Raw genomic sequence first — 102,986 nt, forward strand, 5'->3', positions numbered from 1 at the left:
CTGGCCGACCCGCAGCTGCAGCCCGTGCTGGTCTACCCGGTCAGCCGCGAACCGTTCTGGCGGCCCGACAGCTGCGCCACGGACCAGCAGCAGGCCGACGCCCTCGGCGAGCTCCTGGGCCCGACGAGGGCGTCGGTGCTCCGGGTGCTGGACACGGAGCTGTCGACCACCGCCCTGGCGGCACGGACCTCCGCCTCACCCTCCAGCGTCAGCCGGCACACCGCCGTGCTCCGGCGGGCCGGGCTGATCACCACCTGGCGCAGCGGCACCAGCGTGCTGCACATGCGCACCGCCATGGGCCACGACCTGGTCCACGGCCGCTGACCGTCGGCAGCCCTACCGCGCAGCCCTGTCGCGCCGCCCTACCGCGCCGCCCTACCGCGCAAGGCTTTGCGGCAGGGCGCATTTCGTTGCCGCGCCCGCACACATTTTCTACGTTGCGTCTGCCCGATTTCACCCAGATATCCGACCCACGGAGACGCAGCCTGTCATGAACCTGCCCCTGACCCGAGAGCCCGCGCCCGCGCGGCGCCGCTGGTGGGAACGTCCTGGAAGACCCGTGCTCCGCGTGGTCGCGCTCGGTGTGGCCGCGGCCGTCACCGGCGCCACGCTCGTGCCGGTGCTCGACGCGCCGGAGGCGCAGGCGCACTCGCACACGGAGTTCTGCTCGGAGCTCGTCAACCAGTCCGAGGAGTACATCTACGAGGAGTTCCCGGAGGACGGTGCCGAGCCCGTCGAGGCCGAGGGTGAGAGCTACACCTTCGACACCGAGCTGGACGCGATACTCGACTCCTACGTGGAACCGACCAGGGAGTACCTGGACCGGGTCCCCGACGAGTGGGCCGCCGAGCCGATGGACAGCACGAAGCGCCTCGAGTGGAGCTACAAGACCCATCGTGCCGGGCATCCTGACACCCAGCTGTCGTGGGAGGACTGGAAGGACACGTACGGGGACGTCAACCGTGACCAGAACCGAGGCCTCGCCTACGAGCGGGCGGCGCTCTCGTCCCTGTTCCCGATGGACACCGCCGACTGGCTGTGCCGGGACCTCAGCCTGCAGGACGGCCGTACGACGAGTGCGGTCAACAACCGGACGCGACAGTTCGTCAACGTCTCTCCCGGGAGCACGATCTCGACGGCGCAGCTCAAGTCGTACAAGGACCTGACCTCTGTCGGCTACAAGGCGCACCACGTGTTCAGCAGCACGCCGAGCGCCGCCACGGCGCAGCAGGTGCGGGCCTCCGGAGCCAGCTACTCGGTGCAGCGGGCGACCGGGGTGCAGACCAACCCGCCTCCGCCCCGCGGCGACTCGTTCAACCCGGACTGCCGGAGCCGGGCGAGGTGTCCCTGGCGGCCGAGCGGCGGCACCGTGCACAACGCGGCGCGCGCGTCGGGCACCAGCGCGAGCAACGCCGCGAGCCTGCGCACCACCAGCAACCAGCTGATGAGCTCCGCGCCGCGCCAGTTCCGGCCGCCCTTCCCCCTGGGCGGCATCGACTGGACGTCCCTGGAGCTGCGGTACGTCTCGGACGACCCGGGCGCGCAGGAGTTCGACTACGCCTTCTCCGCGGCCGAGGTGCCGGAGGGTGCGGACCCGTCGTGGGGCGGCGAGGCGGTGCTCGACCTGTCGTCGGACGCCCTGTTCACCTGGCTCGCCCTCGAGCGAGACCAGTTCTGGGTGAACCTCAACCCCGACCAGCCCGACACGATCATCGACGAGCAGTTCGCCACGACCGAGGCGGGCCGGGTCCTGCTCGAGTCGGACTTCGAGCTGAAGAGCACCCTCTACGACACCATGGACCCGGGGACCGGGTCCGGGCGCGCGTTCTTCGAGTCGCTCGAGCCCGGCCCGAACGGCGAGCTCTGCTGGGGCTCGTGGCGCATGTGGGTCGAGCCGCTGCCGGCGACGGCCCGTGAGGACGGCGACCAGCTGTACATCCTGGACGCGCCGCTGCGGGTCCAGATGGAGCCGTTCGACGTCTCCGCACCAGGGGCAGGGCCGACCTGCGAGGAAGTCGTGTCCGAGAAGATCGCGGACCGGAACCTCCAGCGGCTCATCGAGAGCATGGTCCCGCTGATCGAGGAAGCAGTGAACACCGCTCCCGAGTACGCGGACCTGCGCCGTGTCTACACCGCGCGGATCGCCGCGGAGTGGCTGCGCCAGCGCGACGCCGTCCGGCCGGGTGCGTTCCACGACATCATCGACAGTGGCGACGTGTCGCAGTGGCCGGTGCGGGAGGGCTGGGAACCGCAGAGCGTGTACGACGCGTTCCTCGAGGCCCGGGAGACCGTGCAGTTCCGTTACGAGTACGAGCACGGCGACATGGAGTACTACCTGGACGTCACCGGGGGCATCGAGTTCCCGGACGCCCCGCGCGACCCGATGCCCGCCGCACAGTTCGAGCGGGAGCACCCGACGCTGCCCACGACCGTCAGGAGCGCCAAGTTCGAGGCGGTGGCGGACCGCGACGTCGACCCGGGGGCGGACGTCGGGACGGCCTGGCTCGGCGGCGGCACGCTGTCGGACATCGAGCCGGATCCCGAGCCGACCCCCTCGCCGAGCCCGACCGGCGACGGGCCGGGCGGTGACCGCCCGGGTGACGACGGACCCGGTACCGGCCCGCCGGGCGACGACCCGGGCGACAGTCCGGGTGACGACGGTCCCGACCCGAGCGAGCCCACCCCGGACGCCGCCGGCCGTCCGGACGACGGGGAGCTGGCCGCCACCGGGTTCTCGGGTGGCTGGCCGATCTGGACGGCGCTCGCGCTGCTGGTGACCGGAGCGGGCCTGATCGTGCTGCGCGCCCGCCTCCGGGCACGACGGCGGTAGCGGGAGCCGGCCCGGTGGCCGGGCACCCGGGAACGGCGTCCTCGTCGAGGCTCAGCAGTACCTTCGACGAGGACGCCGCGCCGACCGCGGCGTCGTGCACGTCGCCGGGCCGGGTAGATGTGTAGGAGGTCTTGTCGCGGTATGTCGGATCACTCCCCGGCTTGCCTTAACCTTCGAGGGCAGCGCGGCGAGCACCAGCAGGGGCGCACCACGTCTGCTCGCTGGTTCCCCAGACCTCGGAGACGCATCACTGTGAGAGCACGAACGTGAGAGCTAGAACCTGGACCGCCGCCCTCGCGGCCGTACTGCTGCTGACCGGCTGCGGCTCGAGCGAGGGCCCGAGCGAGGGCGAGTGGCTGCAGGAGCTCGAGTACCCGCCGGCCCCGCAGCAGCAGCTCCCCCAGGCTGCGCCTGCCGGGCGGGAACCCACCGCCGAGGTTCCGCTCGCGAGGCTGGCCCACACCGGCTGGCTGCGCGACACCGCGGAGCGTACGGAGATCCCGCGCCGAGCTCTGGCGGCCTATGCCGGCGCCGCACTCCGGCTGGCCCAGACCCAGCCGGAGTGCGGCATCGGGTGGAACACGCTGGCGGGCATCGGCGCGGTCGAGTCGATCCACGGCACCTACCTCGGGGCACGAGCCGACGCCGAGGGCTTGGTCAGCCCGTCGATCATCGGCATCCCCCTGGACGGCAGCGAGGGGGTCAAGGCCATCGCCGACACCGACGGCGGTGAGCTCGACGAGGACCAGGAATGGGACCGCGCCGTCGGACCGATGCAGTTCATCCCGACCACCTGGGCGGACTACGCCGAGGACGGCAACCTCGACGGCGAGGCCGACCCGCACCAGATCGACGACGCGGCCCTGTCCGCCGGCCACTACCTGTGCGAGAGCGGTGGTGACGTCACCACCGACGACGGCTGGACGGCCGCGCTGTCGGCCTACAACCAGTCGGTGTCGTACGCCCACGACGTGGCCGATCTCGCCGGGTCGTACGGGGAGCAGCCCCAGCCCTCCTGACACCCGCGCGCGGGCCGGCTGGGTCAGCGGGTCAGCGAGGTGAGCGGTCCTGCGCCGTCAGCGTGCGCAGGACCGTGACGACGCCGTGCTCCTCGAGCGTCCCGGTGACCTCGTCCGCGGCGTCGACGACGGCGGCCGGGGCGTGACCCATCGCGACGCCGCGTGCCGCCCAGGCGATCATCTCCAGGTCGTTGACCCCGTCCCCCACGGCCAGCGTCCGCCGGGGGTCCACGCCGATCCGCTCCCGGATCCGCTCGAGCCCCGTCGCCTTGCTCACGCCGCTCGGGGTCACGTCGACCCAGTCCGGCCCGGCCGGGGTCGGGGTGACCCCGAGCGCACGCAGCGGCACCATCAGGTCGATGATGCCCTCGGCCCGGAGGATGACCCGCGGGGCGGGCACGTTCCACAGCTCCGTGTCGGGGACCCTGCGCTGCTCCCCGTTCACGAGCCTCCGGTCGAAGAGGCGGTCGACCCGGTAGCCCCAGCCGACCTCCTCGACACCGACCTGGACGGCGGGAAGGGCAGCGCGGGCGAGGCGGATCACCGGCTCGACGTCGAAGGCGTACATCTTCTCGAGCCGGTAGCCGCCGGGCAGGGTGTCGCCGACGCGCGCGACCACCGCGCCGTTGGACGCGACGACCCAGCCCTGGTCGATGCCGAGCCGCCGGGCGACGGGCAGCACGCCCACCAGGGACCGGCCCGAGGCGAGCACCACATGGTGCCCCGCCCGCCGCACGTCCTGGACCGCTTCGACGGTCACGGCGGGGACGGTCGTGCCGCCGGCGGACAGCGTGCCGTCGATGTCGAGCGCTACCAGGGCGCCGACGCCGGCACCCCCTCCGGGAAAGGGCACCGGGGCCCGCTGCGTGTCGGTGGTGGACGGCGTCACGGTACCTGTCGTCTGCGTCATGCAGCTCAGACGCGCGGCACGCCGGGATGTCACAGCACTTCCGGCACCGATGTTCCCGTGCCGGTCCGCGCCGCGGGTCAGGCGGCGCAGAGCAGGACCAGCGAGCGGCCTGCGGAACCGGCTCGGGTGCCGGTTCCGCAGGCCGCGCGCGGGAGGGTGGTTCTACCTCTTGAAGGCGTCCTTGACGTCGTCCGCCGCGTCCTTGACGTTCTCCCCCGCGTCCTTGACATCAGCCTTGCTCTGGTCGGTCTTGCCCTCGGCGGCGAGATCCTCGTCGTCGGTGGCCTTCCCCAGAGACTCCTTCGCCTTGCCGACACCTCGCTCCGCTGCGTTCTGCGCCTTGTCCCCTGAGCTCATCAGCTTTCCCTTCTCTCCTCGGCCCCCGAGGTCCCGGGAACCGGTTCAACGTGCACACCCTCAGGCTGACGCGGGCCAGACCCACTCGCCTCCGGGGCCGCCCGCTTCGTGGCACGATCGCCCTACCCGGATGCGGGTCCTATCCCGAGGAGGAGCATCGTGCGCAAGGTGACGGTCTACGACGTCGCAGAGCTCGCCGGAGTCTCCATCGCGACCGTCTCGTTCGCCTTCACGCGACCCGACAAGGTCAAGGCGGAGACGCTCCGGAACGTCATGGCCGCGGCCGACCAGCTCGGCTACGTGCCCAGCGCGAGCGCGCGCGGCCTGGCCCGTGGCAGGACCGGCGCGATCGGCATCTACTCCTACGACTACCTGCTCGACCCCGACCACGACAAGCCCGCGACGGACACCCAGACCGCGGCCCCGGACGGACGCCTCTTCCCGCTCTACGCCGACGAGGTCCAGCGGGGCGTCCAGATCGAGTGCCGACGCCGCGGCTACGCGCTCATGCTCGGCGGGAACCGGGCGTCCGACCACCTGCCGCACGTCATCGAGGTGGCCGGCCGGGTGGACGGGCTCATCGCGTTCGCCGGGGCCCTGACGGACGGCGCACGCCGTCAGGTCACCGCACGCATCCCGGTCGTCGAGCTCGGCGGCCTCGAGCGTGACGCCGCCCGCACCGTCCTCGTCGACAACGAGAGCGGCATGGTCGACCTCGCTCGTCATCTCGTCGAGCAGCACCGCCACCAGCGGTTCGCCTACGTGGGCGAGCTCGGCACCCAGGAGTTCAAGGCTCGACGCCGCGGCTTCGAACGGGCGCTGTCCGCCGCCGGCATCACCGTGCCGGACGTCGTACCCGCCCACGCGGGCGACGACGCCTCCACGCTCCGCGCCGTCGCGGAGATCCTCGCGCTTCCCGAGCTGCCCGACGCCATCGTGTGCGACACGGACCAGTCGGCGCTCGCGGCGGGCCGTCGTCGATGGGAGCGAGCACGAGCTGACCCGCTTCGACGGCCGGTATCTCTCGACGGAGGTGGCCGGTGGCTTCACCGGCCGCGTCGTGGGGCTCCGGGCGCTCGACGGCATCGTCGACGTCAGCGAGGTGCGCTACACCCCGCTGCTGTCCGGCGGGACGGCTTAGGAAGCGCCGACGGCGGCGCCCGCGGCAACCCGCAGGAAGTCGAGCTTCTCGGCCGCCTCGGACCCGGTCGCCGCCGTGTACACGACGATGCGCAGGTCGGAACCGGCGACGCTGAGCACGTCGCAGTCGAGCTCGATGTCGCCGGCGAGATCGGTCCGCACGACCTTCCGCTCGGACTGGTGCTCGCCCACGACGCCGCTCTCCCACAGCTCCCGGAACCGCTCGCTCGACTCCAGCAGGTCCGTGACCAGGGCGCGCACGCGGTCGTCGGCGGGGTACCGGCCGTGCACCCGGCGCAGGTCCGCCACGAGGGACGCCTCGAACCCGGTGCGGCTGCCCGACCGGACGACGATCGGCTGTTCGCCCTCGTCCAGCGTGTCCCCGGAGAAGAGCGCCCGGATCAGGTTCCGGCCGCGACCCTTCGGGCCCGGCTCACCCTGCAGCGCCGCCCACAGCGGGCTCCACGTCACGAGGTCCCACGACGCGGTGAAGACCGCCAGCGGGACCTCCCCGAGCCGGGCGATCAGGCGCTGGACCCCGGGCGGGATGTGCGCGGGCACCTCGCGGGGCGACGGCGGCAGCAGCCCCGCGACCACGAACAGGTGGTCACGCTCCGCGTCGGTGAGCTGGAGCGCGCGGGCGAGCGCCGCCGCGACCTGGCTGGACGGCCGTGTGGCACGCCCCTGCTCCAGGCGGACGACGTAGTCGACGCTCAGCCCGGCCAGCGAGGCCAGCTCCTCGCGCCGCAACCCCGACGTCCGGCGCGACGGGTCGAGGGGGAACCCGACGTCGACGGGCGAGAGGCGGTCACGCCAGGCGTGCAGGAGCGTCCCGAGGTCAGTCTGCGAACCGTGCATCACGCCAGTGTCGCAGCGGCAGCACGATCCTGGGTGGTACTGCTGGTCCGTACGTCCAGGCGGGCCTGGTCCTCCCCACGGCGACGCCGCAGAGTCGGGGCATGACGACAACACTGATCACCGGTGCCAACAAGAGCCTCGGACACGAGACCGCCCGCCGCCTCATCGAGGCCGGGCACACGGTCTGGATGAGCGCCCGCGACCCCGAACGCGGTCAGCGGGCCGCGGACGCGCTCGGCGGGCGGTTCGTACAGCTCGACGTGACGAGCGACGCGTCGGTCGCCCGTGCGGCCGAGACGATCGCGGCGGCCGGCGGCATCGACGTCCTGATCAACAATGCGGGCGTGCTGGGCCCGACCAGGCCGGCCGCCGAGCTCACCGCAGAGGACGCCCTGAGCGTCTACGACACCAACGTCTTCGGCATCATCCGCATGATCCGGGCCTTCGCCCCCATCCTGCGCCGGTCGACCGCTCCCACCATCGTCAACGTGACCAGCGGCCTGGGGTCCTTCAGTGCCGTGCACGATCCCGAGCGCGTCGAGTTCGAGGTCCTCGCCCCGCTCTACACGTCCTCGAAGTCAGCGGTCACGATGCTCACCGTGCAGTACGCCAGGGCCTTCCCCGAGATGCGGGTCAACGCCGCCGACCCCGGCTACACCGCCACCGACTTCAACGGCCACGGCGGCCACCAGACGGTCCAGGAGGGCACCGACGCGATCGTCGAGCTGGCCACCCGCGACGGCAAGGGTCCGACGGGCACGTACATCGACCGCTTCGGCGTCGCGCCCTTCTGACGTCCTGGCGGGGGAGCGCCGGTCAGCGCTCCCCCGCCGGCAGGTCGCGGCCGATCAGCCGGGAGATCGCCACCTCGGTGGCGCCGGCCATGTCGACGGAGCCGGGCTCCAGCAGCCACTGGAGCTGCAGGCCGTCCATGGTCGCGACGATCACCCGGGCGGTCGTCCCGGTATCGACATCGGCGGCCACCTCCCCCCGCTGCTGCGCCTCGTCGAGAGCCTCGACCAGCAGGGCGTGCAACCCCTGGTAGCGGCCGCGGAACCAGTCCTGCGCGGGGTGCTGGGCCGTCACGCTCTCCGCCGCGAGCACGGTGTAGAGCCGCACGATGCCCTCGCGCTCCGTGTTGCGCCGCACGGTCTCGACGAGGTGGCGCAGGAACGCCAGGCCGCGGGGACGTTCGTTGCCGAGCTCCTCGATGTCCGTGGAGTCGCGCAGGTCGAGCACCCCGGTGAGCAGGCTCGCCTTGGACGAGAAGTAGTGCAGCACCCCGGCCTGGGTCAGCCCCACCCGGTCGGCGATCTCGGCCAGCGAGGCGCTCTGGTAGCCGCGCTCGGCGAACGTCTCCATGGCGATGCGCAGGATCTCCGCCCGGCGCTCCACGGGAGGCCGCCGCACCCTGGTTCTCCCGCCTTCTCGTGTCATCCGAGCGAGTCTACGGACCCGGTCCGCCCTGCTCCCCGCCACCCTCTCGGGTACAGGATCCTGCTACCTACCGAACACTCGGTAGGTAGCGGTACGATCGGCGCACCAGCCACCCACCGAGGGAGTCGCAATGACGCGCACCACCCGCACAGGGACCATCCGGATGACGCTCGCCACGCTGAGCGTCCTGGCCGTCGGCGCCGCCGGCATCGGCCCGGCCGCAGCCCCCGCCGCCGCCGCGCCGACCACCGCGCACGTCTGGGTCACGACCGCCGACGGCACCCGCAAGCTCGCCGACGGCGGCAACCTCAGCTTCGACACCGGCCCGCAGGCCGTCGACCTCCGCGTGCACCCGGACCAGGTCGCCCAGCGCTTCACCGGCGCCGGCGCCTCCGTCACCGAGGCCTCCGCGGCGCTGATCAGCGCCCTGCCCGCCGGCACCCGCGACAGCCTGCTGCGGTCGCTGTTCTCCCGCACGGGCGACGGCATCGGCCTGAACTACCTGCGCCAGCCGCTCGGCAGCACCGACTTCAACTCCGGCAGCTTCTACACCTACGAGGACACGCCCGGGCAGTTCAGCATCGCCCGCGACCAGCAGCAGATCCTGCCCGTGCTGCGCCAGGCGCTCGCGATCAACCCGGGCATCCGGTTCATGGGCAGCCCGTGGACCGCCCCGGCCTGGATGAAGACCGGCGGTTCCCTGAACGGTGGCAGCCTGCGTGCCGAGAACTACGACGAGTACGCCGACTACCTGGTCCGGGCGATCCAGGCCTACGCGCAGCAGGGCGTGCCGCTCAGCGACCTCACCGTCCAGAACGAACCGCTCTTCGCCACGAGCTACCCCTCCATGAGCATGTCCGCGGCCGAGCAGGCGGAGTTCTTCCGGGTCCTCGACGGGGCGCTGACCCGTGCCGGACTGGGCACCCAGCTCTTCGCCTACGACCACAACTGGGACCGTCCCGACTACCCGCTGGAGGTCTTCGCCGGCACTCAGGGCATCTCCCGCGTGGCCGGTGCCGCCTTCCACTGCTACGGCGGCTCCCCCGAGGCCCAGGCGCAGATCGTGGCGACCGGCAAGCGGGTCTACTTCACCGAGTGCTCCGGCACCGACAGCGAGAACGCCGCAGGAACCTTCGGCGACACGCTCGTCTGGCACGCGGAGAACCTCGTGGTACGGAACATGCGCAACGGCGGCGAGACGGTCATCAACTGGAACCTCGCGCTCGACCAGGACGGCGGACCGCACCAGGGGCACTGCGACACACGCTGCAACGGTGTCGTCGAGATCGCCGGAGGCACGGTCACCCGCAACGCCGAGTTCTACACGCTCGGCCACCTCAGCAAGTTCGTCGACGCCGGCGCCCGCCGCATCGGCTCGACCAGCGAGCAGCCCGGCGGGCTCCAGAACGTCGTCTTCCAGAACCCGGACGGGACCCGCGTCGCCTACGTCGTGAACGCCTCCTCCGGCAGCCGCACCTTCTCGATCACCGACGAGGGCCGATCGCTGACCCACACCCTGCCCGGCCGGGCGGTCGCCACCTACACGTGGGACCCGCAGTCGAGCACCGCCCCGGCCGATCCGGACCCGGCCGGCTGGTACCAGGTGGCGTCGTCCGTGAGCGGCAAGTGCCTCGACGCGGCCGGCTGGGGCACCGCCGACGGGACCGGGCTGCAGCAGTGGGCCTGTGGCGATGCCGGCCAGGCCAACCAGCGCTGGCGCTTCACACCCACCTCGGGCGGCTACTACCAGGTGCTGAGCCAGCACGCCGGCAAGGTCTGGGACGTGGCCGGCGGCCCGGGCGCCGTCGCCGACGGGACCTCGGTGCATCTCTGGTCGTACGTCGGGGGCACCAACCAGCAGTGGCGGCCGATGGCGACCGGCGCCGGCCTCAGCTTCACCGCCCGGCACAGCGGCCTGTGCCTCACGCTGGGCACGGCGACCGGGACCGACGGGACCCGGTTCACCCAGCAGCCCTGCACCGGCGCGGCCACCCAGGTCTTCCGGCTCGGGCAGGTGGGCTGAGCCGGTCGTGCGGGAGCCACGCGGCACGGGGCTCCCGCACGACAGGTCACCCCGCCTGTGCGCGCTCCCAGGCGACCATGCCGCCCTCGACGGACCGGGCGTCGAGCCCCGCGTCGCGCAGCCGGTGGGCCACGCGGGCCGACCGGGCGCCGGACTTGCACAGCACGTGCACCGGACGGCCCGCCGCCCAGGCGACGACGTCGTCCACCGCTCCGGCCACCGCATCCCCGGTGAAGAGACCGGACGGGACCGCCCGCGCTCCCGGCAGCGCGGTGAGCTCGATCTCCCACGGCTCGCGGACGTCCAGCACCGCCGGTTCGGGTCCGGCACCGCGCAGCGCCGCCAGCTCGCCCACGGAGGTCAGTGCGCCGTCCGACGGCGGCAGCCCGCAGAACACCGCGTACGGGTCGGCGTCGTCCGGGCCGGACAGCAGCGCCGAGACGGGTTCCCGGGCCGGGTCACGGCGGACGGCGAGATGGCGCCACGTGAGGGCCAGCGCGTCGTAGGTCGCGAGCCGCCCGAGCAGGGTCTCGCCCGTCCCGGTGACGAGCTTGATCGCCTCGGTCGCCATGACCGAGCCCAGCGTGCCGCACATCGCGCCGAGCACGCCGCCGGTCGCGCAGTCCGGCGATGCGCCGGGCGGCGGCGGGTCCGGGAACACGTCCCGGTAGGTCACGCCCTCGAAGCCCTCGGGCGGCGCGCCCCAGAACGTGGCGACCTGCCCCGTGAACTGGTAGATCGCGCCCCAGACGCACGGGATGCCCAGCACCTCGGCGGCGTCCGACACGAGGTAGCGGGTGGCGAACGCGTCCGTCCCGTCGAGGACCAGGTCGTACCCGGACAGCACGTCCAGCGCGTTCGCCGTGGTCAGCCGCTCCCGGTGCTCGACCACCTGGACGTGCGGGTTGACCTCCGCGAGCGCCGCCCGCGCCGACGCCGTCTTGGGCAGCCCCAGGTCGGAGACGCCGTGGACCACCTGGCGCTGCAGGTTCGAGACCTCGACCACGTCGTCGTCCACGATGCCCAGCACGCCGACGCCCGCCGCGGCGAGGTAGAGCAGGGCGGGGCTGCCGAGGCCGCCCGCTCCCACCACCAGCACGCGCGCGCTCGCGAGCCGGCGCTGCCCCTCGGGGCCGATCCCGGGCAGCACCAGGTGCCGGGCGTACCGGGCGAGCTCGTCGCGGCCCAGCTCGCGGCCGGGCTCGACCAGCGGCGGCAGCGCGGTCACAGCGCGAGGTCCAGGTTGTCGCCGACGGCGACCAGCCCGTCGACCGGGGACGACGCCAGCGCCCGCTCCCGCCGCGGCGGCCGGCCGGCGCGGGCGGCGTCGTAGCCCGCCTCGACCGCGAGCCGCATCGCGCGGGCCATGCGCACCGGGTCGGCGGCGCGGGTCACGGCCGTGGCGAGCAGGACGCCGTCGCACCCGAGCTCCATCGCGAGCGCCGCGTCCGACGCCGTGCCGATGCCCGCGTCCAGGATCACCGGGACCGAGGCCGCGGCGGCGATCGCCTCGATGTTGCGCGGGTTGGCGATGCCGAGCCCGGAACCGATGGGCGAGCCCAGCGGCATGACGACCGCGCAGCCCACGTCCTGAAGGCGGCGCGCGACGACCGGGTCGTCGTTGGTGTACGGCAGCACGGTGAAGCCGTCGTCGACCAGGATCTTGGCCGCCTCGACCAGGCCGATGGCGTCGGGCAGCAGGGTCACGTCGTCGGCGATGACCTCGAGCTTGACCCAGTCGGTGCGGCACGCCTCCCGGGCGAGCTGCGCGGTGAGCACCGCCTCGCGCACGGAGAAGCAGCCCGCCGTGTTGGGCAGGGCGCGGATGCCCAGGCGTTCAAGCAGCCCCCAGACGGACGGGTCGCCGGCGCGGGCGGGGTCGTCCGCCTGCCGGGGCCGGGACACGCGCCGCATCGCGACGGTCGTCAGCTCCGTGCCCGACGCCACGAGCGCGTCCTCCAGGGCGAGCAGGCTCGCCGCTCCCCCGGTGCCCATGATCAGGCGCGACCCCAGCGGTGTGCCCGCGATGGTGAGCGGTGTGTCCTCCGTCGTCAGCATGGTCAGCCTCCCTGTACAGCGGCGACGACCTCGACGCGGTCGCCGGGCTTGATGGTGGTGGTGCTCCAGGCCCCGCGCGGCACGACGGCGTCGTCGACCGCGATCGCGACGCCCCGCGGTGCGCCGTCGACGACGAGGCCGGGCAGCAGCCGGGCCACCAGGTCGGTGACGGGCAGGGGTTCGTCGAGCGGGTACGGCTCGCCGTTGACGACGGCGGTGCCTGGCGCTTCGGTGGATCGTGCTCGGGTCATGCTGTGCCTCCTTCGATGGTGCTGTCTGCGTCGGCGAACCTGCGCGGGTCCGCGAACCGAGTGGTCGCCTCGACGGCCGCCACCGCCGCTGCGTCGCCCAGGGTGACGCCCGGGGCGACGCCCAGTGCCTGGTCGACCACGGCCGCCGTCAGCGGTGTGAGCAGGATCCCGTTGCGGTGGTGCCCGGTGGCCAGGAACAGTCCGTCGGCCGCCCAGCCCAGGAGCGGCGTGTTGTCGGGGCTGCCGGGGCGGGCGCGGGTGACGGCCTCCAGCAGGACCGCGTCGTCGAGCTCGGGCAGCAGGGCCCGGACGTCGCGCAGGAGCCCGAAGACGTCACCGGCACGGGTCAGGTGGTCGTCCTCGCGCTCGTCCGACGTCGCGCCCACGATCACCTCCCGCCGCCCGTCGGGCCGTACCGGGCGGGGCACGGCGTAGACCGGTCGGCCCTGCACGGTGCCGCGCACCACGACCGACGGCGCCTGGTCGACCCCGGCGTCCAGGCGCAGCGTCGTGCCGGGCACGGGCCGGGTGGGGGCGCCGGCGAACAGGGAGCCGCTGGCGTGCCCGGCGGCGAGCACCACGGTCCCTGCCGCGTACGCCGTGCCCGTCTCGTCGAGCGCGCCGACGACCGCGCCGTCCGACCAGGTCAGCGAGACCGCCGCGTGCGGAACGAGGGTCCCGCGCGCCGCGACGACGCGGGACAGGGCCACCTGCACCGCACGCGGGTCCACCCGGTGGTCGCCCGGTACCCAGGCCGCACCCGCGACCCGCGGCCCGACGCCGGGCTCACGCCGTCGCGCCTCCTGCGGCGAGATCTCCGCCGAGCCGAGGCCCCACCCGCTGTGCAGGGTGAGCAGCCGGCGCAGCGCGACCAGGTCGTCGCGGTCGTAGGCGAGCGCGAGCGTGCCCGCCGTCTCCAGGCCGACGGCGCCCGGCGGCAGGCCCGCCGCCCGTTCGAGGGCCGCGGCGAACGCCGGCCAGAGGGCGAGCGACGCGGCACCGAGCCGCGCCTGCCCTTCCTCGCCGAAGCCCGTCTCCATGACGGCTCCGAGCATGCCCGCGGCAGCATGGGTGGCGCCGTCACCGGGCGACGGGTCCAGCACGACGACACTCGCCCCGGCCTCCTGCGCACGCCAGGCCGCGGTCAGGCCGACGATGCCCCCGCCGACGACGAGGACGTCGCACACACGACTGCTCACTGCTTGGCTCCCTTCGCTGGCATGACCCAGATCAGGTTCGACGGTCGGCGCCCCGCGCCCTCTCAGCCCCGTCCGGGGCTCCCGTGCACGCCACAACGATAGCCCTCCACGCGCGGGTCCTAAACTCGCGGTCGTGGATCCCCGTACCCGGCTCGCCGACGCCCGCCTCTACCTCTGCACGGACGCCCGGCAGGACACCGGCGACCTCGAACCTTTCCTGCACGCGGCACTGGAGGGGGGTGTCGACGTCGTCCAGCTGCGGGACAAGTCGCTCGAGGCGGCCCGCGAGATCGAGCTGCACGCGCTCGTCGCCCGGATCGCCGCCGAGCACGGCGCGCTGTGGGCGGTCAACGACCGGGCCGACGTCGCACGGCTCGCCGGGGCGCCGGTGGTGCACATGGGCCAGGGCGACCTGCCGTCGGACGCCGTGCAGAGCCTGCTGGGCGACGACCCCGTGCTGGGCCGGTCCACCCACTCCCTCGACCAGGCGCTGGCGGCCGAGGCCGACCCGCGCGTCGACTACCTCTGCGTCGGGCCCGTGTGGGCCACACCGACCAAGCCGGGCCGTCCGGCCGTGGGCCTCGACCTGGTGCGCGACGTCGCCGCCCGGGTGCCGGGCACGCCCTGGTTCGCCATCGGCGGGGTCGACGCCGCCCGGCTGGACCAGGTGCTCGACGCCGGGGCGCGCCGCGTCGTCGTCGTGCGCGCCATCACGCAGGCGGACGACCCCCGGGCCGCCGCCGCCGAGCTGCGTCGCCGGATCACGAGCGCTGACCGATAGCGATGAGTTTCGGCAGCGCTCCTCGTCCGTCACCACGACACCATCCCGACACCCGAGGAGAACATCATGGCCGCCACCTACACCTGGGACGTCTTCTCCACCCTTGACGGCTACGGGTCCTACGGCCCTGACGGCGACTGGGGCGGCTACTGGGGAAAGCAGGGGCCGGAGTTCCTCGACCGGCGTCGTCACGTGCTGCGCGAGGAACAGCGGATGGTGCTGGGAGCCACCACGTTCCGGCAGTTCGTGGAGCTGCTGGGGCCCGTACCGGAGGCCGACCTCGACCCGGTGAACTCCCGCGTGCGCAGCATGCCGACGACCGTCCTGTCGAGCACGCTCGACGGAGACGTCACCTGGCCGGACGCGACGGTCGTCGCGGGCGACGCCGCCGCGCTCGTCGCCCGCCTCAAGGCGGAGTCCGACGTCCCGCTCCGCTCGCACGGCAGCCTGTCGCTGAACCGTGCGCTGATGGCGGCGGGGCTCGTCGACCGCGTCCAGCTGACGATCTTTCCCGTCATCAGCGGCAGGACCGGGACCGATCCGGTCTTCGCCGAGGCGGACGACTTCGATCTCGAGCTGATCGAGAGCCGGACGCTCGACGGCCACACCCAGGAGCTCACCTACCGACCGGTCCTGCACGGCTGACCGCGAACCGTCTCGCCGTCCGACAGCCGTTGACGTACGGCGAGACCGCTCATTAGCCTCCGTGTGGCCGGTGGCGCGTCTCGTCGCGGATGCCGGCCTTGTGGCCCCGGACGAAGGAGTTCCGCCATGCGTACCCCGATCACCCGCCGCACCCTGCTCGTCTCCGGCGCCGCCGTCGGCGCCTCCACCCTGCTGGGCGCACCGGCCGCGAGCGCCGAGGCCCGCGGGGGCCACGCCGCACTCGTGACGCCGGTCGCCGAGGTGCTCGACGGCGGTGAGCAGGTGACCTCGCTGGTCATCTCCTCGCCCGCGCTGAGCCGCGCGGAACGGTCGTCGCTCGGCGCGTCGACGTTCACCGTGCGCGTCACCGCCACCAACCCGCTCAGCGGCGAGGTCGCCTACGAGCAGGACCGCCGGGTGACCGCGGCGAGCTGGACGCGCCGTGGCGCGATCAGCCTGGAGCTCGAGCACGGGTGGGGGGTCGACGGCGGCAGCACCCTGCAGTACACGGGCCCGTACGGCCGCAACGTGGTCCTGGACCTCGATCACGCGATCACGCAGGTGGAACCGCTGCGCGCCAGGGGTGCGGGCGGCCCGGTCGTGCTCGACTCGTTCCGCCAGGGCTCTCTGGCCGATCCGGAGGTCGACGCCTTCACCCGCCACGCGACGGCGTCGGGCCTGAACTACCGGCTGTTCTCGCCCGCGGGTCGACGCGACCGCGACGGTGCGGCGCTCGTCGTCTGGCTGCACGGTGGGGGCGAGGGCGGGCTGGTGACCGAGGACGGGCGCGTCTACTACGACAACGAGACGCAGCTGCGGGCCAACCGTGGCGCGCTCGGCTTCGCCACGCCGGAGGCCCAGGAGCTCTTCGGCGGCGCCTACGTGCTCGCACCGCAGTCGACGTCCGCCTGGATGCTCGACGGCGACGGCTTCGCGCCGCTCGTCCTGGAGGCGATCGAGGAGGTCGCCGCGGCGCACCGGATCGACGCGAGCCGGATCCACGTCGTCGGCTGCTCCAACGGCGGGTACATGTCGCTGAAGATGGTCGCCGAGCATCCCGGGATGTTCGCCACCTCCGTGCCGATCTGCTGCGGGATCGGCGCCCGCGACGGCTCCGACACCTACTTCGTCTCCGACGCCGAGCTCGCGGCGATGACGACCCCGACGTGGCTCGTGGCCTCGGCCGACGACACCACCCTGGACCCGGAGGACAACACCGTCCACGCCCACGAGCGGATCGACGGCTCGATCATGACCATGTACGACGGTGTCACCCGGGACGGGAACACGTACCCCGGTCACTGGTCCTGGATCTACGTCGCCCGCAACGACCCGCGCCATGACGGCACGAGCATCTGGGAGTGGATGGCGGCGTCCGAGCGCTAGAGCTCAGCGGCGCACCAGACGGTCACCCATCCCTGCCTCGTCGAAGGCCGCCACGGTGGTCCGCAGGTCCTCGGAGAAGTGGGCCCAGCTGTCGACGTGGGCGATGAGCACCCGCCGTGCGTCGAGCAGGCGCGCCGCTTCCACCGCGCGCTCCGCGTCGAGCGTCAGCAGGTCGGGCTCGTCCCGCACCACCGGCATACGGACGGCACCGGCGAACAACACGGCCTCCTCGACGTCGAACCGCTCGGCGACCTCGCGGACGACGTCGAGCGAGGCGTTGTCACCGCTGATGTACACGACCGGAAGGCCGTCGCCGGTGAGCACGAACCCGATCACGTCACCGACGACCGGTTGCGAACCGTCCGGTCCGTGCTGGGCGCGCGTGGCGGTGACGGTGATGCTCCCGCCGCCCGGGCGCGGGACGTCGATCGCCTCCCACGGCGCCACCCCGCGCGCGGTCCCGCCCAGGCGCGCCGCCCCGCTGAGGGTCGTCAGCGTGAGAGGGACGTCGGCGAGAAAGGCCCGTCCCGCGTTGTCGAGATTGTCCGCGTGCTCGTCGTGTGACAGGAGGACCGCGTCCACCGCGCCCACGTCGTCGGCGGTGACCGGCGAGCCGACGGTGCGCTCCAGGGGCGACGCGCCGGGATAGGTGCCCGCCGGGTCGAAGGTCGGGTCGGTCAGCAGGCGCAGCCCGCCGTACTCGACCAGGACGGTGGGTCCACTGATCACACGGGCGAGGAACTGCTCGGACGCCGTCGACGGCTCAGACATCTTGTCTCCCTCTCATGGAAGCTCCGGCACGTTGCCGTGATGACTCTACGCGACACCTCACGGCAAAACGCAAGCTGTAGCATGAGGACGTGCCCAGCCCGTCGACCCCACCCGCAGAGCTGCCACCGCCCGCACCCGGCGCAGCCGAGCACCGCGCGCTCGACCTCGCGAACTCCCTCGTCCAGGTCCCCGGCGGCGGCACGGTGGACGCGCTGGCGACGCCCGGGACGGCGACCGCATGGCTGGTCGAGCGCGACCTCGCACCCCCCGGCTCACCGCTCCAGGAATACTGCGCATCCCGCCTGACCGGGCTACGTGGGCAGATCCGCGAGCTGTTCCGCTCGGTCACCACGGGAGCCGCTCCGTCGGCGGAGACACTGGACGGCATCAACGCGGCGCTCCGCCTGGTCCCCGCGACCGAGGTGCTGCGCTGGGAGCCGGATCACGGGCTCGTCCGAGCGGCCGTCCATCCGGTCACCCAGGTGGTCGAGCACGCGATGGCGGCGCTGGCGGCGGACGCGGTCGGCCTGGTCACCCGTCCCGAGGCGGCGTCGCTGGCCGCCTGCAGCGCCAGGTCGTGCAGCCGGTTCTTCCTGCGGACCCACGCCCGCCGCCACTGGTGCTCCACCCGCTGCGGCAACCGGGTGCGCGCCGCCCGGGCCTACGCACGCCGTAGCCCTGCGGAGCCCGCGGCGCGCTGAAGCTCCGCACCATGAGGTGTGAGCTGTTCGGGTGACGAACCGTCACGTACGCTCCGCCCGTGGACAACACCCCTGGCCCGCTCCAGGCCGCCGCAACGCCCACGGCACCTGCTCTCCTGCTGCGCCCATGGAGCGCCACGGACGCGCCGCCCGACAGGGAGGTCGGGGAGGTACGTCGTCAGGGCTTCTCGTCGAAGGCCGCGACCATCTGGGCCAGCTGCGCCTCGAGCTCGTCCGGCGCGCGCATGTCGCCGAGCACGCCCGGCCGCTTCTGCCACGGCCTGGGGCCATCGAGGCGCCGGTAGGCGACGCCCCGCGCGTCCAGGCGACCGAGGTGGACGACGAGTCGCTCGAGGAACTCCTTGCCGTCCCTCTCCCCTGCTGACCACAGCGCCTCGGCGAGCGCTGCGACGCGCGGGAACGCCATGTACTCCAGCACCTGCCTCGAGTCGATGTGCTCCGTCCAGAGGTTCGCCTGGGCACCGAGCAGCACCCCTGTCGCCGCGGCGTCCGGCCCTGCCGTACCGGACGCAGCAGCGGACGCCGCGGCGGGGTCGAAGCCGTAGAGGTCGAGCAGGGTCGTCACCGCCCCGGTCGGTATGGGCTCGTCCGGGTCATCGGACTGCCGGTAGTCCAGGTAGACACGGCCCGCCGGGGAGGAGACGACGTCGTACCCGCGCCGGGTGCCCACGCGCACCCCGTGCTCCCCGCGCCAGGACGCGACGACCACACCTGGCACGTCGGGACCCTCGAGCACCTCGTCCCAGACCATGGCCCGGCGACCATGCCGGCCGAGGTGCTCGGCGAGCCGGGCCACGAACCAGTTGTGCAGCTCGGGGTCCGTGGCCCCGCCGAGCTCGGCGCGCCGCGCGGCGACGCGGGGGTCGTCCTGCCAGCGCCCCTTGGGCGACTCGTCGCCGCCCAGGCACACGACCGGCGACGGGAACATGGCCACGACCTCGTCCAGGACGTCGCACAGGACGGCGACCGTGGCGTCGTCGACGCTGAGCACCTGGTCGGAGATCCCCCAGCGCGTCCAGACCTCGGGCGCGAGCGGCCTCCCGTCAGGCCCGACGTCAAGACCCGCTCCGAGTGCCGGGTACGCCGCGACGAGCGCCTGGACGTGGCCGGGGAGCTCGATCTCCGGGACGACGGTCACGAACCGGTCGGCGGCGTACGAGACGATCTGCGCGATGTCCGCGCGCGTGTACCAACCACCGTGCGGGCGACCGTCCCCCGGCGCGTCGTCGCCGGCTCCGACCTGCGACTCACGGCGCCAGCCGCCCACCTCGGTGAGCCGCGGGTAGCCGTCGATCTCGAGGCGCCATCCCTGGTCGTCGGTGAGGTGGAGATGGAGCGTGTTGATGCGGTGCATCGCGAGCAGGTCCACGAACCGCAGCACGTCGTCGAGCGGCAGGAAGTGGCGCACGACGTCGAGCAGGACGCCGCGCCACGCGAAGCGCGGGGCGTCCTCGACGACGCCGCACGGCAGGTCCCAGGGTCCGTCGCCCACCGGGGCACGGGCGAAGGCCGACGGCGGCAGCAGCTGGCGCACGGCCTGCAGCCCGTAGAACACGCCGGCGGGGTCGCCGCCCCGTACGGAGAGATGGGTCGTCGTGATCTCGAGGACGAAGCCCTCCGCGGGGAGCGCGGGGTCGAGACCGAGCCGGATCGTCGCCTCGGCGAGCGGTGCCGGGTGCAGCCCGAGCCCGCTCGCCATGCTCAGCTCCGACCGAAACCAGTCGGTCACGCGCCGCAGCGAGTCCAGCGCACCCATCGTCGAGGTCGCGTCCAGGCGGAGTACGCCCTGCGCGCGTTCCCATCGCCGGGGCCGAGGGAGGAACGGAGGCGCCGCACCGTCCGGTGTGCCGCTCATCCCTTCACCGCCCCGGCCGTGAGCCCGCCGGTCACCCGGTTCTGCAGGACCGCGAACACGAGGAGCACAGGGAGCATGAAGAGCGTCGAGGCCGCCATGGTCGCTCCCCAGTCGGTGCCGAAGGTGTTGCCGAACGACGACAACCACACGGGCAGGGTGCGCTGGTCCTGGTGGCTGATGAGGAGCGTGTTCGCGAAGGCGAACTCGTTCCATGCCGTGATGAAACCGAAGAGCGACGTGGACAGCAGCCCCGGTGCGAGCAGCGGGAAGACGATGCGCCGGAACGCCGTCAGGTGCGAGCACCCGTCGACGCGCGCGGCCTCCTCGAGCTCGACCGGGATGGCCTCGAGGAAACCGCGGAGGGTGAGCACGGTGAACGGCAGGGTGATGACGACGTAGACGACCAGGAGGGTCGCGAGGTGGTCGAGCGCCCCCGCGTCGCGCATCACGACGTACATCGGGATGAGCAGAGCCTCCCACGGCGCCATCTGCGCCGCGAACACGACGAGCACGAACGCGCGGCGCCCAGCCCAGCGCAGCCGCGCGACGGCGAACGCGGCGAGCGCCGCGACGACGAGCGCGATGAGGACCGACCCGACCGTCACGAGCAGGCTGTTGCGCCAGAAGGTCCAGAAACCGTCCGCTGCGAAGGCAGTGGCGAAGTGGTCGAGAGTCAGGGTGCTGGGCCACAGCTGCGGGGTCTCGGACTGGATGTCCGGGGTGGGCTTGAGTGCTGTCGTCACCATCCAGTAGACGGGGAAGACAGACATGAGGAGCGTGATCACGGCCGCGACACCGAGGGCGGTGCGGGTCCACGGGCGCGGGGTCATCGGTCGGTCTCCTGACGCAGGGACTGGCGGAAGTACACGAGGAGCAGGACGGTGAGGACGACGACCGTGATCACCGAGACCGCGCCGGCGAGGTCGTAGCGGTTGAGCGTCTGGGCGACCTGGTACGCGTAGACCGGCAGCGTGGTGGTGGCGTCGTTCGGGCCGCCCTCGCTGATCGCCCAGATCTGGACGAAGCACTTGAAGACCCAGATCACCTCGAGCGAGGTGATCAGGCCGAACAGCGACCGCAGGACGGGGAACGTGATGCGCCGGAACAACGCCCACCCGGCGGCCCCGTCGATCCGCGCGGCTTCGAACAGCTCGGCGGGGACCGTCGTCAGGCCTGCGTAGAGAGTGAGCGCGGCGAACGGGACCGACTGCCAGACGACGAGCACGACGATCAGCGCGAACGTCGCGCTGCCGTTCGCGAGCCATGAGTAGTCCTGGAACTGCTCGAGGCCGAGCTGGACGAGGACCCAGTTGACGACCCCGAACCGGGACTGGAAGAGCCACTGCCACACGGTCGTGGCCGCGATGACCGGCATCGCCCACACGACCACGAGCCCCGTCATCACCGCCACGCGCAGAACCCGGCCCAGGCGGGCGAGCAGGAGCGCGACGAGCGTGGAGAGGACCATGATGAGGACGACGTTCACGGCCGTGAAGGCGAGCGTGCGAACCACGACCTCCCAGAACACGCGGTCGGCGAACAGCTCGCGGTAGTTCGCGAGACCCACGAACGCCGGGGCACCCTGGACGAGCTCGCGCAGTCCGAACTCCTGGAACGACATGACGACGTTGCGCACCACCGGGTAGCCGAGCACGGCTCCGACGAGCAGGACCGTCGGTGCGACGAGCAGGTAGGGCCAGAACGAGGTCCGGCCCCGGCGTGCGTCCGCGCGTCGCGGGCGGTCGCGGGGTGAGGATGCCCCGTGCTCCGGGGTGTGCGGCGTCGTCCTCACGGCGACTTCGCTCGGGACGGTCACGTGGCCTCCTGTGGGCTGAGTGGCGGGACCGGTGGGGCGCCGGTGTGTGGGAGAAGCAGCGCGAGGTGGCGCTGACAGAGCGGACGACGAGGGAGCGCCGGCCGGGGTCGGCCGGCGCTCCCTCCGGTTGTTGCGGGTCAGCCGCCGCTGAGCGCGGACGTGATGGACTCCGAGGCCGTGGTCGCTGCCTCCTTCGGATCGGCGCCGGTGAGGACCTGGGTCATGTAGTTCTTGATCGGGTTGTTCGCCTCGACGGCCGCCCACTCGGGCGAGTTCGGGGTCGCGTGGCCGTTGTGCGCGCCGATGGCCATCGCGGCGGCCCCGGGGTCGTCCGCGAGCACGTCGGCCAGGGTGGTCTTGTTCGGCACGTAGCTCATCTCGACGGCGAGCCTCTCCTGCCACTCCTCCCCGGCGAGCGCCGCGACGAACGTGTACGCCTCGTCGGGGTGCGACGCGGTGACCGGGATGACGAGGTTGGACCCGCCGGTGAAGACGGCGCCCGGCTCGTCGGCGGTCTTGCCCGGGACCGGGAAGTAGCCGATCTTGTCCTCGAGCTCGGGGTTCGCCTCGACGATCTGGCGTCCCGCCCCCGGGGTGGCGATGATCTGCGCGACGTCTCCGGCGGAGAACACGTCGACCTGAGGAGGGTTGGCCTCGTCGGAGTCCTTCGGCCCCTTGCCCAGTGCCTGAAGCTGCGCGTAGAAGTCCATCCCGGCGAGCGCCTCGGGCGTGTCGAGCGCGCCCTTCCAGGTGTCCCCGTCCTGGACGGCGAGGTCGCCGCCCTCGTCCCAGACGAACCCGGCGAGGGCATACCAGTTCTGGCCAGGCAGGTAGATGCCCTGGACCTCCCCCGAGTTCAGGGTGGTCGTCGCTGCGATCCATGCGTCACGGGTCGTCGGAGGTTCGGTGATGCCCGCGGCCTCGAAGAGCTCGGTGTTGTACACGACGACGCGGTTCGCGGCGTAGTACGGGATGCCGTACTGCGCGTCGTCGATGCGGCCCGGTTCGGCGAGCCCTGGGATCCAGTCCGCGCCGCCGAGCTCGGAGACCTTGTCCCCCAGGTCGGTCAGGCCGCCGCTCGCGGCGTACTGCGCGACCTGGGTGTTGCCGACCTCGATCACGTCCGGAGCGTCGTTGCTCGCGATCGCGGACACGACGCGCTGGCCGATCCCGTCCCACTCCTGGATCTGCACGTTGACGTCGGTGTCGGGGTTGTCCGTCTCGAAGTCGGCGACGAACTCGTCGAGGAAGGCGTCGGTCACGCTGTCGCGCATGAGCCAGACGTCGATGGTCGTTGCCTCGTCGGGTGAGTCCTCGCTCGTACCGGACGAGCACGCCGCGAGCGACGCGGCGAGTCCTGCCGCCAGAACGATGGCGGCGAATCGGTTTTTCCTCACGTTCACCTCATTAGTCTTGGTTACCAGTGGACCACTGGTAAGGGCGCTGGATGCGGGCGGAGACCGTCAGGGCACCGTGTCCAGGTGTGCCACCGAGTCCGCGCGGTACCCGTTCACCGCCTCCTGGACCTGGGCTGGGGCCAGCACCTGGCCCTGCGCGAAGTACACGTAGTCGACCTTCTGGTCGTACGCCCGGGGCGTACTGCTGTCGACCAGGCCGCCGGAGATGATCCAGTGGTTGAAGTTGATCGACATCGGCGTCTCGGGCAGGTACGGCTGACCGTGGGTGGCGAAGAGCCTGCCGTCCACGTAGTACCGGATGAGCTCGTGGTCGACGGTGATCACCAGGTCGTGCCAGCCGGCGAAGCTTGTGCGCTCCTCGGTGTGGATGTTGACGGCCTCCCACGGATCGGGCCGATAGGTCTCCCACGACGTCGCGTAGAGGATGTTTGCGGGCTCGCCCCAGCCGCCGTTGGGCAGGTACTCGAAGTCGAGCTCGCCGTAGCTCGGGTCCATCGGTGCGTCGAGCGGGGTGATGGTGAAGAACGTCTGCACCATGTGGTCACCGTCGGGGCCGGACCGCGGGGCGTCGCTGAACCAGACCCGGGCGGCGTAGGTGCCCGTGGTGAACTTCTGCTGGTGGTAGAGCTCCGACTGGCGCGTGCCCGACGCCGTCCCGTCCGTGCTGGTCTCGAGGTTCATCACGGCGTTGCCGCTCTCCGCCGGGAACGTGATGTTCTCGGGTGCCCAGACCACGCCAGGAGCTCCCGGCCCGCCGGCGCCGGACTTCACCGTCCAGCCGCGCTGGGCCAGTCGCGGATCGGTGTGCCCCGTGTAGCTGAAGTCGTCGAAGAGCACCGGGCCGGGTTCCGGGGGGTCGACCGGGCCGCCGCCCGGGTCCTCGTTCCCGGGGACCGTGCCCCAGACGACCTCCCCGCCCGCCCGCGCGGTGATCCTGTCCCACGCGGCGTACGACGTGCGGGCCGCGCCGAACGAGTAGTCGTCGCTCTGGTCTATGCGTTGCCAGTCCGCGCGGTGGAAGCGCAGCTGCAGGTCGCCCGAGCTGTCACCCGGAGCCAGCGTGCCGGCACCCGGGCGGAACCCGACCTCCAGGTACCGGTCGGCTGCGGCTTCCGGATCGGCGATCTCGCCGAACGTCCCCGTCACGTTCGCACAGCCGCGGACGGCCCACGAGCAGGCGAACCGGTACTGGCCGGCGCCGGGGTCCGCGGAGAAGTAGTAGCGGATCGTGAGGTCGGCGAGCGCGACGGACGAGGTGCCGACGTTCCGGACCTGGAGCCAGGGTTCCACCTGGTCCGTCGTGGGAGAGGTGGCGCTCGTCCGGTACTCGACGACGATGTCTGGCGCGTCGTCCGTGACGGCCGTCGGGGCCGCGGCGGCTGCGGGGGTCGCGAGCAACAGGGCGACGAGCCCGGCGGCCGCTGCGGCGGTACGGCGCCTCGCGGCGCGGTGTCTGGGCAGGGTGAACACGGTGAACTCCGTTCGTGGGTTCCAGGTGACCCGACCGGGGCGAAGTGCCGGGTGCGGGTCGAGGTGACGTGCGGTGGAGCGTCGGTGCTGGTACCGGTGGTCACTTCGAGTGGTCAACCGTGGACAACATGGCATAGACCAGTCAGGGCGTCAAGAGTCTCGCATTGGCCCAGAGCCGCCCCGTGAGCCTAGGATGCGGTGTGAACCAGTGGTAAACGATCGACGGTATCGAAGGAGGCACGGTGGAGGAGATCCGTTCGGGTCCGACACGGAAGCGCGAGCAGGTGCGCGACCGGATCCTCGAGCTCGTCGAGTCGAGCCCGGTGGGTCATCCGTTGCCCTCGGAGCGGGACCTGAGCAAGCAGCTCGGCGTCTCGCGCCCCACGCTGCGCTCCGCGGTGGACGAGCTGGTGGCCGCAGGCGTGGTCATCCGCGAGCACGGCCGGGGGATGTTCGTCGCCCGCGAGAAGGTCACGCAAGAGCTCGTCGCCAACGAGGCCGTCGCCGAGGTCCCACGGGCGAGCGGTGCCTGGTCGAGCCGCGTCCTGGACCTGACGACGATCGCCGCGGGCCCGCGGGTCGGGCGGAGACTCATGCTCTCCCCGTCGGCACCCGTGACGCACGTCGCCCGCCTGGTGCTGGTGGACGACGAGCCGATCGCGATCGAGTATCTCTACTTCCCGGCAAGTGTCGTGCCGGGACTGGTCGCGCGCGACGTCGAGTCCGGCGACCTCTACGACCTCCTGCGCGAGCGCTACGGGGTCCGGGTCAGCCGAGCGACGCAGTCGATGGAAGCGACCGTGACGAGCGAGCAGGAAGCATCGATCATGGGCGTGGCGCCATTCTCCGCGGCGCTCGTCTTCGAGCGGATCACCCTGGACACGGGCGCGCGCCCGGTCGAGTACGTCCACTCGATCTACCGTGGGGACCGCTATCGCATCGTGTCTCGCCTCGCGCTCGACGCGGCGGCATCCGAAGCGACGGCTTCGACGGACGGACGCCTACCCGGAGCCCACTACCCAGGCATGCCCGGGAGTCTCGCCGGAGTACGAGCCGCCTACCGGACGAGCGGGGACGTCCAGCCGGCCGAATGAGGAGCGTCAGGTGAGGCGCTCGTGGCGGCGCGTCAGACGGGCTCCGGCCGCACCCGCGATCACGGAGATCAGGACGATCCCGGCGACCAACCAGGCGGTCGGCACGGGTGGGCTGCCCGCGGTTGCCGCTGGCGTGGTCGGCACGGTGGGCGTCTCGGCGAGCGAGGCGGCGGTCGCGACGAACGTCGGGGCCGGGTGGTCACCCGACGGGTCGGTGTCCGTCCATCGGTAGGAGCCACCGCCGGCGCACCGCTGCTCGGCCGGAAAGGCGAACGACTGGCCCACGGTGCCGGTCACCCGCACGTCGAGCGTGAACTCCGCACGGTCGCCATCGGGTACTGCCTTGCCCGCCCAGAGCACCGATCCAGGTTCGAGCTCGGCGGTCCAGCCGTCGGGCTGGCCCGCTGCGAGTGCTTCCACGCCGTCGGGCATCGACACCTCCAGGGTGTCGGTCGGATCGCCCTCGCACCCGTGGTCGAAGGTGAGGGTGAGGGTGGCGGTGCCGTCGCCGTTGGGCTCGACGGTCTCGATCAGCACGTGTGCGGCGGCAGGTGCCGCGGGCACCAGGCACAGCAGTACGACGGCGGCACCTGTGGCGAGGCGTCGTCCGACGTCCGCGAACGATCGGCCGGTCCGTGTCGTCACGATGTCACCTCCAGGGGGATGTCGACGATGGGGTTCTCGTACTTGGAGCTGCGGACACTGATCGTCACCGTCCAGCTCCCCGGCATGGTGAGGTCGAGCGTGGCCTCGTAGGTGCCAGGACCGGTCTCGGTCAGGGGCCGGGTGAACGGCCCGATGGCGGGCTCCGCGAGCGTGGTCGACAGCTCGGGCGTCTCGAGCGGTTCCAGGGGCGCACCGGCCGGGTCGAGGAGCGTGATCTCCAGCGAGTTGACGCCGACCCTGCCGGGGGTGATCCGCGCCCGGAGCGAACCGGTCCCGGCCTCCTCTGTGACGTCGACGCCCTGTGGTGCCGCTTCCTCGGCGACCGCGGCGTCCGTGGCGACGGGACTGTTCGAGACCAGGACACCGGTCGCACTGAGGACGAGCCCGAGGAGGGCCACCTCGGCCAGGACGGTCCGGCCGAGACGGCGCCGGGCGACAGCGGCGGGCGCCGTGTGGCCGCTGCCAGGACCGCCGCTCGTGACCGTGGGCACGAGGCGGTACCGGTTCCAGGCGGCGATCACGACGACGCAGAGCGCGAGCCCGGCCTTGATCAGCAGGGTTCGGCCGTAGTCCGTGCCCAGCAGGGCCTCTACGGTGCCCAGGGTGCGCCAACCGAGGGTCACCCCGGTCAGTGCGAGCACCAGCACGAGCCACGCGCCGAGCGTCGAGAACCGCACGACGGTGGTCCCGGCACGGCGTGGGTCCAGACCGGCCGAGGGCGCCAGCACGAGGGCGAGCCCGGTCACGCCGCCGAGCCACACCGCGCCGGCCGCGACGTGCAGCGCGTCGGAGCCGAGGACGAGCCACGCCGGGCCGAAGGTCCGGGTGTGCCCGACCAGGAGCAGCGCGCCCAGCGCGAGCGTCGACGCGCCGAGCGCCACGCCGGCCGGCCAGGCGGCACGCGTCCCACGACCGGCACGGGGTGCGGACAGCGTTGCCAGGACGAGCCCGGTCAGCCCGAGCGCGCCGGCGACGGCGGTGTCGGACAAGATCCCGGTGGTCCACGTCGCGGGCTCGGCGACGGAGGCCAGGCTTCCGCCCGCCTGCCAGGCGGTGGTCAGCGGTACCGCGGCGACGAGCGCGACGGCGGCGGCGGCCAGCCCACCGGTCCGCACCAGCTGGATCCTGCGCCGGAGCACCGGCGCAGATCCGGGTGACACGTGCAGCACGAGCAGCTCGAAGACGACGAGCCCGACCACGAGGAAGGTCCCCAGGTACACGACGGTCTGGTCGATCGCGCGCGCCGCGACGAGGCCGGCGCTCGGCTCCGTGACCTGCGCGTCGATGCTCGTGCTGCTCGGCACGCCCACGGAGAACGAGAACGCGCCCGCGACCGGGTGGCTGTCGAGGGAGATGACGCGCCAGCTCACCACGTACGTACCGTCGGCGAGCGGGGCGCCCGGGGTGACCACCAGGGTGTCGTCGACAGCGACGGCGGCGGCGTCGACCGGCGAGCCGTCGGCGGCCAGCAGGGTGGTACCGCCGTCGACCGCCTGGACCGGCTCGTTGAAGGTGATCGTCACCTTGTCCGGGGGCGCGTCGAGGACGGCGCCGTCCTGGGGGTCGGTGCCGAGGAGCACGGCGTGCGCCGCGGCAGGGCCGCCCGTGAGAAGCACGAGCAGCCCTGCCGCGGCACCGACGAGCACCGCCACCGCCCGGCGCCAGGATCTGGTGCGGGGCATCACAGCCTCAGTTCTGCGGGCGGGAGCGCAGGAACGCCAGCAGACCGAGCACGAGGCCACCCGCGCCGAGCACCAGAGCGATCCAGCTCACGGCCGAGGTGCTGCTGCCCGGGTCCGAGGTGCTCGTCGCACCGCCGTCGGCGGCCGCGGCCTGTTCGGTGTCAGCAGCCTCGTCCTCGGCAGGTACCTCGCCCTCGACCTCGGCGCCGGTGAGCACGATGGTCGGCGCCGGGTACTCGAGCTCGTCGGCACTCTGCCCGTCATCGGGCAGCTGCACCCAGCCGGTCTCACCCTCCTCGCACTCCTGGACAGCCGGGAAGGCCAGCGTCTCGCCCTCGGCCTCCGGCAGCTTGAGCGAGAGCTCGAACGCGTCACGCAGACCGTCGAGCAGAGGCTCCTTGGCCGTGTAGACGACCTCGGCCACCCGTTCCGTGTACTCGCCGCCGTGGCCGTCCTCGACGGGCTCGGGGAGGTCCTCCATGACCTTCTCGACGTCCCACCCCGGGTTCACGCTGGGCGTCACCGCGATGATCTGCTCCGGCATCTGGATGGACACCGTGGTGGTCGAGGATCCCTCGCACCCGTGCGGGACGCTCATGGTCAGGAGAGCGTAGGCGCCCGCGGCGGTCGTGCTGGGGGTCACCGTGACGTGCGCGGAGGCGCTCGTCGCGCCCGCGACGACAAGACCGGCCGCGAGCGTGGTCGCGCCGAGGGCGCGCGAAAGCTTTCGCATGGTTGATGCCTTTCAGAGAGGAACGTCCGTGGGGTTCGTGGCGCTGTACGTGCCACGGGACCGAGCGTCCGTGGAGACGGCGCTCGGGTGGGGTCAGACCCGCACGGGCGGACCGCGTCCTCTCAGAGTCTCGGGCACACGTTCACCGTGGCCGGCGATCAGACGACCGATGACGAGCTTGCGAGGCAGGGTGATGGCGGCCGGAGCCGTCGGGAGGTGACGCGCGGTCAGCCACACCCACAAGCGCCAGAGCAGGGTCTCGCCGTGCCGCAGGACGAGCGCCACGACGAGCGTCGCCACGACGTGTGCCCCGATCATCAACGGGTCCGCCATGGCCCCCGGATGGTGGTGTTCCCCCGGTGTCCCGGGCACGACGGAGAGCAGAGCACACTGCTCGAAGACGACGTGCAGCACCACCTGCCCGGCCCCGAGCAGCCCGACGAGGCGCGGCATCGAGATCTCATGCCGGGCGACAGGCCGGACGGTCACCGCGGTCAGGGCCGCGAGGACGACGAGCGGCACCACTCCGGGACGGGCACCGCCGGCGAGACCATGCGCGACGAGGGACAGGCCGACCACCACAACGGCGAGCAGCAGCGCCCGCACGCCATGGAGAACTCCTGTTCCCGGCGAAGTCACGGACGAACTCTAGCGCTCGACAGCCCCCATATGACCAGCCCCTGTCCGTGAATGCCGGGCTGGACGCCGAGCCGTCAGGGCTTCCCTAACGCAGCTCCCGGGTCAGGCGCTGAGCTGGCCGAGCAGTGCTCACGCGCTGCTCGGCCACACCTCCGTCACGTCATGGGCCGCCCAGCAGGATGCGATTGCATTCGCGCTGGAGCTCCGTGTCGTCCCACATCGCGTGGTGCGGGGCCGCGTTCGAGCAGACGAGCGAGCCCCACGCACCGGCCTCGACGGAGAGCCGGGCCGCGTCGCGACAGATCTGCGCCCCGACCGGGCCTTCCTCGAACCGGCAGTCACGTGGCGTGTAACCGACCCAGCCCTCACCGAACACGAGCGGGATCTCCAGGCGTGCGGCGGTATCGGCTGCGACGCCGATCCATTCCCTGAGGCGCAGGGCCATCGCGATGCGATGAGCGCCGTAGCGGTCGTAGAGCCAGCGGTCGACCCGCTGCGGGTCGCACCAGTCGTGGACGTAGATCTCCGCCTCTCCCACGATCGAGGCGTGCCGTTTCCACTCCTCGTCAGCCGGCGGAGCCCACTCGGACAGTCGCGGCGCCCCCGGAAGCAGCAGCTCGGCATCCGCACGCTCTTGCGGGAAGCCCGCGGGGTCGCCGCGGAGCGCGAACTCCTGGACGAGGTCGTCGAGCACGCCATAGACGTAGGGGTGTACGACGAGCACCTCTGCGTTGCGCGGGAGGCCGCGCATGGCCGTGACCGGTACTGCCGCGTAGTTCACGCCGCACAGGACGTCGGGGTGGCGGGCGCGGAACGTGTCGATCCCGGCCTCGAGGCGCCCGCGTAGCTCGACCACAGGATCTCCCTGGCCGGGCAGCCCGTGCGTGAGGTGGCCTGCCTGGACCTCGTTGTGCAGCTCGACGAAGGCGAGGGTGTGGGCAAGTCCGTGCTCGGTCAGCAGGTCGACCAGCTCGACCATGGCATGGCCGAGCTCCACGAGCCGTTCCTCGGGATCGACGGCCTGGAGTGCGTCGTACCACGCCCGGTCCGCCGCGAACGCCGGGCTCTGCTGGTACTCCCAGGACGAGGCGATCACGACCACCCCGTGCCGGTCGGCAGCCCGGAAGAAGGCCAGCAGGTGTGCACGCGCATCGATGGTCGTCGGTGATTCGACGTCGTACCAGCGCACCCTGCCGGCATACCCCCCGCCGATGGGCTGGAGCCGCACGGCACTGGTGTCGAGGCCGGAGCGGAACAGCAGGAACGGCATGGCGCAGATCCGCACGGTGTTGTAGCCGAGCTCGACGGCGCGGGCGAAGGCGGCGTCGAGGTCCTCGAACGGCTCGCCGGGACCGGTGCGGACGTACCACGAGAAGTCCCACAGCGTGATGGCGAGCCGCTCGGGCAGGTGCTCCGGGACGCGGGCCGAGCTGTCGGTCCGGACCTTCGTCGCTGTGGTCACCATGGACGCTCTCATCCCTTGACCGCCCCTGCTGTCAGACCGTTCACGAGCTGCTTGCGCAGGACGAAGAACACGATCAGGGCGGGCACCGCGGCCAGCACCGAACCAGCCATGACCAGGTCGTACTGGCGCCCCTCGGCGCCGAACAACGCCTGCAGCCCGAGCGGCACCGTGTAGAACTCCGGCTCCGCCACGATCACCAGCGGCCACAGGAGGTTGTTGTACGAGTTGAGGAAGCTCCACACGGCCAGCGCCCCGACGGCGGGACGCAGCAGGGGGAACACCACCGTGAGGAACGCCCGGAACTCCGAGCACCCGTCGATGCGTGCCGCGTCGAGGATCTCGTCCGGCACGGACTGCTCGGTGTACTGGCGCATCATGAAGATGCCGAACGCGGGTGCCACCCAGGGGACCACGAGCGCGAAGAACGGGTTGGCGAGCCCGAGCTTGGCGACCAGGATGAACAGCGGGACCACGATCACCGCGAACGGGATGGCCATCGAGGAGAACATCACGTCGAAGAGCAGATTCTTGCCGCGGAACTCGTACTTGGCGAAGCCGAACCCGGCCAGCGAGCAGAGAAAGACGGTAGCGGCCGTGCTGACCACCGCGATCACGGTGCTCATCAGCATCCACGACCAGAACGGCTGAGTGGCGAGCAGCGTCGTGTAGTTGCCGAGCGTCGCGGACTCGGGCCACAGGGTGGGCGGGAACGCGAAGATGTCGCTGCGATCCTTGAAGGACGACGACAGCGCCCAGAGCAGCGGGACCACGTAGACGAGTGCGAGGGCGACGAGGGCCGCGTAGAGCGCTGCTCGTGCAGGGCGGGTGGCCCGCCGTCGTCGTACCGGCGCGATGGTCGCGGCCGGTGACGCTTCGGCGGTGGTGGTCAGTGTGGTGCTCATCGGGTCCTCCCGACGCCGAACGCGCGGGTGCCGATGCGGCCCAGCACGAAGACGATGACGAACATGATGACGCCGGCGGCTGCTGCGTAGCCGAGCTCATGACGCTGGAAGCCTGCGCGGTAGACGAACATCGAGACCGACAAGGTGGCCTCACCGGGCCCGCCCTGCGTGAGGAGGAACGGCTCCTCGAAGATCTGCGCCGTGTTGACCAGCATGGTCACGGCGATGAAGGCCGTGACGGGACGCAGCTGGGGCAGCGTGACGGAGAAGAAGCGGCGGACGACGCCCGCGCCGTCGAGCTCCGCCGCTTCGTGCAGCTCCCTCGGGATGGCCTGCAGGCCTGCCAGGAAGAAGATCGTGAGGTAGCCGGTCCACCGCCACAGGACGAGCACGACCACCACGACGCGGGCCCACATCGGATCGGTGAGCCACGAAACTCCGCCGAACCCGAAGAGAGCTTCCAGGACTGCGTTCAGGAGCCCGTACTGTCCGTCGAAGATCAGGCCGAAGATCAGGGTGATGATGATCGGGGACAGCACGACTGGCATGAAGTACACCAGTCGGAAGAAGTCGCGCAGCTTCAGGCCCCGCGCATCGAGTCCGAGTGCGATCGACAGCGACACGGGCAGCACGACGATGATCGCGAAGAGGGTGTAGAAGGCGGTGTTGCTCAGCGCCGCGCCGAAGCTCGCGTCCCCGAGCAGCCTGGAGTAGTTGGCCAGGCCGATGAACTCGGGCTCGCCGAGCCCCGCCCAGTCCGTCAGGCTCAGGTAAATGCCTGCCCCGACCGGGGCGAGCATGAAGACGGTGAAGAGCAGGAAGAAGGGCGAGATGAACGCGTAGGGTGCCCAGCGGCGCTGGTCGGAACGCAGCTTCGTCGCTGTGCTGGTGGTTGTCGTGGTGGTGCTCATGGTGGTGGTCACTGCTGCACCTGCCTCTCGTACATCGCCACACCGACCGTGAGGGCCGCCTCGGCGCCGATCTGGCCGTTGATCGCGCGCAGGATCGGCCCGCCGAGGCTGTCCCGCAGCACCGATGCCCCCGCGGCCTGGTAGAAGATCGGCATGTCCTGCGCTGCTGCCGCGTAGACCTCGAAGACCCGCTGGCCCCCGAGGTAGTCGTCGCTGATCTGCTGAAAGCTCGGCGCCTGGTACAGCTCGACGAGGGTCGGCAGGTACGCGCCGGCGTGATAGCGGGCGAGCTGACCCTCTTCGCTGAGGTAGGCCCGCTGGAGCAGGTCGGTCGCGGCGTCGGTCAGTTCTTGATCCTTGAGCACCGCGAACGCCGTCCCGCCCAGGGTCGACCCGACGTGGCCGCCGCCGGCGAACCTGGGGATGGTGCGCGCCCGCCAGCGCCCTGACTGGTCCGGGACGTTCGCCTGCAGACCGTAGACCTCGTACCAGTTGGGCATCACGGTCGCGATCAGCTGGCTCTCCTTCAGCGCCGCCGCCGCTGCGCCGCCGTACGGGTCGGACAGCGCGATGAACGCGCCGGAGCGTACGCCCTCGGCCATGAGCTCCAGGACCTCGACGGACTCCTCCGACACGACCGTGAGGTTGCCGTCGGCGTCGTACAGGCTGCCGCCGCGCTGCAGGAGCATCTGGACGAACCCGTTGACGATGGATCCGTTGTCGCCGTTGGCGACCATCCCGATGGCCTGTCCGGTGTCCGCCGCGACGCCGGCGCCGATCTCGAGCAGCTCTTCCCAGGTGTCGACGTCCTCCGGGATGCCGAGCTGTTCGAACAGGTCGGCCCGGTAGAACATCACGGAGACCGAGTTGTCCGACTCGAGGGCATAGACCTTCCCGCCGACGGAGTACGGCTGGGTCTTGAGCAGCCGGTCGCCCAGCGGCTCGGTCAGTGACGTGAGGTCGACGAACAGGTTCTCGGCGATGTCGGCCCGCATGACCCGCGGGAACTGGTCGATCACCAGGCCGGCGAGCTGCGGGAGCGGGCGCTGCGCGACCGCCTGGGTGATGAGCCGCGACACGATGTCCGCCGGGGCGATGGAGGTCACGTCGACACCGAAGCTCCACGCGCTTCCGCCGACCAGGGCGGCGTCAGTTGCGGCGGCGGTGAAGAACGTCGCGTACCCGGGGTCGTGCGTCCACAGGTCAAGGAGCGCGTCGCCGGACGAGACCGGCGTGGCGCAGCCCTGGGTCGTGCAGGCAGCCAGTGCTCCCCCGCCGGCGACACCGAGCCCCGCAAGACCGAGCACCTTGAGCAGGTCACGCCTGTTCAGCTCCATCACTGCTTCGCCTCCTCGGCGACGAGCACGGCCTTGGCCACGCGGACGATCTCGACCGAGGGCACCGTGATGCCCTCGGCGACGTCGCGCACCGACGGGTCCACCCAGACTCCGGTGTCGCCGCGCCAGGGCAGCAGCTCGAGCGTCACCCCGTCCCGGGCCGCCTGCTCACGCCACGGTGTCAGGTCCAGGTCCCAGGTGCGCCCGTGCCAGAAGTGGTCGCTGACGACCTCGTCACCGACCAGGGCCCGACCGACGTCGCCCGTCCAGGTGATCCGCAGGAGGGTGCGGTCGACGTCGGCCATGAGCTCGTCCGGTACGTCGAGCGGGACCCACGCTGCGCCGGAGAAGTCCCGCGGCGCGCTGAGGCGGTCCATCGGGCCGCCGCGCCCAGGCTCGGGTGGTGCCGCGGCCTCCGGTCGGAGGCCGCTCGCCAGCGGGCGCTGTCCCGCGCTGGTCCTGACCGTCCATGTGCTCCACGGCGCCGCCACGGCGGTGCCCGCGACGACCTCGGCGTCCTCGGACGTCAGTGAGGCCGGCGCGGGCAGGAGCGACACGGTGACCGACCCGGTGTCCGGGTGGGCGACCAGGTCGCCGTCGAGCTCGTACACGGGGGCGTCGGTCAGGACGAGCCGGTCACGCCCGGCGACCTCCAGGCGGTAGAGGTGGTTGGCCGTCACCTCGTCGACGACCAGGACGCGCACCCCGGGCAGCTCGACAAGTGCGCCCGGTCCCGGCACGCCCAGGAGGTCGACGACGGTGTGTCCGCCGTCGTGCCGCACCGTCCCCGCGCCGTGCACATCGACCGCGCCTTCGAGGACCAGCTCGACCGGAATCCCGTCGGTGGCGCACAGGACAACGATCTCTCCTGCGTCGTCGGCGATCCTGGTGACGAGCTGCGCCGTGGCGCTGCGCAGCACCAGCTCGTCGGTCAGCGGGTAACGCAGCGGCCAGACCACGGACACGCCCGCCGGTACGTCCGTCGGGCGGGAGGGGACGATCACGACGGTGTCGTCCAGCTCGACGGCGACCTGGAGCCCGGGCTGTGGGTCGAGCGGGTGACGGGCCGGCTGGTAGGTGGTGAGGAAGAGGTAGCCGCGGTACCCGTCGGAGCGGACCGACCAGCGCAGCTCGGACGGGTCCTCGCTGCCTCCGCCCACCGTGGTGCGCATTGCGGCCAGCCCCGTGCCGTCGGTCGCGAGCCACAGGTGCTGACGGCGCAGCAGGTGGTGGTGCGGGCGAACCTGCCCGTGCTCGCCGACCGGCGCGTAGAAGTCGTAGCTGAGGGTGGGCACATCGTTGGGATACCCGGTGGCGTGCGACTCTTGCTCGGCGCCGTGGGCACCGCGCCGTTGCGTCCCGCCCGCGTACATGTAGTACCCCTGCCAGATGGAGCCGCTGCCGATCTTCGCCAGCGCGAGTGCGCCGACGTCCTCCGCGGTGACGAGCGGCCGACGGTGATACGCCACGTGCATGCCGCTCCCGAGCTCGCAGGTGGCGAACGGCAGTGCCGCGTCGTCCTTGAGCGGCACCGTCGACGGGTCCAGCACGATGCCGTCCAGGGCCTCACGCAGGTCCGCGCCGACGGTCAGGTCGTCCCGGACTTCGCTGTACCGGAAGTGGAAGGCCGCGAAGTGCGGCCATTCGGTGGCCGAGTCCTCCCAGAACCCGTCCGCGTAGGCGCTGTACAGGGGCAGCAGGGACTCGGGTACCTGGGCACCGCCCCAGCCTGTCGCCGTCCAGATGGGCACACGCAGGCCGAGGTCCTCCGCGACGGTGCGCAGCGTCGCGAGGTGCTCCGGTTGGTCATAGAGCTCGTTGTCCATCTGGGCACCGACGACCGGGCCCCCTTCGACGTGCGCGAGCCCGGCCAGCTGGTCGACGATCTGCCGGTAGAACCGGCGCACCAGCTCGAGGTAGTCGGCGTCGTTCGTGCGGGTGGCCACGCTCCGCTCGACGAGCCAGTCCGGGAAGCCGCCGTAGCGGGCCTCGCCGTGTGCCCATGGCCCCATGCGGACGATCACGTCCAGGCCGTGCCGTGCGGCGAGCTCGATGAACGCCCGGAGGTCGAGGTTGTCGTCCCACCGGAACTGGCCCGGCTCCGGCTCGTGCGCCTGCCACAGGACGTAGGTGGCCACGGTGTCCAGGCCGCCGGCCCGGGCGTGACCCAGCACCTCGGACCACCGGTCGCGCGGGAGCCGGGAGTAGTGGATCTCGCCGGTGATCGGGAACCATGGCTCGCCCGCCCGTTCGATCCACCCGCTGGTGATCTCGATCCGGTCGGCGGTGCCCTCGGGCTCGCCGAGGGGCAGGTGACCGCGCCGGGGTGGGGGTGGCGCCTCGGCACGCAGCCGTTGAGCGGCGGGTACCGGCTGAACGTCGATGTTCATGTCTCTCCTTTGAGGGGTGCGATGCAGGCACGTCGGCGGCGTTACGTCGCCGCTGGGACCAGAAGGGTGCGGGCCGGTGCGTTCAGCGCGTCCTTGTCGAGGACCTGGCGAGCGAGAGCCGCGGCTGTCTCCAGGTCACCGTCGAGCGCGGCGAGCTGGGCACGCAGCACCATGACGCGGGTGTCGTGCGCGTGCTGCACGTCCTGCGTGAACAGCAGCAGGGTGGGTAGCGACGTCGCGAAGTAGTCGATGGTCGCCACACGCTCGCTCTGCTCCGCGACGTACCGCGCAAGGTCGTCCTGGAGCCGCCGCGCCGCGTCGTCCCTGCCGAGCCGGCGCAGTGCGGTGACCGAGGCTGCTGTGCGCTCGGAGATGGTCTGTACCTCCATGCCCTGGAAGTCACCCTGCTGGCCTGCGGCGGTGGACCAGGCAGCGTTCGCCTCCTCGGGTCGGCCGACGGCGTGCAGCGCGTCGCCGAGCAGGAGGTGCAGGTGTGCGGTGTTCGCCAGGGGATGACGTGCCTCGCCCAGCGAGCTGGCGGGCGACAGCGCGGCGGACACGTGCTCCAGTGCCCGCTCGGCGGCTCCCTCGGCCAGCGCTCGGCGGGCGAGGGCGAGGTGGGCCTCGTCCCAGGCATCGAGCACGCGGCCCTCGCCGCCTTCCCACGGCTGGAACGAACGCCCCGTCAGGATGCCGAGAGCGTCCGCCGATCGGCCCAGTGCGGTGAGCAGCTCGGCGAGCTGGACCGAGAGGTCGTCGCGGGAAGCCACGAGGCCGGCCCGCTCCAGGAGTACCTCCGCACGTGCGGCGGGTGCGGTGCCTCGGCGGCCTTCGAGCTGGTCGGACTCGTAGAGCAGACGGGCGTCGTCCGGCGCCACGTCGCGAGCCTGCGCGTAGTACTCGGCAGCCCGGTCGGCGTCACCCAGCACGTTGTAGGCAGCCATGCCCAGATTGCGCAGCACCACGGGGTCGTTCGTGTCGCCGGACGCGGAGGCCTCCCACGCACCGATGGCCTCCTTGTGCCGCCCCGCCGCGTACAGCCAGTGCCCGGCGAGCCCGGTGACCAGGGGGTTGTCCGGCCACGCCCGGCGCAGCCGCTCGAGCATGTCGTTGTCGCTCGCCGCGGGGAAGCACCATGTCCTGCGGATCCGAGCCGCCCGCCTGATAGCGGACTCGGCGGCCTCGCGGTTGCCCTTGCGAAGTTCCAGGTCAGCGCGGTGCAGTAGCGCCAGTGGCGCTACGTTGCGCTGCCCGGGCACCATCGGCAGGTCCGTGACGCGTTCAAGGAGCTCGATCGCGTGCCCGGTGTCCCCCACCGAGGCGTGTTCCAGGGCGACGTCGAGCGTGATGGTGGGGTCGCACAGGGGTTCCGCATCCTGGTCGAGGCGGGCGGCGAGGTCGCGCGCCCAGGCGTCGAGCGGGTCCTCGGCGAGGGTGCCGCGCACGAGGTCGTGCGCCGCGTCTCGGTTCCCGGACCTCAGAGCGGCGATGGTGGCGAGGTTGCGCGCCTGCACGTGGAACGGTGCGCGGGACAGCAGCGCCGCGAGGTCCTCGGCGGCCGCTACGTTCCGTCCGGCGGCGAGATCGAGCCGAGCGGTCGCGACGACGGCGGCGTCCGACCAGGTCCGGTCCCACAGCGCCGTCGCGAGCGCTTCCCGTGCCTCGGCAGGGCGGCCTTGCCGGGCATGGACGAGGCCCAGGCGGTAGTGGGCCTCGGCATCACGCGGGTTCGGGTTCCGCCGGGTGACGCGAGCGGTCGCAGTGCGCAGCAGCCGCTCTGCGTCCCCGAGACGGCCGTCGTGCATCCGCCGGGCCGCCAGTGCAGTGGCGCACCGCGCGTCGTGGGGGTCACGCCGGAGCGCTTCGAGCCAGTAGGGCTCGGGTGAACGCGTCGCGTGACGGTACTGCTCGAGGTGCAGCCCGGTGACGTAGAGCTCGTCCACGGACTCGATCTCGTCCGGAGCGGGCGGTTCGGTCGCCGGGTCGGGCAAGACACTCTCCGACGAGAGGGCCGGGCGGGGGCGCCACGTCACCAGGACGGTTCCCTCGTGCTCGACGACCAGCTCGTAGGCGGTGGCCTCGATGCCCGGTGCTCCCGGCAGGTGCCGGACGAGCGGCGCGCCCGGTGCGAGGTCGGTCCGCTCGTCGAGCAGCACCTCGCCCGCCGCGCGCAGCACGACCCGGGCGCCGGGTCGTGGTCCCGTGACCGCGACGCCGACCCGCACCGGTTCGTCTGCGCCGACGTCCAGGCGCACCGCTGCGTCACGCGTCGCCTGGTGCACCGGGCCGATCTCCTGGATCGGGTACCAGTACTGGGAGAAGGACTTGGTCTCGCCCGGCCGCAGGAACGCGAAGTCGGGCTGGTTGTCGGTGAAGATGCCGGCCATGAGCTCCACGTAAGGGCCGTTCGTATCGGTCAGGTGGGCATCCCATGCCCAGCCGAACGGAGCGTTGCCCCAGGTCCACATCTTCTTGCCGGGTGCGATGCGGTGGTCTGCCCAGTGCACGAAGCCTGCTCCCGCGCCGTGGTCGTAGCCACCGAAGAAGTCGTCCTGCGTACCCAGGCACATGTACGACGTGGGCACGGGGATGTTCCTGTACCAGTCGAGCCGGTCGCCGTCCGGACGCTCCGTGGTGCGCTGCGCCGGGTAGTCGAAGCCGTAGTACCGGTCCGACGCCGCGGGGAAGGTCGTCACCGCCCGCTTGGCGTGATCGGCCACGAACGTCACGTCGGTCGGGAAGAACGACTGGTAGTGGTCGCTCACGGCGGCCGCGACGTTCGCCCACCACAGGAAGGTCTGCACGTCCTCGGTGCGATTGACCAGACGGCCACGGACCTCGACGAGCGCGCTGTGGGGCGCGAGTCGGATGCCGTGCATGCCCTGCATACGCCGGAACGGGTCATGGTCCGAGCACCAGACGGTCACCGAGCCATCAGGCGCCTCCTCGATCCGTGCCTCGGTCGGCAGGTAGGTCGCCGGCCGGTGGTGCTGCGGCCAGTTGAACTCCACACCACCCGAGATCCAAGGGCCCAGGAGTCCGACGAGGGCCGGTTTGATGACGTCGTTGCGGTAGAAGAAGTCGTAGCCGCGCGTACGGTCAAGGCCCACATGAATGCGCCCGCCCAGCTCGGGGAGGATCATCAGGCGTACATAGTCGTTCTCCAGGTGGATCGCATCCCACGACCGCGGCCTCTTCTCCTGGGCGACCCGGTCGATGAACGGCATCGGGTACACCGCTCCCGAGGACCCCTGGTAGACACGCTGGTCGAGGTAGGCGGGGTAGCGGTCCGGTTCACCGACGTCATAGGTGTCGATCGAGACGGGCTCTCGCCACACGCGCACGGGGCGGGCGGCGATCTCGTCCGGGACGGGCGGGAGAACGATCCGCGACTTTGCAGAGGGCATGGTCGAACCTAGGTCGGCTTGACCGCCGCTGACGATGGGAGTTTCCATGGCCTCCATGGACGAAACGACGGTCATCGAGAAACTGGCGCTCCGGGACGGATTTGCCGGCCAGCGCATGTTCGTCGTGCCGCGGCCCACGGTCCACGCAGCACTCGCACGACCCGTGACCAGCCGCCTCCTGGTCACTGACGCCGGATTGTTCCCTCACGCGGCGCACCACGGACGTCTGCGCGAGGGCGGCGCGAGCCAGCACATCCTGATGCTTTGCACCGGCGGCACGGGCTGGTGCCGAACGCCCGATGGACGGTTCGCCGTGCAGCGCGGCGACGCGGTCCTCCTGCCCGCCGCCGTCCCTCACGAGTACGCGGCATCCGAGGACGACCCGTGGACGTTGTGGTGGTTGCACTTCGTGGGCCTAGACTCCGAGGAACTGGTGCGCACGGCACATCAGGCCGCCGGCGGTCCGCTCTCTCATCTGCGCGACCCAGCACCCGTCGCCGGGCTCGTCTCGCAGGTCATCGACGCCCTCGACTCCGGCACCGCCGGAGGTCTTGTCCGAGCCACCGGCGCTGCGTGGAACGCACTGGCACAGCTGATCGCGACGGGTCGCCGCACCCCGGGCCCCGCCCTGAGCCCTGTCGAGCAGGCCGTCGAGCACCTGCGTGCCACGACGCCCCGACGCACCTCGGTCGAAGCACTGGCCGCGATGGTCGGGCTCAGCCCCTCCCAGCTCAACGCCGTCTTCCGACAGCAGATCGGCGTACCACCGCTGCGCTACCAGAGTGATCTACGCATGGCCCGGGCGCGCGAACTCCTCGACAGCACGGAGCTCGCGATTGCGGCGATCGCGTTCCGCTGCGGCTATGACGACCCGCTCTATTTCTCCCGCCAGTTCACCCGGACTCACGGCCTGGCGCCCACGGCCTACCGGACAAGGACCAAGTGAAACCATCAGAAGCACAGGCCAGCGGCTGCCCATCCGGATGCCGCGCCCACGACAGAGGCGGCGCCTCTCATCACCATGTTGTGCGAGTGAGACGCGCGCAAGGAATGCTCGGTCGCGGCAGTGAAGCAGACCGCTGTCGACCATGACCCGTGAGCTCGACGGCGCTCGTGGTCCGAGCCAGGGGGCGTCGAGCTCGGACCACCCGAGGCCAACGATCACCTGCCGACACGGAGAGCACCCGATGGCAACTGACTACGATGCCCCGCGCAAGACAGCCGAGGACGAAGACGTCGAGCACGAGTCGATCCAGGAGCTGAAGGCACGCCGCCCCGACGAGGCGTCCAGCGTGGTGGATCCCGACGAGACCGAGGCGCTGGAGAACTTCGAGCTGCCGGGTGCCGACCTGTCCGGCGAGGAGCTCACCATACGAGTGATACCGCCCCTGCCGGACGAGTTCGCGTGCTCCTCCTGCTTCCTCGTGCACCACCGCAGCCAGCTGGCATACGAGGACGCCGGCCGGCTGATCTGCACGGAATGCGCTGCTTGAGTATCCGCGTTTGACCGAACCTCGGCTCCATCGAAGACCTTCGCACGCGACGCGCCGCCACAGCGGTCCTCAAGCTCGTCGGTGGTCGCGGGGTGTCGAAGGTTCGGACTGCTGATGCCAGCGGTCCAGCAGGGTGGGAATCTCGCCGAGCAGGAACTCGTAGAAGTCGTGCATCTGCGTCAGGCGCTGATGGGCGGGATCGCTGCTTGCCGTGGTGGCGATCCCCGCAGCCGCCGCCTGGAGCATTGCCTGGATGACGGCGTTCTGGCTCGTGAACAGGGTGGCCCAGGCGTTCTCGCGGAGCTGGTAGTGCTCGCGGCGGCTGCCGGGGGCGGGGAGGCGTTCGATCAGGCCGACTGTCAGCAGGGACTTGATGGCGCTGGAGACAGAGCCTGCGCTGGCCTCTAGCTGCTCGATGATCTCGCCGGCGGTGACACTTTCCCGGTCGGTGAACAGGAAGACCGCCAGCGTACGCGCGGCCATGCGCTGCATGCCGCCCTCGGTCAAGGTCAGGGCCAGCTGTTCGGCCGCGAGCCACTGTTCCTGCCTGTCAGTCATGTGCGCCTCCTCATCGGGACAGAATAGCTGACATGCAGAGTGTTCAGTAATTTCTGAACATACGGTAGGTTGCTCACATCGAACTGCAGCGGTGACCGGCCAGGACCACCGGCATCCGTCAGCCCTCCGGCTGCCCCTCACTCCAGGAGCATCAATGAAGTTGCTTGTTCTCGGCGGCACCCACCACGTGGGCCGCGCCATCGTAGAGACCGCACTGGAACGCGGCGACGAGGTGAGCACGCTCAACCGCGGCCTCAGCCGCAACCCCGCCCCCGGCGTGCGGGCGCTGCTCGCCGACCGCACCGACACCGAGTCGGTGCGGCGGGCACTGGTGACGAGGAGTGGGACGCGGTCATCGACACCTGGGCCTGGGCGCCCGGGGCGGTGCGCGACAGCGCCCGCCTGCTGGCCGGTCGCGCAGGGCACTACGGGTACGTCTCCAGCCGCGGCGTGCATCGCTGGCCCTGGCCTGCGGGTGCCGACGAGCAGGCGCCCCTGGTCGATGGAGACCCCGACAGCATGGACGCCATCGATTACGCCGCGGCCAAGCGCGGCGGCGAGCTCGCCGTCCTGGAATCCTTCGACGAGCGGGCGCTGCTGGCCAGGGCCGGGATGATCCTCGGCCCGTATGAGGACGTCGGCCGCATACCGTGGTGGCTGCGCCGCCTGGAGAGGGGCGGCCGGGTCGTGGCCCCCGCCCCTGCCGACACACCGCTGCAGTACCTCGACGTCCGGGGCCTGGCCGGGTGGATGCTCGGGTCCGCCGAACGCGGCCTGAGCGGCGCCTTCACCGTGACCGGCCCACCCGGGGCGATCACCCTCGGCGACTTGCTCTCCACGGCTCTGGAAGTCACCGGCTTCGACACCGAGCTGGTGTGGGCGCCGCCGGAACTACTCCTGCGACATGGCCTGCCGCTCGGCATGGAGCTCGGGATACGCATGCCGGACGGCAGCGCGCCGAGCGGCATGCATGACGCCGATGTCAGCGCCGCCCTGGCCGAAGGGCTCACCACGCGCCCGCTGAGCCAGACTCTTGCCGACACCTGGGCCTGGCTGCAGACCGAAGGCGACCCGGTCCCCCGCGCCGATGCACCTTCCCCCGACACCTGGCTGGATGCCGCCGCCGAACAGCGGCTGCTCGACCAGCTCTCACACTAAGGAAGGACCACCCGCCATGCGCGCCATCATCATCGGAGCCGGCATCGCCGGCCTGGCCACCGCCCTGCGCCTGCACCAGATCGGCTGGGACACCCTCATCGTCGAACGCGCGCCCGCCCGGCGCGGCGGTGGCTACGCGGTCACCTTCGGCGGCATCGGCTACGACGCCGCCGAACGCATGGGCATCCTGCCCGACCTGCGAGCCAAGTCCTTCGAGACCACCGAGCTCGTCTACCACAAGGGCGACGGCTCTCGCCGCTTCGCCCTGGATCGCGCCACCATCGCTGCCACCACCGGCGCGCGCTCGATCACCATCCTGCGCGGCGACCTCGAAGCCGTCCTGTACGACGCGGTCCGCGACCACGCCACGATCCGCTTCGGCACCACCCTCACCGCCGTCGCCCAGGACGAGCAGGCTGTCCGCGTCACCCTGAGCGACGGCACCATCGAGACCGCCGACTTGCTGATCGGCGCCGACGGCCTGCACTCGGCCACCCGCGCCCTGCTGTTCGGCCCGGAGGAGGACTTCCTGCTCGACCTGGACCACAGGGTCGCCGTCTTCATGCTCGAGCAGCGGCCAGCGGCCATCGCGCCCGGCGCGACCGGCACCCTGTCATCGCGTGGCCGTACCGCGGCGGTCATCAGCGTCGGGGACGACCGCAACGTCGCCTTCTTCGGCTACCGTGCCGACCACGCCCTCCCGGACGAGGACGTCACCACCCAGCTGGAACGCATCTACGGTGACCTCGGCTGGGTCATACCCGAAGCCCTCGCTGGGCTCGAGCGGGCCGATTCGGTCTACTTCGACACGATCAGCCAGGTCGTGGCACCGTCGTGGAGCAGCGGCCGAGTGGTGCTGCTCGGCGACGCGGCCTGGTGCGTCACCCTGTTCGCCGGCTACGGCTCATCACTGGCCGTCGGCGGCGCCGACCGGCTCGGCACCGAGCTGGCCGCCCACCCTGGCGACATCCCCGGCGCGCTGCACGCGTGGGAGGCAGTTGTCCGGCCCGAAGCCGAGCGCAAACAGAGGCTCGGCCGCCGGGTCAAGGGCGTCTACGCTCCGGCCAACCCCCTGCTGCTGTGGCTGAGCCTGCTACCCCTGAGGCTGGCCACCCTTCCTCCGGTCCGCCGGTACATGACCCGCCGCTTCATCAAGGGCTGAGGCGTGGGCACCTGGCCGAGCGGGCGGCCAGGTGCTGTATCGCGGGCTCGAGCCCCTACCGGAGAACCTCCCCCGTGCTGATCCGAGATCGGAGAAATCCATGAACGACCGCATCACGATGCCCGCGGCCACCGCCCCGTCCCGGGCATTCCCGCTGCTTCGAGCGCGCCGGTCGACGAAGCGGCTCCAGCCGGATCCGATCGACGTGGCGGATGCCTCGGAAGCGTTGTGGGCCGCGGCGGGGGCGACGGGGAATGGTCACCGCACGTCGCCCTCTGCGCACGCGATCCATCCGGTCTCGGTGACGCTGATCGCCGGGGCGGTAACGGGGCTCCCGGCGGGGGCGTACGGCTACGAGTCGGCGGATCATGCGGTCGCGCTTCGCATGTCAGGGGACCACCGGGAGAGGGTCGCTACGCTGACGCTCGACGCCGACTGGCTCGCAGTCTGCCCAGCGCTGCTCGTACTCAGTGCGGACCTGAGCGCCGCGAGGCGGCGCTTCGCACATCAGTCGATGGAGCACGGCGAACGTTTCGTCTGGATCGAAGCGGGCCATGTCGCACAGAATGTCTACCTGTGGGCAGCGGATCGTGGTCTCGGCACCTGTCTCGTCGCCGGCCTCGATGACGATCTGGCCCAGCGCACCGGCAGCGATCTTCTTCCTGCAGAGCATGCACTTCTCGGGATCCTCCCGCTCGGGCTGGTCACGTCGCCGTGACCGGGACCCGCTACCGTGCTCCTGCCTGGGATCTCATGTGCTCCGACCGCCCTCGTCTCCCCACTGCCAGGAGGACCCCATGACCATCGCCGTCTCCCCGCTGATCGTCCCGATGATCGACGACGTCATCCACCTGATGGACCAGGGCGCGCCGTACGTCACGACGCGCACCGCGTCCGACTACTGGGTCTACGCCACCCTGTTCTCCTCCACCTGCCACATCGCGCGCATCGACGGCGCGCTGGCCGGCACCGTGATCGCGTTCCGTCACCAGGACGACCCCGACGAGGTGTATGTCCAGGACGTCATGGTGCACCCCGCCTACCGGCGCACGGGCGTCATGACAGCGTTGCTGGCCGACGTCCGCGCCCAGGCGGAGCAGTGGGGGTGCCGCCGCCTGTGGCTCACCTCGGAACCGGACAACCAAGCCGCCGACGCCGCCTGGAGGGCGCGGGGATTCTCCACCGTTCCCGGCGAACGGGAGGTAGACGGCGTCCAGGTGGTCTCCGGTCTCAAGGGGCCGGGCAAAGATCGCATCGTCTACGAGCTGCTGCTGGCCTGACCGGAGCACAAGACAGCCGGACCTACGGCCTTGCAGGTCCGGCTGTCCGCGATGTCCTGCGACATCACACTCACTTCCAGCGGAGCGTGGACCAGGCCAAGGCGCAAGTACCTGACTCGAAGCGGTCGCTTGGCGCTCCGGAACTGGACTCATTGATGCTCCAGTGAAGATCCGACTCGACCTCGGTCAGTCGAGGCCTTCGACGATGCGGAAGTCGCGCTCGAAGCCGTCGGGGAGTTCGGCCAACGCCTTCTGGTAGGCCGCACTCGCGCGTGCGGCGACCGCCTGTTCGAAGCTGTCGAACTCGATCAGGACGACGCGCTCGGCGATTCCGGCTTCGTGTGCGTCGACCCGGCCGCCGACGCTGGCGAGCACCTGCCCGCCCGCGGCCGTGACGGCCAGACCGGCCAATTCGTTGTAGACATCAAGCCTCTCGGGATCATCGATGGTGGGGTAGACGCTGACCCAATAGCCCTTGGGCATGGAACCTCCAGTGTCGGGATGGTGCTTCGGATTCCGAAGCACTGTGGTGATGTGCGAAACTACCGTTTCGGAATCCGAAGCACAAGAGTTGATGGAGAGTCATGAACGCGTCGCCGACGCCCATGCCGGGCCGGCCGGTCCGCGGTTCCGCCACGGGACGATCGTTGATGGCGGCACTGGACCTGTTCGGGCGTCGCTGGACTCTGCGCATCATCTGGGAGCTGGGGAACGAGCCGCTCGGCTTCCGGCTCTTGCAGCGGCGCTGCGACGGCATGTCTTCAAGCGTCCTGCAGCAACGGCTCACAGAGCTCCAGGAGGCCCGGCTCGCCGAGGTGCTGCCCGACGGCAACTACACCCTCACCCCGCTCGGCCACGACGCCCGCGAATCCCTCGGTCCGGTCATCGAGTGGTCGCGGCGGTGGGCTGCCGAGCTCGCCGACGCCCCGCCCTCTGCCGCCGAGGGTGCCGACGACGGCTAGCGCAACCGGTTCTGACAGCGGTCCGCGCGCGGGACACCTCAGATTCTCGGCTCGTCACCACAGACTGGAGACCACGGACCATGACAGAGTTCCCCTCACGGGCGGCGCGCACCGCCGGCGCCGCGGCCCTGGCCGAGGATGAGTCGGGCCAGGACGTCACCACCGCGTGGAGCGTTGCCGAAGGCCTGGCGATGCTGCTGACGACCGACCCGGTGCCATGCCCGAGGTAGTGGTCATCGACGCGTGTCAGCGTCAGGGCCGGGGCGGCAGCCCGACCGCAGTTCTCGACGAAGCGTCGTTCACCGACGAGGAGCGACGCCGCATTCCCGGGGAACTGGGCACTTCGCACGCCGTCTTCATCCGTGCCACCGGAGTTGAGCGCGGCCTTCCCTCGTACTCGCTCCGGTTCTTCACCGCCGAAGGCGAGCTGCCTGCCTGCGGCCACGGCACCGTCGCGGCCCTGGCGCTGCTCGCCACACGCGAAGGCGGCAGCGGCTACCACGCCGTGCTGTGTACGACGAGCCGCAGCTTCGAAGGCTGGGCCAGCCGAAACCGCGACAGCGTGACAGCGTCGTTCGACCCGGGCCCGGTGAACCTGCGCGTCGCCCAGGCACCCGAGCTCAGGGCGGTCACAGCCGGCCTCGGCCTGGCTGACGATGCCGTCGTCGGCAACGCCTGCGTGGCCTCGAACGGGCGACCGAGGCTTCTCCTGCCAGTCCGATCGCGCGCCGCGTTGGCCGACCTTTCCCCAGACTTCGCCCTGCTACGTGCCGCCTGCGACCGTTACGGCCTGTTGGGCTGCTACGCCTACTCGATCCCGGACCGGCACGGCCGGGCAGCCGCTCGGATGTTCGCCCCGTCGATCGGCGTCCCCGAGGACATCGCCAATGCCAACAGCACAGCCTGCCTGGCCGCGCACATGGCCGGATTCGGCACGGACCGCCTCACCATCGACATGGGCGATCTCCTCGGCAACCCATCCACCATCACGGCAACCATCGACAAGACCCACCTGGACCACCCGGTCCGAGTTGGGGGCCAAGCGACCATCGCACGAACAGTCGTGCGTGAAGCTTGAGGTTTGACGTCCGCCTTCCCACCGCGCCTCACCCCGGTCTGTGGGACTTCAGTGGGACTTCGGGTGGCCTCCCCAAGCCACTCGCATCCACTTCCGTCTCACGGGCCGGAAGGAGAAACAGCAGGTCGGGCGGCATTTCCCCAGTTCAGGGACCTGCCGCCCGACCTCCTCGATCCTCAGACGTTGCTTCCGACGTCTGAGCCTGCGGTTCCACTGCGGGCGCGTGCCTCGTTCCTCGGCCCGCACCCTGCGCTGCACCTCCGGCTCAGACGTTGAACTGTGCATACCGGTCCTGACCTGGAGATTTGTCGTCGGCCGTCGGCCGTTGGGACTTCCCTGGGACTTGAGCCGGTTGAGGCTTCGAAATCGCCGGCAAAGATCAGCCGACACGGTGAGCGGCCCACGTGGGACTCCTCGCCGACTCGCACGACAACCGTCGTGCGAACGTTCAGGATAACGGCGGAGTCGCGACGGCAGCGAGGGCGGTCCGCTGCCCGTGGTCCCGCTCATGACAGCAGCGTGGTGATCGCATCACGGATTCTCCGACGCAGGTTGTCGTCCTCCCAGACGAGGCTGTCCCAGCTGCCAGAGGTGACGATGCGTGCGTCCTGCTCCCAAAGCGCGCGCAGTCCGGGAACGGCGTCGGTTTCGCCCATCTCGGTGAGCAGATCTGCGGCATCGATGCTGCCCCACGGGCCCGCGATCTCCTCGAGGAGCAGCGGAACAAGACCTGCCGTAGCAGTGCCGGCATGCCAGAGCACACGGGCCGCCGGAACCCGTGCAGCGCCCTGGAAGGGCTCAGTGCGTTCTGCGAGACCGCGCAACACTGGGACAAACGGTCCGAGGAGTTCAGGCGGAAGCTCCACCGACAACTCGGCCGCTCGGGCCGCAGGCCTCTCCCCCGCTCGCAGCACCGCGTCCAGGGTCGAGGCCACGGCGTCGATGTCCCCGACCGCACGCCAGACGATGCGGGCACTGGCGACCTGGAGCTCACGGTCCGGGTAAGTCTCGGCAGCGTGCCCCGTCAGGTGTGTTCGCAGGCGCGGGACCAGGGACGCCGCGTCGGGTCCCGCCTCTGCGACCAGGTTCAGATCCCAGTCGGTGAGCCGATGACCGCTGTCCAGGAGCCCTGCGGCCACCGCAACGAGCGGCGCGGGATCCTCACACAGCTGGTGCAGGGCGTGAGCTGCCCGCAGCGCGGGAAGCCCGGCCCCGTCAGCCGCCGCACGGAGCGCAGCCTCAGCGTCACGGGCTGCCGGGCCGATCGCGGCCAGCGCCATGGGAACGGCGTACGGAGCCACGGGGAGCGCGTCGACGAGGACGTCGAGGGCAGGTGCCGCAGCCGGCCCCCAGCCCCTGAGGACTGCGATGAGCGGGGCCGGACCGTCCGGCCAGCCTGCGGGGGTCGCCCACTCGGTGCGCTCGCTCGCCGAGGCATCAAGCACGGTCGCCAGTCGGTCGCGGATGACGGTCAGGGCGTCAGGGTCGAAGGACGGGACGTTGTCGCCGAGCAGCCGCAGCGCGTCCGGCGACTGGCCACGTTCCCATGCAGCGGTCAGCGCTGGAATGACGCGGTCGTCCCCGAGCCGAGCCAGGACGACAATCGCCATGTTCGCGGGACCGCGGTGGTCAGAGACGTCACCGAGCGCCAGGTGCGCCAATTCCGGCGCCAGGCTCGACGCCGCGTGACCAGCATCGGCAGCTGCAGCGACAGCAGCCGCCACGACGCCCGTGTCGTCGTCGGCCAGAAGCTCGCGGAGGTGCCCAACGGAATCCCGCGCGGCCGACCGGCTGGCACGTGAGCGGAGGGCGAGGTTCTCCGCCTGACGGACACGACTCTCCGCGGAGCCAGTCCCCATCTTCGTGACAACAGTCCGCGCGGCAACGGCGTCGAGGCGTTCGATCACACCGTCGAACCGCCTGAAGGACTCCGTCCAGGCGCCGTTCCACTCCGCTTCCCGTGTGATCGCGGCCGCGAGGTGTTCCAGCGCCTCGCCAGGCACCGCGCGCCCGGCATCGAGGAGCACATGAGCCGCAGCAAGCGGAACCGGGAACGGATCTCGCAACGCGGCCTCGGCCACTGGGAGGGCGACAGCAGGCTCGACAGCGCACAGGCTCAGCACAATGCCCGCCTGGACCTGCGGGTCGTCCTCTACCTCCCGCCGCGCGACCAGAGCGGACGCAGCTTTGTCACCGCCACCCGTGTGGGCGACTGCGTAGGTGGCAGCCTCACGGACCGCCACTTCGGGGTCCTCCAGCAGCGGCAGGAGCGAGTCCGAGTGGGCTCGCAAGGCCTCCCGGACCGCGGGCAGAGCGCTGCCGTCGCTCATGTTCGGATCTCCGAACGCACCCAACGCGAAGCACAAGGCATCCCGGTGGTGAACGGCACGACCAGCGGCCAGGTCCACGATGAACGGCACCGCAACCGCAGTCACGGGATAGACCGTCCCCTGGTGCCAGATCGAGGATAAGAACTCATCGAGCGCCTCACCCGCAACCCCCTTGTCGGGCGAAGCGAGCCCACGCAGAATCTCGGCCGCATCGCCCGCAGGCCCGTAGGCCCCGCCCAAGCCTTCCCAGTTGATCGTGTCCAGGTCCTCAAGCACCGCGCGAGCCTATCCGCTGACCACCGGCCGAGGCCGACATCCGAGCGATGGCGAGACGTCGACCAACCAGCCAAGACCCTGGGGCGCAGGTGTCAGCCGCATCGCCGGGACAACCTGGCAGGACGGTGGTGTCGGGGGCGCGTCGACCGGCAACCGTTGATGGGGTTGTAGGCCATGTCAATTGTTACTAGGCGGGCACGGCGGGCTGCGATGGCGGTAGGTTCACCGGCATGGCTGGGATCGCATGAAGCGGAGCACGAATGGCGGCGGGATGAGAGTGCTCCGCGGCGCACTTTGGCTTGTGCTCATGGTCGCCATCGCGGTCGCCGTAACGATCACTCCGGTTCTGCAGGGCCGTGTCCCGGCGGATGGATCGATCTGGACAGTGGTACGAAGCAGTTGGTTTCTTGCTGCCGTCGCCGTAGCGGTCGTGATCGCGGCTGCAGGCATGCTGCAGGTCCGGCTCCAGGGGACGGCATCCCCACACATGCCAGAAAACGCTGGCAGCGTCGGCGAAGGCGCGGCCACTGCGCAGCGAGTGGCAACACCTCACCTGGTTGCAGCTGGCAATGGTGTGTCCAACGTCGGCCAGGACGGGTCGTTTTTCCGCGGGCGACGTGCCGCATTGCGGGAAATCAATGGATGGTTGTCTGCGCCCGCTACCGATCAGGTCAACCCACGAGTCCTGATCGTGACCGGGTCACCAGGAACGGGAAAGTCCGCAGTCCTCGGCCGAGTTCTGATGGCAGCAAACGACACGTCGCGGAGCGTCTCAGACGACCAGCTCGACGAGGTGGCGGCGCCACCAGGTTCGATCGGAATCGCAATCGAAGCAGCTGGCAAGTCCCCACTGGATCTAGGTCGGCAGATCGCTCAGGCCGTGGGACATGACATCGAGGAAGTCAAGGAACTCGCCGCCGCCTTAGCCTCGGCGCATGGTAGCGGCGACAGGTCGTTGACGATCTTGGTCGATGGTCTCGACGAGGCGGCCGCATCGGGTGCGGGCGATGTCGTCAGTAGCGTGCTGCGGCCGATCTCTCAGATGGAGGCCCGCTACGGCATCAGGCTGCTGCTGGGCACACGTGCAAGTCATCGCGGGGACGACCTGATTCACCCATTCCCCGGCGCTCTGACGATTGATCTGGACAGCGACCGGTATTTCGAGGTCGAGGATCTTAAGCAGTACGCGTTGGCCCGGTTGCAGCAGGACCGGCCGGACAACCCTTACCTGGATGGCGGCCTGGCCGGTCCCGTCGCGGACGAGATCGCGGTCCGTTCCAACCGGAATTTCCTGGTGGCTGGTCTCATCGCACATCGGCACGGCAAGGATGACGCAGTTGCCGTGGACTCCCCAGACGTGCAGGTGCCGGCCGACCTGATGGACGTGCTGCGAGACTATTTGCGTCGCGTGCCGCTCCTCGGTGGGCTGCCAGCGCGGCAGATTCTCAAGCCCTTGGCCTACGCCGAAGCACCAGGATTACCGGTTGGCCTGTGGAGCGCTGCGTTGAGGGCGTTGTTCGGGATCGAGACGAACGAGCTGCAGCTGAGGACATACGCAAGAGAGCTGGCCCGTGACTATCTGATCGAAACCGTACCGGCCGCCTCTGACGGGCAGCCGGTTTACCGCATGTTTCACCAAGCGCTGAGCGACTCGCTAGTGGGCGTCGATCCGTCTGTCCCGGAGTCCGTCTCGGACAACGCGAGGATCACGACAGCGTTCCTCGGCGCAGCACCGACCGATTGGTCCAGCGCCCCTCCATATCTGCTGCGCTCGTTGGCCAGCCATGCCGCAGCAGCGCGGATGCTTCCGGAACTCATCGAACTGCTCGAAACGAGCAACTATCCGCTGCACGCGGACCTCGCGCGCTTGCAGACCGCGCTACAGGCTGATGACTCCGAAGGAGTAACTCGATATCGGCGCTTGCTGGGACTGATGCCCGCGAGCGACGGGATGGGGCCAGCGGAGCGGGCAGCTGCATGGTCCGTGACTGAAGCCTTGCGGGGCGTGCCCACAGCTAGGAACAGGTTCGCCGTGATGGCCAAGGAGTTGGGAGCCTCCCATGCCGGTGCCTGGGGTGCGGCGTGGACGTCCGAGGCCATGGCAAACGTCTTGACCGGCCACACCGACGTCGTGTTGTCCGTCGCGGTGACACCGGACGGACAGACCGTCGTGACAGGTAGCGGCGACGGAACGGTACGTATCTGGGACTTGCAGGCCGGCGCTCCATCGGCTGTTCTCTCCAGTCACATCCGCTTCGCCGCTTCCGCAGTCGTCTCACCAGATTGTCGGCACGCCATCATCAGCAGCGAAGACGGCCAAGTACTCGTGTGGAATATCCAGACTCGCACCCACCGAACGGTGTTCGTCGCCGGCGATATCGGCGAGACAAGCTCGTTAGCGGTGACACCCGATGGCGGACGCTTGGTAGTCGGCCGCTGGGCGGTTCGGTACCAGGATCTCCGAACCGGGGACAGAGAGACGGTGCTCGACCAACACGTCGGGGCGATCCGACTGGTGACCTCGGACGGCCAGCATGTTGTCACCGGCGGCTACCACTCCTTTCTTGACGAGGGTGAGTCCAACGATGACGGGGTACCCCTACAGGTGTGGGACCTTGAAACTGGCACCGAGCGAACGGTGCAGGCCGGGCAGATCGACAGGATCGGATCGATCGCCGTATCACCTGATGGGCGATTCGTCGTCTCCGGAGGAGGCGAGAAGACCATGCGAATCTGGGACCTGAAGACCGGGATCGAGCGGACTGTATACACAGAGCACTCTTCCCGTATCGGGTCGATCGCTGTGGCGCCCGATGGGCGCCACGCCGTCATCGGAAGCTACGACGGGACTCTGCGACTGTGGGACCTCTTCACCGAGACGGAGCTCACCCGGTTCGCCGGCCACACCGACGTTGTGCGCTCTGTTGCTGTTACCCCTGACGGCAGGCGGGCAATTTCGGGCAGTGACGATCACACGGTCAGGGTGTGGGATCTGCGCGTGCGGGACGCGCAATCCATCCGTGTGGGCCACACTGACATCGTCCGAGCGGTCGCGCTGACATCGGATCAACGTCACGTCATTACCGGTAGCAGCGATGGAACCGCACGGGTCTGGGATCTGCTAGACGGCACCCAGCGGGTCACGCTGACTGGCCACACCGGCTGGGTGCTGGCAGTGGCCACGGCGCCAAGCGGGCACGCCGTCACCGCCGGCACAGACGGCACCATTCGAGTGTGGCATCTGAAGACCGGGAAACTTCTAGCCACCCTCATTGACCGGATCCACGTCGTATGGGCGGTGGCCGTGTCACCAGATGGACGACACATCGTCTCCGGCAGCACCGACGGAACTATCCGGATCTGGGATCTGAAGAACCGGAAGCTGAGCGCCAAACTGATCGGACACACGGACGTTGTGGCAGCTGTTGCGACAACCCCGGACGGACAGCAGGTGGTCTCGGGTAGCGCGGACAGAACAGTGCGGGTTTGGGATATGAAGTTACATACCCTGCAGGCCACACTGAAAGGTCACACTGGCGCCGTCCGAGCTGTCACCGTTACGCCGGACGGGCAGCACATCATTTCGGCCGGCGCTGACAGGACCGTCCGGATCTGGGACCTGGTCGACAAGACCCTAAGGGCCACCCTGATCGGTCACACAGACGCAGTAGTAGCCGTCGCGGTGACACCGGACGGGAAACACATCATCTCGACCGGCCCCGATCGAACGATCCGGACATGGGACTTGAACAGGCAGACCGCACTGGACGTGATCCACGCTCCAGACCAGGTCCAAGCAGTCGCCACGTCAGGGAGTCGCATGTTGCAGGCGTTGACAAGCGGCGTACTCGCGATCGACATCTCAAGACGGTCCGGATGACGTCAGGGCCCTCTGCCAGCGTGTGAACCGGGGTCGAGCGCGCGTTCGCGATCACCTGCACTGTCCACTACCTGGCGAATCCCTGCCTGGGACGTGGGAGGGGTCGAGCTGCAGTCCGACGGCGGCTCGCGCAATGTGCTGAGGCGATCATGGGCACCGCCCCAGTACGACTGGCTAGAAGTCCCGGGTGGGTTCTTCTTTCTCGACTCAGCGCCCAATGGAAAGCACACCCCTGCTGGATCGTCACCGATCCTAGCGTCGCGCACACGGACCCGCAGGCCAGAGCGTGCCGCGGCCAGTGCCAGGGAGGAATACGCCATCGCATCGACGGCGCTCAGCCCATGCGTACGGTGTCACCTATTCGTGCAGCAGTCCCGCTCACAGCAGGTCCCGTTCACCCGTGGTCCCGCGTTGTCGGGATGGACTCGGCGTTGGCGCCATCGATGAACTTGATGAGCGCCCGCACATGCACCGCTAGATCGTACAGCATCGGAACCTTGCTATCCCAGCGCTCGACGGTCTCGCGCGCGACTCGCACCTTTGACACAGACTCTAGACCAGTCTTCGCCTTGGCCAAGGGGTTCTCGTACTTTCCCGCTGCCTTCGGCGTCGCCGTTCGGTGAGCAGCACGCAGAGCCTCCGCGAGCAGATCTGCCGGCACATAGTTCTCGACGGTGTATCCCTCGGTGATCCAAATCAGCCCGCCCTCGCCTTGAAGTTCTTCCCGGATCCGCCGCTTAGAAGCGTTGAGACGCTTCCCCTTCTCGGTCCGATCAGAGTCAATGACGATCGCCATGTTGCGGTTGAGCCGCCGCAGTTTGATGAACTCATCAAGCATCTCGTCGTCGACATCCTTCGTCGTGAGGTGGTTCAGCAGCCCACCGCCGTAGAACATGATCGAATAGTGGACGCCCTCCACCAGCCGGTCACTTACTGACTGGCGGATCCAGTGGTTGATATAGATCCGGTCAGATGGCCCCTCGACCCAGATCACCGCATTCGCCTGCACGATGTCCGAAGCTTTGTACCCCAGGTCAGCACAAATCAGGGACCTGTCCATCGGCGTGATCGCAGGGCTGACGCGTGTGCCCTCTGGCGACCACGTCGCATGAAAGATCGTGGCGATACTGCTGTTCACCAAATGAGCCGAGTGGGTAGCGATGAGGTACTGGTTGTTGGTCTTCTCATCCAAGTAGCGCAGCAGCTTGCGCTGCAGGACTGGATGGAGGTGGATCTCCGGTTCTTCGATGCAGATCAGGCGCTCCTGGATCAGCGTCGCTGCGGCGGCCATGATCACAACCTGATGGATTCCGGTGCCGAGGTTTTCTAAGGGCAGGACAGTGTCCCCGCGGACTACGTTGAGGGTTCCCCCCTCGCTCGGTACCTCCAGGATGATGCTCGGGTCGTCGAGAACACCACGCACGAAGTCTGTGATCTGGGTCCAGAGTCGCCGCGCTTTGTTCTGTACTGCTAGAGGGCGGTCCAGCTTCCGGAGCTCATCAATGAGTCCAGACCCGTCATAACGTTGCTCGCCATCGATGGGGGGCCCGATCTGTCGGAACGCGTCGATCGTTTCGACGCGTACGCTGTCGTCGGGCTGGAGCGCTGTAAGTAGGGCCATCGTTCGCGTTGCGGCGACGCTCGATTGGCTCCCCTTGTACTCCGGCAACAGCTGCGACAACGCTCGTTGTGCGTGGATGTCGAGGCCGGCCGCGGTGGCCTCGATACCGTCGGTTTCGAGTCGCCACCCCCGACGAACCCACCTGCCGCCGCCTCCGGAGAGGTTTCCCTGTATCTGCTCGAAGTGTGACCACACAAGGTCATCGTCCGTCCCTGGGACCCGAGTTGTTCGCACGATGTCGACCAGGTGGTGGGGTTGGTTGACCACCTGGAATTTCTCCGCGAGATCGTCGTCTGAAACCCTTCTGGCAACCGCCATGCGGAGCAGGGGTGCCTCCGCGAGATCGACAGGCCTGTCCAGTTCCTCCAGTTCGATCCTCTTACCGGAGCACAAGAGCTGAGCGAAGCGCAGCACGTTGGACTTACCGACGTTGTTCTGGCCCACGATGAGGTTGACCTTGTCCAGAGGGCCGACGTACTGCATCTCGCTGCCGAACGAACGGTAGCCCGCGATGCCGAACCCCATGAGTAGCTCCATGAGCAGCCATCCTGGCAGCGGCTGCTCGTCGTGAACAGCTATAGCGGTCGGACCCAGTGACATCACAGTAACGTGATGACTTGGTGCGCGGCGGTCGAGGCGAACGCGGCAAGAGCGGCAGGGCGAAGGCTATTATGGCCTCTGCTCGAAGATTCCGCCTTGGGTAGGAGATGGTCGCGTCCGGTCCTGGCGTGCACGTGAAGTGCGCTTCTATGGTTCCCGAAGTCGATCGACTTCGGCTCGCCCTCGGTGATGCCGGATGCGGACCTCGTTGCCTTCGTCGGGATTGCGGCCTGGTCCGATGAGGACGGTGGATCTGTCATCTGCGAGGAACGTACGGAAGCCGGCCTTCCGACGGGACAATGCTGCGTACGCAGACAGCCCCAACCTGGTTCAGCCGGTCGACTGAAGCCGCACCCTTCACTGGCTGCCCGACGGCACCATTTGGGCGGCAGGAGAGCCGGTGACATCGTGCGGCCGGATGCTGCTGGCCTCGGTGTCGGGACGGGGACCTGGCACCGTCTGCTATTCGAAGCATGCGATATTCCTTGCGACAGCCGAGCACGGGTGCGACTGACGTACTGCGGGTCATTCGGTTACCGCAGGCCTGACCCCGTGCCCCGCGTCCGCGCCCCCACTGTCAAGCAGCGATAACGGGTCCCCTGCAGGTGAGCAGCTCTGGCGCGCCGCAAGTACGCAACTGCGTCAGCGGAGTCGCTTCCCGCACGTGTCGAGCCCGACAGCCACCCCTCGCCGTCGCGGAATCACGTGACACAGTGAGCGCCCCGGCATCAAGCCTCCAGCCGACCCTGGCGAAACCCGGCAACTCCGAGTGCCATCGCGATTTCCCGTGGCTCAGCACCCATAACGGCCTCCATGATCGCAATCCCCACGGCCTCAGCCTTGCGGTCGTTCAGTTAGGACGGAGTCGGAGGGGTGGTCAGATCAGATGCCCACGACCATCTCGTGATTGCCTTGCGCATCGCCTCACGGACACCTTCAGCCGTCGCGCGCCCCTCCTGGACGTCACGCCAGGCCCGGAAGAGGTCGCGGGTGTCGATCAGGCAGCCGTCTGCGCTGGTCAGAGGCTTGAGGTCGAGCTCGTTAGGAATGGCCTTCTCGCGCGTCGAGGGGTCCTTGGTACGCCACCCGTTGACGATGTGCCACACCACATCCGGCGCTCTTCTGTGCTCGGCGGCGTACGCGACGGAGGGGCGGCCGGCGATCTGGGAGACGTCGGTGACCTTCGCGCCCTTCGTGTAGCCCTTGACCTCCGCGAGACACGCCCAGCCACCATCGGTGACGAGAAGGTCCTCGAGCTTGGCACCGGTCTTCTGGTCATGGTGGTCGTCCCGGTCCTCAACGGTAAACCCGAGGTCGCGCAACAGTGCGAGGACAGCGGCGACGAGGTCCGCGCCGTCGCTCGTCAGGACGCGTTGCGGCCCAGCCGCGGCGGTCACAGCGGCCTGGTCCAACGCCGTCTTCGCCGCCACTTCCTGAGTAGCCAGTCGCTCGAGCGCGGCCACACGCTCAAGGGCGATCGCGCCGAGCTCGCCTAGCGACACCCGCATGTCAGGCGTTGCCCACGCCTCTCGGCGCTGCCAGTCCGGTGGAGCCGGGAACCGGGTCGGCTGCAGGCCGCGGAGGTAGTCGATGAACGCTGACAGCCACTCCCCATGGGAGGTCACGTAGTCAGGGAGAGCGAGGATGAGCGCGCTGCCGTACGTCGACATGATCCCCGCGTACGGAGCCCGCTCCGCACCGATGGTGGCGATCGCCTGGAACCACTCGCGTGGCTGGCGGCCAAACACGTCCCGCGGTGGCGCGGGGGCAGGGCTCACGATGGTGCGATCGACGAGCGACGCAAACTCAGCGGGGCAACCCTCGTCGCGTTGAACAACCCGGGCGTGTGACTCATGTTGGCGTATGGCAGTGATGCCCGTCCCAGTCTTCGCATTCTCGAACCGCTGGCCGCCAAATGAGAGCACGTTGACCCCGCTCGGGCCTTCAGGCTCGCTGTCGCACGACACGATGAGATCCCAGTCGGTCGGGTGGATCGCGGGGACATCGTGCCCCAGGCGGCCGATGGTGGGGGCGTAGCGGGTCAGAGACTCGAAGAGCTCGTCGGACACCGACTCGAACAAGATCCGTGGCCGCGGGGTGTCGTCCATGACGCCGACGATAGCGGGCTACACCGACACCTTTTCGCGGTACGTCCTGGACGAGGTAGACGATGCCCGGAGCGAGTGCCGTCAAGCAGGCGAGCAACGACCGGTTCAGCCCGCCCGTCCGTTCCCGCACCGCACGAAAATTTCGGCATCTCGCGAAACACAGCATGTCGCGTCCGAGCCCGCAGCTCTCCCTGCCCCGCGTCGACCCTGCGAGGGCACGTCCCCCATCAACGGGACTTGCAGGGTCTCGTCATGTTCTCGCATCTTGGCATCGACGTATGTGTGATTGCGATTTCGCGCGCCTCAGCACCCAATGGAAAGCACACCCTGTTGGATCGCCACCGATCGTAGCGTCGCGCAGGCGGACCCGCAGGCCAGAGCCTGCCACGGCCAGTGCCGGGCAGGAGCACGCCATCGTATCGGCGACTCTCGGCCCCCACGCGTCCGGTGTCACCTATCCGTACAGCGGTCTCCGTGCGACTGCCGGCCGCACAAGGTCACTGGCCTACGGACCAAGTGTCGAGCATTCACGACGCAACCAGGAGGCTCGGTCCGGGCGTGAGGCAGTGGCGCGAGTGTGCCGCCACAACAGCCGCATGGATCGAATGGGTCAGATCCGCAACTTGCCGGACGGCGGCACCGGGGCCACCGCCTGGACGACTCCTAGGGCGTGTTGCTAAACCGCTTCCGTTCGTTTCATTGCCATGCGCGAACGTGGTGGATCGTGGCGGACTTGGGATAGTTGCCGCCGCGTGGTCCGATCTCGAAGAGGTCAATCATGAGGAACAGCGGATAGTCGGGAGCCTGTTGGATGCGCCGCAGCGCGCGGCCTTGGCACCCGATCACAGTTTCATCCTCGCCCCAGACCACCGTCCAGGTGTGGGGTGAGGATGCGTTCAAAGGGATCGCGACCTCGCTCATGTCGGTGGTGAGGTGTGGGTCGTGGTGCGCTTTGATGCCGGTGCGGACCACTGTGGTTTCCCCGATGGAGTCGGAGTCGATCTCGAAGATGCAGATCTCGCCGGACTCTGTCGGGGATCTGTGCTCCGTTCCGATGAGCCATGCCGCGACCATGCAATTAGCGTCTTGGCTCGCGGAAACGGTGATCTCGACTCGTCCGCGTGAGGGTGTGAACAGGAGCCGTTGTGGTGTCTCGGTGCGGACGTCGAGATCGACGCGGTGGCGATGCGTCCCGAGTGCGGAACCGACTGGCCCTGAATAGACACCGGTCTGCAAGTTCGAGACGCGCAAAGGAGCATCTTCGAGGCGCCAATCGGGCTGGTCAGAGTCGATCCGCAACTCGACTCCGTCCGCAACGACCTCGTAGTGCGCTCGCGCCCGCTCAGAGGTCGTCCACTGCGGCAAATAGCTCGCAATCCACCGTTTCGAGTTCAGGCCCGCGCTGAAGTCGTCGTCGAAGTCCGGTTTACGGTTCGGTGCGGCAGGAAGGCTCTCCGGCGAGTTCGGCATGAGAAATGATTGCACGCGGCCCAGCCAGTGCAGGGTCGAGGCGAGGCAGAGACCGGCATGGCAGTTGCGGGCGACCTTGTCTGGTCGCATGGCGATGCCGCGCCATTGCTTGAGCATTCGACAGCTCAGCCATGGCGGTCGTGGGGCCCAGTTCTACCCGGGCTGCTGGCCAGTCGTTCACCGTGCTCGTGGTGGGCCCTTCAGGTGTCGGGAAGTCGACACTCATTGGCTCGTTGAACGAGATCCGACCATCGCGCGCCGATGCACACAACGCGGCAACGAGAGCCAGCACCGAAATCCCGTCCGTGCACGCCAGTACAACGCCGCAAGACCTCGGCCACGTCGAGCTCGCGGACAACACGGACGTGCACTTGGTCGCGGTTCCAGCCCAGCGGCGCTTCTGGGAACCACGGCTCTCCGACAGGTCGGTCGGCATCCTCATGGTGATCGACACCCGGCACTTGGAAGACAGCTTCGAGCTCCTTGACCAAGTCGAGCTGCGAACACGCCTCCCGTTCGTGGTTGTCATCAATCGATTCCCCGATGCGCCCGACTACTCGGAGAAGCGCGTTCGAGACGCCCTAGATGTTGGTCGCCGTGACGTTCCATGTCGTTCCCCCGGCGACGGCCGCCGGCGTGGGGGGTGCGGTGCTGTAGTGCGCCTCGGTGTGGTCCAGACTGGCACCGCCCGGGAATGGGCTCTGCAGGACGTCGACCTTTGTAACGTGGACCGTTTGTGTCCGACCGTTCGGCAGTTCTTGCTCGATACGGTCGCCCTCCTGGACGTCCGCGTCGACGGGGAGCGCGTAGCGATTGGTGAGGTCCATCGCGCGCATGGGTAGCCGCTGCTCGTGAAGGCCGGTACCTCGCACGACGGTAATCTGGAGGTTGTAGTTTGGCGTCATTACCGGATCGTAAAAGCCGCCTCCGACACACCGCGAGCGTCGGCACCAACCTCACTCGGGGGGTTCGCGCCCAGCGCCGGATCCTGCCGCCTGCGGCTCGCCACGTGCTCACCGGCCGCCGCGGACCCGGTCGGCCGGCGGTCCGGGGCTCGACGGCCGACTGCTGTGCGAAGCCCCAGAATCCCGCCATTCCAAGGTAGACCCGCCCCGCGCCCACTCGACAGCGCGCACCCGCTTGTTTATTCGGGTGTGCACGTTGTGGGAGCCCTGTTCGTCAACATCGCTGGCACCTGACCCGTGCCCGAAACACGGGCCAGGTGCCAGGTGCCAGGTGCCAGCGAATCAGCAGCTACGACGGCGTGGGTAGCTGAAGGTCTACACCGGTTGCACCCTTGGGGCGAGCAGTCACCGGTCTGCCGGCCGATTACCTCTCCGGCGGCGCACGCGCTCGGGCAGCTTGCTCACCCGGCACGCGGGCGCTGTCCACCAGCTCGGAGACCGGTTGGGCCGACGTCCAGCGAGCCGCCACCGGTCCGGCGGCCGACTACCTCTTCGAGAACATCTGGGGGTTGCCGGCGTACTGCACAGAAACGGGGTTGGTTGGCGCGCCTCGGTTCCACGGGGGCGTTCCGGTCCGCAGACTCCCGGGCCCACTGCCTCCTCGCCACCGCCCTTGCGCCACCCTCCTTGGCTGGGATACAAGGAAGTGAACGCTCTCCGCGTGAGCCGCTGTCCGCATGCAAGCCGGCTCCTCAAATGGACAGCGAAACCCATGGCCGTATGACGCCGTTTCCTATTTGAGATATTCGGCAACGTAGAGATTTGTCCACAGGCTTGTCCACAGGGTGGTGGTTTGCCCTCCTCCTCGACACCGCTGGATGTGAGGCATAGTGCGGATTTTTGGCGTCTCTACGACCTGGCTCGAGCACGCTTGAAGGCGAGCCGATAGGCGCTGGCGGGCCGATTTCCCGAGCACTCCGTCCACAGAGGTGGTGCGGGGCCCGGGTGGTGTCGGTCGTCCGGGTTATCTTGATTGCTGAAAGGCGAAGTCCCACATGAAGAACGACAAATTTGTCCACCGACACGGCCACCCCGGGCCGGCACAGTTCTCTCCGATGGTCACATAGACCACTAGACGAGCGAGTGTCGGTGGTTGCGGTTACTGTGACCCGCAAGGCTCCGGCTGGTGGTGACTTCGGTCGTCGCCCAGGCGGACAGCACAAAGCCCGAGCGTTGGAGCGCTCGGGCCGAGTGCGACAACTCAACAACCGAAGACCGTGCTGTCGAGGCGTCAGGAGTTCTGCTAGGAACTCTGTCAGTCTCGCATGTCCGAACCGGCCCAGGGAACTGGGGTGGTTTACCAATGCTGTGAAGAACACCGCAGAGGTGGACGCACGGTCACCCGATTCTCCGAAGGAGAAGAAGTTAGTGACCGATGTTCCCGAGATCTACGTATCCCAGCTGACGCACTACATCGCGGCGAAGACCGCACCGGAAGCGGACCGCGCCATCGCGGGGATCCGTGACCAGCTCGCGCATGACTACGAGCACTGGAAGGACCACTGGAAGCCGGTCAAGGACGCTCTGTTCCGCGACCGGCGGGGCAGCCGTGACGGCCAGGAGCTGGCCGACATCGTCGACCGTGCGGCAGTGAACCGGCAGGCGTCCTATGCCGTGGCGGCCGCTCGGTGGGCCCAGCTCGCCGGGTGGTGGGAGGGGCTGGAGAGCGAGCGGCTCGGGACCCGGGCGGTGCAGGTCGGGGGGCTGAGCGTCAAGGTTCCCCGGCTGTGTGCTGAGCGGCACCCGGGCGGCGAGCTCGAGGTGCTGTACGTGCGGTTCAACCAGGACCGCCTGCCCCTGCACGTCGTGTACGGCGTGATGCGCATCGTCCAGCTGGCCCACCCCACCGCCGACATCACGTTCGTGGACGTGCACCAGCGCGCCACGCACAGCTCGCGCGGGCGTGACCTGAGCGTCTACGACGCCTGGATCACGCAGGCCGGCACCGACCTCGCGCAGTTGCTCATCAGCGGCCAGAGCCAGGCCACCGCCGCGTAGCAGCAGCACCCCGGGAGTGGTGATCTCGTCGTGGCCGGCTCCCCGTGCCAGCGAGATCGCCACTCCCGTTCTCGCGCCTGCCGACAAGCCACACAAGGTGGTCGATCGGGGCCTGTACGGCGCCGCACCGCGAGGATCGTGAGCTCCTCACGCGTCATGGCGCGAGCGTGTGAGGGCTGCCCCTGAGCGTGTGATTGTCGGCATCTTCGCGGAAAGTGCGCACCTACCGGAACGGGAAAACCCGCCGCGCGTCGCTGGCTCGCCTGCCCGGAGGCTTGCGATGGCATCGTGGACCAGCGCCAGCGCGCTGCGGGCACGTGCCTAGCGGGTGCTCCGGCCCGACGCGCACGAGCGCTGGCTCGGCCCCTGTCCGATTCCGTCCTGCCCCGGCGAGATCCGGCTCGGCGACGACCAGACCGCGACCGCGTGCGGCGTCTGCGGAGCGTTCGTCACCAAGGAGCAGCAGCAGGGCTACCTCACCGAGACGATGGACGAACGGCTCATGTCCGTCAGCGAGCTCGCCACCGCGCTCACCATCGTCACCGTCCTCCTCGTCAAGTACGAGACTATGCGGACCTGGGCCCGCAGCCGCAACGCCACCCGGCGGCTGGCGCTTGCCCGTCCGCCTCCACGAGCGCCACGACGACGGGACGCCCTGGCGATGCATCCCCCGGCTGACGCCCGGCACCGGACTGTACTCGTTCGCCGACGCTCTCACCCTCGTCGCCAGGCGCGAGACTCGGGTCCTGGTGGGAGGATCGGCAGCATGAGCATCAACCGGCAGGCCATCACCTACCTGGAAGCTCGACTCACCGAGGGCGAGGAGTTCGCCAAAGCGGCCGAGGCTGTCCCTCAAGAAGGCCAGCGGAGACGCGCGGCGGTCGACAAGAACTACATGACTCACTGGGGCCCCGCTCGCGTGCTTGCAGAGATCGAGGCACAGCGGCAGATCCTCAAGGAGTACAAGAAGTTCGACGAGGTGGCGAACGAGGCGGCGAGAGTCCCGGGTGGCGATGCCTCGCTCGTGGCCGCCTTGGCGGCTGGGCTGGAGTTGGCCGTTCGAATCCACCTCGCGGTTCACAGTGACCGCTCGGATTTCGGCTCGGATTGGCTCACGTAAACATCACACCCGCTTTCCTAAGGTAGGTGCGCGGCACACGCACCACATCCGGAGTACAGAGCCGGTCTTGGCCTCGGAGCGCAGTTGCGCAATCGGCCCAGAGGCAGCCCTGACGCCGGCGCCTCGGCGCCGGTTGGGTGCCTGGCCGCAGGTATGCCGGTCGGATAGCGTGCCGCCATGACCGAGACACCGGACATCCGCAGCGAAGAGACCAGTAGCGACACCCAGATCGTGCAGCTCATCCCCGCCAACGGATGGGTCGCCGTCTACAAAGACGACGACACCGAGCTTCGAGCGCCGCTGGTGGCCTGGGCACTACGGCGCGACGGCGAGGTCATTCCGCTGGACACCGACCCCGAGGGCGACGTCGGCGACCCCCGAAAGACCAGAAACTTCCACCGCGTCGAGCGGGTTACTGACAGGCACAACTAGGCTCTACGAAGCCGGCAGCGGCTCCAGCTTCTACGGGCCTCGCCAGGGCGGCGCCTACGGGAGGCTGCACGCCTGGCAATCGATCGCCGCGCTGACCAGTGCGCCAAATACGGCAACCCCCGACGACGTCGCCAACCTGGCCCGCGCCTGCCGATGGTTCGCCCTGGACACAGCCAGTAGCTGGTTCTCGGAGGTGTGGGAACCATCCGACGTCGCCCTGGCCTGCATCGGCCCCGAGCCGGAACGCGTGGCCGTCATCGCAGCGACCGACACTGACTGAAGCCACCCAGCAGCAGCTGCGGCGGCTCAGCCGCCCTCGGTCGCACAGTGATCAGCAGATGCATATTCATTTACTTAAAGAGTAGAACCGTGGCCAATCCATGCCACTTTCATTGTGCTTCCGGCGCGTTTCCCGTAGATATGTCTCATGGATGGGGTGCGGATACGGCCGGGGTGGTGGTTGATCGCAGGTAGCGTCGCGGCGGTCGCGGCGGGGATCTTCACGTTCGTTGACGACAGCGCTCCGTGGCTGGTTCTGCTTGCCTTCGCCACGGCGTGCGTCTCCCCCGCCGCACCGTTCGTGAGTCGTTGGTGGGAAGCGCGCCAGGCCCGAAGTGTGGCCCGCCAGGCTGTCATCGAGTCCTCCGCCCTGCTGCGCCAAGAAGGTGGGCCCTCCAGCTTGCTGGCTCCGGACCGGCAGGTCGTGCCGTTCCGGGGCAGGGCGGACGAGCTGGATGCGCTGGTCAGGTGGTGCGAAGGAGAAGGCTCACCGTTGCGTCTGGTCACCGGGCCTGGTGGGGTTGGCAAGAGTCGGCTTGCTGCCGAGCTCAAAGAACTGATGACTTCCGGTGGCTGGGAGTGTGTGGCCGTCGGCGAGGAACAGGAGCCGTCCATCTTGGGGCGAGTCCGCGGTGCCACGGACGATCCGGTTCTGCTGATCGTTGATTACGCCGACACTCGCCACGAGCTCGACGACCTTGTGCGGCAGGTCGCCGCTGACCCTGTCGGCGTGCGGGTCCTGCTCATCGCGCGCAGCGCTGGTGAATGGTGGCAACGGCTGAAGGCCGGCGGACCGCAGGTCCGGGATATGATCCATGGCGCGTACGACGGCGCCGACCTCCCGGTACGCGTCGATACCGCGGTGACCGACGAGCAGATCGTCGCCGACGCCGTCGCCGCGTTCGCCCGACAGCTGGACCTCCCGGTCCCTGACTTCGAGCTGCGCGGCCGCACACCCGCACCGGGCCGCATCCTTGACCTGCACGCCGCGAGCCTGGTCGCGGTCCTGGACGCACAAAGCGGCCACACCGGGAGTGGACCGCTGGCCGTGGACGTCTCCGACATCTTGGCCGACCTGCTTGAGCATGAGCAACGGCACTGGATCGGCACGGCCGACCTCGCCGGCCTCATGCACGGACCGGACGGTCTCACCGTCGAGCTCTTGCGCCAGATCGTCGCAGCCCTCTACGTCGCACCGCCCGCCGATGAACATGACATGCGCAGGCTCCTGGCCCGGGTCGACCCGAGTGCCGCCACGCCCAAAATCCTGCATTGGTTGCGCGACCTCTACCCGCCGCGCAACACGGAACACTGGATCGGGACCCTGCAACCGGACCGGATGGCCGAACTGCACCTCGTCAACGAGCTCAGCGCCTCGCCCGGCCTGGCCGCCGCCCTGCTCGACGATCTCGACGGCCGCAACGCCCGGCACGCTGTCGCCGTGCTCGCTCGGTCCGTCGCCGACCATTTCTCCGACCAGAAGATCCGCGCCCGTGCGCTGCGGCTCTTGGACCGGACGGTCTCCGCCCTACCTGACAGCCTCGAGCTCCTCCGGTCGGTCTCCGCAGTGATCCCCTACCCGTCCGAAGTGCTGACCCAGTCGGACCTCTCCCTGCTCAACCGGATCCTCGGCCTCATCGACCCGGCAGACGCCGCCGGACGAGCATGGGTGCTGCACGACATCGGCACGCGCCTGTACCACCTCGGGCGACGCGCCCAGGCGATCGAGCCCTTGACCGAAGCCATCCAGGAACGACGCGCCCTGACGGGCACAGACCCGATCAAACACGGATCCGAGCTGGCAGCGTCCCTGCGCTACCTCGGCGTCGTGCTGTCCGAACTCGGACGTGCGCACGACGCCTTGCCCCCGACCATGGAAGCCGTCGAGATCGAACAGCGACTGGTCCGTGCAGACCGCGACACCTACCTCCCGTACCTCGCCCGCATCCTGTGTGACCTCGGCACGCGCTACCACGAAGCCGGCTTGCCCGGTGAAGCGATCACGCCGCTGCAAGAGTCCGTCAGGATCAACGAGCAGCTCGCCAAGGTCGATCCCGAACGAACCAACCCTCATCTGGCGCGATCCCTGATGAACCTCGCGATCGCCCTCAACCTGATCGGTCGGCCCGCCGCTGCACTGCCACCAATCCGGAAGGCCGTCGAGATCCGCAGGGTTCTGGCGCGGGACAACCCTGACGGGGACCTCGTCTTCCTCGCCCGCGCCCTGACCGAGCTCAGCTCCTGTCTGGTGCTCAACGCCCGCCCCCAGGACGGCGCCGCGGCCGGACAGCAATCGGTGGACATCCGCCGGCAGCTCGCCGAGACGAACCCCGAACGCCACACCGCCGGCCTCGCCCTGTCCCTGCGCCAGACCGCAACGGCACTGCGCTTTGCCGGCAGCCAAGCCGAGGCCGCCCTCTACTACCGGGAGGCCATCACCATCGAACGTGGACTGGTCGCGACACATCCCGGGTCCGGGATGGCGACCGCTCTGGCTGAGTCACTCACTAGCTACGCTGCCATGCTGATCTCGCTCCAGCAACCATCGGCAGCGCTCCCCCTCGCTCACGAAGGAGAACGATTGATCGCCTGGCGGACGAGCGAGGCCAGCCCCGCGGCGCTGCGGCCCGCGGCACGTTCCCTCTCCAACGTCCTGACGAACATCGCCGACGTCTTGGACGCCAACGAGCAAACCAGCGAAGCACAAGCACACCGACGAGAAGCCACCGCCCTCCTCGGCGGCACCCTCTTCGAATCTCCCGCCACTGGCTTAGCAGACACACCACCCCGGCACGAGGAATGAACCGCATCCAACTGACCAAGGACACCGAAAAGCTCAAGAATACGCTTTTGGGAGTTGCACACGAGCAGGACGCCGGAACGCGTAGATCCAACGCAGCGGCACCGCACCATCCGAGTCGGAGCTAGGAGCGGTACAGGGGCAGGACGAAACAGACATGCCCCCGGTACATGCTTGCGGAGTGTGGCCAATCCAAATCCGTCGCAGCACCTGCCGACAAGCGCGACCCACCGCTCCGCCTACGGTTGCACTATGACCGTCTCCGTAGAGCAGCTCGCTGAACTCGACGCGATGTTCTTCAGGGCCGCAGGCCATTGGCCGGACCGTCCGAGACTGGATCCGGTGCTCGTCGCCAAGTCCAGAGAACTCGCTGAGGCGCTCCTCGAAACCAACCAGCCCTGATCACGTGTCGAACTGGCATTTCCGGCGCACGCGTCCAGCGGAGCATGCCCGTTGATAGGCCGGCTCGGCACGGCGGCCGGTGAGTGCGGTTCCGGTCTTTCGAGCCTCAGCGCCCAATGGAAAGCACACCTTGCTGGATCGTCACCGATTCTAGCGTCGCGCACGCGGACCCGCAGGCCAGAGCGTCCCACGGCCAGTGCAGAGCAGGAGTACGCCATCGCATCGACGACGCTCGGCCCGGCGTCCGGTGTCACTTATCGGTGCAGCAATCCCTTAGGCACCGCGATCGACGGTTAGCGGCCGCACGACCACACAGTCTGGGATGTGCTCAACCTCCTGCGTACGTGTGTGGGATGCACCGACCAGATCACGCCGTCCCGGCCGCGCCCCGAAGCCGTCGGGCGATCACGAAGTCATCCGCAAGAAGGCTGCCCCGAGCAGGAGAACGCGCATCGTCGAGCACAACGACTACGACCTCGGCCCCAGGATCAAGGGCGGCAGATCCGGTCTTCGTGTTGTCGATGAGTACGTCCGTCCCATCGGAGATGACTACGATCGCCCCCCAGGGCATTCGGCGATCCACTGTGGCCGTGTACTCCTGATGCAGACGAGCACTCATCGACCAGACACCCACCCTCTGTTCAAGGTGTGTTCACTGAAGCTACCGAGTCGGTCTACGGGAATCGCCCACTCGATCCGAGCGGCGCCCCCGGGTCCTTGCCAGTCATATCGGTAGGCGACGTCACTGAACTCATCGAGGAAGCCCGGGTGCATATCGTAGCGGACCATGCCGTCCGCGTAACCAGGCCTCCCGACGTAGTCGCCTGCGACGCTCCGTTCGCCGAAGTAAGCTGCGGCGTCACCATCTTGATGGTTGAGCGGGTTGGGCCCGCCCGCCAGTTCATCGGCCGCATTCGGCGCCTTCGGCGTGCGGTAGATCGAGATCGTCGGGACCTCGTCTGCTGCGTTCGCCTCGGCACGGAGAGCCGTCGAAACTCCCCCTGCCGTACGAGGGACGCGCAGAACCCCAACACCAACTGTTGCGATTTCCGGTCCCATGAATATCAGAGCGGCGACGTTCGTGCCAACTTCGACTTCCTCTGGGGTACTGGCGTTCTGCGCCGTCTCACTGAGATGGTGCGAAGCTGCATGGACCTTGCAGTTCTCCAACATCGTGGGGAACAGGCAGTTGAACACGAAGTTGTTGAAATGTTCGACGGGCCCCTGCGGATCACTTCCGAAGTCCGGGATGTAACCCTCGGACGTGGCTCCACTTGCAGCCGGATACACCCGCTGCAGGGCCGTCGCGCAGGACATCGTCCAGGGCATCGGCCGGGGTCTCGATGCGGTCCTCGGCGCTCTCCTTCATCCCGGGCAGCGCATGCATCCCGATCCCGACCAAGATCGTGCGACCGGGCCCTGTCCGGGCATGCACTTGCTCGGCGAGGGCGAACAGGCGCTCGGTGATCGCGGCCGGGGTGGTCAGGTGCTCGACGTCGCACCCGCCGGCGAAAGCCACATCCACCAGGGCACGTTTACCCGCCGCGGTCGACTTGTCTGTGGCGGTGGCGTCCAGAATCACGACTCGCGGCCGCGCCCCGCTGGACGCGTCGAGTTCTGCGGCGCCTGCGCCGGTGAGGATTGCGGACAAGGCCAGCCCGGTCAGGACCCCGAGTGCGTCGGTGGGCCCGTCGCCGACGACCATGACCCCGGCCCCCGGCTCGTGCGTGACGGGGATCGCGGTGGGGTCCTCGGTCACCGCGACCGGCAGCCCAGCCCAGGCAACTGCTGGCCCAGGCAGGCTGACGCTCGGGGTGCTCCCACGGGGTGCATTCGTGAAGGAGGTGTCACGCAGGGACGCGGTCAGGGCGGTGGGCAGGTGTGCGGGGTCTGCCAGGTGGAACACGCGCGGCGGTCGCATGCTGCTCCCACCGGCGCGTTCCCACAGCTGGCGTCGCAGGGCGGACAGGCGTTGGTGGTCGGCGTAGGCAATCTGCACCAGTTGGTTGTCCTCGAGGTGCCCGTAGTTCGTGTTCACGATCGCCTGCCCGGGGAACCGCAGGCCCGCCGCGGCGGTGTTCCCGTTGCCGAGCACGACCTGGGAGTCCGAGACAGTGGTCTTCAGGGCGATCCTCGTGGGGGACCTGCCCGAAGATCGCGTCGCGCTTCATCGTCAGCTTCGGCGTCCCGTCCAGGGTCTGCGTCGAGAACTCCAGGTGGATGCCGTAGGCCCGGCCGAGGCGGGCCAGTCGTTCCAGCAGGTTGATGGCTTCCTCGGCCCGGTCGTCGTCGCCGTCCAGGAGGACCTGGAACTCGTCCAGCACTGCCACGATCCGCGCGGGACGCGGCACTGCACCGAAACTCTCCTGGGGAAAGTCGGCCAGGTCGACGACGTCAGCGGCCTTGAACATCGCCGCGCGCCGGGCAAGCTCCTCGTTCAGGTGCCGCAGCACCGCGACGCCGAACATCCGGTCGGCGTGGATCCCGAGGACCTTCACGTGCGGCAGGAAGTACTCACGCCCGGCGGCGGGGCCCAGGCGGGCGAACTCGACGCCGTGCTTGAAGTCCAGCAGGTACAGCTCCAGGTCTGCTGGGGAGTACCGCACCGCCAGGCCATGGATCAGGGTGAGCAGGAAGTTGGACTTGCCCTGCCCGATCGCGCCGGCGACCAGGAGGTGCGGCAGGGGCGGGTTGCTGGTCCGCAACCGCACCACGACCGGGTCCTGGTCGGTGAACCCGACCACCGTTTCGAGCCCGTCGACGACCGATGACCACCACTGGTCAGGGGATGGGAGTGTGTCGTCGAACGCGAGGGTGGGCAGCTTCGCGTCCGACGTCCGGGCCAGGATCTGGCGGACGACGGCGGGAAGGTCGCTGATCGGGTCGTCAGGGGCTACGGGGGTGTCGAAGACATCGCTGACGAAGAGGCCGTCCGTACCGGCGACAATCCCGGTGAGGTGGTCGAGCAGGGCGTCCGGGTCCACACCAGGTGCTGGCTCAGCGGTCCAGTCGTAGGTCACCAGCAGGCTGATCCCACGCTGCGCACCCGTCGCAGCCAACCGGACCAGGTTGGTCTGCGCTGCCTGGTCTATCCCTCGCGGGTAGTCCAGCACCACCAGCAGGTGGTGCGGATCCGCGCCCCTCGAGCGTGCCTGGAGTTCCCGGAACGTCGCAGCACCGGCCTGAGCCATGCGATGCCCACGCGCCGCGGAGGTCTCCACCAGCCGGGTCAGAACCCGTCGCACATCGACGTCGTCATGCACTGCACGGCCCACAACCTGCGGGAACTGCGCCGTCACCCCACCCAGCACACCCAAGATCCCCGACACAGCCGGGTCCAGGCAGTCCACCCGCACCCCGAACGCCGGCGAGGCGGCCACGGTCCGCAGCACGGTTTGCTGCACAACCCGCAACGCCGCCCTCCGGTACGCACCCGCGACCGAGTCCCGGTGCGGTGCCTCGGCACCGGCACGTCTCGACGACGCCGTCGGCCCGTAAGGGGTCCCGGACTGGTGCCCTTCTCCGGAGTCGTGCCCGCCGTGCTCGGCCGGTCGGGGTTCATCCGGTGCGGGTGAGACCTCCTCTTCCGGCACGACGCACCAGCCCGCCGTTCCCAGCAACGGGACCACCACGGGTACCCCGGTCGTCGTCTCCCCCACCCGGACGTGTCCGGCCCAGCCTGCTCTCGCAATGAGATCCTGCTGGCCCCAGCCCGGGTCGGTCGGCGCGAGGCCGGCGGCGCCGGGTGCCAGGATCCGGGCGCTGTCGATCAGATGCTGCTCCATCGCGTCCACCGGTTCGTGCGCCCGAGCACCAGGTGAGTCGTCGTTCGCTCCTCCGCTCCCGCCGCTGGCGGTGTGGCGGGATCGGTGCGCCTCACGCAGGCGAACCTCCGCGGCTCGCTGGGCCTCGAGCACGACGGAGCAGCCGGCCAGAACGAGCTGCCGTGCGGCACCGGCAAGGCCACGGATACGTTCCTCGACCACCCGCACCGGCTCCGCCCTGCCCGATCCACCGCCCGGGTTGCCGCCCGCCATCGCCGTCCCCGGAACTTGCTGACTCACCAGTGCCGCCCCCGCGCCTGTCCTCGTCCCTGCATCACAACACCCCACTGGGGCCGCGCCGGCCCAACACTCCCATATCGCCTACCCGCCGTCGACGGAACACAGCGCAATCTCTCGCCGCGTTCAGCTCATGTGACAACGGCGGCCCGCCGTCCGTAGCAGGACGGCTCAGATGTCCTCGGCGCCGTCGTGGTGCTGGGTGACGGCGAGATCGCCGTGCTCGAGCGACAGGATGCGCCCCGTCAGCGAGGCGGTGCTCCCCACGGGCCGGTAGACATGAGCGGCACGCTGAGGCATGCCGTCCTGGCCCCAGGCTTCGATGTGGTCCACCAGTGTGAGTGCTGCCTGCTCGCCGCGTGGGCCGAACCCGACCGCGCCGAGCCGGGACCCACCCTCGGTGTCGCCGGCCGGCTCGAAGCACAGCACCGCGAACGACTCGCCGTCGACGTGCCCAAGCCGCATCCACCGCCAGTCGTCTTGCTCCAGTTGGTCGTGGTCCTCGAAGGTCAGGTCCACCAGGCCCGGCAATTCGTAGGCCAGGCGGGTGCGCAGGCCGACGAACAGGCCCGGCGGCGGCATCACCACACCCGACTGGACAAGGACCCGCTCACCAGGGAACGTCTCGGGCAAGCGGGACAGGTCGGTGCCCTGGTCCCACGAGCGGGCGACTGCCGCTGCCCCGTTCGGGCCGGTGATCCGTGCCGTGTCGGGATCGAGACCGGCAGTTCCCTGGATGTCGACGAACCCACAGACCAGCGACGACTCCCCGATCAGGAGGTCGCCCTCGTGGTGGAACGCGATCGACCAGCACTCCGAAGCATGGCGGGCACGCAGCGGGACGACCAGGACACCTCCGGGGGTCAGCTGTTCGAGCCAGGCCGGGGCGATGTCCCACACCCCGACCGTGACCACGATCGATCGAAGAGCCCCAGGCCCAGCGGCTCGGCGCCGTCGGCCTGGACGACCGTGACGCGGTCCGTGTACCCGGTGGTGTCCAGGGCGGCGCGAGCGGACTCCACGACGACGGGGTCGATGTCGACGGTCACGACCTGCCCGGTCGGGCCGACCAGCTCGGCAAGCAAGGCCGCGTTGTACCCGGCGCCGGCGCCGATCTCAAGGATCCGCATGCCGCGCTCGACGCGAGCCTGATGCAACATCCGAGCCACCAGCCTTATCTGCACCTGCCAGCGCGCGGTCCGACATCTGTGTTCTGGCTAGTGCCTAGGAGCTCTGATCGCCGACCTCATTAGTCGGTGCCATCGCCGATCCTCAGCACCACATCGCTGGGTGCTCAAGCCCTTTGGACGCGGCCCCCTTCGTCCCAGCCAGTTGCGCACAACATTGATGAGTGTCAACATAGAAGCCCATCGATACGCGAGGAGGTCGACGATGACTGCTCTTACCCCGCAGAGTGCTCGCGAGGTGGAATCCCACGCGATCAGCGTGGACGCGGCGACCACCGTAGCCACCACGCTCAAGGCCCTGGCTGAACCGTTGCGGCTGCGCATGCTCTCCGCCATCGCCACCAGCCCCGCCGGTGAAATCACCGTCGGCGAGCTCGCCTCTCTGACGGAGGTGTCTCAGCCCACGGTGTCCCACCACCTCAAGGTGATGCGCGACGTCGGCCTGCTCACCGCGGACCGGCGCGGCACCTCGGTCTGGTACCGCATCAAGCCGGCCTACCGCGGGGCCGTGAACACGCTGCTGGACCGGTTCGCGCCGGCAGCCGTCGACGTCTTGGAGACGCCGCACCTGGTCGGGCTGAAGAACGTGGACCCCGCCCTTGACCGGATGGCCGTGTCTCTGGCCGAGCGGTTCCCTGGGACGCCGCCGAACGAATGTGTCCGGGTAGTGCGCGAGTCGTACACCGCGCTCGTGCGCCGAGGCGGCACGGCCTCCCACCTGATCCCGTTGACGGAGCACTTCGCGCGGCAGCGGATCATCGACGCGCAGAAGGCGCACGCCCAAGAGTCCGGTGCGGCGGGTGCCAAACACGTGCCGCAGGTGCTGTTCGTGTGCGTTGCCAACGCCGGGCGGTCACAGCTTGCCGCTGCGCTGATGCGGCACTACGCGGGCGACCGCGTAGTGGTCCGCTCCGCCGGGTCGGCGCCTGCGGCTGACGTGCACGCAGGAGTGCGCGCGCTCCTGGAGGAACTGGGGGACTCTGCCGCAGCTGACGCAGTGGACGACGTGACCCGCTTCTACCCCAAGCCCCTGACCGACGACGCGGTCCGCGCCGCGGACGTGGTGGTGACCATGGGCTGCGGCGACGCATGCCCGGTACTGCCCGGCAAGCGGTACGAGGACTGGGTGGTGGGTGACCCCGCCCTGGCTTCCCCTGCCGGTGTGGCCGCGATTCGTGACGACCTGGACCAGCGGGTGCGCGCCCTCCTCACTGATCTCGTGCCTCAGACCGCCTGACCCGCCGCACAACCAACTTCTGCTCCACAAAAGCACCGCACAGAACTGGATAACCCTATGAGCGTCACCGAACCCACCGAGCCCGCCAAGCCGTCCGCCCTGTTTGTCTGCGTGCACAACGCGGGCCGCTCCCAGATGGCCGCGGGTTTCCTTCGCGCGCTGTCCGGCGGCGCTGTCGAGGTGCGCTCGGCCGGCTCCATGCCTGCTGAGATGATCAATCCCATCGCCGTGGAGGCCATGCTCGAGAAGGGCATCGACATCCGCGGCGAGAAGCCCAAGGTTCTGAGCAACGAGGCCGTCGAGGCGTCTGACGCCGTGATCACGATGGGCTGCGGCGACGCGTGCCCCTACTACCCCGGCAAGAACTATCAGGACTGGGAGCTCAGCGATCCCGCGGGCCAGGGCATCGAGGCCGTTCGACCCATCCGCGACGAGATCGAGCGGCGGGTGCGTGGACTGCTCACCGAGCTCGGCGTTCAGCCCGTCTCGTAGGGGAACACGTGGCGACGCCGATGGTCATTGAATTGATCGTGATGGATCAAACGGTAGGCTCGCCGCATGAGCGAGTGGGTTGCCCGGGACAGCGGTCAGCGCGGGGCGGTAGAGCAGGAGCCGCACCCTGCGCTGCGCTCGACCTTGAGCCGCGGGCAGGCCGAGGACACAGCGGCGGTGCTGCGGGTCGTGTCCGACCCGACACGGCTGCAGATTCTCTCTTTGATCCATCACAGCGACGAGCGGCGCATCCGGGTGGTCGACCTCACGCGTGCGCTCGGCCTGCGCCAGCCGACGGTCTCGTACCACCTGAAGGTGATGAACGAGGCGGGCATCGTCTCGCGCGACCCGGTGGGCCGGGAAGCTTGGTACGCGATCGTGCCGCAGCGCCTGGGCATGATTGCAGACCTGCTGCGCTGACCGCTCCTCCTCGACAGAGCGACAGGACGGACGTCCGGTGACCGATCTTCGCCTGCTCGCCGCCCAGGCGGCGGCCATGGCCGATCCGGACAGGCTCCGGCTCCTCGCTCTGGTCCTGACCGATCCGTCGAGCCAGCCGACGGCGGCGTACTTGGCAGGCTCGTTCGGTGACCAGGTTGCGATCGTCAGGCACCTGGAAGCGATGGCGGACGTGTGGCTCCTGGCCCGCGTCGGTGACCCGCACACGCCGGGCTACCGCCCCACCGCGGACGCGATCGTCAGGTTCGGCGGCGCCGCGATCGGCGCTGCGCCCTACCGCGACGGGCCAGTCGTGGACGCCGGCAACCACAAGCAGCTGATGGACCGTGTGGTGGACGAGCTCACCGACAGGTTTTCCGAGACGTTCGGCCGCGAGACCGTCGAGCGGTTCGTCCGGGAGAGCTACGGCCTGCTCGCCGACCGGGCATCCGTGCAGCGCTACCTGCCCGCCCTGACCGCGCGGTTCGCAACGGACCGGCTGGCGGCCCTGGCGGCGCCGTTCAACGGCGTCGACGCCTCGGGTAGCAAGACCATCAGTGACGTCCTGTTCGTGTGCGTGCACAACTCGGGTCGTTCACAGATCGCCGCCGCTGCGTTGCGGTCCCTGGTCGGGAACAGGGTGCGGGTGCGCACGGCAGGCTCCACGCCGGCCGGCATGCTCGACCCGGGAGTCCGGGACGAGCTGGCCCGTCGTGGCATGGACCGGCTGGCGGAGATTCCGCGGCCTCTGACGGAGGAGGTCGTGCGGGCCTCCAGCATGGTCGTGACGATGGGCTGCGGGGACGCGTGCCCTGTGTTACCTGGCCGACGCTACGTGGACTGGCCCGTGGAGGACCCCGCGGGGCGGTCGCCGGACGATGTGCGACGCATCGCGGACGAGATCATCGACCGGGTGCACGTGCTGCTCGCCGAGATCGACGCGGGCCCTGATTGATAGGTGTGCGTCTATCAATCGCCGGACACGGCAACGGTCATGAGGGGTGTGGAGTCCAGCCTGTAGCCGATGCCTCGTACGGTGTGCAGGGCGCCGGCTGCGCCGAAGGGGTCGAGCTTGCGGCGCAGCCGGGAGATGACGGAGATGAGCGCGGCGTTCGGGTCCGACGAGGTCGGCCAGAACCGCCGTTGCAGTGCCTCGCGCTCGACCACGTGGTCGTGCTGGGACGCGAGCTCGTAGAGGGCTTCGAACTCCAGCGTGGCCAGGTCGATCCCCTGGTTGCCGAACTGCGCGTCGTACCCTGTTACGTCCAGCCGGAGGTGGCCCACCTCGACGGTGGGCAGCCGGACCGGCCCTTGACGCACCTCGCGCACGGCGGACTCCAAGGCTGCCGGCCCGTAGGGCCTGGTCAGCATGGGACGTGCACCGGCCAGGACCGCGGGGCCGATGATGTCGGTCTCCCCTGGGCCGTGGGCCACCAGCACGGCCACGCCGAGCTCCTCGTAGGCAACTTCGACCACCGCCAGGAGCGTGTCGCTGCCCAGCTGCGCGGACAGGACCAGCGCGTCCACGCCCCCTGCCCCGACACGCGCGAGGCCGCGCAGCACATCCCGGTAGACGAGCAGGCTCACGCCCCGCTCGCGCAGGCGCGAGGTGAGCCAGCGCTCCCGGTCCAGGGCGGCATCCACCAGGACGACGGTGTGCGTACCGCGGCGCACGTCGTCGCCCCGTCCACGTGCCTTGCGGGTGCCGACGCTGGGCGCTGCGGAGGTGCTGGTTGCCATGACGCTCCTTGGTGTGCGGGCGTCAGCCGAAGCGGCCGCTGATGTAACCCTCGGTACGCGAGTCCGCGGGGCTCTCGAAGATCTTGGTCGTCTTGTCGTACTCGACCAGCTCACCGTGCCGTTCCCCAGTCACCGGGTCGATGGCGGCGGTGAAGAAGGCCGTGCGGTCCGCGACGCGGGCGGCCTGCTGCATGTTGTGGGTGACGATGATGATCGTGTACTGGTCACGCAGCTCGGCCATGAGCTCTTCGATCCGGAGCGTCGCGATCGGGTCCAGGGAGGCGCACGGCTCGTCCATGAGGATCACGTCCGGCTGCACCGCGATGGTCCGCGCGATGCACAGGCGCTGCTGCTGGCCGCCGGACAGGCCGTAGGCGGACTGCCTGAGCTTGTCCTTGACCTCGTCCCACAGGGCGGCCTTGGTCAGGGCCTGCTCGACGTAGTCGTCCATGCTGCCGACCTGCATGCCGGTGACGCGCGGCCCGTAGGCGATGTTGTCGTAGATCGACTTGGGGAACGGGTTGGGCTTTTGGAAGACCATCCCGATCCGGCGGCGCACCTCGATCGGGTCGATACCCGGGGCGTACATGTCCTGACCCCAGTACCGGATCGGGCCTTCCACCCGTGCTCCCGTGATGAGGTCGTTCATCCGGTTGAGCGACCGCAGGATGGTCGACTTGCCGCAGCCGGAGGGTCCGATGAGCGCGGTGATCTCGTTGTGCCCGAGGTCCAGGGAGACGTTCCGCACCGCGAGGTAGTCGCCGTAGTAGACGCTCACGTCGTCCACCTCCAGGACGGTCCGCTCCGGGTGGTCTGGGACCTCGCGCGTGGCCTGCTGGTGGTGCTGCAGCTCCGTCTCGATGGCGTCGCGGACTTGTGGCATGGGTTCAGGCATGGGTTCACCAGCGCTTCTGGTAGCGGTTGCGGATGTAGATGGCGGCGCCGTTCATGAGCAGCACGAGGCCCATGAGGAGCATGGAGGCGCCTGCGGCCAGCGTGTGGAACTCGGCCTGCGGCTGCGCGGTCCAGCTGAAGATCTGGATCGGCATGGTGGTGAACTGGCTGAGCAGGCCGTTCGGGTCGAACCGGAGGAACACGAGCCCGCCGAGCAGGAGCAGCGGCGCAGCCTCGCCGAGCGCGCGGGACAGGCCCAGGATGGTGCCGGTCGCGATGCCGGGCATGGCGGCGGGCAACGTGATGCGCCAGGTCGTCTGCAGCGGCGTGGCCCCGACCGCCAGAGACCCGTCGCGCAGCTCTCGCGGGACGGCCCGGACGGCCTCGCGGGTGGAGATGATGATGACGGGCAGGATCAGCATCGCCAGCGCGATGGCGCCGCCGATCACGATGTTCTTCTGCTGCACCCCGACCAGCGCGAGGGTGCCCAGGGCGAGCATGCCGTAGATGATCGCGGGCACGGCGGACAGGTTGGAGATGTTGATCTCGATCAGCCGGTTCCACCAGCGCTTACGATCGGCGAACTCCTCGAGGTGCACCGCGGCGGCGACGCCGAGCGGTACGGCCAGCACCGCCGTCGTGCCGATCACCCAGAGCGACCCGAGGATCGCCGGGCGGGCACCTGCCTCCTCGGCGCGCGAGGAGGGGTAGCCGGTGAACAGCCGGCCGTCGAGCCGGGTCAGCCCGTCCGCGAACGTGTCGATCAGGAGGACGGCGAGCGTGACGAAACCGATCAGCAGGCTCAGCCACAGCAAAATCATGAACAGCACCGACTGCGGGGTCTGTTCCCTGCTGCGGCCCGACGTCGACAGGACCGCGCGGCGGGCGTCGGCCCCCGAGGTCGCGGGTGTGTAGGTGGACATCAGTACTCCTGCCGGAAGCGGCGGACGAGCTCGATCGCGATCAGGTTCACGACCAGGGTGAGGAGGAAGAGCAATAGGCCCACGACGAACAGGGTGTTGTACTCGAGAGAGCCGACCCGCGAGTCGCCAAGCGCCGCGTTGGCGATGAAGGTCGTCATCGTCGCGCCTTGCTGGAGCGGGTTGCTGACCATCTGCACCATCTGGCCGCCGGCGATCGTGACGATCATGGTCTCCCCCACGGCGCGGGAGATGCCGAGCACGACCGCCGCCACGACACCGGAGAACGCCGCGGGGAACACGACGCGCAGCGAGGTCTGCATCCGGTTCGCGCCCAGCGCGGCCGAGCCCTGCCGCAGCGCGTTCGGCACCGCGGACATCGCGTCCTCGGAGACGGATGCGATGGTTGGGATGATCATGACGCCCATGACCATGCCCGCCGACAGCAGGCTGAACGGCCCTACCTCGATGCCGAGGTCCTGGAGGAACGGGGTGAACCAGAGCAGGGCGAAGTAGCCGAACACGACGGTCGGCACGCCCGCGAGCAGCTCAAGGATCGGCTTGAGGATGCGGCGCAGCCGTTCGGGCGCGTACTCGGAGAGGTAGATAGCCGAGCCCAGGCCGCAGGGGACCGCGACAGCCAGGGCCACCAGGGCGGTCCACGCAGTCGCGGTGATGAGCGGCAGCACGCCGTAGGAGGCGTCCGCGAAGCGCGGGGTCCAGCGGGTGCCGGTCAGGAACTCGAAGATCGGGACCTGCTCGAAGAAGGTAAGCGCGGGAACCAGCAGCGCGATCACGATGCCGGCGGTGATGACGACGCTGAGCATCGCGGCACCGGCGAGCAGCCCGCGGGCGATCAGCTCGCCCGGTCGGCGCCTGCCGCGCAGGTCGGACGACCGGGGCGGCCCGGCCGGGAACGTGCCGAAGGAGGCACCGGAGGCCGGCCCGGACGGCGGGCCGACCGACCGGCCGGGCGCGACGGCCCGACCGGTCGGTGCGGAAGAGACTGAGCTCACGCCTCAGCCCTTCAGGCTGTCCAGCTCGGTACGGGCGGTGCCAGCCTGCTCCTCGGTGAGACCGATGAACAGGGCCTCCTCGGCGATCGACGCCTCGTTCTCCAGGTAGAAGTCGACGAAGGTCTGCAGCGCCTCGTTGTCGGCGTAGCTGGCGTTGTTCACGTAGATGAACAGGGGCCGGCCCAGCGGCGTGTAGGTCCCGTCCTGGACCGTCTCGGAGGACGGGGTCACGCAGCCGTCGCCGCCGTCGATGTCGAGGATCTTGACCGCGTCCGGGTTCTCCTCGGCGTAGGAGAGGCCGAAGTAGCCCAGCGCGCCCGGCGAACCCTGCACACCCTGGACCGTGACGTTGTCGTCCTCGGTGGGGGTGTAGTCGGCGCGAGTGGCGCCCTCCTCACCGTTGATGGCCTCGGTGAAGTAGTCGAAGGTGCCGGAGTCGGTGCCTGCGCCATACAGGTCCAGCGGCTCGTCGGGGAAGGACGGGTCGACGTCCTTCCAGCTCATGACCTCGCCCTCGGCCTCAGGGGCCCAGATCGTGTTGAGCTGCTCGACCGTGAGGCACTGCGCCCAGTCGTTCTCAGGGTTCACGACGACGGACAGGCCGTCGTTCGCGATGACGATCTCGGTGTACTCGGTGCCGGCCTCGTCACAGGCGGCAATCTCCTCGTCCTTGATCGGACGGGAGGCGTTGGAGATGTCGGTCTCACCGGCGCAGAACGCCTTGAAGCCGCCTCCGGTACCGGAGGTGGCGACCGTGACCTGGACATCCGGCTCAACCTCGGCGAACTGCGTCGCGGCGGCCGAGGTCAGGGGGGCGACCGTGGAGGAGCCGTCGACGGCGATGGTGCCGGACAGGCCGCCGTCGCCGGCCGCCTGCTGACCGCCGCCGCAGGCGGCGAGGGAGAGCGCGAGGCCGGCGGCGCCGACCGCCGCTGCAGTGCGCTGGGGGAAGTTCATCACCTATGGGATCCCGTCTTGTGGAGGCGAGATGTTCCCGCCTACATCGTCTGTCGGACAAGATTGATAGAACGGGGTCTATGTGAATGCAGGGTGAACGGCCACCTAACCCGTCGTGATCAATCAATCACGATCGATGCTTCCGGGTTGGTCGGAGGGTGAAGTCAGGCGGGACCGGTCAGCCCACGCAGGTCGGGCGCAGCCGCGGGGCATCCTCGACGGAGCCGATTCCGGTGAGGGCTTCCAGCATTGCCGCGAACGCGTCGGACGTCAGGCGGTACCAGGTGAACCTTCCCTCTGCCTCGCCGGCGACCACCCCCGCGTCACGCAGCTGGCGCAGATGGTGGCTGACGGTCGTCTGCTTCGCGCCCGTGAGGTCTACCAGGTGGCAGGTGCACAGTTGCTCCTCGGTGAGCGCGAGCACGATCTGCAGGCGGAGCGGGTCGCTGAGCAGCGCGAACTGCGCTGCGAGCTCGGCGGTCGGCGGTCGGACTGCGCTTGGCATGCACCGATGCTATACATCAGCGCCGGTTGATATCAACGAGTATCGATGTAATGCTTTCGCCCGGCAGCCCGTCAGGCGGCCGCACCCTAGCCTGCCCGATGCGCGGAGAACTCATGCTGCTCGCCCTGATCATCTTCCTGGTCACGCTCACGTTCGTGATCTGGCAACCACGCGGGCTCGGCATCGGCTGGAGCGCGCTGGCCGGTGCAGGCGTCGCGCTGCTCACCGGCGTGGTGCACCTGAGCGACGTCCCCGACGTGTGGGCGCTGGTGTGGAACGCGACCCTCACCTTCGTCGCCGTGATCCTCATCTCGCTCGTGCTCGACGAGGCCGGCACCTTCGAATGGTCAGCACTGCACGTCGCACGCTGGGGCAAGGGCAACGGCCGACGCCTGTTCACCCTCATCGTGATCCTCGGCGCAGCGATCGCCGCGGTGTTCGCCAACGACGGCGCCGCGCTGATCCTGACCCCGATCGTCTTCCAGATGATGCTCGCCCTGAAGTTCAGCCCGGCCGCGTCGTTCGCGTTCATCATGGCCACCGGGTTCGTCGCGGACACCACCAGCCTGCCGCTCGTGGTGTCGAACCTGGTCAACATCGTCTCGGCCGACTTCTTCGGCATCGGCTTCGCCCGCTACGCGCTCGTGATGATCCCGGTCTCGCTGGTCTCGCTCGCCGCGACCCTGGGCGTGCTACGGCTCTTCTTCCGCAAGTCCATCCCTGACCGCTACGACGTGACGGAGCTCGGGCGTCCAGAGGACGCCGTCCGCGACCGCCTGACCTTCCGTGCGGGCTGGGTGGTGCTGGCCGTGCTGCTCGTCGGCTACTTCGTTGCCGAGCCGCTGAACGTGCCGCTGTCCGCCGTCGCCTCCGTCGCGGCTCTGGCGATCATCGTGGTCGCGGCCCGCCGCCCGGCTTTCCTCTTCCGCGGCGTCACCCGGCGGCGAGAGCCTGTCAGCGCCGGGAGCCCGGCGCCCGTCAGCCGTGGGCCCATCGCGGTGTGGCCGGTCGTGCGGTCCGCGCCCTGGCAGGTCGTGATCTTCTCCCTCGGCATGTACCTGGTCGTGTACGGGCTGCGGAACGCCGGGCTCACCGACACCCTGGGTGAGGTCTTCGCCGCGATGGCCGGTCAGGGCACCCTCGCCGCCGGCGTCGGCACCGGCTTCCTCGTGGCCGGCATGTCATCGGTCATGAACAACATGCCCACGGTGCTGGTCGCAGCCCTTGGCATCGACGCGGCCGGCGCGAGCGGCGTCGTCCAGGAGATCATGATCTACGCCAACGTCATCGGCGCGGACCTGGGCCCGAAGATCACGCCGATCGGATCGTTGGCGACGCTGCTGTGGCTGCACGTGCTCGACCGCAAGGGAATGCACATCGGCTGGGGCCAGTACTTCCGCATCGGGATCATCCTGACCCTCCCCGTCCTGGCCGTGACGCTGCTGGGCCTGGTTGCCTGGCTGACCGTCCTGCACTGACCTCCGGCGGCGGGTATACGCTCCCGGCCATGCCGTCATCGACGCGATCGCGCCGACCGCACTTCGTCGTCTGTGGCGGGGGTGCGCTCGCGTACCGGGTCACCTTCGCACTCAGCACCCGGTACCAGGGCGACGTCACGGTCATCCTGCCCGACGCGGCGAGCGAGCACGCCGCCAAGATGAGCGCACTCGACGACGTCCGGATCGTGGTGTCCGCCCGGCCGGACACCACCACCCTCGAGCACGCCTCGATCGGGACAGCTTCCGCGGTCGCCCTGCTCGATCAGGACGACGCCGGAAACATCGAGACCGCGCTGCTGGTCCACGAGCTCCGTCCGGGCCTGCGGATCGTCGTGCGCTTCTTCGACGACAAGCTCGGTAGCGGCGTCGCGCGGCACCTGCCCAACTGCGACGTGTTGTCGGCGTCCAAGATCGCCGCACCGCAGCTGGTCTCCCTCGCCCTGGACGAGGCAAGGCATCTCGATGTGCCGGGCCTGGATCTCGTCGTCGCCGAGTCCGGACAGCAGGCAGGCAAGGAGCTCGCCGTCCTGACTGCCGTCGACGAGCACGACGACGCCGTGATGCTCCCGAGCCCCGGCACGCCGCAGATCGCGCCGCAGGTCGTCCTCGCCCACCCGGTGCGCGATCCTGCACCTGCCGGCACGACCTACCGGTCGAACGGAAAGCTGTGGCATTACATCAGGTCCAACCTGAACCGGTACGTCTGGTACGCAGTGGCAGCTCTCACGCTCATCACGCTGGCCGGTGCCACTCTTCTCGTCGCGGCCCAGGGTGCCCCTGAATGGGGCACCGCGCTGTACCACGTGGTCCTGCACCTCCTGGTCGGGGCGGACCCAGACACCGGCACACCACTCCTGGCTCGCCTGGTCCAGGTGGTCCTCACCGTGGTGAGCGTCGCCGTGATCCCGCTCTTGACGGCGACCCTGGTCGACGCCGTCGTGCGCGCGCGCCTCGCGGCAGCGGTTTCCGGACCGGGTACGACGATGACCGGGCACGTCGTCGTGGTGGGGATGGGTGACGTCGGCACACGGGTGCTCACGACCCTCCTGGAACGTGGCATCACCGCCGTCGCCATCGACACGAACGACAAGGCGCGCGGCATCCAGTTCGCCCGCACCCACGGCGTGCCCGTCGTCATCGGCGACGGCAGGCAGCCCGACGTGCTCGCAGCGGCCCAGGCCGCCAGCTCCCGTGCGATCCTGGCGGTGACCAGCGACGACCTCGCCAACATCGGCATCACCATCGCCACCGACGCGATCGACCGTGCACCGGATGCCGCCCCGCTGCGCCGGGTACTGCGGCTCTTCGACGAGGACTTCGCCCGACGCATCCAGGGACTCATCCCGGGCTCGGCACCGCGCAGCGCGTCACAGCTGGCGGCACCGGCCTTCGCCGCTTCGGTCACGGGACCGGACGCGCACGACACCGTCGCGTTCCGCAACCGGGTGCTGCTGATCGCCGAGGTGCCCATGCGTGCGCACGCCGCTCTCGAGCACCGCCCCGCTCGTGAGGTGGACGTACCCGGTGAGGTCCGGCTCATCGCCCTCCGGCTCCCGCACCGCAGCCCCGGAGCCGACGTCGTCCTCAACCCCACGCCGGGATTCCCCCTCCAGCACAACTACCGACTCATCGTCGTCGCGACCCGCAGCGGCCTGGAGCGGTTGCGTGCGCGAACAGCACACCCTCAGGGGGCAGCACCTGGGGACGACCTCGGACCAGAAACATAGACCAGCATTTATGCATTTGTCGTTCACTGCCCCGTTCCCGAATCGTCGAGACGTGGACACCGCCCGTTCCTAGCGTCGACACCATCAGCTCCGGCTGCCAATACCCAAGCCCCCCGAACGTACACGGAGACCTCCGATGACGATCGCCCCTGAGTCCCGCCCGCTGCTGCAGGTCGCGCCCTATGCGCGCGGCAAGCGCAGCCCCGTCACCTGCCGCCTCAAGTGCGCGGACGCCTGCTCCCACCCGGCCCCCAACGAGAGCGCCAACGAGTACTTCAAGGACATCGTGAGCGCGGCGCTGTCCCGCCGCGCCATGCTCGGCGGCATCGCCGCCGCCGCCGGTGCGGTCGTGATCGGCACCGAGCTCGCCGGCGCACCCTCGGCCGCCGCACACGGCTTCGGCGGCGGACACCCGGACCGCGGCCTCGCGTTCCGGCCCGTCGCCTCCCAGCCAGCCGACGTCGACGCCCTCGTCATCCCCGACGGCTTCACCTGGAGCCCGATCATCCGCTGGGGCGACCCGATCCTGCCCGGCGGCGAAGCGTTCGACATCGGCTCGCAGAGCGCCGCCAAGCAGGCCCTGGCGTTCGGGTACAACTGCGACTACCTCGAGCTGCTGCCGCTCGGCCGGGGTCGGCACGACTGGTCCGGCAAGGGCCGCTCCGGCCGCCGCCGCGGCCGTGACCTCGGCACCTCCGCGCTCCTGGTGTCCAACCACGAGTACACCAACGCCGGGATCATGTTCGACCAGACCTACGACGCCGTCACGCGCCGTGCGATCGAGCGGGCCGCGCACGGCATGTCCGTGGTCCAGGTCGAGCGCCGCCGCGAGGGCAAGCCGTGGACGTACGAGGCGCGCAGCCCGTACAACCGGCGCGTGCACGTGGGCACCGAGTTCGTGATCGACGGCCCGGCCGCCGGCTCGGACCTGCTCAAGACCGCCGCGGACCCGACCGGCAAGCGCGTGCTGGGCACCGTGAACAACTGCGCGGGCGGCACCACGCCCTGGGGCACCGTGCTCTCGGGCGAGGAGAACTTCCACGGCTACTTCCGCGTGGACGGCACCGACCCGCGCGACGCGCGCTACGGGCTGCGCGACGCGGCGACCAGCTACGGCTGGGAGCTGGACGAGCCGCGGTTCTCCGGGCACAACGACGGCTACGAGAACGAGTCGCGGCGGTTCGGCTACATGGTCGAGATCGACCCGTACGACCCGGAGTCGACGCCGGTCAAGCACACCGCGATGGGCCGCTTCAAGCACGAGGGCGCCGAGGTGATCCTGTCCGACCGCGGCCACGCCGTTGCCTACATGGGCGACGACGAGCGCTGGGAGTACGTCTACAAGTTCGTCTCGACCGAGCGGTTCCGGGGCGGGGACAGCCTCGGTGCCCGCCGGCACAACAAGGGCCTCCTGAGCCGCGGCTCGCTGTATGTGGCCAAGTTCCTGGGCGACAGCACCGGTGAGATCGACGGGTCGGGCGCCCTGCCGTCCGACGGCGCGTTCGACGGCCGCGGTGTGTGGATGCCTCTGCTGATCGACGGTCGCAGCGCGGTGGACGGCATGTCCGCCGAGGAGGTCTCGGTGTTCACCCGCCAGGCCGCGGACGCCGTAGGCGCCACCAAGATGGACCGCCCCGAGGACATCCAGCCCAACCCCGTCACCGGCAAGATCTACCTGGCCTGCACCAACAACTCCCAGCGCGTGCCCGGTGCGGCGCGCGGCGCCGCCGACGAGGCAAATCCGCGGGACCGCCGCGTGGTCAGCGGCGCCACCGAGACCGGCAACCGGGACGGGCACGTCATCGAGATCACCGAGGACGGCGACCACACCGGCACGACCTTCCGGTGGAACATCCTGCTGCTGTGCGGCAACCCGGAGGTCAACGAGTCGGTGTACTTCGCCGGTTTCCCCGTCGACCGGGTCTCGCCGATCTCCTGCCCGGACAACGTCGCGTTCGACTCCGCAGGCAACCTGTGGATCTCCACCGACGGCGCCTCGAGCCCGATGGGCCGCTGCGACGGCCTGTTCAAGGTGCCGCTGACCGGCCGCGAACGCGGCCACGTGCAGCAGTTCCTGTCGGTACCTGCCGGGGCGGAGACCTGCGGGCCGATCATCGACGACGAGGACGGGATCGTCTACGTCGCTGTGCAGCACCCCGGCGAGGATGGCACGTTCGGGGCGCACCAGTCCTACTTCCCCGACTACCTCGCCGAGGGCCAGCCTGCCCCGGTCGGAGCGTGGCGCGGTCCGCGCCCGTCCGTCGTCCAGGTCTGGCGGGAAGGCTCGCGCAACCACTGAGCCGCAGAGACCTCGACGCCCGTCGCCCCTGAGAGGGCGGCGGGCGTCGCCGTCTGCGACGGCCCTGCGACCCAGCTCAGTTCACGGTGCTGCGGCGTTCCATGAAGACCGTGTCGTGCCAGACGCCATCGTGCTGAGCGATGCGTTCCCGGATGCCGAGAGTGCGGAACCCGGCCGCGTGGTGCAGGCCGACACTGGCGCGGTTCTCGGCGAAGATCGAGGTCTGCAGCGTCCAGAGGCCTCCCTCGTCGGCGGCCATGACCTGCTTGCGGATCAGTGCCTTGCCGATCCCGCGGCCGCGATACCCGTCCGCGACGTAGATCGAGGTTTCGGCGACGCCGGAGTAGACCTCGCGCGCTGATGCGGGGGTCGCGGCGGCCCAGCCGACGACCTCACCGTCGATCTCGGCGACCCAGCGGTGATCCGGCAGCCACTTCGCATCCAGCGACGACCTGCTCGGCACGGCGGTCTCGAAGGTCGCAAGGCCGGTCGCGATGCCTTCGCCATAGATGCGACGCACGGCAGCCCAGTCCGCCTCCTGCAGCGCACGTACGGTCACGTCGGCCGGGACGTCCTCGGGGCAGCACGGCCGCGGGGCGAGCAGGCCCATCACGGCGTCGGCGGCGTGCGGGAGCCCGACGCAGCACGCGGGGTTGATCGTCACAAGGGTCGCGGTGCCCTCCTTGTGGAGCTGGACGAACCCGACGTCGGCGAGCTTGCGCACATGGTGCGAGCAGGTGGACTGGCTAATGCCGAGGATCTCGGTGAGCGCGCCGACGGTCATTCCCCGTGGCGCGGTCGCGACCGCGTGCAGCAGTCGGACCCGGGTCGGCTCGGCCAGGAAGGCGAACCAGGCCGCATAGGTGGAGGCCTCGGCCTCGGGCAGGGCCTGGGCCTCGAGGGGCGTCGTCATGGACAACATGATCGATCAGAATCGATGGTTGCGTCAATCGACGACGGTCGATAAAGTCCGGTCCAGTCAGATCGAACAACATCGATGGGAGAGCGGTCATGAGCGTGTTGCCGGTAGTCGTCGTGGGTGCGGGGCCGATCGGCTTGGCCGCGGCAGCAGAGCTGGTCGAGCGTGGGCTCGAACCCCTCGTTCTGGAGCGCGGCACTCAGCCGGGTGCGGCCGTGGCGGAGTGGAACCACGTGCGCCTGTTCTCCTCATGGTCCGAGCTCGTGGATCCCGCCGCCGACCGGCTCCTCGTGCCGACCGGCTGGCAGCGACCCGCGCCGGAGGCGTACCCGACCGGACGGGAGTGGGTGGCCGGCTACCTGAGCCCGCTGGCCGAGGCGCTGGGCGACCGGGTGCGGCTGGGCGCCGAGGTCGTCGGCGTCGCGCGGCGCGGTCGGGACCGGGTGGTGGACGCCGGCCGGGACACCGAGCCGCTGAGCGTGCACGTGCGCCGCACCGACGGGAGCGAGGAACTGATCACCGCTCGCGCCGTGATCGACGCGTCGGGCACGTGGCGCACGCCCAACCCGCTCGGTGGTGACGGCCTGCCCGCACTCGGCGAGCGTGTCGCCTCCGACCGGATCGTCTACCGCGTCCCGAACCTGGCGGACGAGGAGGTGCGGGCCCGGTACGCGGGCAAGCATGTGGTCGTCGCCGGCAGCGGGCACTCTGCGCTCACCGCGCTGGTCGCCCTGTCCGGCCTGGCCGAGCAGGACCCCACCACCAGGATCAGCTGGGTGCTGCGCCGTGGCGCAGTCGGGGACACCTTCGGCGGCGGCGAAGCCGACCAGTTCCCCGCACGAGGGGCGCTGGGGCTGCGTGCCAAGGAGGCGGTCGACGCGGGTGTCGTGTCGGTGGTGACGGGCTTCCGGACCGAAGCGATCGCGACAGATGCCGACGGGCGGCTGCTGTTGTCCTCGCCGGAGGGGCACCGGGTGGAGGCCGTCGACGAGGTCGTGGCGATGACCGGGTTCCGTCCGGACCTGACGTGGCTGTCGGAGCTGCGGCTGGAGCTGGACGTGACGCTGCAGGCGCCGGTGATGCTGGCGCCGTTGATCGATCCGAACGTGCACTCGTGCGGCACCGTCTATCCGCACGGTGTGAAGGAGCTGGCGCACCCGGAGCCGGGCGTGTTCCTGGCCGGGATGAAGAGCTACGGCCGCGCCCCGACGTTCCTCGCGGCAACCGGGTACGAGCAGGTCCGGTCGATCGCCGCCGCGCTGGCCGGTGATCACGAGGCTGCGGCGCGGGTCGAGCTGCAGCTGGCCGAGACCGGAGTGTGCGGTGGTGCGGGCCTGTTCGACGAGCCCGAAGCGGAGGCGTCGGCCGGTGGGTGCTGCGCCGCCCCGTCCGAGCCGGAACTGATCTCGCTGTCGGTACCGTCCGCCGGCCGCTGAGGCGCGGGCCGTGGAAGCAGAGGTGGCCGCGCGGCCCGGCTTGTCGCGGGCCGGGCTGCGCAGGGTCCTGGTGACGTTGTGCGTCACCGAGATCACCAGCTGGGGCATCCTGTATTACGCCTTTCCCGTGCTGGCCGTCGAGATCACGAGGACGACCGGCTGGTCCGGAGCGTCCGTGATCGCCGGGTTCTCGGTCGGGCAGCTGGTGGCGGCGCTGGCGGGGATCCCGGTCGGCCGTTGGCTGGACCGGATCGGTCCGCGCTGGTTGATGACCGGTGGTTCGCTGCTCGCTGTTCCCTCTGTGGTGCTGCTTGCAACGGCACAGAACCTCGCGTGGTTCATCTCGGCCTGGGTGCTGATGGGGTTAGCGATGGGGGCGACGCTGTACCCACCCGCGTTCGCGGCCCTGACCCGCTGGTACGGTCCGCGACGCGTCTTCGCTCTGACCGTACTCACCCTCGCTGCCGGGCTGGCGTCCACCGTCTTCGCGCCGTTGACCGCGCTCCTCGCCGCACACCTGGACTGGCGCCAGACCTACCTCGTGCTCGCCGGGATCCTTGCGGTGATCACGATCCCCGGCCACCTGTGGGGACTGCGCGGCACGTGGCCCGATCCCGAGCCGCACGATCACACCCAGCCGGCCGAGCACCGTGACCCCGGACAGGTGGCACGCTCTCGTGCCTTCGTCCTCCTGGTGGTGACGTTCGGCCTGGCCGCGTTCACGGCCTATGCGGTCATCATCAACCTGGTGCCGCTGCTCACCGAACGCGGCCTCACTCCGGGCCTGGCGGCAGTGGCGCTCGGGCTCGGCGGCGCCGGACAGGTCCTCGGCCGCCTCGGCTACACCACCCTGGTGCGGCACACGAGCGTCCGTGCCCGCACCGCGGTGGTGGTCGGCGCGGTCGCTCTCACCACTGCGGTTCTCGGGCTGGTCACTTCGACGCCGGTGCTGATTGCCGCCTCGGTGGTCGCCGGGATGGCACGCGGGGTGTTCACCCTGCTGCAGGCCACTGCCGTCACCGACCGCTGGGGCGCCGTGCACTACGGCCGCCTCACCGGCCTCCTGTCCGCCCCGCTCGCGATCACCATGTCCCTGGCCCCGTGGGCCGGGGCCGCCATCGCCGACGGCTTCGGCGGATACTCCCACACCTTCTTGCTGCTGGCAGTCGTCGGGGCCGTTGCCGCGTTCCTCGCGCTGACCACGACACCCAACGCACGACCAGCACCGTCTCGAAAGGACACTGATCATGACTGACGCGATCGTCATCGGCGGCGGCCAGGCCGGCCTCGCCGCCGCTCACGCTCTCCTTGCCCAGGGCCTACGTCCCACGCTGCTCGAGGCCGGCGACGAGCCGGTCGGTTCGTGGCCGCGCTACTACGACAGCCTCCGCCTATTCTCCCCGGCCCGGTACAGCACCCTGCCCGGCCTTGCCTTTCCCGGGGACCCCAACCGCTACCCGCGCCGCGACGAGGTGGTCGACTACCTGCGCACCTTTGCCAAGAGCCTCGACGCGGACATCCGCACCGGCCACCGCGTCACGGCCGTGACCCACGACGGCGACCAGTTCATCACGCAGGTGCAGGACGAGCAGCCGCTGTCCGCGCCGCTCGTGATCGCTGCGACCGGCGCGTTCAGCTCACCCCATCGGCCCGCCCTCCCCGGCCTGGACCGCTTCACCGGTATGGTCCTGCACTCGAGCGAGTACCGGAACCCGGCGCCCTTCGCCGGGCAGCGTGTCCTGGTGGTGGGGGCGGCGAACTCCGCGGTCCAGATCGCGGTCGATCTCGCACCGCACGCCCGCGTCACCCTCGCCACGCGCGCACCGGTCCGCTACATCAACCAGACGCCGTGGGGCCGCGACGCGCACTTCTGGTTGACCGTCAGCGGGTACGACGCGCTCCCGATCGGGCCGTGGCTGGGCACGCAGCCCAGCATGCCCGTGCTGGACACCGGCACCTACCAGGCCGCCGTCGACGCCGGACGACCCGACCAGCGGCGCATGTTCACCGCGATCGACGGCAACACCGTCACCTGGCCCGACGGCAGCACAGAAGAGGTGGACACGATCCTGCTCGCCACCGGCTTCCGCCCCGACATCTCCTACCTGAGCGGTCTCGGCGCACTCGATCCCGACGGCGCACCGCGACAGCGTCGTGGCCTGTCCACCACGCATCCGGGCCTTGGCTACGTCGGACTGGAGTGGCAGCGCAGCTTCTCCTCGGCCAGCATCCGTGGTGTCGGCCGTGACGCTGCGTACGTGGTCCGCCGTCTTGTCAGGCGTCGAGGTTGAGCTAGCGACGATAGCCGTGGCACTGGGGCCGGACGGAGGACGGGCTTGCCCCCCCATATCGACAAGTGTCAAAATAGAAGCAGGTCGATACACGCCTTCCCTTGCCGGTACGCCGTCGCGTCCGGCCCCATCAGGCACCCGAACAGAGGAATCACATGAGCACCTCGCCGCCACTGAAGATCGTCGTCGTCGGCTCGGTTGCGGCCGGCACCTCGGCCGCTGCCAAGGCCCGGCGCAACACCGAGACCGCCCGCATCACCGTGTACGAGCGCGACCACGACATCTCCTACTCCGGGTGCGGGCTGCCGTACTTCGTCGGTGGCGAGGTCGAGACCATCGACGAGCTCACCCCGCGCAACGCCGCATGGTTCAAGGCCCGCTACGACGTCGACGTCCGCACGGGCCACGAGGTCGTCGCCGTGGACGCCGCGGCGCAGACCGTCACCGTGCGCGACCTCGCCACCGGAGACACGTTCGAGGACACCTACGATGAGCTGATCCTGGCCACCGGCGTACGCAGCGTGGTCCCGCCCCTGCCCGGGGTGGACCTGCCCGGAGTGTTCAGGGTCCGCACCCCGTCCGACGCGCGGGCGATCCGCGCGTGGGTGGAGGAACGTCCGGTGCGCCGCGCGGTCGTGATCGGCGCCGGCTACATCGGGCTGGAGATGACCGAGCAGCTCACCGAGCGCGGCGTCGAGGTGACCGTCGTCGAGGCGCTCGAGCACGCGATGCCTCGGATGGACGCGGACATGTCCGCACGGGTGGACGCCGAGCTCCGCAAGCACGACGTCGACCTGCGCCTGGGCGCACGTGTCGCCGCGATCGAGGGCGACGAGGCAGGGGTGACCGGCGTGCGCGTCGGCTCGGCGGACGACGGCGACACCGTGCCCGCCGACCTGGTGATCGTCTCGGTGGGCGTGCGCCCGAACCTGGAGCTCGCGGAGCAGGCCGGGGTGACGATCGGCCGGACCGGTGCGATCGCCGTCGACCGGCAGGGGCGCACCGATGTGGCGCACGTCTGGGCGGTCGGGGACGTGGCCGAGTCGTTCAACCTGATCACCGGCGAGCCGGCCTGGGTTCCACTGGGGTCGACGGCGAACAAGATGGGGCGCATCACCGGTGACGCGATCACGGGCGGCACGCTGGAGCACCGGGGAATCCTCGGCACGTCGATCGTGCGGGTCTTCGACGTGGCGGTGGCCCAGACCGGGCTCACTGAGGACCAAGCACGCGCGGCCGGGTACGACGTCGAGGTGCTGCACAACATCAAGCCCGACCGGCCCGAGTACCTGGGCGGCGAGTCGCTGCTGATCAAGGCCGTCGCCGACCGGGCCACCGGGCGGCTGCTCGGCGCGCAGGCGATCGGCGCGTCCGGGGCAGACAAGCGCATCGACGTGCTGGCCACGGCCATCACCTACGGGGCCGACGTCGCCGACCTGTTCCACCTGGACCTGGCCTACTCCCCCACGTACGCCACGACCAAGGACCCGGTGCACTACACGGGCATGGCGCTGGACAACGCGATCCGCGGCAAGGCGCGGCTCATCACGCCGGCGGAGCTGGACCGGCACCGGGCCGACGGCGAGAAGGTCCAGGTCGTCGACGTCCGCTCTGCGAAGGATCGGGCCAAGGGCTTCGTGGAGGACTCGGTGCACATCCCGCTGGCCGAGCTGCGCGCCCGGGCCGGTGAGCTGGACCCGGCCGCGCTGACCGTGACGTATTGCAACAAGGGTGTGACCGGCAACGCGGGACAGAACGTGCTGCGCAACCTCGGCTTCGAGCAGGTCTACAACCTGTCCGGCGGCAACAAGAACTACCAGGCCTGGACGTCGGCTCACTAGTCGAAGCGACTACGGCCAAGGGGGTGTGAGTCCCGGGCACCTGCCCGGGACTCACATCCCTCTGTTGCGGTCCGGTCGTCAGTCGCTGGAGCGGCCGTGCTCGACGCCGGTCGCGAACCCGACCTTGACCGGCTCGGGCGCGCTGCCGCATCCAGAGGTCTGCTCGGCCGTGCTACCGCAGCCGGACGCCGCCTCGGCGGGTGCACCCAGTCCGAGCGTGACCGTCTGCGGGCCTGACGGCGTCGCGCAGCATCCGCCGCTGGTCGCGCCGGCCAGAGCCTCGGCGGAGACCACGCCGTCCGCGTCGGCGGCGAACGCCAGGTCCGAGGAGCAGACGCCGGTCTGCGGCAGGTTCAGCTCGACGGCGTCGGCCGCTGCCCGGTCCCCGGCGAGTGCCGCGACCACGGACCGCACCTGCTCGTAGCCGGTGGCCAGCAGGAACGTGGGCGCCCGGCCGTAGGACTTCATGCCGACCAGGTAGAACCCGTCGTCCGGGTGCGTCAGCTCGGTCTCGCCGTGCGCGGGCACGGTGCCGCACGAGTGGTGGTTGGGGTCGATGAGCGAGGCGATCTGGCGCGGCGCCTCGACGACGGGATCCAGGTCGAGACGAACCTCGCGCAGCATGTTCAGGTCGGGCCGGAAGCCGGTCGCGTTGACGATCGTGTCGACGGCCAGGTCGAGCACGCCGTCGGTGCTGTCCTTGCGTGCCGTGCCCAGCACACGCACGGCGCCCGAGGCGTCGGGCTCCAGGCGTTCGATCGCGACCCGGGTGAGCAGCTCGACGCGCCCGGCCTCGACGGCGTCGCGCAGGCGCGTACCGAGCAGACCGCGGGCGGGCAGCTCGTCGTCGCTGCCGCCGCCGTACAGGCGGCGCGCCGAGCCCCCGCGGATGGCCCAGACGATGCGCGTGGTCAGCTCCTCCTTGGCCAGCTCGACCAGGCTGAGCAGGGTGTTCGCCGCGGAGTGGCCCATGCCCACCACCAGGGCGGTCCGGCCGGCGAACCGCTCGCGGTCGAAGCCCAGCACGTCGGGCAGGGCGCCGGTCAGGTGCTCGGCTGCGTGCTCCTCGCCGATCGCGGGCAGGCCCGACAGGCCGAGCGGGTTGGGCGTGCCGTAGGTGCCCGAGGCGTCGATGACTGCGCTGGCGCGGGTCTCGTGCACCTCGTTGCCTGCGGTGTACCGCACCAGGTACGGCCGACGCTCGCGGCCGGGGGACCGGGACCGGTCGGCCCCGTCCCTGGCGACGTCGGAGACCCGCGCGCCGTAGCGGACGTGGTCGCCCAGGACTCCGGCCAGCGGTGCCAGGTAGTTCTCGACCAGGTCGCTGCCGGTGGGCAGCGCGTCCGGGTTCGGCTCGGTCCAGCCGGTTCCGGTGAGCAGACGGCGGGCGGCGGCGTCGATGTCGTACTGCCACGGGGAGAACAGTCGGACATGGCCCCACGAGGCAACGGCGGCGGCCGGGCCGTCCCCGGCTTCCAGCACCAGCGGTTCCAGGCCGCGCTCCAGCAGGTGTGCCGCGGCGGCGAGGCCGACCGGCCCGGCGCCGATGACGACGACAGGCAGGTTCTCGCGGGACGTCTCGGTCATGACCGACTCCTCAGATCGAAAGTTCTCGATGGATCAACGAGCGCAACATATCCATACTCTTCGATGCGTGGCAAGATGGGAGTCATGACCACCACTCTCGACCTGGCCGACCCGCCGCGCACCGTCCCGGTGTCAGCGCCCGGCGCATGCTGCGCGCCGCTGGTCCGCGAGGCGGCTGATCCACAGGCTGCCATCGAGATCGCTCATGTGTTCAAGGCGCTGAGCGACCCCACCCGCGTGCGGCTGCTCTCGATCGTCGCCGCGCACGACGGTGGCGAGGCGTGCGTGTGCGACCTCACCGAGCCGGTCGGTCTGTCCCAGCCCACGGTGAGTCACCACCTCAAGCTGCTCGTCGAGGCCGGCCTGCTCACCCGTGAGCAGCGTGGCAAGTGGGGCTATTACTCGGTGGTGCCCGGTGCGCTGAACCGGCTCGGGGCACTGCTGACGGAGGTGACGGTCACCGAGCCGACGCACTGAGGGACAGCAGCGATGCGGTGACGCGACCAGAGGTTGGGGGTTGCATCTTGTACCCAGGTACAGGCTTAGCGTGGAAGTGCGCGGGGTGAACAGCCTCCGTAGATCAGGAGCATGCGATGTCTGACGAGTTGGCCTGGGTCGATGTCCAGGCGTGCACCCTTCCCACGGTCGAGCGCCCGCTACGGCTGGCGGAGTTCGACGCCGTGTTCGCCGATCATCTGGTCGACGTCACTGAGCAATCGGCCACGAGCGCGGCCCTCCGGTTCGCCGGTGGTGACGACGTGAGCGGAACGCTCGCCGACCTGACCGCACGGGAGTCCCAGTGCTGCTCGTTCTTCGAGTTCGAGCTGACCGACGACAACGACTCCGTCCGACTGGCCGTGAACGTGCCGCCCGCACACGCGGATGTTCTGGCCGCCCTGGTCGAGCGGGCGCGGCTCATGGCTGCCGGTGGCGTGCGATGACGATCCTTCTCCGCTCCGGACAGGTGGCGCAGGCCGCCGGAGTCAACCAGCAGACGCTGCGCTACTACGAGCGCAGGGGTCTGCTGGAGGAACCAGCGCGCACCAACGGTGGGCACCGCCTGTACCCCGCAGAGGCGGTGACCGCGCTGCGAGTCATCAAGACCGCACAACGCCTGGGGTTCAGCCTCGACGAGGTGGCCGACCTCCTGACCGCCGGCCATCATCACGGGCGCGTCGTCGACCCGGGCCTTCAGGCTCAGGCGCGACGCAAGATCGAAGAGGTCGACCAGCGCATCCACGACCTGGAGATCATCAAGGCCAACCTCCAGGCCGCCGTCGACGCAGGATGTGACGACATCACGCTGTGCGCGACGACCGACTGCTGCCCGATCCCGTTCGCCGAGCTGACGACCGACGAGACGAGCGGCGATGCGTGACCGCCACCTGCTCGGTGCAGGGGCAGCGGCGTGCGCCGTTTGCTGTGCGCCACCACTCCTGGCACTGGTCGGTATCGCGGCTGGCGGAGCCGCTGCTGCGATCGCGACGGCTGCCTTCGCCGGGATCGCGTTCGGACTCGTCATCCTCGTCGCGGCTGTGATCGCGTTCCTGCGCATGCGGCGAGTCAGAGCGACGTCGTGTGCTCCCGAGCCGGAGCTCTTCCAGATCGCAACGGGCCCGACGTCGGCCACCGACCTCACCAAGGGAGGGTGACACGCTTTGCCTGTGGACACTCTGCGTTCGATCGCCCTCTTCATCGTGGCCGCCATTGCCGAGATCGGCGGCGCGTGGCTGGTATGGCAAGGCGTCCGAGAGCACCGCGGCTGGATCTGGATCGGAGCCGGAGTCATCGCGCTGGGCATCTACGGCTTCGTTGCCACACTCCAGCCCGACGCCAACTTCGGCCGCATTCTGGCCGCCTACGGCGGGATCTTCGTCGCCGGATCCCTGGCGTGGGGCATGGTGATGGACGGCTTCAAGCCGGACCGCTACGACGTGATCGGCGCCCTGCTCTGCCTCGTCGGTGTCGCCGTGATCATGTACGCCCCACGGCCCTCCTGAGAGCACGACACCCAAGGAAGCCCTCATGCCCCACAGTGACAGCACCACGCAACTGGCCCCACGACAGGTACGAGTGCTGCAAGTCCCGGACTGCCCGCTGGTCGGCGAGCTGCTCGGCCGGATCCGGAACGCGGAGGCCGAGACCGGCATCCAAGTGGACGTGCAGGTCGTCGTCGGCGACCACCCCTCCCCGACCCTGGTGATCGACGGGGTAGACGTCGCGACCGGTCGACCGGTCGCGACAGCAACCTGCTGTCGACTGGACCTACCCAAGCACGATCAGATCACGGCCGCTCTCACGGCCTGAACGACACGACCGATCGCTGTCGTGATAGGCGACCCAAACGAGACGGTCAGCTGCCACGGACGTGTTGATGGTGGGCGCGTGTCGCCGCGCACGACGGCAGCGAGCCTCGCATATGCGATCTGACTGCCCCAGACCTCGCCCTCGGCACGACGTTGACGAGCGTTGAGGCCCGCTTCGATCTCGTCCAGCCGAGGAGGCATCTCGGGCTCCATTTGGAGCATCGGGCATCACACGCAGGTGTGCTCGTCCGCGCACGGAGTTCCGTAAGGGTGTCCGCAGGCACCCAGCGTCGAGTTCCTGCCACTCGGTATCGATCGCGTCGCGGTACTCGCCGTTCGGGCACGGATCTCTCCGTACTAGACAAGGCGCTTGCACCGGCATTTTCGCCAGGGTGATCACGCGAGAGCACCGGCTCCAGTCTCCTCTTCGATTACGTGCTGGAGCTGTCGCTCGGCCTGGCGCTTCTTCTCAGCGAGGTGTCGCAGGTTCTCTTCCAGCGCGGAGACTTCGCCGAGCCATTGCAGGCGGTGGGCTTCTTCGAGCCTTTCGTGGGTGTTGCGTTCGATCTCCAGGAGCCGGGGCATCTGGGCGGGTGCCATGCGGAGCATGGGGCAGCGGACGCAGGCGTGTTCGTGCTGGCAGGGGGTTCCGTAGGGGCGTTCGCAGGTGCCGAGGGCGACCTTGCGGAGGCTGAAGTGGTCGCGGAACTCGTTCCACTCGGAGTCGCTGGGTTCGCGGTATTCCTCGCTTGGGCGACGCTGCCGACGTTCGTCGACGAATGCTCGGTAGCGGTTGATGACTTCTTCGGGATAGACCGCGACGTAGCCCTGGGTGGTGTTCAGGTCCAGATGGCCAAGCAGCTTCGCGGCGATGTGGATGGGCAGGCCGCCGTTGACGACCTCGGTGGAGAACACGCGGCGGAAGTCGTGCGGGGTGAACCGCAGCGGTGTTCCGTCGACGTCGCGCAGATCGGCGCGTCCTGCCACCTTGCGCAGCAGCGAGCGGATGCGCTCGGTTGAGATGACCTGGCGCTGGTAGTTGACGACGTGCTGGAACAGGTGCGGCAGGGGCGGGCCGAAGATCTGCTCGTGCTCGTCGAAGCGCTGGACCAGAGGGACGCGTCCCTCGTCGTCCTTGACCCGGCGGATGATCTTCGCCAACACGGAGACGAGATCCGGGTCGGCGGGGATGACGCGCTCGGCGTCGGTCTTGGACGGGCTGATCTGCAGCATGGGCACCATCTCGCCGGTAGGCGCCTGGTACTGGCGCAGACCCACGTGCGTCAGCTCCAGGAGTTCCTCGACCCGGACGCCGGTGCGGCGCAGGACCTCGATCGTGGCCCAGGTCCAGAACGCGTCGCAGTCTCGTTGCGCGACGTCGAACCGCCTGGGTCCTTCGTCGAGCGCGACGGCGTTGATCTTCCAGGTGGTCTTGGTGCGCTGGTAGCGGCGCCCGTCGACGGTGACCTCGGTCTCCGGTTCGGTGTTCTGCATCGCGGCCAGGAGCCTGCCGGTGTGCTCGAGCTCGGCCTCGGCGGTGGCGACCAGGCGCGGCAGGACCGGGACCAGGGTGCGGGTGCGTTGCTGCATGCGTGCCTTCAGGAGGCGGTCTGCCTTGGCCTGGCCTCGCAGGTCGGCCTCGGTGATCGGGCTCGGAGCGGCCCACTGGGCCCAGCGGGCTGGGTCTTGCAGAGCCCACTGTTGCAGGTCGAGGTAGAGAGCCCGTACCACGAGCAGGATGAGGTGGGTGCCCTTGCGCGGGCTGCCGTCGGGCAGGATCCGCAGACGTTCCTTCCATCCTTGGATGGCCTGGTCGGACAGCCGCAGGGAGTTGATCCCCGGGTGGTGGCGCTCCAGGTCGCACCAAAAAAGGTCGGCCAGGAGCTGGACCTGGCTGCTCAGGCTGCTGTAGTCCAGGACCGTCGAGCGTTCCACGAGGTAGTGCACGAGCAGGTCGCGGATCCCGGTGTCGACGATCGGGTATCGGTCGACGAGTTCGGGAACCGAGAGCTGTCCGCGGGCGATGGCCTGCCGCAGCGTCGGTGGCTGGCCGACGAGGCCGCCGATCGCCTGCAGCGCCTCGTAGGCCAGGGGCAACCCGATGCTGGGCCGCCCCGAGGCGGCCCGCGCGGCCCGATAGGTGTTGAAGTCGGCCGTATCGAAGTCTCGCGGCGACCTACCGGTGACGATCGCGATGTGCGTCAGCAGGTTCAACGCGTAGGCGCCGTAGCTGCCCGTATCCGCGCGAGCCAGGTGAGGCTCGATCGCAGTGAAGACGGCGGCGTGGTTGTGCTGACGGAACTGGGAGTAGACCCCGAGCAGGCGGCTGGCGAAGAACCACGCGTAGGTGGGCCGGACCGCGCGCAGGACGATCAGCATCCTGATACCTGAGGTCAGCGAATGCCGATGCTTTGATGCGACGTCCGGGAGCCACCGGTGACCGACTTGGTCGGACCCGCTGTGCAGCCACCGATCCTGCCAGTCCTCACCGTCGAAGGTCTCCAGCCAGTCCAGGGCACGACTCAGCGCCAGGGCGTGCACCGCACGTTGCCGGGACGAGGGCTGGCGGTCCAGCAACACCTCGGCCAGGCGAACCAGCTCTTGTCGCGTTGCTCCCTCCTGGCCCGGCAATGCCGGGGCGTAGGCGGGACCAGCCGGGGCGGTAAGCGTGCCGGGCTCCCGGCGGCTGATCGGCGTCACGCGAGTCGCTTGCCCGTGCCGCCCGACCATCAGTGCGCCCCGAACACGTCGGACAGGTCCTGCTCGTCATACGTCCAGCCGGCGAGCGGACGCGGGCTGGGTCGCGGGCGGGTGTAGTGCTCATGAACCCGCGCGATCACCTCGTCGACGCGAGGTCGCAGGTAGCGGCCTGTGGTCGTGATCTGCCGGTGGCGCAAGACCTGCTGGACATCGACGAGGGTGACCTGCGGGTCGGCGATCAGCCGGAGCGCGAGGGTGTGGCGCAGGTCGTGCAACGTGACGTTCGCGCCGATCGACTCGTTGACGCGTCGGAGCAGCGCGCGCACCGCGGTGTAGGTCAGCGGCCTGGGCGGGTTGCGTCGGGTCCACCACAGCGGCTCGTCCGGCTCGGGCCGGTGCCCCTCACCCGCGAGCTCGCCGAGGTAGAGGGCGAGCCACGTGAATGCCTCCGGCGCGGCAGGGCATGCCTGTTTGATCCCGCCGAGGCCCTTGGTCGCCACGTAGATACGGCCCTCGCCCGGGTGAGCGTCGCCGACCGTCAGGCCCAGCAGCTCCGAGGCCCGGGCACCAGTGGACAGGTACATGCTGAACAGGGCCCTGTCCCTGTTGCAGCCGAGCCGCGAGAACAAGTCGTCCAGGACGTCGTCGGGCACCGCGCGCGGCGGCAGGTCAGGCTGCTTCTGCCGGTAGCTGCCCCGCTTGCGCAACGCGAACGGCTCCATCGGATTGTGATGGGCGTTGACCCGCCCGCCCCGACGGGACTGCGGCGGTACGGGCGAGACGATCGGCCCTCTGCCGGTTCGGACGTGGAAGGCGTAGAACGCCGCGACCACCGACAGCGCATGGTTGATCGTCGCCGGCGCGTATCCCGCGGACAGCGACGGCTTGCCGGTCCGCGGGTTGATCGCGCCCGGCGCCGGCGCGCCTGGCCGGGACCTCGTCCTGGCGGGATTGACGCTCGTACGCAGCCATAGCACGAAGTCGCGGACCTCGTCACGTTGCGCGCGGTTCCACGGAACCTCTACTGCGGCCAGGAACCGAAACCAGCTCAGCAGGGCATACCCGTACGAGCGGCACGACGACGCCCCGTTCCCGCATGCCAGCAGCTCGCGTAAGAACTCACTAACCGGCTCGATCGCCACGCCCGCACCGTCGAGCACGACCCACGGCAAGTCCGCCGCGCGGGTCGGCCGGACCGAGCCGCTGCGCGCTACGACGAGTCCCGCGACGGAACGACCGCCGTCTTCACCATCTACGTCCAGTGCCATCGATGCCGCTCCTCGAGGTCGTGCCAGGGGGCATCAGCGTCGGTGCTGCCATCGCGCGCTGCACGGTCGACACGCCAGTAGTGCGGTCAACAAGACATGGGGCACTCAACGAGGACGTGACTCATCCCGTCGCATCAGTCCGCGTATGTACGACGGTGTTCGCGTACGCGGCCTTGAGGGTCGTTCCTGGCGGGCAGAACCGGTGCCGGGGCACCCAGTGCATCACCTGCGCGATGAGCGGCGTCACCTGGTGCGGGTAGGCGTCTACGAGCTCGGCAACCATGGCGCGTACGTGGTCGCGGGCGTCAACGTCGTCAGGCACGGTGTCATTGGTCCTGGTAGTCATTCAGTTCCTCTTGTCGGTGTCACGTTGCTGGTGGTACATCGGTCAGTCCGCCGCTCCGGTGCTGTTCGGACGGCGAGCCCGCTCTCGCCCGGAGGCGGCGACGGGATCCCGCAAGGGGCAGGTCTCCCGCCGGCTACAGCAGGTCGAGCAGGGTCGGGCCGACTGCGGTAGCGGCGCTGGTCGTGCCGGCGGCGTGCCGGAGCTCGGCCAGAGTCGCCCCCCGGGAGTTGAGGGCGGTCGCGAGCTTCACCAGAAGCCTGGCGGTGACCAGCGCGTCATAGTCGGCCCGGTGGGCCCGCATCCCGGCCGGCAACCCGACACCCAGGTCGTAATGCTCGACCAGAGCGCCCAGACCATAGGAAGGCAGGTCAAGGGCGCGACGGGCGAGCCGGAGCGTGTCCAGCGCGAACCGCGGCTGCCAACCGGGCAAGACGCGACGTAAGACAGCCAGGTCGTTGTGCACCGCATGCCCTACCGGGATCGCCTCGCCCAGAGCGCCCAGCACGTCCGACGCGATGTCGTCGAAGCTCGGCGCCTCGACGACGTCGTCGTCGCTGATGCCGTGGATCTGGCGGGCGTGCCACGTGATCGGTGTTGGCGGACGCACCAGCCACGCCCGCACGTCGCCGATGACACCGCCGCGAACCGGCACGACGGCGAGCTCTACCAGTTCCGGTGGTCGTGCGCCATTGCCTTCGATGTCGATCACGACATAGTCGCCCGCGGTCCAGGGCTCGTCTCGGGTCATGCGGGTTCCTCCAATGGGTTCACCAATCGGCACCCGCAGGCGGGGGCGCGCGGTGAGAACTCCAAACCGGAGTCTGCACACCTCGCCCCCTGAACGGCCACGCGCAATGGCACGGTTCGCGGGGCGCTCTCAGTCCGCGGAGTCGCACGCAGTGGGCGACGCGGTTGGTCGGCGCGCACATCCAACGACTCGAAGGCTGGCATGCGCGATTCGGTCAACTTTGAATCCGGGTTTGCGATCAAGTACTGGGTCATGAGACACCCTGCTGCCAGTTCAACGCGGTCCGCCGCCCTATCCGACGGCACAGGTCCAGACGCCGACGCAACCTAGCTAGGGACTGCTGCACGGATAGGTGACAACTGACTTGTGGTGCCGACAGGCATCGCTGGAAGGATGTTCACCGTGCCCGCACCCCACCCCAAAGAGTT

General features: G+C 69.7%; 91 protein-coding genes, 1 pseudogene and 1 riboswitch (1 of these 93 cut by a window edge). Of the genes and pseudogenes, 44 read left to right on the forward strand and 48 right to left on the reverse strand.

Going from position 1 to position 102,986, the window contains the following annotated elements:
- From LUM46_RS24245 to LUM46_RS24255, 3 genes are all read left to right on the forward strand, one after another.
- Window positions 1–324 carry the 3' portion of an ArsR/SmtB family transcription factor gene (locus LUM46_RS24245; protein ID WP_274997646.1) on the forward strand. The gene continues 660 nt to the left of window position 1, outside the view, so the window shows 324 of its 984 coding nt (coding positions 661–984); its start codon lies beyond the left edge, outside the window; the stop codon is at window positions 322–324.
- 166 nt (window positions 325–490) lie between these two features.
- A complete protein-coding gene (locus LUM46_RS24250) occupies window positions 491–2,830 on the forward strand; it encodes a hypothetical protein (RefSeq protein WP_274997647.1) in 2,340 nt (779 codons plus the stop codon).
- Window positions 2,831–3,096: 266 nt separating this feature from the next.
- Window positions 3,097–3,849 (forward strand): lytic transglycosylase domain-containing protein, encoded by a 753-nt coding sequence (locus LUM46_RS24255; RefSeq protein ID WP_274997648.1) that lies wholly within the window; start codon window positions 3,097–3,099, stop codon window positions 3,847–3,849.
- Between the two features lie 31 nt (window positions 3,850–3,880).
- Here the strand turns inward: LUM46_RS24255 and LUM46_RS24260 are convergent, their stop codons facing one another.
- Together LUM46_RS24260 and LUM46_RS24265 are read right to left on the reverse strand one after the other, a co-directional pair.
- Entirely contained in the window at window positions 3,881–4,759 is an 879-nt protein-coding gene (locus LUM46_RS24260; protein ID WP_274997649.1) for an HAD family hydrolase, read from the reverse strand.
- Between the two features lie 162 nt (window positions 4,760–4,921).
- Window positions 4,922–5,116, reverse strand: a complete 195-nt coding sequence (locus tag LUM46_RS24265) for a CsbD family protein (RefSeq protein WP_274997650.1) — start codon at window positions 5,114–5,116, stop codon at window positions 4,922–4,924.
- A 168-nt stretch (window positions 5,117–5,284) separates the two neighbouring features.
- Here LUM46_RS24265 and LUM46_RS26755 point away from each other — a divergent pair.
- Window positions 5,285–6,025 (forward strand): annotated as a pseudogene (locus LUM46_RS26755) (LacI family DNA-binding transcriptional regulator); the annotation flags it as partial.
- A gap of 228 nt (window positions 6,026–6,253) precedes the next feature.
- Here LUM46_RS26755 and LUM46_RS24275 read toward each other — a convergent pair.
- Window positions 6,254–7,114 carry a helix-turn-helix transcriptional regulator gene (locus LUM46_RS24275; RefSeq protein WP_274997652.1) on the reverse strand — a complete coding sequence of 287 codons (861 nt, stop codon included), beginning with the start codon at window positions 7,112–7,114 and terminating at the stop codon, window positions 6,254–6,256.
- Window positions 7,115–7,215: 101 nt separating this feature from the next.
- Here LUM46_RS24275 and LUM46_RS24280 point away from each other — a divergent pair, with 101 nt between their 5' ends.
- Window positions 7,216–7,908: an SDR family NAD(P)-dependent oxidoreductase gene (locus tag LUM46_RS24280; protein ID WP_274997653.1), complete on the forward strand. Its 693-nt coding sequence runs from the start codon at window positions 7,216–7,218 to the stop codon at window positions 7,906–7,908.
- Between the two features lie 22 nt (window positions 7,909–7,930).
- Here LUM46_RS24280 and LUM46_RS24285 read toward each other — a convergent pair whose 3' ends face one another.
- Window positions 7,931–8,551, reverse strand: coding sequence for a TetR/AcrR family transcriptional regulator (locus LUM46_RS24285; protein WP_274997654.1), 621 nt, complete (start codon window positions 8,549–8,551; stop codon window positions 7,931–7,933).
- A gap of 130 nt (window positions 8,552–8,681) precedes the next feature.
- On the opposite strand from LUM46_RS24285, the gene LUM46_RS24290 reads away from it, so the two are divergent.
- The gene (locus LUM46_RS24290) at window positions 8,682–10,574 is read left to right on the forward strand and encodes an RICIN domain-containing protein (RefSeq protein ID WP_274997655.1); all 1,893 of its coding nucleotides are present in this window, start codon (window positions 8,682–8,684) and stop codon (window positions 10,572–10,574) included.
- A gap of 46 nt (window positions 10,575–10,620) precedes the next feature.
- On the opposite strand, the gene LUM46_RS24295 is transcribed toward LUM46_RS24290, so the two are convergent.
- The 4 genes from LUM46_RS24295 to thiO form a co-directional block, all read right to left on the reverse strand.
- Window positions 10,621–11,802, reverse strand: a complete 1,182-nt coding sequence (locus LUM46_RS24295; RefSeq protein WP_274997656.1) for a ThiF family adenylyltransferase — start codon at window positions 11,800–11,802, stop codon at window positions 10,621–10,623.
- Window positions 11,799–12,632 (reverse strand): thiazole synthase, encoded by an 834-nt coding sequence (locus LUM46_RS24300; protein ID WP_274997657.1) that lies wholly within the window; start codon window positions 12,630–12,632, stop codon window positions 11,799–11,801. Before LUM46_RS24300 ends, LUM46_RS24295 begins: the two co-directional genes overlap by 4 nt.
- A gap of 2 nt (window positions 12,633–12,634) precedes the next feature.
- On the reverse strand, window positions 12,635–12,883 hold the full coding sequence (thiS, locus tag LUM46_RS24305) for a sulfur carrier protein ThiS (protein ID WP_274997658.1): 249 nt from the start codon (window positions 12,881–12,883) through the stop codon (window positions 12,635–12,637).
- Window positions 12,880–14,082, reverse strand: a complete 1,203-nt coding sequence (thiO, locus tag LUM46_RS24310) for a glycine oxidase ThiO (protein ID WP_274997659.1) — start codon at window positions 14,080–14,082, stop codon at window positions 12,880–12,882. The genes thiS and thiO overlap by 4 nt, the downstream gene beginning before the upstream one ends.
- Window positions 14,073–14,177, reverse strand: a riboswitch (TPP riboswitch). Its footprint overlaps the gene before it by 10 nt.
- Window positions 14,178–14,215: 38 nt before the next feature.
- Between thiO and thiE the strand changes: the two genes are divergently transcribed.
- The 3 genes from thiE (at window position 14,216) to LUM46_RS24325 (ending at window position 16,894) form a co-directional block, all read left to right on the forward strand.
- Entirely contained in the window at window positions 14,216–14,863 is a 648-nt protein-coding gene (gene thiE, locus LUM46_RS24315; protein WP_274997660.1) for a thiamine phosphate synthase, read from the forward strand.
- A gap of 66 nt (window positions 14,864–14,929) precedes the next feature.
- Window positions 14,930–15,508 (forward strand): dihydrofolate reductase family protein, encoded by a 579-nt coding sequence (locus LUM46_RS24320; protein ID WP_274997661.1) that lies wholly within the window; start codon window positions 14,930–14,932, stop codon window positions 15,506–15,508.
- Between the two features lie 126 nt (window positions 15,509–15,634).
- A complete protein-coding gene (locus LUM46_RS24325; protein WP_274997662.1) occupies window positions 15,635–16,894 on the forward strand; it encodes a prolyl oligopeptidase family serine peptidase in 1,260 nt (419 codons plus the stop codon).
- Window positions 16,895–16,897: 3 nt separating this feature from the next.
- Here the strand turns inward: LUM46_RS24325 and LUM46_RS24330 are convergent, their stop codons facing one another.
- Complete coding sequence (locus LUM46_RS24330) at window positions 16,898–17,665, reverse strand: MBL fold metallo-hydrolase (RefSeq protein ID WP_274997663.1); 768 nt, start codon at window positions 17,663–17,665, stop codon at window positions 16,898–16,900.
- Between the two features lie 89 nt (window positions 17,666–17,754).
- Between LUM46_RS24330 and LUM46_RS24335 the strand changes: the two genes are divergently transcribed.
- The gene (locus tag LUM46_RS24335) at window positions 17,755–18,366 is read left to right on the forward strand and encodes a CGNR zinc finger domain-containing protein (protein WP_274997664.1); all 612 of its coding nucleotides are present in this window, start codon (window positions 17,755–17,757) and stop codon (window positions 18,364–18,366) included.
- 178 nt (window positions 18,367–18,544) lie between these two features.
- On the opposite strand, the gene LUM46_RS24340 is transcribed toward LUM46_RS24335, so the two are convergent.
- The 5 genes from LUM46_RS24340 to LUM46_RS24360 all read right to left on the reverse strand — a co-directional run bounded on the left by LUM46_RS24340 (window position 18,545) and on the right by LUM46_RS24360 (window position 24,946).
- Entirely contained in the window at window positions 18,545–20,242 is a 1,698-nt protein-coding gene (locus LUM46_RS24340) for a beta-N-acetylhexosaminidase (RefSeq protein WP_274997665.1), read from the reverse strand.
- Window positions 20,239–21,072: a carbohydrate ABC transporter permease gene (locus tag LUM46_RS24345; protein WP_274997666.1), complete on the reverse strand. Its 834-nt coding sequence runs from the start codon at window positions 21,070–21,072 to the stop codon at window positions 20,239–20,241. Before LUM46_RS24345 ends, LUM46_RS24340 begins: the two co-directional genes overlap by 4 nt.
- Window positions 21,069–22,058: a carbohydrate ABC transporter permease gene (locus tag LUM46_RS24350; RefSeq protein WP_274997667.1), complete on the reverse strand. Its 990-nt coding sequence runs from the start codon at window positions 22,056–22,058 to the stop codon at window positions 21,069–21,071. Before LUM46_RS24350 ends, LUM46_RS24345 begins: the two co-directional genes overlap by 4 nt.
- 137 nt (window positions 22,059–22,195) lie before the next feature.
- Window positions 22,196–23,455, reverse strand: a complete 1,260-nt coding sequence (locus tag LUM46_RS24355; protein WP_274997668.1) for an extracellular solute-binding protein — start codon at window positions 23,453–23,455, stop codon at window positions 22,196–22,198.
- A 66-nt stretch (window positions 23,456–23,521) separates the two neighbouring features.
- Window positions 23,522–24,946 carry a cellulose binding domain-containing protein gene (locus LUM46_RS24360; protein WP_274997669.1) on the reverse strand — a complete coding sequence of 475 codons (1,425 nt, stop codon included), beginning with the start codon at window positions 24,944–24,946 and terminating at the stop codon, window positions 23,522–23,524.
- 242 nt (window positions 24,947–25,188) lie between these two features.
- On the opposite strand from LUM46_RS24360, the gene LUM46_RS24365 reads away from it, so the two are divergent.
- Window positions 25,189–26,040, forward strand: coding sequence for a GntR family transcriptional regulator (locus tag LUM46_RS24365; protein WP_274997670.1), 852 nt, complete (start codon window positions 25,189–25,191; stop codon window positions 26,038–26,040).
- Window positions 26,041–26,046: 6 nt separating this feature from the next.
- On the opposite strand, the gene LUM46_RS24370 is transcribed toward LUM46_RS24365, so the two are convergent.
- From LUM46_RS24370 to LUM46_RS24415, 10 genes are all read right to left on the reverse strand, one after another.
- Window positions 26,047–26,685 (reverse strand): DUF1775 domain-containing protein, encoded by a 639-nt coding sequence (locus LUM46_RS24370; protein WP_274997671.1) that lies wholly within the window; start codon window positions 26,683–26,685, stop codon window positions 26,047–26,049.
- Window positions 26,682–28,388, reverse strand: a complete 1,707-nt coding sequence (locus tag LUM46_RS24375) for a copper resistance CopC/CopD family protein (RefSeq protein WP_274997673.1) — start codon at window positions 28,386–28,388, stop codon at window positions 26,682–26,684. Before LUM46_RS24375 ends, LUM46_RS24370 begins: the two co-directional genes overlap by 4 nt.
- A gap of 7 nt (window positions 28,389–28,395) precedes the next feature.
- Entirely contained in the window at window positions 28,396–29,121 is a 726-nt protein-coding gene (locus tag LUM46_RS24380; RefSeq protein WP_274997674.1) for a YcnI family copper-binding membrane protein, read from the reverse strand.
- A gap of 93 nt (window positions 29,122–29,214) precedes the next feature.
- The gene (locus LUM46_RS24385) at window positions 29,215–29,760 is read right to left on the reverse strand and encodes a hypothetical protein (protein ID WP_274997675.1); all 546 of its coding nucleotides are present in this window, start codon (window positions 29,758–29,760) and stop codon (window positions 29,215–29,217) included.
- A 160-nt stretch (window positions 29,761–29,920) separates the two neighbouring features.
- Window positions 29,921–31,225, reverse strand: coding sequence for a cellulase-like family protein (locus tag LUM46_RS24390; protein ID WP_274997676.1), 1,305 nt, complete (start codon window positions 31,223–31,225; stop codon window positions 29,921–29,923).
- Window positions 31,226–31,233: 8 nt separating this feature from the next.
- Window positions 31,234–32,127 (reverse strand): carbohydrate ABC transporter permease, encoded by an 894-nt coding sequence (locus LUM46_RS24395; RefSeq protein ID WP_274997677.1) that lies wholly within the window; start codon window positions 32,125–32,127, stop codon window positions 31,234–31,236.
- Window positions 32,124–33,050, reverse strand: coding sequence for a carbohydrate ABC transporter permease (locus tag LUM46_RS24400; RefSeq protein ID WP_274997678.1), 927 nt, complete (start codon window positions 33,048–33,050; stop codon window positions 32,124–32,126). Before LUM46_RS24400 ends, LUM46_RS24395 begins: the two co-directional genes overlap by 4 nt.
- Window positions 33,047–34,375 carry an ABC transporter substrate-binding protein gene (locus LUM46_RS24405; RefSeq protein ID WP_274997679.1) on the reverse strand — a complete coding sequence of 443 codons (1,329 nt, stop codon included), beginning with the start codon at window positions 34,373–34,375 and terminating at the stop codon, window positions 33,047–33,049. The genes LUM46_RS24400 and LUM46_RS24405 overlap by 4 nt, the downstream gene beginning before the upstream one ends.
- On the reverse strand, window positions 34,375–36,765 hold the full coding sequence (locus LUM46_RS24410) for a beta-galactosidase (RefSeq protein WP_274997680.1): 2,391 nt from the start codon (window positions 36,763–36,765) through the stop codon (window positions 34,375–34,377). The genes LUM46_RS24405 and LUM46_RS24410 overlap by 1 nt, the downstream gene beginning before the upstream one ends.
- 41 nt (window positions 36,766–36,806) lie before the next feature.
- A complete protein-coding gene (locus LUM46_RS24415; protein WP_274997681.1) occupies window positions 36,807–40,172 on the reverse strand; it encodes a DUF5107 domain-containing protein in 3,366 nt (1,121 codons plus the stop codon).
- A 55-nt stretch (window positions 40,173–40,227) separates the two neighbouring features.
- Between LUM46_RS24415 and LUM46_RS24420 the strand changes: the two genes are divergently transcribed.
- Together LUM46_RS24420 and LUM46_RS24425 are read left to right on the forward strand one after the other, a co-directional pair.
- Window positions 40,228–41,118, forward strand: coding sequence for a helix-turn-helix domain-containing protein (locus LUM46_RS24420; protein WP_274997682.1), 891 nt, complete (start codon window positions 40,228–40,230; stop codon window positions 41,116–41,118).
- Between the two features lie 241 nt (window positions 41,119–41,359).
- A complete protein-coding gene (locus LUM46_RS24425) occupies window positions 41,360–41,665 on the forward strand; it encodes a DUF4193 domain-containing protein (RefSeq protein WP_274997683.1) in 306 nt (101 codons plus the stop codon).
- Window positions 41,666–41,734: 69 nt separating this feature from the next.
- On the opposite strand, the gene LUM46_RS24430 is transcribed toward LUM46_RS24425, so the two are convergent.
- On the reverse strand, window positions 41,735–42,223 hold the full coding sequence (locus tag LUM46_RS24430; protein WP_274997684.1) for a GbsR/MarR family transcriptional regulator: 489 nt from the start codon (window positions 42,221–42,223) through the stop codon (window positions 41,735–41,737).
- Window positions 42,224–42,742: 519 nt separating this feature from the next.
- Between LUM46_RS24430 and LUM46_RS24435 the strand changes: the two genes are divergently transcribed.
- The 4 genes from LUM46_RS24435 (at window position 42,743) to LUM46_RS24450 (ending at window position 45,823) form a co-directional block, all read left to right on the forward strand.
- Entirely contained in the window at window positions 42,743–43,381 is a 639-nt protein-coding gene (locus LUM46_RS24435) for a Rossmann-fold NAD(P)-binding domain-containing protein (RefSeq protein ID WP_274997685.1), read from the forward strand.
- 16 nt (window positions 43,382–43,397) lie between these two features.
- Complete coding sequence (locus LUM46_RS24440; protein ID WP_274997686.1) at window positions 43,398–44,543, forward strand: FAD-dependent monooxygenase; 1,146 nt, start codon at window positions 43,398–43,400, stop codon at window positions 44,541–44,543.
- 100 nt (window positions 44,544–44,643) lie between these two features.
- Window positions 44,644–45,261, forward strand: a complete 618-nt coding sequence (locus LUM46_RS24445) for a SagB/ThcOx family dehydrogenase (RefSeq protein ID WP_274997687.1) — start codon at window positions 44,644–44,646, stop codon at window positions 45,259–45,261.
- Between the two features lie 79 nt (window positions 45,262–45,340).
- Window positions 45,341–45,823, forward strand: a complete 483-nt coding sequence (locus LUM46_RS24450) for a GNAT family N-acetyltransferase (RefSeq protein ID WP_274997688.1) — start codon at window positions 45,341–45,343, stop codon at window positions 45,821–45,823.
- A 186-nt stretch (window positions 45,824–46,009) separates the two neighbouring features.
- On the opposite strand, the gene LUM46_RS24455 is transcribed toward LUM46_RS24450, so the two are convergent.
- Entirely contained in the window at window positions 46,010–46,306 is a 297-nt protein-coding gene (locus tag LUM46_RS24455; protein WP_274997689.1) for a DUF1330 domain-containing protein, read from the reverse strand.
- A gap of 101 nt (window positions 46,307–46,407) precedes the next feature.
- On the opposite strand from LUM46_RS24455, the gene LUM46_RS24460 reads away from it, so the two are divergent.
- From LUM46_RS24460 to LUM46_RS24470, 3 genes are all read left to right on the forward strand, one after another.
- Window positions 46,408–46,785, forward strand: coding sequence for a winged helix-turn-helix transcriptional regulator (locus LUM46_RS24460; protein ID WP_274997690.1), 378 nt, complete (start codon window positions 46,408–46,410; stop codon window positions 46,783–46,785).
- A gap of 80 nt (window positions 46,786–46,865) precedes the next feature.
- Window positions 46,866–47,015, forward strand: coding sequence for a hypothetical protein (locus LUM46_RS24465; protein WP_274997691.1), 150 nt, complete (start codon window positions 46,866–46,868; stop codon window positions 47,013–47,015).
- Window positions 47,003–47,863: a PhzF family phenazine biosynthesis protein gene (locus LUM46_RS24470; RefSeq protein WP_274997692.1), complete on the forward strand. Its 861-nt coding sequence runs from the start codon at window positions 47,003–47,005 to the stop codon at window positions 47,861–47,863. Before LUM46_RS24465 ends, LUM46_RS24470 begins: the two co-directional genes overlap by 13 nt.
- Window positions 47,864–48,369: 506 nt before the next feature.
- On the opposite strand, the gene LUM46_RS24475 is transcribed toward LUM46_RS24470, so the two are convergent.
- A complete protein-coding gene (locus LUM46_RS24475; RefSeq protein WP_274997694.1) occupies window positions 48,370–50,469 on the reverse strand; it encodes a hypothetical protein in 2,100 nt (699 codons plus the stop codon).
- A 307-nt stretch (window positions 50,470–50,776) separates the two neighbouring features.
- On the opposite strand from LUM46_RS24475, the gene LUM46_RS24480 reads away from it, so the two are divergent.
- Complete coding sequence (locus LUM46_RS24480) at window positions 50,777–54,349, forward strand: hypothetical protein (protein ID WP_274997695.1); 3,573 nt, start codon at window positions 50,777–50,779, stop codon at window positions 54,347–54,349.
- Between the two features lie 394 nt (window positions 54,350–54,743).
- On the opposite strand, the gene LUM46_RS24485 is transcribed toward LUM46_RS24480, so the two are convergent.
- The 4 genes from LUM46_RS24485 to LUM46_RS24500 form a co-directional block, all read right to left on the reverse strand.
- Window positions 54,744–56,507: an AAA family ATPase gene (locus tag LUM46_RS24485; protein ID WP_274997696.1), complete on the reverse strand. Its 1,764-nt coding sequence runs from the start codon at window positions 56,505–56,507 to the stop codon at window positions 54,744–54,746.
- A 917-nt stretch (window positions 56,508–57,424) separates the two neighbouring features.
- Window positions 57,425–58,678, reverse strand: a complete 1,254-nt coding sequence (locus LUM46_RS24490) for a hypothetical protein (RefSeq protein WP_274997697.1) — start codon at window positions 58,676–58,678, stop codon at window positions 57,425–57,427.
- Between the two features lie 696 nt (window positions 58,679–59,374).
- Window positions 59,375–60,265, reverse strand: coding sequence for a hypothetical protein (locus LUM46_RS24495; protein ID WP_274997698.1), 891 nt, complete (start codon window positions 60,263–60,265; stop codon window positions 59,375–59,377).
- 464 nt (window positions 60,266–60,729) lie between these two features.
- A complete protein-coding gene (locus tag LUM46_RS24500) occupies window positions 60,730–61,053 on the reverse strand; it encodes a hypothetical protein (protein WP_274997699.1) in 324 nt (107 codons plus the stop codon).
- 1,428 nt (window positions 61,054–62,481) lie between these two features.
- Between LUM46_RS24500 and LUM46_RS24505 the strand changes: the two genes are divergently transcribed.
- The 6 genes from LUM46_RS24505 (at window position 62,482) to LUM46_RS24525 (ending at window position 68,144) form a co-directional block, all read left to right on the forward strand.
- Entirely contained in the window at window positions 62,482–63,111 is a 630-nt protein-coding gene (locus LUM46_RS24505; RefSeq protein WP_274997700.1) for a hypothetical protein, read from the forward strand.
- Window positions 63,112–63,439: 328 nt separating this feature from the next.
- Entirely contained in the window at window positions 63,440–64,231 is a 792-nt protein-coding gene (locus LUM46_RS24510) for a DUF6221 family protein (protein ID WP_274997701.1), read from the forward strand.
- Window positions 64,232–64,408: 177 nt separating this feature from the next.
- Complete coding sequence (locus LUM46_RS24515) at window positions 64,409–64,663, forward strand: hypothetical protein (protein ID WP_274997702.1); 255 nt, start codon at window positions 64,409–64,411, stop codon at window positions 64,661–64,663.
- Window positions 64,647–64,943: a DUF6183 family protein gene (locus LUM46_RS26760; protein ID WP_374726997.1), complete on the forward strand. Its 297-nt coding sequence runs from the start codon at window positions 64,647–64,649 to the stop codon at window positions 64,941–64,943. Before LUM46_RS24515 ends, LUM46_RS26760 begins: the two co-directional genes overlap by 17 nt.
- A 180-nt stretch (window positions 64,944–65,123) precedes the next feature.
- Entirely contained in the window at window positions 65,124–67,745 is a 2,622-nt protein-coding gene (locus tag LUM46_RS24520; RefSeq protein WP_274997703.1) for a tetratricopeptide repeat protein, read from the forward strand.
- A gap of 249 nt (window positions 67,746–67,994) precedes the next feature.
- Window positions 67,995–68,144 carry a hypothetical protein gene (locus LUM46_RS24525; RefSeq protein ID WP_274997704.1) on the forward strand — a complete coding sequence of 50 codons (150 nt, stop codon included), beginning with the start codon at window positions 67,995–67,997 and terminating at the stop codon, window positions 68,142–68,144.
- Window positions 68,145–68,759: 615 nt separating this feature from the next.
- Here LUM46_RS24525 and LUM46_RS24530 read toward each other — a convergent pair.
- From LUM46_RS24530 to LUM46_RS24550, 5 genes are all read right to left on the reverse strand, one after another.
- Window positions 68,760–69,473 (reverse strand): hypothetical protein, encoded by a 714-nt coding sequence (locus tag LUM46_RS24530; RefSeq protein WP_274997705.1) that lies wholly within the window; start codon window positions 69,471–69,473, stop codon window positions 68,760–68,762.
- Window positions 69,376–69,903 carry a hypothetical protein gene (locus tag LUM46_RS24535; protein WP_274997706.1) on the reverse strand — a complete coding sequence of 176 codons (528 nt, stop codon included), beginning with the start codon at window positions 69,901–69,903 and terminating at the stop codon, window positions 69,376–69,378. Before LUM46_RS24535 ends, LUM46_RS24530 begins: the two co-directional genes overlap by 98 nt.
- An 88-nt stretch (window positions 69,904–69,991) precedes the next feature.
- Entirely contained in the window at window positions 69,992–72,208 is a 2,217-nt protein-coding gene (locus tag LUM46_RS24540) for an FtsK/SpoIIIE domain-containing protein (RefSeq protein WP_274997707.1), read from the reverse strand.
- A 168-nt stretch (window positions 72,209–72,376) separates the two neighbouring features.
- A complete protein-coding gene (locus tag LUM46_RS24545) occupies window positions 72,377–73,120 on the reverse strand; it encodes a class I SAM-dependent methyltransferase (protein ID WP_274997708.1) in 744 nt (247 codons plus the stop codon).
- Window positions 73,069–73,389: a methyltransferase domain-containing protein gene (locus LUM46_RS24550; RefSeq protein ID WP_310242927.1), complete on the reverse strand. Its 321-nt coding sequence runs from the start codon at window positions 73,387–73,389 to the stop codon at window positions 73,069–73,071. Before LUM46_RS24550 ends, LUM46_RS24545 begins: the two co-directional genes overlap by 52 nt.
- Before the next feature lie 208 nt (window positions 73,390–73,597).
- Between LUM46_RS24550 and LUM46_RS24555 the strand changes: the two genes are divergently transcribed.
- The 4 genes from LUM46_RS24555 to LUM46_RS24570 all read left to right on the forward strand — a co-directional run bounded on the left by LUM46_RS24555 (window position 73,598) and on the right by LUM46_RS24570 (window position 76,514).
- Window positions 73,598–74,629 carry a metalloregulator ArsR/SmtB family transcription factor gene (locus tag LUM46_RS24555; RefSeq protein WP_274997710.1) on the forward strand — a complete coding sequence of 344 codons (1,032 nt, stop codon included), beginning with the start codon at window positions 73,598–73,600 and terminating at the stop codon, window positions 74,627–74,629.
- A gap of 57 nt (window positions 74,630–74,686) precedes the next feature.
- Window positions 74,687–75,121 carry an arsenate reductase ArsC gene (locus LUM46_RS24560; RefSeq protein WP_274997711.1) on the forward strand — a complete coding sequence of 145 codons (435 nt, stop codon included), beginning with the start codon at window positions 74,687–74,689 and terminating at the stop codon, window positions 75,119–75,121.
- A 66-nt stretch (window positions 75,122–75,187) separates the two neighbouring features.
- A complete protein-coding gene (locus tag LUM46_RS24565; RefSeq protein ID WP_274997712.1) occupies window positions 75,188–75,541 on the forward strand; it encodes an ArsR/SmtB family transcription factor in 354 nt (117 codons plus the stop codon).
- A 37-nt stretch (window positions 75,542–75,578) separates the two neighbouring features.
- Complete coding sequence (locus tag LUM46_RS24570) at window positions 75,579–76,514, forward strand: arsenate-mycothiol transferase ArsC (protein ID WP_274997713.1); 936 nt, start codon at window positions 75,579–75,581, stop codon at window positions 76,512–76,514.
- Window positions 76,515–76,528: 14 nt separating this feature from the next.
- Here LUM46_RS24570 and LUM46_RS24575 read toward each other — a convergent pair whose 3' ends face one another.
- The 6 genes from LUM46_RS24575 to LUM46_RS24600 all read right to left on the reverse strand — a co-directional run bounded on the left by LUM46_RS24575 (window position 76,529) and on the right by LUM46_RS24600 (window position 81,591).
- A complete protein-coding gene (locus tag LUM46_RS24575; RefSeq protein ID WP_274997714.1) occupies window positions 76,529–77,299 on the reverse strand; it encodes a winged helix-turn-helix domain-containing protein in 771 nt (256 codons plus the stop codon).
- Between the two features lie 22 nt (window positions 77,300–77,321).
- A complete protein-coding gene (gene pstB / locus LUM46_RS24580; protein ID WP_274997742.1) occupies window positions 77,322–78,092 on the reverse strand; it encodes a phosphate ABC transporter ATP-binding protein PstB in 771 nt (256 codons plus the stop codon).
- 106 nt (window positions 78,093–78,198) lie between these two features.
- Window positions 78,199–79,116, reverse strand: coding sequence for a phosphate ABC transporter permease PstA (pstA, locus tag LUM46_RS24585; RefSeq protein WP_274997715.1), 918 nt, complete (start codon window positions 79,114–79,116; stop codon window positions 78,199–78,201).
- Window positions 79,116–80,129: a phosphate ABC transporter permease subunit PstC gene (gene pstC / locus LUM46_RS24590; protein ID WP_274997716.1), complete on the reverse strand. Its 1,014-nt coding sequence runs from the start codon at window positions 80,127–80,129 to the stop codon at window positions 79,116–79,118. Before pstC ends, pstA begins: the two co-directional genes overlap by 1 nt.
- A 3-nt stretch (window positions 80,130–80,132) precedes the next feature.
- Entirely contained in the window at window positions 80,133–81,086 is a 954-nt protein-coding gene (locus LUM46_RS24595) for a PstS family phosphate ABC transporter substrate-binding protein (RefSeq protein ID WP_274997717.1), read from the reverse strand.
- A 178-nt stretch (window positions 81,087–81,264) separates the two neighbouring features.
- Window positions 81,265–81,591 (reverse strand): ArsR/SmtB family transcription factor, encoded by a 327-nt coding sequence (locus LUM46_RS24600; protein WP_274997718.1) that lies wholly within the window; start codon window positions 81,589–81,591, stop codon window positions 81,265–81,267.
- 98 nt (window positions 81,592–81,689) lie between these two features.
- Between LUM46_RS24600 and LUM46_RS24605 the strand changes: the two genes are divergently transcribed.
- From LUM46_RS24605 to LUM46_RS24615, 3 genes are all read left to right on the forward strand, one after another.
- Window positions 81,690–83,069 carry an arsenic transporter gene (locus tag LUM46_RS24605; RefSeq protein ID WP_274997719.1) on the forward strand — a complete coding sequence of 460 codons (1,380 nt, stop codon included), beginning with the start codon at window positions 81,690–81,692 and terminating at the stop codon, window positions 83,067–83,069.
- A gap of 29 nt (window positions 83,070–83,098) precedes the next feature.
- Window positions 83,099–84,817, forward strand: coding sequence for an NAD-binding protein (locus tag LUM46_RS24610; RefSeq protein ID WP_274997720.1), 1,719 nt, complete (start codon window positions 83,099–83,101; stop codon window positions 84,815–84,817).
- A gap of 136 nt (window positions 84,818–84,953) precedes the next feature.
- Window positions 84,954–87,116 carry a PhoX family protein gene (locus LUM46_RS24615; protein WP_274997721.1) on the forward strand — a complete coding sequence of 721 codons (2,163 nt, stop codon included), beginning with the start codon at window positions 84,954–84,956 and terminating at the stop codon, window positions 87,114–87,116.
- A 76-nt stretch (window positions 87,117–87,192) separates the two neighbouring features.
- Here the strand turns inward: LUM46_RS24615 and LUM46_RS26655 are convergent, their stop codons facing one another.
- The gene (locus LUM46_RS26655; RefSeq protein WP_310242932.1) at window positions 87,193–88,029 is read right to left on the reverse strand and encodes a helix-turn-helix domain-containing GNAT family N-acetyltransferase; all 837 of its coding nucleotides are present in this window, start codon (window positions 88,027–88,029) and stop codon (window positions 87,193–87,195) included.
- Window positions 88,030–88,127: 98 nt separating this feature from the next.
- Here LUM46_RS26655 and LUM46_RS24630 point away from each other — a divergent pair, with 98 nt between their 5' ends.
- From LUM46_RS24630 to LUM46_RS24645, 4 genes are all read left to right on the forward strand, one after another.
- Entirely contained in the window at window positions 88,128–89,471 is a 1,344-nt protein-coding gene (locus tag LUM46_RS24630; RefSeq protein ID WP_274997722.1) for an FAD-dependent oxidoreductase, read from the forward strand.
- Window positions 89,472–89,481: 10 nt separating this feature from the next.
- Window positions 89,482–90,726: an MFS transporter gene (locus LUM46_RS24635; protein ID WP_274997723.1), complete on the forward strand. Its 1,245-nt coding sequence runs from the start codon at window positions 89,482–89,484 to the stop codon at window positions 90,724–90,726.
- Window positions 90,719–91,762, forward strand: a complete 1,044-nt coding sequence (locus LUM46_RS24640; protein ID WP_274997724.1) for a flavin-containing monooxygenase — start codon at window positions 90,719–90,721, stop codon at window positions 91,760–91,762. Before LUM46_RS24635 ends, LUM46_RS24640 begins: the two co-directional genes overlap by 8 nt.
- A gap of 155 nt (window positions 91,763–91,917) precedes the next feature.
- On the forward strand, window positions 91,918–93,603 hold the full coding sequence (locus LUM46_RS24645; protein WP_274997725.1) for an FAD-dependent oxidoreductase: 1,686 nt from the start codon (window positions 91,918–91,920) through the stop codon (window positions 93,601–93,603).
- A gap of 78 nt (window positions 93,604–93,681) precedes the next feature.
- Here LUM46_RS24645 and LUM46_RS24650 read toward each other — a convergent pair whose 3' ends face one another.
- Window positions 93,682–95,190: an FAD-dependent oxidoreductase gene (locus LUM46_RS24650; protein WP_274997726.1), complete on the reverse strand. Its 1,509-nt coding sequence runs from the start codon at window positions 95,188–95,190 to the stop codon at window positions 93,682–93,684.
- A gap of 84 nt (window positions 95,191–95,274) precedes the next feature.
- Between LUM46_RS24650 and LUM46_RS24655 the strand changes: the two genes are divergently transcribed.
- From LUM46_RS24655 to LUM46_RS24680, 6 genes are all read left to right on the forward strand, one after another.
- Window positions 95,275–95,667 (forward strand): ArsR/SmtB family transcription factor, encoded by a 393-nt coding sequence (locus LUM46_RS24655; RefSeq protein ID WP_274997727.1) that lies wholly within the window; start codon window positions 95,275–95,277, stop codon window positions 95,665–95,667.
- A gap of 116 nt (window positions 95,668–95,783) precedes the next feature.
- Window positions 95,784–96,131, forward strand: a complete 348-nt coding sequence (locus LUM46_RS24660) for a hypothetical protein (protein WP_274997728.1) — start codon at window positions 95,784–95,786, stop codon at window positions 96,129–96,131.
- Window positions 96,128–96,568: a MerR family transcriptional regulator gene (locus LUM46_RS24665; RefSeq protein ID WP_274997730.1), complete on the forward strand. Its 441-nt coding sequence runs from the start codon at window positions 96,128–96,130 to the stop codon at window positions 96,566–96,568. Before LUM46_RS24660 ends, LUM46_RS24665 begins: the two co-directional genes overlap by 4 nt.
- Complete coding sequence (locus tag LUM46_RS24670) at window positions 96,561–96,842, forward strand: hypothetical protein (protein ID WP_274997732.1); 282 nt, start codon at window positions 96,561–96,563, stop codon at window positions 96,840–96,842. The genes LUM46_RS24665 and LUM46_RS24670 overlap by 8 nt, the downstream gene beginning before the upstream one ends.
- A 12-nt stretch (window positions 96,843–96,854) precedes the next feature.
- Entirely contained in the window at window positions 96,855–97,190 is a 336-nt protein-coding gene (locus LUM46_RS24675; RefSeq protein ID WP_274997734.1) for a YnfA family protein, read from the forward strand.
- 25 nt (window positions 97,191–97,215) lie between these two features.
- Window positions 97,216–97,497 carry a hypothetical protein gene (locus LUM46_RS24680; protein ID WP_274997736.1) on the forward strand — a complete coding sequence of 94 codons (282 nt, stop codon included), beginning with the start codon at window positions 97,216–97,218 and terminating at the stop codon, window positions 97,495–97,497.
- Between the two features lie 395 nt (window positions 97,498–97,892).
- Here LUM46_RS24680 and LUM46_RS24685 read toward each other — a convergent pair whose 3' ends face one another.
- The 4 genes from LUM46_RS24685 to LUM46_RS24700 all read right to left on the reverse strand — a co-directional run bounded on the left by LUM46_RS24685 (window position 97,893) and on the right by LUM46_RS24700 (window position 102,558).
- Window positions 97,893–99,875, reverse strand: coding sequence for a tyrosine-type recombinase/integrase (locus tag LUM46_RS24685; RefSeq protein WP_274997738.1), 1,983 nt, complete (start codon window positions 99,873–99,875; stop codon window positions 97,893–97,895).
- A 350-nt stretch (window positions 99,876–100,225) separates the two neighbouring features.
- Entirely contained in the window at window positions 100,226–101,464 is a 1,239-nt protein-coding gene (locus LUM46_RS24690) for a tyrosine-type recombinase/integrase (protein ID WP_274997739.1), read from the reverse strand.
- 121 nt (window positions 101,465–101,585) lie between these two features.
- The gene (locus LUM46_RS24695) at window positions 101,586–101,786 is read right to left on the reverse strand and encodes a hypothetical protein (protein WP_274997740.1); all 201 of its coding nucleotides are present in this window, start codon (window positions 101,784–101,786) and stop codon (window positions 101,586–101,588) included.
- 157 nt (window positions 101,787–101,943) lie between these two features.
- The gene (locus LUM46_RS24700; protein WP_274997741.1) at window positions 101,944–102,558 is read right to left on the reverse strand and encodes a 3'-5' exonuclease; all 615 of its coding nucleotides are present in this window, start codon (window positions 102,556–102,558) and stop codon (window positions 101,944–101,946) included.
- Between the last annotated feature and the right edge of the window lie 428 nt (window positions 102,559–102,986).

This window comes from Promicromonospora iranensis, from assembly GCF_028994805.1.
Classification (GTDB): domain Bacteria; phylum Actinomycetota; class Actinomycetes; order Actinomycetales; family Cellulomonadaceae; genus Promicromonospora; species Promicromonospora iranensis.

Coding starts and splice junctions, on each gene's coding strand:
- LUM46_RS24460 (WP_274997690.1), top strand. CDS start 46,408: ATGAACGCGTCGCCGACGCCCATGCCGGGCCGGCCGGTCCGCGGTTCC.
- LUM46_RS24300 (WP_274997657.1), bottom strand. CDS start 12,632: ATGCTGACGACGGAGGACACACCGCTCACCATCGCGGGCACACCGCTG.
- LUM46_RS24465 (WP_274997691.1), top strand. CDS start 46,866: ATGACAGAGTTCCCCTCACGGGCGGCGCGCACCGCCGGCGCCGCGGCC.
- LUM46_RS24600 (WP_274997718.1), bottom strand. CDS start 81,591: ATGCCAAGCGCAGTCCGACCGCCGACCGCCGAGCTCGCAGCGCAGTTC.
- LUM46_RS24485 (WP_274997696.1), bottom strand. CDS start 56,507: ATGGAGCTACTCATGGGGTTCGGCATCGCGGGCTACCGTTCGTTCGGC.
- LUM46_RS24260 (WP_274997649.1), bottom strand. CDS start 4,759: ATGACGCAGACGACAGGTACCGTGACGCCGTCCACCACCGACACGCAG.
- LUM46_RS24470 (WP_274997692.1), top strand. CDS start 47,003: ATGCCCGAGGTAGTGGTCATCGACGCGTGTCAGCGTCAGGGCCGGGGC.
- LUM46_RS24690 (WP_274997739.1), bottom strand. CDS start 101,464: ATGGCACTGGACGTAGATGGTGAAGACGGCGGTCGTTCCGTCGCGGGA.
- pstA (WP_274997715.1), bottom strand. CDS start 79,116: ATGTCCACCTACACACCCGCGACCTCGGGGGCCGACGCCCGCCGCGCG.
- LUM46_RS24375 (WP_274997673.1), bottom strand. CDS start 28,388: ATGCCCCGCACCAGATCCTGGCGCCGGGCGGTGGCGGTGCTCGTCGGT.
- LUM46_RS24660 (WP_274997728.1), top strand. CDS start 95,784: ATGTCTGACGAGTTGGCCTGGGTCGATGTCCAGGCGTGCACCCTTCCC.
- LUM46_RS24670 (WP_274997732.1), top strand. CDS start 96,561: ATGCGTGACCGCCACCTGCTCGGTGCAGGGGCAGCGGCGTGCGCCGTT.
- LUM46_RS24605 (WP_274997719.1), top strand. CDS start 81,690: ATGCGCGGAGAACTCATGCTGCTCGCCCTGATCATCTTCCTGGTCACG.
- LUM46_RS24645 (WP_274997725.1), top strand. CDS start 91,918: ATGAGCACCTCGCCGCCACTGAAGATCGTCGTCGTCGGCTCGGTTGCG.
- LUM46_RS24445 (WP_274997687.1), top strand. CDS start 44,644: ATGAACGACCGCATCACGATGCCCGCGGCCACCGCCCCGTCCCGGGCA.
- LUM46_RS24495 (WP_274997698.1), bottom strand. CDS start 60,265: ATGCTCAAGCAATGGCGCGGCATCGCCATGCGACCAGACAAGGTCGCC.
- LUM46_RS24265 (WP_274997650.1), bottom strand. CDS start 5,116: ATGAGCTCAGGGGACAAGGCGCAGAACGCAGCGGAGCGAGGTGTCGGC.
- LUM46_RS24395 (WP_274997677.1), bottom strand. CDS start 32,127: ATGAGCACCACACTGACCACCACCGCCGAAGCGTCACCGGCCGCGACC.
- LUM46_RS24525 (WP_274997704.1), top strand. CDS start 67,995: ATGACCGTCTCCGTAGAGCAGCTCGCTGAACTCGACGCGATGTTCTTC.
- LUM46_RS24560 (WP_274997711.1), top strand. CDS start 74,687: ATGAGCGTCACCGAACCCACCGAGCCCGCCAAGCCGTCCGCCCTGTTT.
- LUM46_RS24530 (WP_274997705.1), bottom strand. CDS start 69,473: ATGCCCTGGACGATGTCCTGCGCGACGGCCCTGCAGCGGGTGTATCCG.
- LUM46_RS24555 (WP_274997710.1), top strand. CDS start 73,598: ATGACTGCTCTTACCCCGCAGAGTGCTCGCGAGGTGGAATCCCACGCG.
- LUM46_RS24650 (WP_274997726.1), bottom strand. CDS start 95,190: ATGACCGAGACGTCCCGCGAGAACCTGCCTGTCGTCGTCATCGGCGCC.
- LUM46_RS24325 (WP_274997662.1), top strand. CDS start 15,635: ATGCGTACCCCGATCACCCGCCGCACCCTGCTCGTCTCCGGCGCCGCC.
- LUM46_RS24455 (WP_274997689.1), bottom strand. CDS start 46,306: ATGCCCAAGGGCTATTGGGTCAGCGTCTACCCCACCATCGATGATCCC.
- LUM46_RS24700 (WP_274997741.1), bottom strand. CDS start 102,558: ATGACCCGAGACGAGCCCTGGACCGCGGGCGACTATGTCGTGATCGAC.
- LUM46_RS24390 (WP_274997676.1), bottom strand. CDS start 31,225: ATGGTGACCACAGCGACGAAGGTCCGGACCGACAGCTCGGCCCGCGTC.
- LUM46_RS24655 (WP_274997727.1), top strand. CDS start 95,275: ATGACCACCACTCTCGACCTGGCCGACCCGCCGCGCACCGTCCCGGTG.
- LUM46_RS24275 (WP_274997652.1), bottom strand. CDS start 7,114: ATGCACGGTTCGCAGACTGACCTCGGGACGCTCCTGCACGCCTGGCGT.
- LUM46_RS24630 (WP_274997722.1), top strand. CDS start 88,128: ATGAGCGTGTTGCCGGTAGTCGTCGTGGGTGCGGGGCCGATCGGCTTG.
- LUM46_RS24435 (WP_274997685.1), top strand. CDS start 42,743: ATGGACGCCATCGATTACGCCGCGGCCAAGCGCGGCGGCGAGCTCGCC.
- LUM46_RS24250 (WP_274997647.1), top strand. CDS start 491: ATGAACCTGCCCCTGACCCGAGAGCCCGCGCCCGCGCGGCGCCGCTGG.
- LUM46_RS24405 (WP_274997679.1), bottom strand. CDS start 34,375: ATGGAGCTGAACAGGCGTGACCTGCTCAAGGTGCTCGGTCTTGCGGGG.
- LUM46_RS24330 (WP_274997663.1), bottom strand. CDS start 17,665: ATGTCTGAGCCGTCGACGGCGTCCGAGCAGTTCCTCGCCCGTGTGATC.
- LUM46_RS24340 (WP_274997665.1), bottom strand. CDS start 20,242: ATGAGCGGCACACCGGACGGTGCGGCGCCTCCGTTCCTCCCTCGGCCC.
- LUM46_RS24500 (WP_274997699.1), bottom strand. CDS start 61,053: ATGACGCCAAACTACAACCTCCAGATTACCGTCGTGCGAGGTACCGGC.
- LUM46_RS24515 (WP_274997702.1), top strand. CDS start 64,409: ATGACCGAGACACCGGACATCCGCAGCGAAGAGACCAGTAGCGACACC.
- LUM46_RS24380 (WP_274997674.1), bottom strand. CDS start 29,121: ATGCGAAAGCTTTCGCGCGCCCTCGGCGCGACCACGCTCGCGGCCGGT.
- LUM46_RS24420 (WP_274997682.1), top strand. CDS start 40,228: ATGGACGAAACGACGGTCATCGAGAAACTGGCGCTCCGGGACGGATTT.
- LUM46_RS24450 (WP_274997688.1), top strand. CDS start 45,341: ATGACCATCGCCGTCTCCCCGCTGATCGTCCCGATGATCGACGACGTC.
- LUM46_RS24610 (WP_274997720.1), top strand. CDS start 83,099: ATGCCGTCATCGACGCGATCGCGCCGACCGCACTTCGTCGTCTGTGGC.
- LUM46_RS24415 (WP_274997681.1), bottom strand. CDS start 40,172: ATGCCCTCTGCAAAGTCGCGGATCGTTCTCCCGCCCGTCCCGGACGAG.
- LUM46_RS24410 (WP_274997680.1), bottom strand. CDS start 36,765: ATGAACATCGACGTTCAGCCGGTACCCGCCGCTCAACGGCTGCGTGCC.
- LUM46_RS24425 (WP_274997683.1), top strand. CDS start 41,360: ATGGCAACTGACTACGATGCCCCGCGCAAGACAGCCGAGGACGAAGAC.
- LUM46_RS24430 (WP_274997684.1), bottom strand. CDS start 42,223: ATGACTGACAGGCAGGAACAGTGGCTCGCGGCCGAACAGCTGGCCCTG.
- LUM46_RS24565 (WP_274997712.1), top strand. CDS start 75,188: ATGAGCGAGTGGGTTGCCCGGGACAGCGGTCAGCGCGGGGCGGTAGAG.
- LUM46_RS24595 (WP_274997717.1), bottom strand. CDS start 81,086: ATGAACTTCCCCCAGCGCACTGCAGCGGCGGTCGGCGCCGCCGGCCTC.
- LUM46_RS24285 (WP_274997654.1), bottom strand. CDS start 8,551: ATGACACGAGAAGGCGGGAGAACCAGGGTGCGGCGGCCTCCCGTGGAG.
- LUM46_RS24640 (WP_274997724.1), top strand. CDS start 90,719: ATGACTGACGCGATCGTCATCGGCGGCGGCCAGGCCGGCCTCGCCGCC.
- LUM46_RS24665 (WP_274997730.1), top strand. CDS start 96,128: ATGACGATCCTTCTCCGCTCCGGACAGGTGGCGCAGGCCGCCGGAGTC.
- thiS (WP_274997658.1), bottom strand. CDS start 12,883: ATGACCCGAGCACGATCCACCGAAGCGCCAGGCACCGCCGTCGTCAAC.
- LUM46_RS24490 (WP_274997697.1), bottom strand. CDS start 58,678: ATGGACGACACCCCGCGGCCACGGATCTTGTTCGAGTCGGTGTCCGAC.
- LUM46_RS24575 (WP_274997714.1), bottom strand. CDS start 77,299: ATGGCAACCAGCACCTCCGCAGCGCCCAGCGTCGGCACCCGCAAGGCA.
- LUM46_RS24290 (WP_274997655.1), top strand. CDS start 8,682: ATGACGCGCACCACCCGCACAGGGACCATCCGGATGACGCTCGCCACG.
- LUM46_RS24480 (WP_274997695.1), top strand. CDS start 50,777: ATGGTCGCCATCGCGGTCGCCGTAACGATCACTCCGGTTCTGCAGGGC.
- LUM46_RS24345 (WP_274997666.1), bottom strand. CDS start 21,072: ATGACCCCGCGCCCGTGGACCCGCACCGCCCTCGGTGTCGCGGCCGTG.
- LUM46_RS24685 (WP_274997738.1), bottom strand. CDS start 99,875: ATGCTGATCGTCCTGCGCGCGGTCCGGCCCACCTACGCGTGGTTCTTC.
- LUM46_RS24320 (WP_274997661.1), top strand. CDS start 14,930: ATGGCCGCCACCTACACCTGGGACGTCTTCTCCACCCTTGACGGCTAC.
- LUM46_RS24280 (WP_274997653.1), top strand. CDS start 7,216: ATGACGACAACACTGATCACCGGTGCCAACAAGAGCCTCGGACACGAG.
- LUM46_RS24615 (WP_274997721.1), top strand. CDS start 84,954: ATGACGATCGCCCCTGAGTCCCGCCCGCTGCTGCAGGTCGCGCCCTAT.
- LUM46_RS26655 (WP_310242932.1), bottom strand. CDS start 88,029: ATGACGACGCCCCTCGAGGCCCAGGCCCTGCCCGAGGCCGAGGCCTCC.
- LUM46_RS24440 (WP_274997686.1), top strand. CDS start 43,398: ATGCGCGCCATCATCATCGGAGCCGGCATCGCCGGCCTGGCCACCGCC.
- LUM46_RS24680 (WP_274997736.1), top strand. CDS start 97,216: ATGCCCCACAGTGACAGCACCACGCAACTGGCCCCACGACAGGTACGA.